114 protein-coding genes, 4 pseudogenes and 2 riboswitches (2 of these 120 only partly in view) are annotated in these 115343 nt (G+C 42.3%); of the genes and pseudogenes, 16 read left to right on the top strand and 102 right to left on the bottom strand.

Features of this window, described 5'->3' with window-relative positions; all coding sequences use genetic code 11:
• From CLOSA_RS06270 to allE, 3 genes are all read right to left on the bottom strand, one after another.
• Positions 1-121: the start of a PTS fructose transporter subunit IIB gene (locus CLOSA_RS06270; RefSeq protein ID WP_013271931.1), read on the bottom strand. Its footprint begins 188 nt before the window's first position; the window shows 121 of its 309 coding nt (coding positions 1-121); it begins with the start codon at positions 119-121; its stop codon lies beyond the left edge, outside the window.
• A gap of 178 nt (positions 122-299) precedes the next feature.
• Entirely contained in the window at positions 300-1382 is a 1083-nt protein-coding gene (locus tag CLOSA_RS06265; protein ID WP_049791643.1) for an AEC family transporter, read from the bottom strand.
• Positions 1383-1490: 108 nt separating this feature from the next.
• Entirely contained in the window at positions 1491-2282 is a 792-nt protein-coding gene (allE, locus tag CLOSA_RS06260) for a (S)-ureidoglycine aminohydrolase (protein WP_013271929.1), read from the bottom strand.
• A 201-nt stretch (positions 2283-2483) separates the two neighbouring features.
• On the opposite strand from allE, the gene CLOSA_RS06255 reads away from it, so the two are divergent.
• Positions 2484-3830 carry an MATE family efflux transporter gene (locus tag CLOSA_RS06255; RefSeq protein ID WP_013271928.1) on the top strand — a complete coding sequence of 449 codons (1347 nt, stop codon included), beginning with the start codon at positions 2484-2486 and terminating at the stop codon, positions 3828-3830.
• A gap of 331 nt (positions 3831-4161) precedes the next feature.
• Here CLOSA_RS06255 and tnpA (CLOSA_RS06250) read toward each other — a convergent pair whose 3' ends face one another.
• The 41 genes and pseudogenes from tnpA (CLOSA_RS06250) to CLOSA_RS06055 all read right to left on the bottom strand — a co-directional run bounded on the left by tnpA (CLOSA_RS06250) (position 4162) and on the right by CLOSA_RS06055 (position 46669).
• Positions 4162-4617, bottom strand: coding sequence for an IS200/IS605 family transposase (gene tnpA, locus CLOSA_RS06250; protein ID WP_013271927.1), 456 nt, complete (start codon positions 4615-4617; stop codon positions 4162-4164).
• Between the two features lie 223 nt (positions 4618-4840).
• A complete protein-coding gene (locus tag CLOSA_RS06245; protein WP_013271926.1) occupies positions 4841-5683 on the bottom strand; it encodes a carbohydrate ABC transporter permease in 843 nt (280 codons plus the stop codon).
• A gap of 3 nt (positions 5684-5686) precedes the next feature.
• The gene (locus CLOSA_RS06240; RefSeq protein ID WP_013271925.1) at positions 5687-6592 is read right to left on the bottom strand and encodes a carbohydrate ABC transporter permease; all 906 of its coding nucleotides are present in this window, start codon (positions 6590-6592) and stop codon (positions 5687-5689) included.
• 116 nt (positions 6593-6708) lie between these two features.
• Positions 6709-8088: an ABC transporter substrate-binding protein gene (locus tag CLOSA_RS06235; RefSeq protein ID WP_013271924.1), complete on the bottom strand. Its 1380-nt coding sequence runs from the start codon at positions 8086-8088 to the stop codon at positions 6709-6711.
• Between the two features lie 27 nt (positions 8089-8115).
• Positions 8116-9300, bottom strand: a complete 1185-nt coding sequence (locus CLOSA_RS06230) for a trans-sulfuration enzyme family protein (protein WP_013271923.1) — start codon at positions 9298-9300, stop codon at positions 8116-8118.
• A gap of 92 nt (positions 9301-9392) precedes the next feature.
• Complete coding sequence (locus tag CLOSA_RS06225; protein WP_013271922.1) at positions 9393-10076, bottom strand: FadR/GntR family transcriptional regulator; 684 nt, start codon at positions 10074-10076, stop codon at positions 9393-9395.
• A gap of 83 nt (positions 10077-10159) precedes the next feature.
• Positions 10160-10324: a hypothetical protein gene (locus CLOSA_RS22855; protein ID WP_013271921.1), complete on the bottom strand. Its 165-nt coding sequence runs from the start codon at positions 10322-10324 to the stop codon at positions 10160-10162.
• A gap of 9 nt (positions 10325-10333) precedes the next feature.
• Positions 10334-11191 (bottom strand): aminotransferase class IV, encoded by an 858-nt coding sequence (locus CLOSA_RS06220; protein ID WP_013271920.1) that lies wholly within the window; start codon positions 11189-11191, stop codon positions 10334-10336.
• Positions 11192-11633: 442 nt separating this feature from the next.
• Positions 11634-12090: pseudogene (gene tnpA, locus CLOSA_RS06215) on the bottom strand (IS200/IS605 family transposase).
• A 320-nt stretch (positions 12091-12410) separates the two neighbouring features.
• Positions 12411-13028, bottom strand: coding sequence for an HD domain-containing protein (locus CLOSA_RS06210; RefSeq protein ID WP_013271919.1), 618 nt, complete (start codon positions 13026-13028; stop codon positions 12411-12413).
• 166 nt (positions 13029-13194) lie between these two features.
• Positions 13195-14211 (bottom strand): serine hydrolase domain-containing protein, encoded by a 1017-nt coding sequence (locus CLOSA_RS06205; protein ID WP_013271918.1) that lies wholly within the window; start codon positions 14209-14211, stop codon positions 13195-13197.
• Between the two features lie 4 nt (positions 14212-14215).
• Positions 14216-15127 carry an N-acetylmuramic acid 6-phosphate etherase gene (gene murQ, locus CLOSA_RS06200; RefSeq protein ID WP_013271917.1) on the bottom strand — a complete coding sequence of 304 codons (912 nt, stop codon included), beginning with the start codon at positions 15125-15127 and terminating at the stop codon, positions 14216-14218.
• Positions 15128-15136: 9 nt separating this feature from the next.
• Positions 15137-15991 (bottom strand): MurR/RpiR family transcriptional regulator, encoded by an 855-nt coding sequence (locus CLOSA_RS06195; RefSeq protein ID WP_013271916.1) that lies wholly within the window; start codon positions 15989-15991, stop codon positions 15137-15139.
• Positions 15992-16018: 27 nt separating this feature from the next.
• A complete protein-coding gene (locus CLOSA_RS06190) occupies positions 16019-16492 on the bottom strand; it encodes a PTS system mannose/fructose/N-acetylgalactosamine-transporter subunit IIB (protein ID WP_013271915.1) in 474 nt (157 codons plus the stop codon).
• Positions 16493-16515: 23 nt separating this feature from the next.
• On the bottom strand, positions 16516-16941 hold the full coding sequence (locus CLOSA_RS06185; protein WP_013271914.1) for a PTS sugar transporter subunit IIA: 426 nt from the start codon (positions 16939-16941) through the stop codon (positions 16516-16518).
• Between the two features lie 35 nt (positions 16942-16976).
• Positions 16977-17816, bottom strand: a complete 840-nt coding sequence (locus CLOSA_RS06180) for a PTS system mannose/fructose/sorbose family transporter subunit IID (protein WP_013271913.1) — start codon at positions 17814-17816, stop codon at positions 16977-16979.
• The gene (locus CLOSA_RS06175) at positions 17809-18597 is read right to left on the bottom strand and encodes a PTS mannose/fructose/sorbose/N-acetylgalactosamine transporter subunit IIC (RefSeq protein ID WP_013271912.1); all 789 of its coding nucleotides are present in this window, start codon (positions 18595-18597) and stop codon (positions 17809-17811) included. The genes CLOSA_RS06180 and CLOSA_RS06175 overlap by 8 nt, the downstream gene beginning before the upstream one ends.
• 352 nt (positions 18598-18949) lie before the next feature.
• On the bottom strand, positions 18950-20416 hold the full coding sequence (locus CLOSA_RS06170) for a glycoside hydrolase family 1 protein (protein WP_013271911.1): 1467 nt from the start codon (positions 20414-20416) through the stop codon (positions 18950-18952).
• A gap of 54 nt (positions 20417-20470) precedes the next feature.
• Entirely contained in the window at positions 20471-22360 is a 1890-nt protein-coding gene (locus CLOSA_RS06165) for a beta-glucoside-specific PTS transporter subunit IIABC (RefSeq protein WP_013271910.1), read from the bottom strand.
• Positions 22361-22462: 102 nt separating this feature from the next.
• Positions 22463-23308 carry a BglG family transcription antiterminator LicT gene (gene licT, locus CLOSA_RS06160; protein WP_166431297.1) on the bottom strand — a complete coding sequence of 282 codons (846 nt, stop codon included), beginning with the start codon at positions 23306-23308 and terminating at the stop codon, positions 22463-22465.
• A 286-nt stretch (positions 23309-23594) separates the two neighbouring features.
• Positions 23595-23921, bottom strand: a complete 327-nt coding sequence (locus tag CLOSA_RS06155; protein WP_013271908.1) for a carboxymuconolactone decarboxylase family protein — start codon at positions 23919-23921, stop codon at positions 23595-23597.
• Positions 23922-23937: 16 nt separating this feature from the next.
• A complete protein-coding gene (locus tag CLOSA_RS06150; protein ID WP_013271907.1) occupies positions 23938-24186 on the bottom strand; it encodes a zinc ribbon domain-containing protein in 249 nt (82 codons plus the stop codon).
• 14 nt (positions 24187-24200) lie between these two features.
• On the bottom strand, positions 24201-24776 hold the full coding sequence (locus CLOSA_RS06145; RefSeq protein ID WP_013271906.1) for a TetR/AcrR family transcriptional regulator: 576 nt from the start codon (positions 24774-24776) through the stop codon (positions 24201-24203).
• Positions 24777-25102: 326 nt separating this feature from the next.
• Positions 25103-26086 carry an aldo/keto reductase gene (locus CLOSA_RS06140; RefSeq protein ID WP_013271905.1) on the bottom strand — a complete coding sequence of 328 codons (984 nt, stop codon included), beginning with the start codon at positions 26084-26086 and terminating at the stop codon, positions 25103-25105.
• Between the two features lie 17 nt (positions 26087-26103).
• Entirely contained in the window at positions 26104-27054 is a 951-nt protein-coding gene (locus tag CLOSA_RS06135; RefSeq protein WP_013271904.1) for an ABC transporter permease, read from the bottom strand.
• 5 nt (positions 27055-27059) lie between these two features.
• Positions 27060-28571 carry a sugar ABC transporter ATP-binding protein gene (locus CLOSA_RS06130; RefSeq protein WP_013271903.1) on the bottom strand — a complete coding sequence of 504 codons (1512 nt, stop codon included), beginning with the start codon at positions 28569-28571 and terminating at the stop codon, positions 27060-27062.
• A gap of 37 nt (positions 28572-28608) precedes the next feature.
• The gene (locus tag CLOSA_RS06125) at positions 28609-29679 is read right to left on the bottom strand and encodes an ABC transporter substrate-binding protein (RefSeq protein WP_013271902.1); all 1071 of its coding nucleotides are present in this window, start codon (positions 29677-29679) and stop codon (positions 28609-28611) included.
• A 120-nt stretch (positions 29680-29799) separates the two neighbouring features.
• Entirely contained in the window at positions 29800-30819 is a 1020-nt protein-coding gene (locus CLOSA_RS06120) for a LacI family DNA-binding transcriptional regulator (protein ID WP_013271901.1), read from the bottom strand.
• 241 nt (positions 30820-31060) lie between these two features.
• Complete coding sequence (locus CLOSA_RS06115) at positions 31061-31852, bottom strand: M15 family metallopeptidase (protein ID WP_013271900.1); 792 nt, start codon at positions 31850-31852, stop codon at positions 31061-31063.
• 140 nt (positions 31853-31992) lie between these two features.
• On the bottom strand, positions 31993-33126 hold the full coding sequence (locus CLOSA_RS06110; RefSeq protein ID WP_013271899.1) for a sensor histidine kinase: 1134 nt from the start codon (positions 33124-33126) through the stop codon (positions 31993-31995).
• A complete protein-coding gene (vanR, locus tag CLOSA_RS06105; protein ID WP_013271898.1) occupies positions 33116-33817 on the bottom strand; it encodes a VanR-ABDEGLN family response regulator transcription factor in 702 nt (233 codons plus the stop codon). Before vanR ends, CLOSA_RS06110 begins: the two co-directional genes overlap by 11 nt.
• A 314-nt stretch (positions 33818-34131) precedes the next feature.
• Positions 34132-34614 (bottom strand): hypothetical protein, encoded by a 483-nt coding sequence (locus CLOSA_RS06100; RefSeq protein ID WP_013271897.1) that lies wholly within the window; start codon positions 34612-34614, stop codon positions 34132-34134.
• A gap of 55 nt (positions 34615-34669) precedes the next feature.
• On the bottom strand, positions 34670-35515 hold the full coding sequence (locus CLOSA_RS06095) for an SGNH/GDSL hydrolase family protein (protein WP_013271896.1): 846 nt from the start codon (positions 35513-35515) through the stop codon (positions 34670-34672).
• A 258-nt stretch (positions 35516-35773) separates the two neighbouring features.
• Entirely contained in the window at positions 35774-37408 is a 1635-nt protein-coding gene (locus tag CLOSA_RS06090) for a glycoside hydrolase family 31 protein (RefSeq protein WP_013271895.1), read from the bottom strand.
• The gene (locus tag CLOSA_RS06085) at positions 37405-38229 is read right to left on the bottom strand and encodes a carbohydrate ABC transporter permease (RefSeq protein ID WP_041708515.1); all 825 of its coding nucleotides are present in this window, start codon (positions 38227-38229) and stop codon (positions 37405-37407) included. The genes CLOSA_RS06090 and CLOSA_RS06085 overlap by 4 nt, the downstream gene beginning before the upstream one ends.
• Positions 38219-39136: a carbohydrate ABC transporter permease gene (locus CLOSA_RS06080; RefSeq protein WP_013271893.1), complete on the bottom strand. Its 918-nt coding sequence runs from the start codon at positions 39134-39136 to the stop codon at positions 38219-38221. Before CLOSA_RS06080 ends, CLOSA_RS06085 begins: the two co-directional genes overlap by 11 nt.
• Positions 39137-39167: 31 nt before the next feature.
• Positions 39168-40439, bottom strand: a complete 1272-nt coding sequence (locus CLOSA_RS06075) for an ABC transporter substrate-binding protein (RefSeq protein WP_013271892.1) — start codon at positions 40437-40439, stop codon at positions 39168-39170.
• A gap of 55 nt (positions 40440-40494) precedes the next feature.
• Positions 40495-41499 (bottom strand): LacI family DNA-binding transcriptional regulator, encoded by a 1005-nt coding sequence (locus CLOSA_RS06070; protein WP_013271891.1) that lies wholly within the window; start codon positions 41497-41499, stop codon positions 40495-40497.
• 16 nt (positions 41500-41515) lie between these two features.
• Positions 41516-43681 carry a glycoside hydrolase family 65 protein gene (locus tag CLOSA_RS06065; protein WP_013271890.1) on the bottom strand — a complete coding sequence of 722 codons (2166 nt, stop codon included), beginning with the start codon at positions 43679-43681 and terminating at the stop codon, positions 41516-41518.
• On the bottom strand, positions 43668-45485 hold the full coding sequence (locus CLOSA_RS06060; protein WP_013271889.1) for a glycoside hydrolase family 125 protein: 1818 nt from the start codon (positions 45483-45485) through the stop codon (positions 43668-43670). The genes CLOSA_RS06065 and CLOSA_RS06060 overlap by 14 nt, the downstream gene beginning before the upstream one ends.
• A gap of 434 nt (positions 45486-45919) precedes the next feature.
• Complete coding sequence (locus tag CLOSA_RS06055) at positions 45920-46669, bottom strand: MT-A70 family methyltransferase (RefSeq protein WP_013271888.1); 750 nt, start codon at positions 46667-46669, stop codon at positions 45920-45922.
• A gap of 141 nt (positions 46670-46810) precedes the next feature.
• Between CLOSA_RS06055 and CLOSA_RS06050 the strand changes: the two genes are divergently transcribed.
• Together CLOSA_RS06050 and CLOSA_RS06045 are read left to right on the top strand one after the other, a co-directional pair.
• Entirely contained in the window at positions 46811-47017 is a 207-nt protein-coding gene (locus tag CLOSA_RS06050) for a helix-turn-helix domain-containing protein (protein WP_013271887.1), read from the top strand.
• 10 nt (positions 47018-47027) lie between these two features.
• A complete protein-coding gene (locus CLOSA_RS06045) occupies positions 47028-47654 on the top strand; it encodes a MunI family type II restriction endonuclease (protein WP_013271886.1) in 627 nt (208 codons plus the stop codon).
• 314 nt (positions 47655-47968) lie between these two features.
• On the opposite strand, the gene CLOSA_RS06040 is transcribed toward CLOSA_RS06045, so the two are convergent.
• The 13 genes from CLOSA_RS06040 to CLOSA_RS05980 all read right to left on the bottom strand — a co-directional run bounded on the left by CLOSA_RS06040 (position 47969) and on the right by CLOSA_RS05980 (position 59935).
• Positions 47969-48991 (bottom strand): ABC transporter ATP-binding protein, encoded by a 1023-nt coding sequence (locus CLOSA_RS06040; RefSeq protein ID WP_081443084.1) that lies wholly within the window; start codon positions 48989-48991, stop codon positions 47969-47971.
• A gap of 28 nt (positions 48992-49019) precedes the next feature.
• On the bottom strand, positions 49020-49841 hold the full coding sequence (locus tag CLOSA_RS06035) for an ABC transporter permease (RefSeq protein WP_013271884.1): 822 nt from the start codon (positions 49839-49841) through the stop codon (positions 49020-49022).
• A 5-nt stretch (positions 49842-49846) separates the two neighbouring features.
• On the bottom strand, positions 49847-50713 hold the full coding sequence (locus CLOSA_RS06030) for an ABC transporter permease (RefSeq protein WP_013271883.1): 867 nt from the start codon (positions 50711-50713) through the stop codon (positions 49847-49849).
• A complete protein-coding gene (locus CLOSA_RS06025) occupies positions 50713-51957 on the bottom strand; it encodes an ABC transporter substrate-binding protein (protein WP_013271882.1) in 1245 nt (414 codons plus the stop codon). Before CLOSA_RS06025 ends, CLOSA_RS06030 begins: the two co-directional genes overlap by 1 nt.
• A 106-nt stretch (positions 51958-52063) precedes the next feature.
• Positions 52064-52966 (bottom strand): rhodanese-like domain-containing protein, encoded by a 903-nt coding sequence (locus tag CLOSA_RS06020; RefSeq protein WP_013271881.1) that lies wholly within the window; start codon positions 52964-52966, stop codon positions 52064-52066.
• A gap of 136 nt (positions 52967-53102) precedes the next feature.
• Complete coding sequence (locus CLOSA_RS06015; protein WP_013271880.1) at positions 53103-54107, bottom strand: aminoglycoside phosphotransferase family protein; 1005 nt, start codon at positions 54105-54107, stop codon at positions 53103-53105.
• A gap of 12 nt (positions 54108-54119) precedes the next feature.
• A complete protein-coding gene (locus tag CLOSA_RS06010) occupies positions 54120-55457 on the bottom strand; it encodes a TIGR04283 family arsenosugar biosynthesis glycosyltransferase (protein ID WP_013271879.1) in 1338 nt (445 codons plus the stop codon).
• Positions 55458-55910: a C-GCAxxG-C-C family protein gene (locus CLOSA_RS06005; protein WP_013271878.1), complete on the bottom strand. Its 453-nt coding sequence runs from the start codon at positions 55908-55910 to the stop codon at positions 55458-55460. It abuts the gene before it with no gap.
• Positions 55907-56617, bottom strand: a complete 711-nt coding sequence (locus tag CLOSA_RS06000) for a TVP38/TMEM64 family protein (protein WP_013271877.1) — start codon at positions 56615-56617, stop codon at positions 55907-55909. The genes CLOSA_RS06005 and CLOSA_RS06000 overlap by 4 nt, the downstream gene beginning before the upstream one ends.
• A gap of 88 nt (positions 56618-56705) precedes the next feature.
• Positions 56706-57695: a (Fe-S)-binding protein gene (locus CLOSA_RS05995; protein ID WP_013271876.1), complete on the bottom strand. Its 990-nt coding sequence runs from the start codon at positions 57693-57695 to the stop codon at positions 56706-56708.
• The gene (locus CLOSA_RS05990) at positions 57685-58365 is read right to left on the bottom strand and encodes a TVP38/TMEM64 family protein (RefSeq protein ID WP_041708511.1); all 681 of its coding nucleotides are present in this window, start codon (positions 58363-58365) and stop codon (positions 57685-57687) included. The genes CLOSA_RS05995 and CLOSA_RS05990 overlap by 11 nt, the downstream gene beginning before the upstream one ends.
• Positions 58355-58789 (bottom strand): hypothetical protein, encoded by a 435-nt coding sequence (locus CLOSA_RS05985; protein ID WP_041708509.1) that lies wholly within the window; start codon positions 58787-58789, stop codon positions 58355-58357. Before CLOSA_RS05985 ends, CLOSA_RS05990 begins: the two co-directional genes overlap by 11 nt.
• 66 nt (positions 58790-58855) lie before the next feature.
• A complete protein-coding gene (locus CLOSA_RS05980; protein WP_013271873.1) occupies positions 58856-59935 on the bottom strand; it encodes a sulfurtransferase in 1080 nt (359 codons plus the stop codon).
• Between the two features lie 381 nt (positions 59936-60316).
• Here CLOSA_RS05980 and CLOSA_RS05975 point away from each other — a divergent pair, with 381 nt between their 5' ends.
• From CLOSA_RS05975 to CLOSA_RS05960, 4 genes are all read left to right on the top strand, one after another.
• Positions 60317-60757, top strand: a complete 441-nt coding sequence (locus tag CLOSA_RS05975; RefSeq protein ID WP_013271872.1) for an OsmC family protein — start codon at positions 60317-60319, stop codon at positions 60755-60757.
• Positions 60758-60833: 76 nt separating this feature from the next.
• Positions 60834-62516 (top strand): dihydrolipoyl dehydrogenase, encoded by a 1683-nt coding sequence (lpdA, locus tag CLOSA_RS05970; protein ID WP_013271871.1) that lies wholly within the window; start codon positions 60834-60836, stop codon positions 62514-62516.
• Entirely contained in the window at positions 62516-63424 is a 909-nt protein-coding gene (locus CLOSA_RS05965) for a lipoate--protein ligase (RefSeq protein WP_013271870.1), read from the top strand. The genes lpdA and CLOSA_RS05965 overlap by 1 nt, the downstream gene beginning before the upstream one ends.
• A gap of 170 nt (positions 63425-63594) precedes the next feature.
• Positions 63595-63960, top strand: a complete 366-nt coding sequence (locus CLOSA_RS05960; protein WP_157668998.1) for a MarR family winged helix-turn-helix transcriptional regulator — start codon at positions 63595-63597, stop codon at positions 63958-63960.
• A gap of 140 nt (positions 63961-64100) precedes the next feature.
• Here CLOSA_RS05960 and CLOSA_RS23665 read toward each other — a convergent pair whose 3' ends face one another.
• From CLOSA_RS23665 to CLOSA_RS05940, 4 genes are all read right to left on the bottom strand, one after another.
• Positions 64101-64310: a (2Fe-2S)-binding protein gene (locus tag CLOSA_RS23665; protein ID WP_013271868.1), complete on the bottom strand. Its 210-nt coding sequence runs from the start codon at positions 64308-64310 to the stop codon at positions 64101-64103.
• Positions 64311-64341: 31 nt separating this feature from the next.
• A complete protein-coding gene (locus CLOSA_RS05950; protein WP_013271867.1) occupies positions 64342-64569 on the bottom strand; it encodes a hypothetical protein in 228 nt (75 codons plus the stop codon).
• A gap of 226 nt (positions 64570-64795) precedes the next feature.
• Positions 64796-67102: a family 78 glycoside hydrolase catalytic domain gene (locus CLOSA_RS05945; protein WP_013271866.1), complete on the bottom strand. Its 2307-nt coding sequence runs from the start codon at positions 67100-67102 to the stop codon at positions 64796-64798.
• A gap of 1 nt (position 67103) precedes the next feature.
• Entirely contained in the window at positions 67104-68471 is a 1368-nt protein-coding gene (locus CLOSA_RS05940) for an MFS transporter (RefSeq protein ID WP_013271865.1), read from the bottom strand.
• A gap of 135 nt (positions 68472-68606) precedes the next feature.
• On the opposite strand from CLOSA_RS05940, the gene CLOSA_RS05935 reads away from it, so the two are divergent.
• Entirely contained in the window at positions 68607-69599 is a 993-nt protein-coding gene (locus CLOSA_RS05935; RefSeq protein ID WP_013271864.1) for an AraC family transcriptional regulator, read from the top strand.
• Between the two features lie 491 nt (positions 69600-70090).
• Here the strand turns inward: CLOSA_RS05935 and CLOSA_RS05925 are convergent, their stop codons facing one another.
• The 5 genes from CLOSA_RS05925 to CLOSA_RS05905 form a co-directional block, all read right to left on the bottom strand.
• The gene (locus CLOSA_RS05925; RefSeq protein WP_013271862.1) at positions 70091-70612 is read right to left on the bottom strand and encodes a DUF6886 family protein; all 522 of its coding nucleotides are present in this window, start codon (positions 70610-70612) and stop codon (positions 70091-70093) included.
• A gap of 584 nt (positions 70613-71196) precedes the next feature.
• Positions 71197-71565, bottom strand: coding sequence for a VOC family protein (locus CLOSA_RS05915; RefSeq protein WP_013271860.1), 369 nt, complete (start codon positions 71563-71565; stop codon positions 71197-71199).
• A 215-nt stretch (positions 71566-71780) separates the two neighbouring features.
• Positions 71781-72236 (bottom strand): hypothetical protein, encoded by a 456-nt coding sequence (locus tag CLOSA_RS05910; protein ID WP_049791642.1) that lies wholly within the window; start codon positions 72234-72236, stop codon positions 71781-71783.
• 138 nt (positions 72237-72374) lie between these two features.
• Complete coding sequence (locus tag CLOSA_RS22610; RefSeq protein ID WP_157668997.1) at positions 72375-72626, bottom strand: recombinase family protein; 252 nt, start codon at positions 72624-72626, stop codon at positions 72375-72377.
• Positions 72623-72847 carry a hypothetical protein gene (locus CLOSA_RS05905; protein WP_041708507.1) on the bottom strand — a complete coding sequence of 75 codons (225 nt, stop codon included), beginning with the start codon at positions 72845-72847 and terminating at the stop codon, positions 72623-72625. Before CLOSA_RS05905 ends, CLOSA_RS22610 begins: the two co-directional genes overlap by 4 nt.
• Between CLOSA_RS05905 and CLOSA_RS23555 the strand changes: the two are divergent.
• A pseudogene (locus CLOSA_RS23555) lies at positions 72834-72990 on the top strand (DUF3852 family protein); the annotation flags it as partial. The gene CLOSA_RS05905 and the pseudogene CLOSA_RS23555 overlap by 14 nt on opposite strands.
• 80 nt (positions 72991-73070) lie before the next feature.
• Here the strand turns inward: CLOSA_RS23555 and CLOSA_RS05900 are convergent.
• From CLOSA_RS05900 to CLOSA_RS22845, 3 genes are all read right to left on the bottom strand, one after another.
• Positions 73071-74408 (bottom strand): MATE family efflux transporter, encoded by a 1338-nt coding sequence (locus tag CLOSA_RS05900; RefSeq protein ID WP_013271858.1) that lies wholly within the window; start codon positions 74406-74408, stop codon positions 73071-73073.
• 78 nt (positions 74409-74486) lie between these two features.
• Positions 74487-75320, bottom strand: coding sequence for an AraC family transcriptional regulator (locus CLOSA_RS05895; protein ID WP_013271857.1), 834 nt, complete (start codon positions 75318-75320; stop codon positions 74487-74489).
• Positions 75321-76362: 1042 nt separating this feature from the next.
• The gene (locus CLOSA_RS22845; RefSeq protein ID WP_041708505.1) at positions 76363-76767 is read right to left on the bottom strand and encodes a hypothetical protein; all 405 of its coding nucleotides are present in this window, start codon (positions 76765-76767) and stop codon (positions 76363-76365) included.
• A gap of 35 nt (positions 76768-76802) precedes the next feature.
• Between CLOSA_RS22845 and CLOSA_RS05885 the strand changes: the two genes are divergently transcribed.
• A complete protein-coding gene (locus tag CLOSA_RS05885; protein WP_013271855.1) occupies positions 76803-77819 on the top strand; it encodes a MarR family transcriptional regulator in 1017 nt (338 codons plus the stop codon).
• Between the two features lie 19 nt (positions 77820-77838).
• Here CLOSA_RS05885 and CLOSA_RS22065 read toward each other — a convergent pair whose 3' ends face one another.
• From CLOSA_RS22065 to CLOSA_RS05800, 18 genes and pseudogenes are all read right to left on the bottom strand, one after another.
• Positions 77839-78690: an IS3 family transposase gene (locus CLOSA_RS22065; RefSeq protein ID WP_242647803.1), complete on the bottom strand. Its 852-nt coding sequence runs from the start codon at positions 78688-78690 to the stop codon at positions 77839-77841.
• Positions 78691-78707: 17 nt separating this feature from the next.
• On the bottom strand, positions 78708-78986 hold the full coding sequence (locus tag CLOSA_RS23125) for a transposase (protein WP_041708503.1): 279 nt from the start codon (positions 78984-78986) through the stop codon (positions 78708-78710).
• A 265-nt stretch (positions 78987-79251) separates the two neighbouring features.
• The gene (locus CLOSA_RS05870) at positions 79252-79689 is read right to left on the bottom strand and encodes an MFS transporter (RefSeq protein WP_049791641.1); all 438 of its coding nucleotides are present in this window, start codon (positions 79687-79689) and stop codon (positions 79252-79254) included.
• A 59-nt stretch (positions 79690-79748) separates the two neighbouring features.
• Positions 79749-80684 (bottom strand): annotated as a pseudogene (locus CLOSA_RS23465) (ABC transporter ATP-binding protein); the annotation flags it as partial.
• A gap of 71 nt (positions 80685-80755) precedes the next feature.
• Positions 80756-81592 carry an ABC transporter permease gene (locus CLOSA_RS23460; RefSeq protein ID WP_157668996.1) on the bottom strand — a complete coding sequence of 279 codons (837 nt, stop codon included), beginning with the start codon at positions 81590-81592 and terminating at the stop codon, positions 80756-80758.
• A gap of 96 nt (positions 81593-81688) precedes the next feature.
• A complete protein-coding gene (locus CLOSA_RS05860; RefSeq protein ID WP_013271853.1) occupies positions 81689-82117 on the bottom strand; it encodes a MarR family winged helix-turn-helix transcriptional regulator in 429 nt (142 codons plus the stop codon).
• A 498-nt stretch (positions 82118-82615) separates the two neighbouring features.
• On the bottom strand, positions 82616-83998 hold the full coding sequence (gene gltA / locus CLOSA_RS05855) for an NADPH-dependent glutamate synthase (protein ID WP_013271852.1): 1383 nt from the start codon (positions 83996-83998) through the stop codon (positions 82616-82618).
• 43 nt (positions 83999-84041) lie between these two features.
• The gene (locus CLOSA_RS05850) at positions 84042-84875 is read right to left on the bottom strand and encodes a sulfide/dihydroorotate dehydrogenase-like FAD/NAD-binding protein (RefSeq protein ID WP_013271851.1); all 834 of its coding nucleotides are present in this window, start codon (positions 84873-84875) and stop codon (positions 84042-84044) included.
• A 68-nt stretch (positions 84876-84943) separates the two neighbouring features.
• On the bottom strand, positions 84944-86590 hold the full coding sequence (locus CLOSA_RS05845; RefSeq protein WP_013271850.1) for a putative manganese-dependent inorganic diphosphatase: 1647 nt from the start codon (positions 86588-86590) through the stop codon (positions 84944-84946).
• Positions 86591-86696: 106 nt separating this feature from the next.
• Complete coding sequence (locus CLOSA_RS05840; protein ID WP_013271849.1) at positions 86697-87968, bottom strand: bifunctional folylpolyglutamate synthase/dihydrofolate synthase; 1272 nt, start codon at positions 87966-87968, stop codon at positions 86697-86699.
• Positions 87969-87980: 12 nt separating this feature from the next.
• A complete protein-coding gene (locus CLOSA_RS05835; RefSeq protein ID WP_013271848.1) occupies positions 87981-88517 on the bottom strand; it encodes a folate family ECF transporter S component in 537 nt (178 codons plus the stop codon).
• Between the two features lie 48 nt (positions 88518-88565).
• Positions 88566-88660, bottom strand: a riboswitch (THF riboswitch).
• A gap of 9 nt (positions 88661-88669) precedes the next feature.
• The gene (locus CLOSA_RS05830) at positions 88670-89578 is read right to left on the bottom strand and encodes a formate/nitrite transporter family protein (RefSeq protein WP_013271847.1); all 909 of its coding nucleotides are present in this window, start codon (positions 89576-89578) and stop codon (positions 88670-88672) included.
• A 20-nt stretch (positions 89579-89598) separates the two neighbouring features.
• Positions 89599-90225 (bottom strand): cyclodeaminase/cyclohydrolase family protein, encoded by a 627-nt coding sequence (locus tag CLOSA_RS05825; RefSeq protein ID WP_013271846.1) that lies wholly within the window; start codon positions 90223-90225, stop codon positions 89599-89601.
• Positions 90226-90374: 149 nt separating this feature from the next.
• Positions 90375-91229, bottom strand: coding sequence for a bifunctional 5,10-methylenetetrahydrofolate dehydrogenase/5,10-methenyltetrahydrofolate cyclohydrolase (locus CLOSA_RS05820; RefSeq protein ID WP_013271845.1), 855 nt, complete (start codon positions 91227-91229; stop codon positions 90375-90377).
• A gap of 11 nt (positions 91230-91240) precedes the next feature.
• Positions 91241-92911, bottom strand: coding sequence for a formate--tetrahydrofolate ligase (locus tag CLOSA_RS05815; RefSeq protein ID WP_013271844.1), 1671 nt, complete (start codon positions 92909-92911; stop codon positions 91241-91243).
• A gap of 275 nt (positions 92912-93186) precedes the next feature.
• Positions 93187-93552 (bottom strand): VOC family protein, encoded by a 366-nt coding sequence (locus tag CLOSA_RS05810; RefSeq protein WP_013271843.1) that lies wholly within the window; start codon positions 93550-93552, stop codon positions 93187-93189.
• A 2-nt stretch (positions 93553-93554) separates the two neighbouring features.
• Complete coding sequence (gene ndk, locus CLOSA_RS05805) at positions 93555-93971, bottom strand: nucleoside-diphosphate kinase (RefSeq protein WP_013271842.1); 417 nt, start codon at positions 93969-93971, stop codon at positions 93555-93557.
• A gap of 272 nt (positions 93972-94243) precedes the next feature.
• Entirely contained in the window at positions 94244-94798 is a 555-nt protein-coding gene (locus CLOSA_RS05800) for a folate family ECF transporter S component (RefSeq protein ID WP_013271841.1), read from the bottom strand.
• A gap of 48 nt (positions 94799-94846) precedes the next feature.
• Positions 94847-94969, bottom strand: a riboswitch (THF riboswitch).
• Between the two features lie 520 nt (positions 94970-95489).
• On the opposite strand from CLOSA_RS05800, the gene CLOSA_RS05795 reads away from it, so the two are divergent.
• Positions 95490-97514: a hypothetical protein gene (locus tag CLOSA_RS05795; RefSeq protein ID WP_013271840.1), complete on the top strand. Its 2025-nt coding sequence runs from the start codon at positions 95490-95492 to the stop codon at positions 97512-97514.
• Positions 97515-97884: 370 nt separating this feature from the next.
• On the opposite strand, the gene CLOSA_RS05790 is transcribed toward CLOSA_RS05795, so the two are convergent.
• The 7 genes and pseudogenes from CLOSA_RS05790 to CLOSA_RS05765 form a co-directional block, all read right to left on the bottom strand.
• Positions 97885-98826: an NAD(P)H-binding protein gene (locus CLOSA_RS05790; protein WP_013271839.1), complete on the bottom strand. Its 942-nt coding sequence runs from the start codon at positions 98824-98826 to the stop codon at positions 97885-97887.
• Between the two features lie 59 nt (positions 98827-98885).
• On the bottom strand, positions 98886-100100 hold the full coding sequence (locus CLOSA_RS05785) for an MFS transporter (protein ID WP_013271838.1): 1215 nt from the start codon (positions 100098-100100) through the stop codon (positions 98886-98888).
• 131 nt (positions 100101-100231) lie between these two features.
• Positions 100232-101590 (bottom strand): aminomethyltransferase family protein, encoded by a 1359-nt coding sequence (locus CLOSA_RS05780; protein ID WP_013271837.1) that lies wholly within the window; start codon positions 101588-101590, stop codon positions 100232-100234.
• A 216-nt stretch (positions 101591-101806) separates the two neighbouring features.
• Positions 101807-103345: a PucR family transcriptional regulator gene (locus CLOSA_RS05775; RefSeq protein WP_013271836.1), complete on the bottom strand. Its 1539-nt coding sequence runs from the start codon at positions 103343-103345 to the stop codon at positions 101807-101809.
• A 595-nt stretch (positions 103346-103940) separates the two neighbouring features.
• A pseudogene (locus CLOSA_RS23660) lies at positions 103941-104051 on the bottom strand (4Fe-4S binding protein); the annotation flags it as partial.
• A complete protein-coding gene (locus tag CLOSA_RS23655) occupies positions 104036-104335 on the bottom strand; it encodes a cyclophilin-like fold protein (protein ID WP_166431296.1) in 300 nt (99 codons plus the stop codon). The gene CLOSA_RS23655 and the pseudogene CLOSA_RS23660, both read right to left, overlap by 16 nt.
• Positions 104336-104452: 117 nt before the next feature.
• Complete coding sequence (locus tag CLOSA_RS05765; protein WP_013271834.1) at positions 104453-105214, bottom strand: SDR family NAD(P)-dependent oxidoreductase; 762 nt, start codon at positions 105212-105214, stop codon at positions 104453-104455.
• Between the two features lie 925 nt (positions 105215-106139).
• On the opposite strand from CLOSA_RS05765, the gene abc-f reads away from it, so the two are divergent.
• The gene (gene abc-f, locus CLOSA_RS05760) at positions 106140-107504 is read left to right on the top strand and encodes a ribosomal protection-like ABC-F family protein (protein ID WP_013271833.1); all 1365 of its coding nucleotides are present in this window, start codon (positions 106140-106142) and stop codon (positions 107502-107504) included.
• A 21-nt stretch (positions 107505-107525) separates the two neighbouring features.
• Positions 107526-107810 carry a hypothetical protein gene (locus CLOSA_RS22590; RefSeq protein WP_157668995.1) on the top strand — a complete coding sequence of 95 codons (285 nt, stop codon included), beginning with the start codon at positions 107526-107528 and terminating at the stop codon, positions 107808-107810.
• Between the two features lie 341 nt (positions 107811-108151).
• On the opposite strand, the gene CLOSA_RS05755 is transcribed toward CLOSA_RS22590, so the two are convergent.
• Together CLOSA_RS05755 and CLOSA_RS05750 are read right to left on the bottom strand one after the other, a co-directional pair.
• Positions 108152-109126, bottom strand: a complete 975-nt coding sequence (locus tag CLOSA_RS05755; RefSeq protein ID WP_013271832.1) for an alpha/beta hydrolase — start codon at positions 109124-109126, stop codon at positions 108152-108154.
• A gap of 215 nt (positions 109127-109341) precedes the next feature.
• Positions 109342-109836, bottom strand: coding sequence for an SLOG family protein (locus CLOSA_RS05750; RefSeq protein WP_013271831.1), 495 nt, complete (start codon positions 109834-109836; stop codon positions 109342-109344).
• Positions 109837-109964: 128 nt separating this feature from the next.
• On the opposite strand from CLOSA_RS05750, the gene CLOSA_RS05745 reads away from it, so the two are divergent.
• The gene (locus CLOSA_RS05745) at positions 109965-110297 is read left to right on the top strand and encodes a helix-turn-helix domain-containing protein (protein ID WP_013271830.1); all 333 of its coding nucleotides are present in this window, start codon (positions 109965-109967) and stop codon (positions 110295-110297) included.
• Between the two features lie 33 nt (positions 110298-110330).
• On the opposite strand, the gene CLOSA_RS05740 is transcribed toward CLOSA_RS05745, so the two are convergent.
• The 3 genes from CLOSA_RS05740 to CLOSA_RS05730 all read right to left on the bottom strand — a co-directional run bounded on the left by CLOSA_RS05740 (position 110331) and on the right by CLOSA_RS05730 (position 112238).
• Positions 110331-110747 (bottom strand): hypothetical protein, encoded by a 417-nt coding sequence (locus tag CLOSA_RS05740; protein ID WP_013271829.1) that lies wholly within the window; start codon positions 110745-110747, stop codon positions 110331-110333.
• A gap of 5 nt (positions 110748-110752) precedes the next feature.
• A complete protein-coding gene (locus CLOSA_RS05735) occupies positions 110753-111670 on the bottom strand; it encodes a ParM/StbA family protein (RefSeq protein ID WP_013271828.1) in 918 nt (305 codons plus the stop codon).
• A gap of 298 nt (positions 111671-111968) precedes the next feature.
• On the bottom strand, positions 111969-112238 hold the full coding sequence (locus tag CLOSA_RS05730; RefSeq protein ID WP_013271827.1) for a helix-turn-helix domain-containing protein: 270 nt from the start codon (positions 112236-112238) through the stop codon (positions 111969-111971).
• A 123-nt stretch (positions 112239-112361) separates the two neighbouring features.
• Here CLOSA_RS05730 and CLOSA_RS05725 point away from each other — a divergent pair, with 123 nt between their 5' ends.
• Both CLOSA_RS05725 and CLOSA_RS05720 read left to right on the top strand, forming a co-directional pair.
• A complete protein-coding gene (locus tag CLOSA_RS05725; RefSeq protein WP_013271826.1) occupies positions 112362-112868 on the top strand; it encodes a response regulator in 507 nt (168 codons plus the stop codon).
• Positions 112869-112949: 81 nt separating this feature from the next.
• On the top strand, positions 112950-113231 hold the full coding sequence (locus CLOSA_RS05720; RefSeq protein ID WP_013271825.1) for a hypothetical protein: 282 nt from the start codon (positions 112950-112952) through the stop codon (positions 113229-113231).
• Positions 113232-113359: 128 nt separating this feature from the next.
• Here CLOSA_RS05720 and CLOSA_RS05715 read toward each other — a convergent pair whose 3' ends face one another.
• From CLOSA_RS05715 to ligA, 3 genes are all read right to left on the bottom strand, one after another.
• A complete protein-coding gene (locus CLOSA_RS05715; RefSeq protein WP_013271824.1) occupies positions 113360-113623 on the bottom strand; it encodes a hypothetical protein in 264 nt (87 codons plus the stop codon).
• A 64-nt stretch (positions 113624-113687) separates the two neighbouring features.
• Entirely contained in the window at positions 113688-114311 is a 624-nt protein-coding gene (locus CLOSA_RS05710) for a hypothetical protein (RefSeq protein WP_013271823.1), read from the bottom strand.
• A gap of 66 nt (positions 114312-114377) precedes the next feature.
• Positions 114378-115343: the 3' end of an NAD-dependent DNA ligase LigA gene (gene ligA, locus CLOSA_RS05705; protein WP_013271822.1), read on the bottom strand. The gene runs 1053 nt beyond the window's last position; only the last 966 of its 2019 coding nucleotides appear in the window; its start codon lies beyond the right edge, outside the window — the gene reads right to left on this strand; it ends in the stop codon at positions 114378-114380.

Here is a 115343-nt window from a genome sequence, read left to right as displayed (position 1 = left end):
AGCCCTGGGTTTCTACCTTGATCTGATGGCCCAGTTCCTTTGCTGCATGTTCCAGCTTTTCCTTGGCAATGTACGTATGGGCAATCCCTGCCGTACATGCTGTGATGGCTAAAATCTTCATACACTTCCTCCTTACTTGTTTTTTTGTTATATTAACTTTACCACTTCCAAGGAATACAGGGGAAATGAAAAGCGGCATAATGTTACGGTAAATTTTTGTTTGTTACAAACGGTCAGGATACAAAACGCCCTGCAGGCATTAAAGAATTCTGCAGGGCGTTTTCCCTTTTTCTTCCTAACTAGAAAACCATACCTGCTGCAAGCATAACGGCTGGTATGGTAACCAATGAAAAGACGGTTGTCACTGCCAATAATTTTGAGGCATACTGGCTGTCCTTGTTGTACTGCAGAGCAAACATGGCTCCCGTTGCTCCGCTGGGGCAGGCAGAGGCAACTAAAATGGTGACGGCAATGGCATAGTCCACTCTGACTGCCAGGAGAAGCAGCAGGGTTATGAGGGGGATCACAAGGAGTTTAGCGGCGCTGATCATATAGGTCCTTGGTTTTTTCAGACAGGAAAGCAATTCGCTTTCCGCCAGGTTCATTCCGGAAATCAGCATTGCCACTGGCGTATTCATGGCTCCCACCATTGACAGGGGATTTCTTATTACCTCCGGCAGATGAAGTCCTGCTACAAAAAATAAAATTCCGGCTCCGATTGCCACGGTGGACGGATTGATGAAGCTTTTCATGGAGGACATAAGTCCTCCGGCTCTTCCCCTCATGAGCATGATTCCATGGGACCAGATCAGGATATTAAATGCGGTTATATAAGCGGTCATAAAAAATACACCCTTGGGTCCCAGCAATCCATTGACAATGGGAAGGCCGATAAAACCGCAGTTGGAATAGACTATGGACATCCGTTCCACCGCCATGTCCGGATTTTCCCTGTCCTTTACCAGAATTCCGGAAAGAAAGATGGAGAGAATAAGGCTTGCTCCGGACAGAATCACCGTGACTACCAGACCTATTAACAGGTCTTTGTCAAATTCCATCTGGTAAGACACGATGATCATACAGGGAGTAATCACATTCAGCAGGACTCCTGACATTTTTTTACTGGTTCCTGATTCCACAACTCCTGTTTTTAATGCGGCTGCCCCTATCATCATGATGAGGAACATTTCTATAATTTTATTAACTGTAATATGTGCCAAATTCATTTTTTCTACGTCTGCCCGGTATCCGGCAAATCTCCTTTTTAAATTATAACCCGTTACTATCAGGGCTGACTTGGGAAAGCCGGAGCAGAACAGGACAATGTTGTTTGAAAAGTCCCTGTGATAAAGTTCCTCCCGGCTGAGCCAATATCCGGGCATGAAATCCCAGGATAAACTTTTGGTCCCGCTTCCCTGTCATTCACCGGCGCTTGCAGTATCCTTTGCTCTTCCGAGAGGGGAGCAGTAAAATGCGGAAACAGAAGCTGTTTATATTTCTACATCCCTGTTGCAGTCTTTTGAATACACATAAGCAAATTCTTCCTTCCGCCCCACCCCATAGGCGGCCTGTAAGCTGTAAGCCCCCATAAACAGATAGTCGCCCTTTTTAACTGGAATCCAGTGATTGTCCAGATTATACATTCCTTCCCCGGAATAGATGTAGGCTCCATGCTCCTGGATATGGGTTTCAATGTAGCCGTGGCAAGCGCCGGGTTTCAAGCTTAAAATATGAAAATTCATATCAAATCCAATGTCAGTGGCCGAAGGCAGGAAGTCTTTGACCCTTACATCCTCCATTCCCTCGTAGGGGGTAAAAGGTACGTCATTGATGTTGCCCCAAACCGTATAAGCTTCGTGCCCCTCAATCCTGTTATAACGCCTCTTATACAAGAATGCCCTTGCCGGAGCTTCTCCCACATTCTCAAAGCTAACTTTCTTTCCCTCAGGAGAATACATGTATCCCCCTTCCGTCAGTTCCGCTTCCTTATCTTCATTTTTCACTTTTACCCTGCCTTCCAGAATATAGAGGAATGCTTCGATCCCCTCTCCGCCAAATCCCTTTAAAAAACCGCCTCCCTGATCCATTGTCACAAGATAATCGACGAAAGAAGCCCCCATTTTAGGAGAAGCCAAAATGGTCACCGCACATTTCTCAAATCCCGGAATGACGTTCTTTACCAGGCCATCCGGCTCGATTAATGCAAAATTCCCCTTTTTTACGATGGAACGGCTAGATAAAATATCCTCCCGGTATCCGGTGATGTGATTCAGATAGCTCATGTTTCATTCTCCTTTTATTTGTAATTATTTTGCCTTGCTGATTAATGGATCTCGTTATTTCTGTACGCATTGACAAAAGGATGTTCTAATGGTAACCTTTATGCATTGCATAAACAAAGGGTAAAACACAGCAAAATTATATGGCTGTCCAATAAGGGAATCTCCCTGCCGCAATAAAAACTGAAAGGATTTTAGAGTAAAATGAATGCTGCAAAAGATCTGATCAACGGCAATGAAACAAAGGCCATGATAAACTTCGCCATCCCCATGATCGCAGGCAACCTGTTTCAGCAATTATATAACGTCGCCGATACGGTAATTGTGGGGAAGTTCATCGGTTCCCATGCTCTGGCTGCGGTAGGCAGTTCGTTTTCCGTTATGGTTTTATTGACTTCCATCATTATTGGATTCTGTATGGGCAGCAGCGTGGTATTTTCTATGTACTTTGGCTCAGGCGAAATAGATGAATTAAAAAACTGTTTTTTTACTGCATTTGTTTTCATTGGAATCATCACTGTAGTGATCAATGTATGTTCCATCTTTTTTATTGATAAAATATTAACCTTTATCAATATACCCCAGGAAGTTTTCGCGGACGCAAGAACATACCTGAAGATTATTTTCTATGGGTTGGGCTTATCCTATATTTACAATTACTTCAGTGCCGCTATGCGGAGTATGGGCAATTCTGTGGTGCCCCTTGCTTTTCTTATTTTGTCTGCTGTTATTAATATAGGATTGGATATCCTGTTCGTTGTTCCCCTTCAAATGGGGATCGCCGGTGCCGCCTATGCTACAATCATTGCACAAGGGTTTTCAGCCGCAGGCATCGCTCTTTATGCCATAGTGCGCGTTCCTCCATTCCGCCTTAAACGGGAACATTTTTATCTGAACAAAAGCACGGGAAAGAAAATTGCCAATTTCTCCATACTCTCCAGCATCCAGTATTCCGTTATGAATTTCGGAATTCTGATGATACAGAGTCTGGTGAACAGCTTCGGTGTGTCTGCCATGGCCGCATTTGCAGCCGTTGTTAAAATAGAAAGCTTTGCATATATGCCTGTACAGGATTTTGGCAATGCATTTTCCACCTTTATCGCTCAAAATACGGGGGCTGGAAAGAAATCCCGCATATATACCGGAATACGCTCTGCGGTGAAAATAATCACGGTTTACTGCGCTTTGATCTCCATTTTTATATTCATGACAGCTAAGCCTTTGATGGTTATTTTTATCAGTCATAATGAAACGGAGATTTTAGGGATCGGAGTGCAATACCTTTCCATTGTAGCCGGCTTTTATTGCCTGATCGGATATTTATTTATGTTCTACGGCCTGTTCCGGGGAATCGGAAAGCCAGGAATATCCATCATACTTACCGTTGTAAGCCTTGGTGTCAGAGTGCTACTGGCTTATACCCTCTCCTCAGTAAACCGGATCGGAATTGTTGGAATCTGGTGGGCAATTCCCATTGGCTGGGCCCTTGCAGATGTGATTGGCGTAATTGTAATCAGGCATTATTATGTAAATGACGTTCTGAGCCGCTAAAGGCCGGACCGTGATTACAGGAGCAAAAATGTTTTTGGCTTGTCATTGGGTTCGTTCTTCCATATCTTAAAATTTTATCCTTGTTTGTATTATAATGCAGCTTCCGGGTATGTCAAGCATAGATGGCATCTCCAGTAAAAAATGTACAAATTAAAAGTGGGTATTGATATGGTAATAAAACCAGTCAAGACCACCCGTAAAACGGGTGGCTTGTGAAAAGGGTATAACCCTTTGATACTAGGCCAGCGTCTCAAGGCGCTGGCTTTCACTTCGTTCAAGCCACTATGCTTTTGACTCGTCGCCGCCCCTGAAGGGGCCTTTGTAATACCGACTAACCCTTAAAAGGGTCCTCGTATTCTTTTACACTTAGTTTATCTTGCATAATATCCGCTTTTTCCTGCTCCTGTATATATTTTCGGATGGTGTCCTCATTTAGTCCTACTGTGCTTACATAGTATCCTTCCGACCAAAAATGTCGGTTTCCGAATTTATACTTTAGGTTTGCGTGGCGATCAAACATCATAAGGGCGGATTTGCCTTTCAGATAACCCATAAAACTGGATATGCTAATTTTAGGCGGAATACTTACCAGCATATGTACATGATCCGGCATAATATGGCCTTCTAAGATTTGGACCCCCTTATAATTACATAGTTGCTTCAAGACTTCTCTCAAATCTTCCTTGTATTGATTATAAATTACTTTTCGTCTATACTTAGGTGTGAAGACGATATGATATTTGCACATCCATTTCGTGTGTGCCAGTTCATTGGCTTTCTTCGCCATTGAAATCACCTTTCCTTTCTCTAATAGTGGCTTGGACACCTCTATTATAATCGGAAAGGTGATTTTTTGTATAACTTACTGACTCGCACCCGCATAGCGGGTGGTTTATTATTTCACATGGATTCATTTCTCTTAAAGAGAAACTCACCCATGTTCAACAGGCTAAAGCCCATAATCAAGACCCACTTTTCTTATGAAAAGCGGCTGGGAGTGTGGAAAGGAATCAGCCTTTCACCGATCCGGCTGTAAGCCCTTCTATCATATATTTCTGGGCAAAGGTAAACAAGCACATGGTGGGTATCAATGACATAATGGTTCCTGCTGCCATTTCCCCCCATTTGATATCATATTTTAAGATCAGAGCATTAAGCCCTACCGGTATTGTCTTGAATTTGTCAACGTCTATAAACATCACCGACATAAAAAGTTCATTCCAGGAATTAATAAAGGCAAAGATGAATGTGGCTGCAATCCCTGGCATAATAACCGGTACAATCACCTGAAACAATGCCTGCAAATAGCCGCAGCCATCAATCCATGCCGCTTCTTCCAGTGATTTTGGCACTCCGTCAAAAAAACCGCATAATGTTACAACGGAAAATGGGATCATCATATTGGTATACAGCATAGCCAGCCCATACAGATTATTCAGCATCTTCATCTTTCCTAACATCTGATACAATGGGGCAAGCATAATAAACATGGGAATCATCTGGGTCACCAGAAAAAACAGAAGCAGTACATTTTTAAAACGGAAACGGAATCTGCTGATGACGTAACTGGCCAGAATGGAGATAAAAACCGAGCAGGCTGCTGCCACAGAAGAGGTGAAAAATGAGTTGCATAAGTATCTGGCAAAATTCCCCTTCCAAAGCATGGCTCCGTAATTGACCAAAGAAACCGGATCCGGGAGATATTTCACCGGGAATGTGTAAATCTCGCCCTGAGACCCCTTTAAGGAAGTCAGCAACATCCATAGAAAAGGGAACATAGTCAGCACAAGAAAAGCAGTAAGTACGACAAACTTCAATATTCTCCACACCTGTTTTTTGCTTGCTGCAGTCATATGTCATGCCTCCTTATCCGTATATTTGGTAAGTGTTAAGTAAAACGATGCAAATATTACAAGAAACAAGATGCACAGCACTCCCACGGCAGAAGCCATGCCATAGTCCAGACTCTGGACCAGCTGCATCATGTAGGATGTGATGATATTGGAAGATCCCGCCGGACCTCCCTGCGTCATGGAATAAATCAGATCCGGGAAATTAAAGATCCAGATCACCCTGAGTAAAACCGTCAGCAATAACACGGACCGGATGCAGGGCACTGTAATTCCGGAAAATTTCTGGATCGGACTTGCGCCATCCACATCGGCGGCTTCATAAAGTTCTTCCGGAACCCCTCGTAAGGCAGCCGTGATCATAATGGTAAAAAACGGGATCCCATACCATATATTTGCTATAATACAAGAATACAACGCCGTATTCTTACCCGCCAGCCAGCCCACAGGAAGGCGGATCAAGTGCAATTTCATCAGCAGGTCATTGATTACGCCGGAGGTACCGTTAAACATCCAGCGCCACATGATACCAATAATAAATCCAGAGACTGCCCAAGGGAAAAAAATCAGGCCCTGGTACACTCCGCTTCCCTTAAATTTCTTTTTTAAGAGCAGCGCCATGGCAAACCCTGTTACAAACTGGAAAAGCAGGGAAATCCCCACCCACTTGACGGTATTCCACATAGTGGAATAGAATGTGTTGCTGGCACTGTGTTCAAATAACTTCTTAAAATTATCAAATCCCACCCATTTGATATTTTTAATATTCATCAGGTTATAGCTCTGGAAAGCCATCATAGAACCCCTGATCATAGGATAGTAAGTGAATATAATAGGAATAATAATAGCGGGAAGAACCATAAGAAAAATAAAACAGGCTCTTTTCCATTGCAGTCTCGATTTTTGTTTCATACCTTCCTCCTCTTTACTGCCTTTCTTCCATAAGAAGTCTGGAAGGAGATCTCTCTTCTTCCAGAAACTTCTTATGAGAATTTAATTCCTGTCTGATGCTCTATTTTTCTTTCTGCTTACCACTTCTGTCCTTCATCCTGATATGCTTTTTTCCAGAATTCATCCAGCCATTTTAACAGATCATCATCGGTTATCTCGTCAGTCAAGTACTTCTGATACATGGTATCTACCTCTGTTTTATAGGTAGCAAATGCTTCATACATCTGAGGATAAGCTGCATGACGGTAAATATCCGGTTCTTTTGCCATGTCCATATACATAGCAAACCGTGCCTCTGAAAAATAACTGTCTTTTTCTGCCGCATTGCTGTGAATCGGGATGGTGGAATAATTCTTGGCAAAGTATGTATTATTTTCGGAATCAGACAAGAACAGAAGGAAATCAGCTGCCTCATCGGGATGTTCTGTAAAGGATGTCATTCCCCAGCCGGCAAATCCGTTTGGAAAAACTGCCTGACCGGATGGACCCTTGGGGAAGGGAACCAGATCCCACTGGTCGTCCTGTAAATCCGCGGAGCAGGTAGCAATCACTTCCGGATCCTGAATCAGCATAGAGGTGGTTCCTCCTACAAAGCCTTGTACCATTTCAGAAAAACCCCATGCAATGGAATCCGTAGGGGATGCATTTTTAAAAAGGTCCTTATAAAAATGAAGTGCTTCCTTTACCTCCGGCAATGTAAAGATGGTTGCCCCATTGCCATCCTTTAAAAAATAACCGGCATTTGGATCTGCAAGCTTATCAGTACCGATCCAGCTCCAGTAGATCGTATCCGCATACTGGTAACCGCTTGTGCCGCCGCGGAACGAATAGCCAAAGCGGCTGTTGGCCGGATCCGTAACGGCAACCCCTGATTCATAAAGATCCTGCCAGGTCTCAGGCTGCTTCAAGCCCTTATCCTTAAACCAGTCGGCCCTGTAGTAAAGACCTCTCTGATAAAAACCATAAGGAACCATGTAAGCTCCGTCCTTCATATAATGGATCACTTCCTTGGCGGAATCCGTCAAGGTATCCTTTTCCGGCCAGCTATCCAGGTATTTCTGAAGATCTGCAATCCATTCATTGGTCACAAACTGGGTAATCGTGGAATCTCTAACCTCCACAATATCCACTCCGCTTCCATTCATCAGCATCTGGGTGATTTTTGCGTCGGCATTCTCCAGCGGCGGGGATACAATATCAATCTTGACATTGGGATGTTCTGCCTCATACTTGTCCGCAATCTCACGTAATACAACCGTACGCTCCGGGCTGGTCAGGGACTCTACCAGGCTGATGGTAACCGCATCACCTGTGGTTCCATTGTCTGCCTTTGCAGCTTCTGTCTTTGGGGTTTCCCCGTTTGCTGATGTTGTTGCTTCTGTAACGGTCTTACCGCTGCAGCCTGACAGAACGGCCGCTGCCGCCAACACCCATATTGCTGTTCTTTTTTTCCTCATGTGTTCTCCTCCTTTTATTAGTATTGCTTATATTTGAGCAAGAGCTGATTCCAAATCTGAAATCAAAGCCTCTGTACCTTCTAACCCGCAATGAATACGGATAATATTTTGAGAACCGCCCAAAGCCTCGCATGCATTCTCTTCCATTCTTGCATGAGGTAAAAAAGCCAGACTCTCAAAACCTCCCCATGATACGCCGATCTTAAAGATCTGAAGACTTTCCGCAACCTTTTCAGCGTCCTTTAACGTTCCATGAATTTCAAAGCTCAGCAGTCCGGTATTTCCTGACTGTTGTTTCTTCATCAGCTGATACTGGGGATGGGATTCAAGACCGGGATAATACACGTTCTTAACTTTTGGATGGGTTTCAAGGAACCTGGCAACCGCCATAGCGGTTTCCTGATGCTGTGCAATGCGGACTGCCATTGTACGAAGGCCGCGGATCATCAGCCATGCCTCCATGGGTCCTGCAATGCCGCCCAGCAGCTCCCTGTTTGCTGTCAGTTTCTTCATCAGCGCAGAATCCTTCACTGCCAGTATGCCGCCGATGATGTCACTATGGCCCCCTATGTATTTTGATGTGGTATGCATCACAATATCCGCTCCAAGGGTAAGGGGCTGCTGGTATATGGGTGTGCAGAACGTATTATCAATATAGACCAGCGCCTCATGTTTTTTGGCGATCCGGGATACCGCTTCAATGTCCTGTAAGGAAAATACAAGAGAAGAAGGGCTTTCCAGAACAATTAAGACTGTTTTATCCGTTATGCTTTCTTCAAATTCTTCCACACAGTCTCCCTTTACAAATGAGGTGGTGATATTCATATGCTCTTTGCAGTATCCGGTCAGAAAATCTTTTAACGGACCATAAGAATTGTGAATGCATATAACGTGGCTGCCTGTTTTGCATACGGTCAGTACTGCTGTTGTTGCGGCTGCCATGCCCGATGCAAATGCCAGGGCTCCTGCTCCATGCTCCAAAGCCGCTATTTTATCTTCCAGAATCCTGACCGTAGGATTTTGAACTCTGCCATAACAGTATTTGTGCTTATCCGTCCTGTCAAAATCGTAATATTCGTCAATGGTTTCAAATACATTGAGAGAATTCATGAAAACGGGCGGAACCACCGCATTATAATAATGCTCGTATTCCTCTCCGTAATGGGCTGTAATTAATTTATCACTTTTTAAGTAACGGCTCTGATCTGACATAATTTGACCTCTTTTCTCCTTAGATTCTCCGTCCTATATGCTATATGCTATAATATAGGTTAAGTTATTATAAGATTTGATACTACAACATATTATATTTGCTTTTTTATATCCCGGTATACTGCATCTAACAACTGCTCATTGATAATCTGCGCTTTCTTCACATTCTTTTCACAGATCGCTTTATACAGTTTTTCATGCAACGGCAAACTTTCCAAAAACGGGTCTTCCATATTAAGGGGAAATTCCCAAAACTGATCCATGACATGGCTGATGGATAAAATCAACTGATACATAATTTCATTATGGGACAAACGGTATATGGTATAGTGAAACAGCTTGTCCTCTTCGGTCTGCCTTACGCCCTGATGAAACTTTTCCATTAATACTTCAGTAATCTCACCCAGCTCTTTCAGTTCTTCTTCGGTAACCGTATGGATCACCATTCGGAGGATTTCCCGTTCCAGAATCTTACGGACTTCCAGTGCTTCTAAAAGCTTTCCTTTTTCCCTGGTAAAATCAATCAGGGATAAAAATGCACTGTCCTTCGGACTGCCTACGTACACGCCCTTTCCATTCCGCACTTCCAGAACATTGCGTGCCTCCAGGGTCTTCACCGCTTCTCTCAGAGAGGTTCTGCTTACCCCCATCATTTCCAGCAGCTGTTCCTGGGAGGGAAGCCTGTCTCCTGCTTTTAAATCATTTTCTTCAATATAATTCTGTATATAACGAATAATCTCTAACTGAAGGGATGTCCGTTGTATCTTATTAGCCATCTGTTATCTCTCATATCTCTTTATTTACGTTTAACTTACCATACGAGGGATTATTTGTCAATATTTTATTAATTTTTATTTTTTCATACCTCATTCATGTACATAATATACAAATCCAATCCCATTCCCATCTGCTCCCGGCTCCCGGCATAAAGAATCCGGCCCCCCCCATACCCTCTGGGATCTAAATTCATCAGAGCATCCAGATTTTCTCCCACATTTTTCTTTTCCAGTCCGCCTCTGTCCATCTTCCACCCCTAATCAAATATGCTCTTTCTGCCTGTATACTGTAAGTATTCTTCCAGAACAGCATCCTGAATCCTCCTTAAGGTTCCCGGATCTTTTCCGCCTACAGGCTTTCCGTTAATATCGTCTGCATGAAGGCAGAAATTGGAGGAAGAGGTCACGATCACCTCATCGGCATCCATCAGTTCTTCCAGGGTAAAGGCCCGCTCCAGTACCTGGATCCCAAGTCTGTGGCAGGCCTGGATCATATGAGTCTTTGCAATCCCCCGAAGGATCAGATTATCGTTTGGATGGGAAAGAAAGGTTCCGTTTTTTAAGATGGAAACATTGCTGTGGGCACATTCCGTAACCACATCTCCTCTGTGTAAAACCGTTTCCAGTGCTCCCGCTTTGAAAGCCTCCTGGGAAGCAATCACAGACGGAAGAAGATTTAATGTCTTGATATTGCAGTGTAGAAACCTGGTATCCTCCTTTGTGATCAGTCGGATGGGAACATTGGGATCTCTCAGCTTATTCGGCCTGATCAAGACCCATAGCTTTCCAATCATAGTTTCCTCATAAATATGTTCTCTGGAGGCTATGCCTCTTGTCACCTGCCAGTACACAAAATGAGTTTCCCCTTCCACCATGGAAAGAAGCTTGGTCAGAAGATTTCCAAGCTCCACCTTTTCCATGGGAATCTTAATATCCAGGGCTTTGGCACTGGAGTAAAAACGGTCCAGGTGATCCTTTAAAAGATATACCTTGTGATTCCCTCCTACTGTGGCATCATAAACTCCATCTCCAAAGAAATGAACCCGGTCCTGGAAGGGAATCATCAATTCCTCAGGGGTTCCGATCCTTCCATCATAATATGCAAGCTCTTTCATAAGATCTCCTTTTCGTACGGGTAATGGCAATGGCAAAATACTTCTTATTCTCATCCATAGCCGTGCCCTCCTATTGTCCAAGATATGCTTTGTTCCAGTACTACAGAATATGCCAGCATACGGTACTGGGAGAACTGCCGCATCATTTCCGTAAGGGAAGAAAGACAGCTCCGATGATGAAGCCGGTGATGGAGCCGATCCCTCCGATAATCACCTCTGAGAGAAAGCTCGGCAGAATACATGGAATTAAAGTTGGTTGGAAACATGGCAGTCATGTATTATGCATGGCCCATAGTCAAGACCACCCGTAAAACGGGTGGCTTGTGAAAAGGGTATAACCCTTTGATACTAGGCCAGCGTCTCAAGGCGCTGGCTTTCACTTCGTTCAAGCCACTATGCTTTTGACTCGTCGCCGCCCCTGAAGGGGCCTTTGTAATACCGACTAACCCTTAAAAGGGTCCTCGTATTCTTTTACACTTAGTTTATCTTGCATAATATCCGCTTTTTCCTGCTACTGTATATATTTTCGGATGGTGTCCTCATTTAGTCCTACTGTGCTTACATAGTATCCTTCCGACCAAAAATGTCGGTTTCCGAATTTATACTTTAGGTTTGCGTGGCGATCAAACATCATAAGGGCGGATTTGCCTTTCTGATAACCCATAAAACTGGATATGCTAATTTTAGGTGGAATACTTACCAGCATATGTACATGATCCGGCATAATATGGCCTTCTAAGATTTGGACCCCCCTTATAATTACATAGTTGCTTCAAGACTTCTCTCAAATCTTCCTTGTATTGATTATAAATTACTTTTCGTCTATACTTAGGTGTGAAGACGATATGATATTTGCACATCCATTTCGTGTGTGCCAGTTCATTGGCTTTCTTCGCCATTGAAATCACCTTTCCTTTCTCTAATAGTGGCTTGGACACCTCTATTATAATCGGAAAGGTGATTTTTTGTATAACTTACTGACTCGCACCCGCATAGCGGGTGGTTTATTATTTCACATGGATTCATTTCTCTTAAAGAGAAACTCACCCATGTTCAACAGGCTAAAGCCCATAAGCAAAAGGAGCCGCAACCGTACTATGTACGCTTGAGACTCCTTTGTTCTCTCGTCTGATCTGTTGGTAGGATTATAGCATTTGCTAAATTAAAATTCAAGTGATTTTGCCAGCTTTATGTTTATGACGGTCATGACTTGATTTTCTTAACTTTTCATAAGCTTTTTAAAGTTGCTGACTGCTTTTGTTTCATCATCGATTATGCTTCCGCCCCTTCCGATCCGGTCACAAAGTCCCAGCAGTGCAACTTCATTGATATCCGTATCCCGTTTCATACCACTCACATCACCAAAAGGAAGCTTTTCTGTCACGTACAGAATGTGCATATGATACCGCACCAGTTTTGCAACTCTCCTGATCCATGGGATATCGCCGGAGAAACAGGATAAAAAATCCACCGCCAGCTGTTCTCCCTCTGAATCATGATCATATGCGGTAATTTTACCTTTCCGGTTTTTCGTCACTCCAGGCTTGCCGATATCGTGAAGCAGAGCAGCCCACAGAAAGGTCCGGGCATCCTTGCTCTCCTTTTTCCGTTTGGCTGCCTCATCCACTACCATCATGGTATGGTTCCATACGCTTCCTTCCGGATGAAAACGCTTTGACTGAGGAGTTTCCTTCATCTTTGCAAGCATGAGAAATGGATAATCGAAAAACCATGGCTCCCTGCTGATCTGCTCTAAATATTCCGATGGACGTTCATCCTGAAGCAAGTGATCTTCTATCTGCCGGAATAACTCTTCCATATTATTTATATCTTCCATAACATCTGCCTTTCTGTCTGATGTATGCCAGTTACGATCCCATTGACATTTAACATTTATTATTTCAAATATTTACAAAAATAAACAAAATTCTTGTTTTCCGCCTGATCTGTTGTACAATTCCGAAAGTAAAAAGGGCAGCCCTTTGCAATGAGCCGCCCTGCGATTATTTTTTTCCTGAATTCTTATTCAGATAAACTTCATTCATTTTTTTCCTCATCTTCAAAAACTCCTCATTGTTTCTGCTGGGATGGATCCTGTTGGTCAGCAGTACAAACCCTTTTCCGCTGGTTTGATCCATTAAAACAGAAGTACCTGTAAAGCCGGTATGATAAAGGGTATCTCTTCCATATTCCTTACTCCAGCCCAGAGTTCGTTCAAACTTTACGATGCTGCAAAGCTTTTCAAACAGTTCCTCTCCAAACAACCGCTCGGAATGTTCCAGATACGCTTTCACAAACTTCGCCACATCCTCCAACGTGGAGAACAAACCGGCGCTGCCGCATTGTCCCAGCAGATAAGCCTTGGTATCGTGGACTTCTCCGCAGATACAGCCTCTTTGTTCTGTACATTCCGTAGGAATGCAGCGTTTTCTGCTGCCCTGAACCAAATAGGAGGTATCCTTCATCCCAAGGGGATTAAAAATATTCTCCCGGAAGGTCTCCTCAAGAGTAGTTTCATCCAGATTCTCAATGATTTTTCCCAGAAGGATAAAACCCACATCCGAATACAGGAAGCCTTCTCCGGCTTCCCTTTCCCTTGGTGTGGTATAGAGATATTCCAGAAGATTTTCCCAGCTCCAGCTTTCTTTGTCCCGAATCTCGGCAGGAAGCCCGCTTGAATGAAGCAGCAGGTGTTCCACCGTGACATCCCCATAGGAAAACCGGCCCAGGATCTCTTTTACCGGCGTAGAAAGGCTTATCACTCCTTTTTCCACCAGCTGGAGAACCCGGGTGGTCGTCCCAATCACTTTAGTCAGCGAAGCAAGATCATAATACAAACCTGCCTCCACGTCCCGGTCACAATAGGGAACCACCGCCCCCTGCTTTCCGGAGTACTTGAAGCGGATCCCCTGATCACTGATAAAGCCCCAGCTTGCTCCCCGGATCACCTGGTCCCGGACAAGCTGCTCTGCCATTTCATCCAACATCGTCTCATTATTATCATTCCAGGCTCTCATCATATGACTAAACTCCGTTTTTCGCAGCCGCAATGGCTTTCCTCACCTGACCGCCGGCTTCTAAAAGGGCTTTCCTGGCCTGATCCTTTTTGCAGCCGCATTCGATCATTACGATGGCAGCAGCCACATCCTTATCTGCCTCATAAAGCACGTGAAGAGCCCGCTCCTCTTTCACACCTGTTAGTTCCATGATCATCTTAACCGCCCGCTTCACAAGCTTTTCGTTGGTGGGCTGTACATGAACCATATAGTTCCGGTAAACCTTTCCAAGCCTTATCATGGCTCCGGTGGAAAGCATATTAACTACCATTTTCTGAGCGGTTCCTGCCTTCATCCTGGTAGATCCGTTGATTACCTCTGGTCCCACGACCGGAGCAATGGAAATATCCGCAATCTTTGCCATGGCGCTGTCCTGATTGCAGGTAACGGAAATGGTAAAGGCACCTGTCTGTTTTCCAAACTCCAGGGCCGCCTTTGTGTAAGGTGTCCTTCCGCTGGCAGCAATTCCGATCACACAATCATCGGCCGTAAGCTTCACCCGTTTTAAGTCCTCCACTGCCAGTTCTTCCGAGTCTTCAGCCCCCTCCACCGCCGTATACATAGCCTCATCACCGCCTGCAAGAAGGCCAAAGGCCCGGGTCGGGGATACACTGTAAGTAGGAGTCAGTTCCACTGCATCCAGAGTACCCATACGGCCGGACGAACCCGCACCGCAGTAAATGATCCGTCCGCCTTTTTTGAAACGCTCCACAATGGCCTCCACTGCTTCCGCAATCTGGGGAAGCACCTTTTCTATGGCTTCTGCTACTTTTTTATCTTCATTATTTATTAATGTAACGATTTCCAATGATTCCAGTCTGTCAATATTCCGGGTAGCTTCATTGATTGATTCCGTTGTAAGCTTTTCTATATTGCACATAAAACTCCTCTATTTTTTAATTTTCAGCCCTGCTACCATCTTTCTGGTTTTGATCAGCTCTACCTCATAATGATCTAAATTCTCCTGGATCACTCCCATGTACAGAAGATCCGCCATCATGATGGAGGTATGAAGAGAGGTAAATGCACCGATCCTCATAACCTTTTCGTTGTCCGGCACATGGAGGCATAGATCTGCAAGATCCTGAAGGGGAGAATCTCTTCTGCGGGTAACCGCTATGATGGAGGCTCCCTGTTTTTCTGCGATCCCGCAGGCATAAAGAACTTCCTGGGACTGCCCGCTGTAGGAAAATGCGATCACCACATCCCGCTTATCAATGTAGTTAAAAAATTCCACCATCATATTAATATCCTGGTAAAAGTTTGCATTTAAGTCGGCCCGCTTCAGTTTATGGAACAGATCATAAGCAGGCAGCGAGGAACTTCCGATCCCCACCAGATAAATGCGCCGGGCTTTCTTAATTTTGTTGATTGCTTTTTTTAATGCATCTTTATTCAGCTGATAGAAAAAATCCTGAAATGCCGCATCCACCAGGGCATCCATTTTCCGGCACAGCGTATCCAAATCATCTTCTTTGGAAATAATGGGGTCTACCATGTCTTCCTTATCATTTTGGGCATCGGTTGCAGCAAGTGCCAGCTTAAAACCTTCCAGCCCATCAAAGCCAAGTTTTTGAACATAACGGATTACAGAGGCGGAGGATACCCCGCTTTTTCCTGCAATATCCACTGCCGTCATCCCAAGACAGTTTTTGGTATCTGACAATACAAAATCTGAGAGTTTCTTCTCTGCCTTACTCATTTCATTGTATTGTTCCCTTATCTTTAACCGTACTGATTCCATTCCGCCTCCTCCTGCATCCAATTTATTTTACAGCATATTTAAGATCGACTGGTCTGACTCATTGGGCAGCATCTGAGCCGTTACGCTCACTCCCAGCTGTACCATTTCCCGGATATCCTTTTCATCGTCTTCCGTCAGATTCACTGATTTTTTAATGGGTCTGCTTCCTTCTCTTTTTGCCACATTTCCAACGTTAAAAGCCTTGATCGGAACTTCAGAACGGATCAGCGCTGCCATATCCGTCACGTTCTTTGTTATGAGAAATACCTTATCCTCTTCGTAAGCCTTTTCTCCGAATTTTTCAGCAGCCCGTTTTAAAGACAGGATGGAAAGCTTTACTCCTGCCGGTTTTGCCATCTTAAGGCCTGCAATGATCAGTTCATCCTTAACCGCTTCATCGTTAACCACGATAATCCTGGACGCTCCTACGGTATTGGTCCAAACCATAGCCACCTGACCATGAATCAGTCTCTCATCTACTCTCGCATGAACAATCGCCATGAATCTTTCTCCTTTTCTTCTTCCTATTCTTCCAGCTCACATGCATTATCCGATGTATGAAAATACATCATATGCTGTTTTCCCATCGCCAGGGAGGTATCCAGAAGCTCCCGGATATCCGAAATCATTCCCCTGGACATATAGGCATGAAGGACCAGAGGAAGGTTAATGCCTCCGATTACCTCCATATTTTCATGGATACCGGACATTTTAAGTCTGGAAGCCATATTAAAGGGGGAGCCTCCTGTCAGATCCCCAAGCACTGCCACTGCTTCACAGTCCTTAAGCCTCCGGATCGCTGACTTCAGCTTTTCTGTTAAATCTTCCGTGGAATCCTCCCCTTTAAAATCAACAGCTTCATAATATTCCGTCTCTCCAGCCAGCAGCTTTAATCCGCTGGTCAAACCAGAGGCAAATTCACCATGGCCGGTTACTATGATTCCAATCATACCACTATTTCCTTTCCTGTTTCAACTTCCTTTTTCTAAAATAAACCAGCCACAAAGGTCAGCATGGATTGCAGATTGCCAAGTACCATACCCAAACCGATGAGAATAAAAATTAATTTTGTAGAGTTTACCTTTTTCTTTCCAAGGAGCCAGTATGAAAATACTACGATACCTAAAGGAAGCAGGGATGGCATGATTTTATCCAGCATATCCTGAAGGGCGAAGGTTACTTCTCCCATGGTAAACTGCAGATCCGTACGGTATTTGATTACAGAAGGAATCAGTGCCCCTACCACAGTCAGTCCCAGGATGCTGGCAGCCTCTGTAATGGGAGAAATTTTATCCGCAAACCCGGTTGCAAGCTTTCGCCCGGACTGATAGCCGATGGTGGTAAATTTATACCGTATCCATAATACCCCGCCACATGCAATGAGAGGTATGATTAGTCCGATGGGATTCCCCTGCATGGCGATATAGGACGCGATGGAGAATACAATGGCCCGGTAAATGGCGATGAACAACGTATCACCGACTCCTGCAAACGGTCCCATAAGTCCGGTCTTTAAACCGGTAATGGCCTCCTCCGCCTCAATTCCCAGTTCTTCCTCCAGCGCCATATCGGCACCGACGATCAGATGAGACATTGCCGGAGTCGTGTTAAAATAACCCAGATGCATCTTCAATGCGCGTTTCATCTTCTCGGGATCATTGGAGTACAGCCGCTTTAAAACCGGCATGATGACATAGGCATATCCAAGGCCCTGCATCTTTTCGTAATTCCAGCCAAACTGTAAAGTAAACAGATTACGCAGATATACTTTAATGATATCGCTTTTTTCCAATTTCACGCTTCCTGTCTGGTTTTTGTCAGCCATCGATTTCTACCTCCTCCTCATCCAAATTCTGCACTGCCACCCGCTCTCTAACTCTTGAAAGATGAAGAGCAGCCAGTGCCAGGCCGATCAAAGCGGCCGCCATAACAGTAAACGTAGCGCCACCAAAGGCAATCAGCACGAATCCGATGATAAAATACGGATAGTATTTTTTAATGGGCAGATAGCGCATCAGGATCGCCATACCCATTGCAGGAAGAATGGCGCCTGCGGTTTTAAGTCCTGTCATAAACCAGACCGGGATAATGGCATTTACTCCGTTTACCACTGCCTCTCCAAAAATCAGTCCCAATGCGACCGGAATCACCCTGGAAAGGACCCAGGGCAGCAGTCCCAGTAAATTTGCCCGCTCCACTCCTTTATAATCCGCATTTTCCGCACAGCGGTCTGCGTAATGCTGAAAGAATGAGTTGGTCATCCTTCCCAGAATGTCCATCTGAGTTAACAGCAATCCGATGGGAATAGCCAGACCGATTCCGTATTCTGCCCCCTGTCCGGATATAATTGCATAAGCGGTACCCATAATCGCTCCTGATAAGTAATCCGGAACCGTGGCACCTCCATAAGTAGCGACTCCCAATGTCATGAGCTGCAAGGTCGCACCAACTACCAGACCTGTTGGCAAATCCCCCAATAATGCCCCGGTAATCACAGCTGCGAACAACGGGGTATACAATCCGCATTGAATGGAAATCTGATCAACCACTGCAATCACGGTATACAGAATCAATCCAATAACAACCAACAAAGAAACTCCCTGCATGTTTTACCTCCTTTTCATACTTCATGCCTTTTCGCACCATAGGCAATGTGTATGGTTTTTTATTGTATAAGCGCTTATATTTAGTATTATAGCATATATGTAATGTTTTTACAATATTATAATAAAATTAGTTTTATATGTAATTATATTACATTATTCATTAAAGTAATTTGCTGTTTAGAGGTATAAAAGGGAAATCCATCTGTCTTTACGGATCTGTCTATTGTATTTCACCGATCAAAATCAGATTTTTCAACCCGGCTGATCATGATCATAAATATAGAAAGAATGGCAAAGCCTTTTCGCTGTGCCATTCTTTCTATATTATAATAGTCTGATACGTTCCCTGATCCTACAGTTCTTCTCCGTTGGTTTCTATCACTTTTTTATACCAGTAGAAGGAATCCTTTCTGGATCTGTTTAACGTACCATTTCCTTCATCATCCTGATCCACATAGATGAAGCCATAGCGCTTCGTCATTTCCGATGTTCCGCAGCTGATTAAATCAATGCAGCCCCACGTCGTATAGCCCATTAAATCCACTCCGTCGGTTACTGCCTCCTTCATCTGCTTTACGTGCTCGCGGATATAGTCTATCCGGTAATCATCATGAATGCTTCCATCCGCCTCCACCTTGTCCCTGGCTCCAAGTCCATTTTCAACCAGGAACAGTGGCTTTTTATAACGGTCGTACATTTTGTTCAGTGTAATGCGAAGCCCGATAGGGTCAATGGGCCACCCCCACTCAGTCAGCTTTAAATAAGGATTCTTGATCGGGCTGTCCAGTTTTCCCGCCAGTTCATTTGCATCCGGCCTGTCCTCTGTAACGTGGGTCATGTAATAGCTGAATGCGATGAAATCTACCGTGTAATCCCTGATGATCTGAAAATCTTCCGGTTCTGTTTCCAGCATTATGTTCTTTTCTTTGAAATACCGTGACATGTAGGAAGGATATTCTCCTCTTGCCTGTACCTCCGGATAAAAGAGATTGATCTGGTCAGCCTTTAATGCCTGCAACTGGTCTTCCGGCCTGCAGGTCTTTGCATAGGACTCAATCCGGTTGATCATGCAGCCGATCTTGGCATCAGGCATGATTTCCTTTCCCGCCTTTACTGCCAGGGAACTGGCCACAAACTGGTAATGGGAAGCCTGGTAAGCCGCCTGCTCTAAGTGATCCACTTTATCCGGAAAACTGCCTGCCCCGGTGTACAGGCTGTTTAAATTCATATTCATTTCGTTAAAAGTGATCCAGTATTTCACGTCATTCTTATATCGTTTGAAACATGCGGCTGCAAACCGGACAAAGCAATCAATCAGCTCCCGGCTCTGCCAGCCGTTATACTTTTCTGACAGAACGATGGGCATTTCATAGTGGGACAAGGTAATAAGAGGTTCTATGTGATACTTTTTCAGCTCGGCGATCACCTTATCATAAAAGGCAAAACCGGCTTCATTTGGCTCTGTCTCCAGACCTGTGGGAAAAATCCTTACCCAGGAAATCGAAAACCGGAATACCTTAAATCCCATTTCTGCAAACAATGCGATATCTTCTGCATATCGATGGTAAAAATCAATTCCCCAGCGTTTGGGAAATTTATATTTTTCCTCGTTGGCCCGGTATTCTTCCAGTTCCTTTGAGGTGACATTGAAGGTAAAATTATTCACTTCTCCTGTTGCATAGGGATCTTTATAGGCAGCATAATCCGATGTGGACATCCCTTTTCCATCCTCCAGACAGGCTCCTTCGATCTGGTTGGCAGCAGTTGCTCCTCCCCATAAGAAGCCCTTTGGAAATCCATATTCTACTTTCGTTTTCATTATCTTTCTCCTTTTTAAATAGATTGTTGAAAAAAAGGGTTACATTTCATAAAATTATTGAAAAACCATGAGGACCTGACTGGTTCCTGCCTCCGCCTTGTCCATGGGAAGATCCAGTACATTCACGTATTCATCTGAGTTTGTTACAATCACAGGGGTAATGGGATTTAAATGGTTTTCTTTAATATACCCCAGGTCAACCTTCATTAACGGCTCTCCCTGCTCCACCCACTGGTCTTCCTTCACCAGTATTTCAAAGCCCTTTCCCTGGAGGTTCACCGTGTCAATCCCAATATGGATCACAACGTTTACCCCGCGGTCGGAGATGAGACCAATGGCATGCTTTGTCGGTGCAATCATCTTGATCTGTCCTTGAAAGGGCGCTTTCACCATTCCCTCATCCGGTATGATAGCAATTCCTTTTCCAAGAATGCCTTCAGAAAACATCTGATCAGGAACCTGATCAAGACTTACTGCCTTTCCCGTCATGGGAGCTGCAACCGGTATTTTTACGTTACGCCCTTCCTGATCCGGACTGATCTTATCAGACGGATTCTCCTTGTCCTCTGTCTTTTCCTTTTCCTTCCCTTCCAATGGAAGAACCATGGTTATGATAAAAGCAGTGAGGAAGGAAGCTAAAACACCGGCGCAGGCCCAGATAAAGTTGTTTAACTCCCCTTCTTTTAGATAAGTAGGCAATGCCGTAATACCCGGAATACTGAAAGCATAAGCCTTAACATGAAAGATACCGTAAATGGCACCTCCTACTGCTCCGCCTGTCAATGCTGCATAAAAGGGCTTTTTATATTTTAAGTTCACTCCATAGATTGCCGGCTCCGTAATGCCGAACAAAGCAGAAAGCGCACTGGAAAATGCAATGGATTTCATTTTCTTATCTTTTATTTTAATGGCTGCCCCTAAAACAGCGCCGCACTGGCCGATATTGCTTACAATGCTCATGGGAAGCAGTAAAATATCGTAGCCAACCCTCCCCAGTCCATCAAAAGTAGACGGAAAAAATGCATAGTGCATACCGGTTATTACAATGACAGACATAAGACCGCCCATGAGAAATCCGGCTACAGGTCCTGCCACTCCAAACAGGGATATGAAAAAGGCGGCTACATATTTGCCCACATAGCTTCCCAAAGGAGCGATGAATACAAGTACCACAGGGGCGGTTATAAGCAGGGAAGCCACAGGCGTTACAATTATCTTTAAAAAGCCCGGCACAAAACGGTCTATGAATTTGTATACCATGCTAAGTAAGAGAACGCCTAATATAATAGGGATTACCGTGGAATTGTAATCCATAACCGGAATATTTAAAAACAGAAACTTCACCGTACTGATCCCCTGTCCGCTTAAATTGACAAAGGCCGGATACATGATAATTCCTGCAAGGGTCGCTGAGAGATGTTCATTCACACCGAATTTCTTTCCTGCGGAAAAGGCTACCAGAAAGGGCAGGAAATAATAAGTGGCATTGGAAATCATATCCAAAACAAAGTAATTATCTGCCTCCGGATTGAGCAATTTTAAAAACACCAGCAGGGCCAGGATCCCCTTTATGATACCGGCACCTGTAATTGCAGGTAAAATTGGATTAAAAATCCCCGAAATTACGCCGAAAACCACGTTCACCGGATTCTCTCTTTTTTTATTCTTCTGATTTTTTTCCTCCGACGATACCACAAGGTCTCCCAGCTCTTCCTTAATCCCTTCAAATACCTTTAATACCTCATTCCCGATGATCACCTGAAACTGATCTCCCTGAAACTGGGCTCCTAAGACACCGCTTAAAGCCTGAATGGCTTTCACATCTGCCTTTTCCTTATTTTTCAGATGAAAGCGCAGTCTGGTAATGCAGTTCCATGCCTGGGTTATGTTATCCTTTCCACCGCAATACCGGATAATTTCCTGAGCTAGTTTTAAATGTTCCATACACAAAGTCTCCTTTTTGTTTTATTTGTAATAAAAATAAACCGTTCTTCGCAGACAATGCCTAATTGAATAGTAACACTCTTATTTTGACCACATGTTTCATCACTTTTTAATGACACTTGTTATCCTTTCAATATGAAGCAGCAGATAGATGATTTCATCCTTGGATACGTCCCAGGAATAGGCATCATTTAAGTATTTTGCAATCTTTACAGCACATTGATAGCTTTTTTTATAACGGGTCTTTACCGTTTCCAGTAAATTCTCGTCGTTTAATCCGATGGTATCCTTCATATGAGTTTCCTGTCTTATAATAAAATACCGCAGATGTACGATAAACCTGGAGTAATATAGTGAATTTTCATCCAATACCAGTTGAAAATGGTAGCTGACAATATCCAGGATTCTGCTGATGATCTCTGTTATTTTCAGAGTATCACTCATATCCTGACTTTCAAATTGTGCATTTACAAAATGCAGAGCGATAAAGGATGCCTCCTGAGGCGGCAGCTTAACAAAAAGCCGTTCCTCAATAAGCTTCACCCCCCTTGCTCCGATTTCATATTCCTTAGGATACAGGTGAGGAATCTCCCATTGGAGAGGATTATCTACATTCTGATTTTTCTTCGCCCTCTCCATTGCAAAGTACAGATGATCAGCCAGAACAATCAGAATAGAGGCATGAAGCTGTTTTTCCAATATCCTGGAGCCATATTGGATGATATCTTCCGTGACAGATACAATGTCCTCCGATAAATTCTGAATCATAGGGGCCAGCCGCTTATTGCTGTCATTGATGAAAAGCTTGCTGACAGAAGATTCCTCTACCAGATCCCCTCGCTTCCGGCTGAAACCGATGCCGGTACCAAACAGAACGACTTCGTTATGATTCTCGTCGTAGGCAAGTACAATGTTATTATTCAGTGATTTGACAAACTCGAACATCATACACCTCCTTTCACACGTTAATTTTTCCATCAAGTTGGTTTCAGGTAATTATAACTAAAAAATAGAGTAAAAAAAATCACCAAATACTAATATCCTCTATTATTTGGATATTGGTATTTGATGATGCCTGATCGAATCAGTAACACTCACTATGAACTTGTCTTAACTATAACATTCATTCGTCATATTGTCAATATCATGGTTTTTATTCATCTGCAGAAAATGCAATGCTGCAGGACCAGACCGGAATACGCTGGTTACTGTCAGTTCGTTCTTCCTATATTCCTTATTTTGAATAAACAGCGGGATCATGATCAAATGCTTCCAGGGCGATAGGCAAGGCCTGGATAACCTGATTTCCAACTGCAGGCAATCCTACCAGAATACTGCTGATCACCTCTTCTCTTGTTGCTCCGTTTAATTTTGCCATTTGAACATGGAAAGGCAATCCGCTTTCCAGCCTTACGGCAGCCATCACTGCAAGATAGGCAAGTTCCTCTGTCTTCTTATCCAGCGCACTTTCCTTGTCCAGTTTCTGTACCATATCCATCCAGGCTCTTTCCACTCCTGGTGCCTCTAATCCGAAAGCCTGAAATGCTGTACTTACCTTCATAATTATCCCCTCTTTCTCAATGATGGAAAAATTCTTTCCACGCAGGAAGCTTTTTCATGCTGTTTTCGGCCATTTGTATCGCGGCCTTTTCATCAAATCCCTGGGTTCTCATGATAAAACGGATCATACCAGCCTTCTTTTCTTCGAACGACTGCATGGAGCCGTCGGGGCGGGCGCAGTGTACACAATAGTCTTTCGTTGTGTCACCGCAGGCAAATTCAGAAGCCTCTGCCATCGGCATACCGCAGGCAATACAAACTTTCATGTTATATCCTCCTTTTATTTTTTAATCAATTCTAAAAAAGTTTCCGTAAGTTTTGAACCATACCGTTCTAAAACCGGCGTATCCGGCGAAAATAAATCCTTGTTTAACAAATAATAATGGACCAATCCCATCCACGTATTAAACAAAAGGGGGATAGGAACATCTTTTATTGTACTGCTTTCCCGTTCAAATGCCTTGTTAAAGTGGAAAGCAACAATGGATTGAATATTTGAAAAAGTTAATCTTGCATCCTCCGGCAATAAACTCCTTTCCGCAATCAGCCGGATATAAAATTTCTCGTGACGGGCTAAAAGATCCAAATGGGTCTTTAACAGCTCCTCAATATTATCTTTTGTTTCCGCCAGCCGGTGTATCTCTGATCCCAGGGCATCACCGAAATCCTGAATCAGACAGCACAGCAATTCATCTAAAGATGAGAAATGGGCAAATATTGTGCCGTGAGATACGCCGGCTTCCTTTGCGATAACAGCCGTTGTAGCGGAAAAACCTTGTTCAGAATAAATCTGATATGCTGTTTCAATTATCTTTTTTCGGGTATGTTCCTTTTGCAGCTGCCTTTTTGTTTTCAATTAATGACCTCCAACTCAATGAGTATGTACTCATTATACATTTTTTTTATTAAGGTGTCAAGATGGTTTCCCTTAAAAAAAAGCCTTTGATGCAGATGTCTCATCCTGCAACAAATGGCCACACTTCCTTTTCCATCCATACCATGACAAATTCTGTTTTTTTAATATCCAGCTCTAATACAGGCCCGGTCAGGCTTCCATGCCGGAAGAAAGGTGACTTATAGAGAGCCTGTCAGTTCCATAAGAAAAAGCAGCAGTCTTTAGATAATTTCTTTCAAGACCACCGCTTCAATTTGATACATCCATTCTATTATCAATAACTTTCCTTATAAGTTCTCAAATGGTTCCAGTACAATATTAATCTTTGCCATCATTTCATCATCAATATCCCAGGCAGTACATTGTATATTCTGCTCCAACTGCTCTACCGTTGAAGCACCTCCAATAATAGAAGTGACTTCCTCTTTTTGCCTCAGCCAGTTCAAAGCAACCTCGTTCATTGGTTTTCCATATTCCTCCGCAATTTTCTTAATCTGTTCTGCACCATCAAAATACTGGCGGAACGCCGGCCCTGCCAGCTTGGGATTTGCATTCCTGATATCATTTTCAGAAAAGTTTGACCCTGAATGGAATTTCCCGGCCAGCAGCCCCTGGAACAGCGGGCTGTAGGGCAAAAATGCCTGACCATACTTTCTTACATTAGGCAGAACTTCCTTTTCTGTCAGATATTCCAAAGGAATGCTGTGATAGCTGTCTGTATTCCGCTCCAGCATATTGTAAAGGCTCTGCTGACAATGAACATCTGTATATTCCATCATTTTATCTACATCTGTTTGTGAAAAATTACTCAATCCTACATAACGGATTTTTCCGGCCCTTTTCATTTCTTCCAGGGCTTCTGCCGTTTCCTCCAGTGGCACATTGGGATCAGGCCAATGCAACTGGTAGATATCCACATGGTCAGTCTGAAGTCTGATCAATGTCTCATCAATCTCTTTCAGCAGGCTTGCTTTTGAAAGATTATTTTTCGTCTCATGCTTCTCATTCCATAGCAGGCCGCCTTTGGAAGCAATCAGAACCTTATCTCTGTAGCCACTTTCCTTAAGCGCTGCTCCCAGAACCATTTCCGAATGCCCCCAGCCATATACCGGGGCAACATCGAAGAAATTTACTCCCATTTCAATTGCCGCATGAATAATCCGTGATGATTTCCTGTCATTCATGGAATCCCAATCGCCTCCAAAATTCCAGCACCCAATTCCAATCACCGAGATTTTTTCTGCAATTTTTCCAACCTTCTTGTAAATCATAGCCTTCCCTCCATTGATCAGCTTTTCCGCATTTTATCAATCACTACTGCAATTGCTATTAACGAACCTATCATAATTTCCATGATAAACGAATTGATTCCAAGCAATGTTCCGCCCTGACGAAGCGTCGCCATAATCATGGCGCCAAGTACGGTACCAATTACAGAACCTTCCCCGCCATCCAAACTCGCACCGCCCACAACAGAAGCAGCGATTGCATCAAGCTCATATCCAACACCGGAAGTCGGCACCCCGTTGCCAAGGCGGGCCGCCATCAGAATGCCTGCAATTCCGCATACAATCGCAGAGAATATATACACTCCATATACCGTTGAGGAAATATTGATTCCGCTTAATCTTGCAGATTCTTTATTGCTTCCATAAGCATAGATATTTCTTCCAAACACAGTTCTTCCTGTGATGAATATACCAAGGGTAATAATCGCCAGCCAGGTCAGAAACATATTGGGAATTCCCAATACAGAGCCAGATGCAAATGCCGTAAAGCCCTGGGGAAGGTTGGATATGGTTTTGGCCCCTGTCATCAACAGAATCACATTCCTTACAACCGTCATGGATGCCATGGTGGCAATAAACGGCGGAACTTTTGCATTATGTACCAGGACACCGTTAAACAATCCAACTAACACGCTTGCACCTATGGCAATCAAGATTGAAACTAGGACCGGGACTCCATTTACCATGCACATGGAAACTATAATTCCTGATAAACCAACGACCGAGCCAACGGACAAGTCAATACCAGAGGACGTTATAACAAAGGTCATACCTATTGCTATGATCCCATAGATGGATGCCTGCTTTAAGAGCTTCATCAGTGTATCTACTTTTAAAAAAACCGGTGATTTCATACCAAAGAACAAAAACAGTGCAACTAAAATTCCCACCAACAGCAGCTCCGTCTGAAAACGGGACAGGAACAGATTTTGTTTTTTCTTTTCCGCCATTGTCTTTATGACTCCTTTCCTTTCATACCAGAAGCGTACCGCATGATGTTTTCATCGGTAAACTCTTCACGGGAAATAATTCCCATCTGACGCCCTTCATACATCACCATCATCCTGTCTGCAAGCCCCATAACCTCTGGAAGATAGGAGGATATAATAATTATGGTCTTGCCTTCCTTAATCAGAGATTCGAATACTTTATAGATTTCAAGCTTTGCACCCACATCAACTCCTACTGTGGGCTCATCAAAGATAAATAAATCACTGTCCTGTGCCAGCCATTTCGATATAACCACCTTCTGCTGATTGCCCCCGGACAGATTCTTGACCCGCTGATAAACCGTAGGTGTCTTTGTTCTGAGCTTTTCTGCATACTCCCGGGCAATTCGTTCGCCTTTTCCTTTATTCATAATTCCCAGACGGGTGATTTTGTGCACCGCAACCATATTGGTATTATCTGCCACCGACATGCCCAGCGCCAGCCCCTGAGCCCGCCTGTCTTCCGGGAGAAGTGCAATTCCGGCCTGAATCCCATAAACCGGTCTGGTGAAATCTGCCGGCTTTCCCATAAAGGTCACTTTCCCCGAGTCTTTGGCATCGGCTCCGAAAATCGCTCTCACAATTTCGGTCCGCCCGGAACCCACCAATCCAAACATGCCAAAGATCTCGCCCCGCTTCACCTCAAAACTGATATTTTGAAAGGCGGTTCCCCTTGAAATATTTTCTGCCTTAAGGATGGTCTCACCCGGTGGAACATGCTCAATCTGATACATATTATTTACGTTTCTTCCCACCATCATTGATATGAGGCGGTCTTCATCCGTATTTTTCATGTCAACGGTTCCCACAAAGCATCCATCTTTTAAAACAGTAGCCCTGTCACAGATACTGAATATTTCTTCCATACGGTGTGAGATATACAAAACCCCTACGCCGTCCTGTTTCAGCTTCTTAATAATTCGAAACAGCTGTTTTGTCTCATCTGCGGTCAGTAATGCCGTCGGTTCATCAAAGATAACCGCCTTTGCCTTTTGATGCATGGTCTTCCCAATTGCAACCATCTCCTGCTGTGCCACTGGCAGCGTCCTGATAATTGCTTTTGGGTCCGCATGCACTTCAATGGAGTCCAGTGTCTCTTTTGTTTCTCTATACATGCGGGCATAATCCACGGTACCGAATTTCGTTCTGGGCAGCTGTCCCATAAAGAAGTTCTCAGCTACAGAAAGATGCTGTGCCAGATTCACATCCTGATACACCGCCCCCAATCCCAATGACTGTGCATGAAAAGGGGACTTAATCTCTTTTTTCTCCCCATTTAAATAGATTTCTCCCTCTGTTTTGCTATAGACTCCCATAAGTATTTTTATAATCGTGGATTTGCCTGCGCCATTCTCGCCTACCAGTGCATGTACTTCTCCTGGAAGGAGCTCCAGGTCCACGCCGGAAAGAGCGCGTACACCTGGAAACTCCTTTACAATTCCTTTCATGGAGACAATGGGTATTATTTGTTCCTGCATTTGCAACCTCCATAAATTTCTGACCAATTGACATTTATTATTTACCAGGATACAGCAGCTTCTGCACTTCCGGCACGTCTAAATTGTCTTTGGTTACCAGAGTCGTAGCCGCTACCACATCATGTTCAACACTCTTGCCTTTTAACGATGCAATGACGGAACGTACGCCTTCATATCCCATTCCGTATGGATCCTGAACAACGATGCCGGTCAATGCACCGCTTTTAATTGCTTCGATTTCCGTATCATCAGAGTCAAATGCATAGGCAAGGATACTTCCGGACTTTTCATTCTGAGCAATGGAATTTGCAATGCCGTCTCCCATGTGGTTATTATCTCCGAATATCCCAATCAAGTCCTGGTTTGCGAGAATCAGATTGTCTACTGCATCCTGTGCTTTTGCAATATCATTATCACAATACTGGGTTTCTATCATTGTAATGTCTGGAACCAGTTCTTTCACTTTATCTGCAAATCCCTCACAACGTGCCTGGTTTACGGCAGAACCGGAGTCCGCACTGATCACTGCCACCTTTTTACCAGACGGATCGATTCCTGCTTCTTTCCACTGCTCCACCATTTTCTCTGCAGCAGTAGATGCCGCTGCATAATGGTCGGTTGCCAGATGCTGGGTATAAGCATCTGTTGCTAATTTATTGTCAACAGTTACAACCGGTATTCCTGCTGCTACTGCTTCCTCCACCGCCGGAACAGTAGCCTCAGAGCTGATGGAAGCAATGACTATGCCATCCGGTTTAGAAGAAATCGCATTTTCCAGTATCGTAACCTGCTCATCAATTCCTGTCTCAGATGCCGGACCTGCAGTGGTCACTTCAATCTCTCCGTTACTCTCGGCAGCTGCTGCCTGTGCTCCAAGTAGTACTGTCTGCCAGTAGGAAGAATCTGTTGCTTTGATAATAACTGTTATTTTGTAAGGACCGGATTTTGCCTCTGGTTCTACTGGTTTTTCACTTTCCGCTGCTTCTGCTTTCGTTGTGGTAGCGGGCTGGGCCGCTTCCGTAGACTTTGTGGATGAACTACCGCCACATGCAGTCAGCGTTCCCGCCATGGTGACTGCCATCATCATTGCTAAAATTCGTTTCTTCATAATAGATCCCTCTCATTCATAATATAGTTTTATTTATATATCCGGGATGACGTCTCTCCCGTGCATATACGATATATTTCAATATGGAACCGCTCCCACATCTGGTAAAAAAAACAAACGTTACCGGTTTGTTTTTTCCGAGCCATTCAGCTCCAGCTTACAGGGGGCTACCCAAATGCTTCTTTGTACATCCGGCTTATTCATCCGTTCCATAAGAAGCTTCATACTCATGCGTCCCATCTCAATGGTATCCCTGGATACACAGCTGAATGGGAACCCCAGCACATCCAGCATGGGGACATTGTCAATTCCCACAACTGCAATATCACTTCCAATGGTAATACCCTTCTCTATCATGGCTTTAATAAACCCGATACTAGTACGGTTATTGCAGGTAATCATGCCATCAGGCAGTACTTTGCTTTCTATCATACGTTTGGTCAGTTCATAGGCCGTTTCTATGGTAAAATCCCCTTTTAACACAAATTGTTCCGGAATCTCCAATCCATTTGCCGCCATGGCATCCTGATATCCCCGGAACCTTTCCCTGGCTATTTTAAGCTGCATATCACCTTGAATAATGCCGATTTTTTTATTCCCGGCCTGGATCATGCTTTCTGTTGCAATATAACCGCTCTCATAGTTTTGGAAATAAATCGTATCCCACTGGGAATAATCAAAATCCCTGTCTACCACTACCACTGGCACATCCAGTTTTGCCAAAGCATTCTTTAACTTGTCCACAGACTCCTTATCGCCATAGCCCATGGCAGGTGTAATAATCACACCCCTCACCCGCTGCTGTTCTAAGGCTGATAATGCCTTCAGTTCTTTATCCCCATTATTTTGTGTATCACAATAGATGATAGAAAAACCATTCTGATCAGCCACTTCATTGATTCCCTTTAAAACTTCCCCGAAAAAAGTATTGTCTATCTCAGGGATAACCACACCGATTGTGCTCCCGATCTGTTTGGAAAGACTGACGGCTGCTGCAGACGGCTTATATTGATGTTCCTGTATGATTTTCTCAATCCTGCGCCTGGTCTCCTCATTTACATAGCCATTATTATTCAAAACTCTGGATACCGTTGACTTCGAAACACCTGCCAGCTCTGCCACTTCGTGAATTGTCAGCATATCATTCTCCTTGTACTTCTTTTTCGGTTATGGTACCGGTCCCTCATATTGCATTTCCATATTATCATAGCATTTTTTATGTGTCAACACTATTTTTTCAATATTTTTTGTTACTTTTTTATTTTTATCACTATTAAATTAGATTATAATACTACCTTATTACTCATTTTATGGAACCGGTATCACAAAGTATGAGCACAGTTGCTGTGTACTTCGTCCTTGCCGGTGGCTGATCCTCTGTTCAATTTTTATCTCTTAAATATTCCTCAAGGCAGAGGTTTTGATCGTTCATTTCAGTGGCAGCCTTAATTCCTACATAGCGGTAATGCCACGGCTCATTGCTCACACCAGTGATTTCTGTTTTATCCGGCGGATAGCGGAGGATAAATCCAAAACGGTATCCGTTTTGTTTCAGCCATTTATAAACTTCACTTCCCTTTGATTGAACCCCATCCGCATTGATATCCACAGCGATTCCCAACTGATGTTCACTTGTACCTGGAATCGCGACCCATGTTTCTGCTTCGGTCTTTGCTTGGTAGGCTGAATATCCTTCCGCTTTATATGCTGCAACTTTTTCATCCATCAGGCTCTGCTGCTTCTCAGCCGTTCGGTATCCTGAAACGACCACGAGATTTACACCGTCAGCCCTTGCTGCATCAAACATGTTCTGAAGTGCCGGGTATATCCGTGTATCAACAGTTTGTCCATTTGATAATTTGGTCAAATCTACGTGGTAATCCTCTGGAATCACATTCCATCGATTGACTAGAATCAAGCTCCACAAAGGATCATCCGTATCATCTTTTTTAATGTCGGCTGAACTGATGTCGGGACTGTCCGTCCCAATGGATAAAATAGGTTCAGGCGAAACTTCTTTCAAATTCAAACCATTGATGCAGTACCAAAGCAAACCGATGACAGCTGCTACTGAGATCAGCCGCAATATCATATGGTTCTTTCTCAAGCGTGAATGTTGTTTTAATGCTCGTTTCCTCTTATAGCCGCTATAATTATTATTGCAATTAACCATTATAATTAAGTTCTCTCCTTTCAATGAATCGGATGCAGGAAGCTCCTGCTGGTAAATATCTTACCAAACAAGAGCTTCCTGTAGTTTAATATGGAGTTGTTTAATTCCTAAGAAAATCCTAATATTCGATTGATATCTTACTAATTTGTAACCGGAAGAGTTACCGTAAGGGACGTAATACCACCTTTACTATCCGCCATTATCGTTCCCTGGTGCATAGTTATGATTTCCTTTGCAATAGCCAATCCCAAACCAGCTCCGCCCGTATTCGAGGCACGGGCTTTGTCCAGTCGGTAGAATTTCTCGAAAATAGAGGATAACTCTTCCTCAGGTATCGTGGTACCCTGATTTCGAAACGTAATCACCACCTGATGATTCCTTTCACCCGCGGAAATGGAGATTTCCGTATGGGGATCGCTATACGCCACAGCATTTTTCAGAATGTTATTGAACACACGCGCCAACTGTGTGGGATCTCCATAAGCGGTAAGGTTTTCATCCGCGTGAACCGCTATAGTATTTGCCTTAGGAGTGAGAACCGGATAAAACTCGTCTGCTATTTGAACCAGCATATAGTATAAATCAACTATTTGTTTTTCAAGTTTAATCTGCTGCGAGTTATAACGGGTAATCTCAAAGAACTCATTTACCAGATTCTCCAGCCGGTATGCTTTCTCCAATGTAATATGGACATATTTTGCCTTTTGCTCCAACGGCATGTCCGGAGCCTCATCCAGCAGGCTTAGATAACCAATCACAGAAGTGAGCGGTGTCCGTATATCGTGAGCCAGATACATGATGAGGTCGCTTTTTCTCTGCTCTGCTTCCTGAGCACGGTAAGCACGGTCAGACAAAGTCTTTCGGACAGTGTTCAGCTTCTCTTCAATGGCGGCCATTTCAGGAACCAGTTGTATGAAATCATCCTGTTCTGAAACCAATGCATCAATTCCATGATTGATTATATCAAAATATCGGGTGAACCGATGGAGAAATATGAAAAGCAACAGAAAATATACGAAAAGCGCAGCACCAAGGAAAAAAAGTCCAAAGTTATACCGGAACACATAATGATAGGTGGTAAATGCTTCTTCTTGCGTCATGTGCAAAAACCTTTGGAAAAATTTTACCAGCAGGTTGCCTACTTTACCTTTCCAAACCATCATATAGATGACTACAATTACCGTAAATGATATAACAGCCATAATAATTAGCTGCCATAGTATCTTTTGTCTGAACTTTCTGTATCCAGATGCATCCTGAAAATTATAGTTCAATTTTGTACCCCACTCCCCAGATTGTCTTGATATATTGTGGATTCTCCACCGTATCCCCCATTTTTTCACGTAAATGACGAATATGGACTGTTATAGTGTTATTGCTTTTCGTGTAATACTCGTCTTTCCAGATTTCACGAAAAAGCTCTTCTGCGCTAACCACTTTTCCCTTTCGTTCTAAGAGAATACGAAGAATGTAAAACTCGGTGGGCGTAAGGTCCAGCGGTTTTTCATTTAAAATGCATTCGTGGGTGCTGCTGTTCAACACCAAACCGGAATGCACGATGATACTTTCTTCTGTTGTACCTGCCTGAACTGAATTATACTTTTTATAGCGCCGAAGCTGTGCCTTTACCCGCGCTACCACCTCCAACGGACGAAATGGTTTTGTAATATAATCATCAGCTCCAAGGGTAAGCCCGGTAATCTTATCAATCTCCTGGTCCTTGGCTGTCAGCATGATGATCGGGTAGGCATGGTTCACCCTAATCTTCTGGCAGAGTGTAAAACCGCTCATATCCGGCAGCATGATGTCCAAAATAGCAATATCAATCTCCGTAGTTTCAATGCAAGCAAGAGCCTCTTTTGCAGTATAAAACTTAAATACCGAATAATTTTCATTTTGTAAATAGAGTTCTAACAAATCTGAAATCTCTTGCTCGTCATCTACGACAAGTATTTTTTCCTGCATAGATTATAATTCCTTTCCCTGAACGTCAGTATGTATGATTTTACCATTTCGTATGGGGATTATTTTGATTTTTTCCATGATAAATCATTAATATTTTCTTAAGAATATCGTTCGGGTTTGTTTTTAGGCACATACGATCGTATTATTCCCATGTGCTTATTATTATATCATGCTATTTTTGCCAATGTTATCACTGCATGAACCTTTTTAAGCAGTATTCAGAGGGATGGCAATAAAAAAGCCGCTGCTCCCTGGTAATGGCTTACCTGGCCTTGCAGCGGCCTTTCACAATGACTCCCTGTATTTATGGATTCCTATAAAGCTGCCGCAAGTCCTACGAACAGTAATAAAACCTGTATGGCTACACACAGGGCTGTTACGCCCAGGCAAGACGGCATCGGGTTTTTAAGATTCGGTGAAATCGATCTTTTAATAACAAACACACCTCCCATGGTGCCAACCAATATCCCTAACAGGCCGCTTAGAACCCAGCCGCTTATGATAATAGCAGCAGTGATAATATAAGCCCAGCGGGGTATTTCATTTAGGGGTACATATGGTTTTTTTGAATTTAAGTATACATCATCCACAGCCAAATCCACTTTGGAACCGATTGATGTAAGATGAAGCGTTTTTCCCTCCAGCTCGATCGGCTCATCAAATACCCGGATAAACATGCTTTTACTCTTGACAGGCGTAGAAACACCATCCACGATCTTTTTTCCGCGAAAGGCACCGGACTTAAACTTAATCTCATGCTCTTTGCCGTCAATCATTACATTCCATTTGTTTTTCATACATAGAACCTCCAAAACCCATTTAATATTTTATAGAACAGAACCCAGGATCCCCTTACCGGATACCGGCCGCAACCAGCTGAAGCTTTGAAGCTGTCTGCCTGTCTAATTCGGCGGTGTAATCAAGTTCACTGGGAGACTGATCGTATAACACCTGATACAAAACGCATGCCGCAAGATAGGTACCTGCCGGCGAAGGATGGTTCCCGTCTTCATCCCAGAGTTCAATTTCCGGGTATTCGGACGAACACCGCATAAATGCGATACCGGCCGGTGCCAGCAGCGCATCCAGCTCACTGGCAATGTTTATGTAATTTTGAGCCATTTGAGTCTGCATTTCTTCTCTTGAATTTTTTATTTCCAATCCTAATAAAGGAAAAGAAAAGCCCTCTTTATAAGCCCAAGTCATAAGAAACACAGATTCCCCGTTTGCCTCCCGGATCATACTGTCAAGCGTCCTTGCGGCAGGATACATGTGTTCTTCTGCCCCTATAGTGGAAATGCCGCTTTGTTCCTGCATAATTACGTAATCCCAATCGTAATTTTTCAGTGCATCCCATGCCTGTGCCCCAACCTCATCCGTTTCATCTGCAAAATATTCAAGACGGTAGGAACCTTCCGTCAATTCATATACCTCCGGCTCGAATCCTCCGCTCTGGCTTAAATTCATAAATACCGTGGGAAGATCATTAAAATAGGTCATGCTGTTTCCCAAAAACAGAATGGCCGGGTCAGTTTTCACCTGTACCGGTTTTCTTAAATTCAGCTCCTGGTCAAAATCCATCACCTGGATCTTTTCACCCTTTAATGCATTGGAAATAAGAAAATATCCGGCCAAAAAAATAATGGCCAAAACTGCCAGAATTCCAATTACTATCTTTACTAATCTTGATCGCTTCATACTCCTGCCTTTCCCTTTGTTATTCATGAAATATATCGGTCAAAATTGGTGATAAAATAGGTTTTATTTAATTATTTTTTCAATTTTAGTAACTGTATACAAAAATTAACTATAATTTAACTATTTATGGTAAAATCTGGATAATTTGTTCCAATATGGAGGTCTAAAGGAAAGGAGGCTATAAAAAATTGCATACCAAAACCTTAAAAAGGTATGGAAAAAGAGACCTGATTTTTTAGGTCTCTTTCACTCTTTTCCTTATTTAGGTTTGTGCGGATTAGATTCGTTCAAACGCCAGACCAATAGTTCTCCTGCCCGGCATTCTTTGTACAAACGGCATGGACCCACCGTTTGTTCTCCTGTCCAATAATCGTTCCAATTTCCTTTTGGCAGATACACCCCCCTTCCTGTCACTCCTTCCTCTAAGACCGGTGCCACTAAAAGCCGGGAGCCAAACATATACTCATCGTCCACCGCGCAGGCCTCTTTATCCTCCGGCCAGTCAATCACCAATGCGGCCATCAGGGGACGGCCTGTATTAGCGCTTACCTTTGCTTCCTTAAGAATATAAGGCAGCAGCCGTTCCCTTTCTTTTGTAAATTTCCGGCAAATGTCAATGATTTCCGGTCTGCCTGTCACCTTTGCCATGTTCCATGGACTTCTGTCGTTGATCGCTTCTTCCGAAGCCGCCAGAAGCTCGGAAAACTGGCCGGAAGCCGGTTCTGAGTGCCACTGCATGACCGGAGCAAAGCAGGCCATGCAGAAGGAACGCAGATACAATTCGGCGGAAGGCAATTTTCCTGCAAAGCCCGCAAGGTCAAAGCCCCAGAAGGGCAGACCCGACAATCCGGCGTTTAAGCCCGCTGTCACCACATGACGCAGTTCTTCCCAAGTGGACTGCTGGTCCCCGGCCCAGTGCATGGGCGTGGTCTGGGCGCCCGTGTATCCGGCCCTGGAAAAGAGGATCCTCACATCTCCGATAAAGTCTGTATAGGCTTTGGTGTAAACCATGGCATAACCATTTTTCATCTGGCTTCCGGTCCGTCCGTCAAAGAAACGGGCGCCATCGTCGTATACAAACTCTCCGCCGTCGGTCTTAAAGCCATCCACTCCCATGTCAAGCAGGTATTGCCGCTTTTCAAACCACCACTCACAGGCCGCCGGATTGGTGAAATCCGGTATCATGGAACCGCCGAACCAGCGCCCTTCCGGTATCAAATAGGGAGAACCGTCGGCATTGGTGACAACAAAGCCTTTTTGGACCGCTTCGGCGCAGTCTGCCTCGTGCTCCGGACAAATGCGCCACGGCTCCAGCTTTTTTAAAACCGGAACCTGCCAGAGAATCAGGCGGATTCCTTTCTCATGGAGGTCCCGGATCATCCGTTCGGGATCGGGAAAACGCTCTTTGTCAAAGCGGTAAAAGGTGGCTTCATCACTCCAGGCTTCGATTACCACCACAGAGGGCTTCATCCCCTGCCTGACAGCTTCTTCCACCACTTCTTCCACCACCGCCTGACTATCCCAGCGGTTAGCGGACATCCAAAGACCAAAGGCCCAGTCCGGCGGCAGTCTGGGCCGCCCCGTAAGTGCGGTAAACTCTTTAAGGACCTCTAAGGGCTTCCCCGTAAATGTCCGCACATCGTACTGGTCCGGAAGCGTAAAAAGGATCCCTTCATCAGTTTTTTCCGTAAAAACAGTAAACTTTTCCAGTGTGTCCACATAAAGTCCTCCGCCTCCGTCCGTCAAGGCAAAGGGAATGGGCAGATAGGTGGAAGCCCCCTGATTGGTAAAGGTTTCATACACGTGGTTTTCCCGGGCAAGGCCCTCCTGATTCAATGCGTCAAACCGTTCTCCAAATCCGTAAACGGCCTGACCGGCAAGCAAACATTTCATCCTTTCACTCCTCCAACCTGTAATCCTGCTGCAAAATACTTTTGTGCCAAAGCATAAACCACCAGAATCGGAAGCATGGAAACCAGGGCCCCCGCCATGAGTAAGTTGTATTCGCTTTTGTACTGCCCGTTTAAGGAGCTTAAAATAATTGGCAGGGTAAACTTTGTCTTTGTAGTCAGCATGACCAGCGGCAATAGGTAGTCATTCCATGCGTCCATAAAGCAGATAATCGCCAAAGTAGCCAGGCTGGACTTGCACATGGGGCATATGATCCGTACAAAGACAGTAAAAATTCCCGCGCCGTCAATGGCAGGCGCTTCCATATAGACATTAGGAATCGTCATCATGCGCTGGCGCAGCATAAACACCGCAAACACCTTGAACACGCTTGGCAGTACCAAAGCCCCCAGGCTATCCACCAGTTTCAGCTCTCCCATCAGTAAGTAAAGAGGGATGAACAGCACCTGGGAAGGAATCATCATGGTTGCCAGATAAACCAGAAAAACGACGTTTTTCCCCTTAAAATCCAGTTTTGCAAAGGCAAAGGCAGCCATAGCGGAACTGATAATCGTCACGGCTACAGAGCTGATGGAAACCACAAGAGAATTAAACATGGAAACGGTCATTCCCTCTTTGCTGAATAAATCCGAAAAATTCTTAAAGGACGGATTTCTTGGTATCCACTGTATGGGCAGGGCCATGATTGCGCCGTAGTCCTTAAAAGAAGTAGACAGCATCCAGAAAAACGGAAGCAAGGTCACCACCGATAGCAAAACAGCCGTCAAATGGTATAAAACTCCGGATACCGCTTTACGACTCATAATACACCCACTTTCTTTGCAGCACGTTTTGCAGTGCGGTAAAGGCAAAAATAATGACAAACAACACCCAGGACCAGGCCGCTGCATAGCCCATACGGCCAAACTTAAAAGCGTATTTGTAGATCCGCTCCACCATAACCATGGTTGCCCCGTTAGGTCCTGCGTCGCCGTTCTTGGTCATGACCATGATCTGCGGGAAAAGCTGAAAGGCATTGATCAGGGACAGCATGATGACGTAGAACAAAATCGGCGACAGCAGAGGCAGGGTAATACTTTTGAACTTTTGAAAATATCCCGCCCCGTCAATGTCAGCGGCCTCGTAGTACTCCGGATTTATGGCCAAAAGTCCGCTAAGCAGGATCATTCCGTAAAATCCCATGTCCTTCCACACACTGGCCAGGACGATGGAAGGCATTGCCCAACCCTCGCTTTGGAGCCATAAAGGCCCCTGAATCCCCAGGCCCGCCAAGGCATTGTTGACCGGCCCGTACTCCGGACTTAACATCCATTTCCAGATCAGGGCTCCCGCCACCCAGCTGGTCAGCACCGGTATGTAGTAAAGCATCCGGTAAACGGGTGCCATGCGGCTCTTTCGCTGAATGATCAGGGCAACCATGATGGAAAACAGCAGGACCAGCGGAAGGTACAGCAGAATGAAATAGGCGTTATGCCCTAAAACCGCCCAGAATTCAGAATCTTTGACAAGCTGGGAGTAATTGGAAAACCCCACGAACTTGTCGCCGACAAATCGGAAAAAACCGTGGAACAGTCTTACCCTGCTCATCCCCGACCAATCGGTGAGACTAAGCAACAGCGAGGCAAAAATTGGAATCAGATGAAACAGCACAAGTCCGGCCATACTTGGCAAAAGAAAGAAAAAGGCCTTTCCCCCCTGTTTTTTATACATAGCAGTTCCCTCCTGTCAGGCACGATAAACGTCAGTTTAATTTGATCTTCTGTTCCAGCTCCGCCTGACACTCATCCAGTGCGTCTTTAGCGGTAACATTCCCGGAAATGGAGTTGTTTAAGTGCTTGGTGATGATCTCCTGCATTTCAGACTGCTGTTTTACCACCGGAGGTGTTACCAGATAATCCAGGGATTGAAACACAGCTTCCCGGTTCTCCGGCGGTGTTACCTCTAAATAGGAATCCAGTACGTCCGAATAGGTAACAGGCGGAAGCTCCCAGCTTGCATCCACGCGGATTTGTGCGGCTTCCTTGTTTCCTGCCAGGAAGGCGGCCAAAGCGGCAGCGGCTTCAGGATTGCCGGTTTCTTTGTTTACCACGTAAGCATTGGAAAAAAAGTGAGTGGCTTTTGCAGTATTCCCCGGCTCAAGCGCTACGTCCCAGGTAAAATTGCAGTTATCCGTAAAGTCACTGAAAGCCCAGATTCCGGTTACGATCATACCAAGACGTCCGGTCTTAAACAGATCCCAATCGCCCATGCCGCCCATTTGTGCGTCGGAGGGCATAACATTGCTGTCCTTCACCCAACCGGACATGATTTCCAGGGTTTCCACGTTTTGCGGCAAATTGACGGTGAATTTCCTGCCATCCTCGCTTAATAAGCTTCCGCCGTTCTGCTTCACCCCTTTGTAAAATTCATGGAAGCTTATGGGACGGTATAAACCATAGGTGTCCTGGGAAAGGGCGCGGATTTTCTTTGCGGCCTCTAACATTTCCGTCCAGGTCCAGTCGTCGGTGGGATAGGCGGCTCCTGCCTTGTCAAATAAGTCCTTGTTGTATATGAGCACCACGTTGGAGAAGGAATTTGGAATTCCAAATTGTTTTCCCTCATACTGGAAGGCTTTCAAAGCCGTCTGATTAAAGCCAGAAGCATCCCCCATTAAACCGCCCACGTCCAGAAGTACATCTTCCGACGCATAGGCCACGAAATTCTCAAAATTCAGTTCAAATACATCCGCCGCACTGCCGCCGACGATTTTGGACTGCAGCTGAGTGAAATAGTCGTCATAGCCAAAGCTTTGCAGTTCCACCTTGATGTCCGGATACTGCTCGTTGAATTTCGCAATCATCTTTTTCAGTGCTTCCTCAGACGCACCGCTGCCGGAAAACTGATCCAGCCGGATCGTGACATCTTCTCCGGCTGCGGGTTTTTCTGCAGTTTTGGAACTGCATCCGGAAAGTAAAACTGCTGCACATGCCATTGCACTTACGGCCCATTGATATCTTTTTGCTAACTTCATCATAATAAACTGTCTCCTTAATAGAAAGAATGGATGTTGCTTTGTTTTCGTAAAAGGATCAGCGTACTGATCCCCTTTCTACCAAAGTTAATGGAAATACCTTGTTTTGTAGTGCGTGATTCTCATTTATCAGGAGCTTCACCGCTTCCGTCCCCTTTGCCGCCACATCCTGATGTATGGTGGTAAGAGGCGGATCACAGGTTCTGGAAAGCAGCGAATCGTCAAAGCCTATGACAGAAATATCCGTTGGAACCCTTACGCCCCTCCCGCGCAGTCCCATACATAAGCCCACCGCCAGAATGTCTGCACAAACAAACACTCCGTCAGGCCGCTCCGCCAGCCCCGCCAGATGTTCCCCCATTTTACAGCCGTATTCAAAGGACACCTCTCCCGACAACAGCAGGGATTCCTTTGTACTCAGTCCGTACTCTCCCAGGGCCTTTTCATATCCCTTATAACGCAGGAAATTCACGCCCCTGTCGTTCACATGCCCGGTTACGTGGGCAATTTTTCTAAGCCCTTTTTCAAGCAGGTACTTCGTAGCCATGTACCCGCCCTTCATATCGTCCACGCTGACCCTGTGAAAGCCGGAAGCTTCGCAGTAACTGTCCACCAGTACCACAGGGATGTTTAAGCTTTTTAACTGGCGGCATTCCTCGTCGTCATTCATTCCCACCACGATCACGCCGTCCAGTCCCCGGGTTCTGGCTACTTCCGCGTAAGACTGGCCGGAATCAGCTCCGGAAATCATAATGTGATAACCGCTTTTGCGGGCTGTATACTCCGCCGCCGACATGAAATCACCGTAAAAGGGATTGGAGAACATTAATTCTTTTCCTGATTCCGTCTGGGGAATCAGCACTCCCAATAAGTTACTTTTGTTGTTTACCAGGGTGCGGGCCGCCAGATTGGGAATGTATCCCAGTTCCTTTATGGCGTCATTCACCCGCTTAATCGTTTCAGTGCTTAAGCTTTGCGAGGGCGTATTATTGATTACATAAGACACCGTAGCAATGGAAACCCCCGCCATTTCAGCCACATCCTTTAAGCCGGGCCGCTTCATAAAATCACCTTCTTTCTTATGTTTTTTTATTTTCTTCCGCTTTTATCCTTCCGCCTTTTTCATCGATTACCGCCAAGTACCGCTTTCCTTTTATATAAAAGTGAAAAGATAAATGTTCCCAGTTCTTTGGAAGCCTTGGAGCCAGCTCCGGCCTGCCGTCCTTTCCCAGTGACAGACCTGCGAAACCAAAAACCACTGCCTGCCAGGTAGCACCTGCTGCTGCCAAATGAATGCCTTCCCGTCCCGTATTCTTCATCCGGTCTTCCAGATCCAGGAACAGGCTTTTATCAAAATATCCGCAAGCCTTCTGCTCCAGGCCTAAATATGCCGCCGCCCAGGCGTGAATTCCGAAGCTTAAGCTGGAATCATGAAGCGTCAGAGGTTCATAAAAGTCCCATATAGCTTTTTTCTGCCGTTTCGTAAACAATTCCGGCTTTAAGACCATGAGCAGGATCAAATCCGCCTGCTTGATCACCTGATACCTTTGGAGCCAGTCAAAATCGTACTGATGGTATGCTGCGCTTCCATCCCCGGCCTTACTCCCTGGAAATGCTTCCAGCCGCAGGAAATTGTCGTCCTGAATGTATAAATCCCTGTCAGAATCGTATTCGACCTGGCTTTTTTCTATGATGTCCCGCCATTTTTTCATTTCCGGAACGCTGGCCTGCGCTTCCTTTCTCCGGACCGCCTCCAATGCCAGCCGGAGATTATGGCGGGCCAGAAGTACCGTATAGGCGTTATTTCCTGAGACACCACAGTATTCATCAGGTCCTTTGACAAAGAGCAGGTTATAAACGTCCTTTCTTTGGTCATAGGAAAATCTTCCGGCCCAATACCTGGCGGTTTCCACATACAGCTGCGCGGACTGGCGTTTCAGGGTTTCATCTCCTGAAACCTTTAAATAGTTGTGGACGGCATAGGCCACGTCTGCGGTAATGTGAATTTCACAGCGCCCGATGTCCCAGCTTTGGCATTGTTCTATGCCGCCTATGGAGCACATCCACGGATACCTGGCACCCGGCAGATTCAGTGCCTTTGCGTTCTTCTTTGCGTCCGGCAGAGTGTTTAAACGAAACAGGATCAAATCTCTTGCAGCCTGCGGGTCCGTGTACAGGTAAAACGGCAGCAGGAAAATGTCCGTATCCCAGAAGCAGCAGCCTTTGTACCGTCCATGGGTCAGGCCCCTTGCACCAATGCTGACCATGGGATTGCCGTAGGGACAATTCTGAATAAGCTGAAATAAGTTGTACCGCAGGGCGGACTGAATGGAACTGTCGTTTCCTTTTTGGGTGATCTGTATGTCAGCCTGTTCCCAGCGGGATTTCCAGGCGCCTTCGCTGTCTTTTAACAGTTCTTCAAAGGAATGGCTTATGACGTGAGGATGTAAGTCCTTCCCAGCCTTAGGGAGTGTTTGCGGATCTTTGGAAGCTGCCTCTGAATCCTTAAAAACTGCTTCCGTATACAGAATCTTTTCGATCCTCACCATTTCCCCTTTTACCAGCGGAATGTTCAGTTCTTTCGCCGGGCAGCCGGTCACTGAAGCGTCCTTTGCCGTGCCCTTGCTTTGAAAGATGCGGGCAGTCATGGCTACATGCAGACGTCCGGAAGCTTTGCTGTCAGCCTTTAAAAAACAGTAGTCCTCTCCTGTTTCCGTTTCTGAAACAGAAAGCAAAGACACGGTGTCCAAGTTTTCCTTTGTCTGGTCGTCATCCACAGGCAGGTTCACGGTTTTCCCGTCGATCCCCATGAAAACTGCTGCATTTCCGCTGTAGTTTAAGGCCGTAAGTTCCAGAGAAAGGGCCGACACGTGTTTGTTCTCCATGCTGATAAAGCGGGAAATGCCGATTTGCGTTTCTCTTCCTTCCTTATCTTTCCACACCGACTTCCTCTCAAAAAGGCCGTTGCGCATATCCAGGGTTTGGGAAAAGGATCGGTAATCCCCTGTCCCCAGGGAGAGCTGGAAGTGAAACAGATCCGGCAAATTCACCATGTCCGTAACACCGGGACCGATATACTCAAAGCCGCCTGCCAGATAGTTACAGCGCTCGTGGGACTTTGCCCCATCCAGGTAAAATGCACAGCGGGAACCCAGATAGCCATTTGCCTGGCTGAATATGCTTTCCAGAAACTTTGGGTCCTCTCTGCCCTCACAGCGTATCTTCCATGGCTCATATTGAATCATTTTCCACACCTCCCTTATTGAACCCTTCCATTAAGCAATAAGCCAGAAATCCGGCGCAGGTGGCAAATGCTGCTCCCGTGGTACATTCGCCTGTCATTTCATCCACGCTTTCACAGGCAATTCCATTGTCCATGGAAGCCCTGAGCAGAAAGTCTAAAGACGCTTCCTTCCTGCCGCTGATCAGCCCGTTGGCAACGCTCAGTATCCAGGGCTGGGGCGCATGGGGGCAGCCAATATCGGAAAAAGGCTTTCCTGCAAATGAATATGCATAATCCGGACTCCGAAGGATCTCAACCGTATTTTGCCAGATGGGATCCTCCCTGGTACAAAAACCTAAAAAGGGCAATAGCTCCAGGCTTCCCGGCGGTTCGTCGTACACGTCCCAGTTCCCTTTCTCATCAACAGACCAGACAAAAATCTTTTTCCCCTGATACTCCTTAATACAATGGGTGCAAATGGCACGAAACAAGGTGGATGCTTCCTCTTCCAGCCACTTAAGCGTTTCAGTAGGCCACAAATTCTGGTACAGTTTTTCCACATCCCGCAGGCACCGCCAGGTCAGAACATTGTCATAAGTGCCATAGGGATAAACCCGCATGTCATCCGTTGGCTGTAAAAAGGTTTCATACAGATGAAGGGCCTCGCTCCGCTTGGTCTTTAAAATCGAAAGGATTTTCTTTACCCCTCTCTCAATATGGCTTTCCTGCAAAATGGAAACCTCTCCCGCAGTGCTTACGTAACGGCTAAGGGCCATTAAGGGAGCGCACAGTTCATCCAGTTCAAAGCCCGGTTCCAGCACTGTCCCGTCTATGTAGCGGCTGTGAATGCCGATTTGTTTGATCTGACGGGTAAATACGTAATCCAGAAGTTCCTTTGCATACTGGGGGTCCGCTTTAAGAATGGAAGGAAAGCTCCACAGCAGGCTGTCCCTGTCCCAATAGGCTGCGCTGACATAATACCTGGGGCTTCTGGAAGTGACCATGACCACTTCCTCCGTATCCATGGTCATACCTGTGGCATAAAAGAAGTTGAAAAACAAGTTCCTGTTTAACAGGGAATCCACCTCCGGTATGCCAACGGTTTTCCGGCGCTTACGCAGCCAGCACAGAGTTTCCTCGTAAACCGCGTCAAAGCTCTGCCGCACAAGCTCCTTTGCCGCCGTGGCCGCGGACACCTCTTCAAAGCCCACGCCCCAGAAAATGTCAAACACCACCGATTCTCCGGATTTTAACCGGCAATCATGGGTTCCCTTATAGCGTATTTCCTCGCCCTGTTCCAATTCCCATTTCACAGGCAAAGCAGCCATGGGCGCAAATGCCATAACCGGCATTCCAATGGACAAATCAAAAACCGGGCCGTCATTCCAGCCGGAGCGGTATATCTTTCTCTGTCCCGTAACCGTCTTATCCTCGTTGACGCTGTGAGTCACTTTTCCCCACGCCCCGCTGAAGCCGCAGGAAATCTCCCTTTCTTTTCCGGAATGATTGGTGATGGCCAAACGTATGGCAAAAGCCTTCTGGCCTATGGGAGCCAGAAAAATACCCTCTGTACAAACGCCGTCCTTCTCCGATTCAAACCTGGGAATCCAGTCACATTCCCGCTTCCATTTCAAATCACAGAGCAGCTCCCCTTCCTCCGCCCGCACAAAGGGCCGTATGAGAGGTTCGCATTCACCGCCCCAAAAAGCCAGCATCCCTTTGCAGCCCATATGCAGCACCGTAAAGCTTTCTATGGACGCTGTGGTCTGGTCCAATGTCGGCAGGCTGACAAATTCATTCCCCGTGGGCAGATAGCAATCTTGCATTAAAACACCTCCCCGAATTGCACTGAAACGTTTAAGTAGACAGTGCAAAATTATTGATATTGTATAGTAATTATATACTGTGTTTTCTTTTTTTGTCAATAAGTTTTAATAAAAATTTCTTTATTTCTCTGTAGTTTTATGCATAAAGATGATGGGCAAAAGCCCCGCTGTTTTTGCAAGTGAAAAATGGGGGGCTTTCATGTCTGAAATTGAAATATTTCTTATAATACATGCAGATTTGCTTATAAAATCGTACAGGCCTTCCTATCGCCTCTTATCACCTTGTCATGAATATCAGCCGGATTAAAATACGGGAAAACAATGATGGAATCATCTCCACCGCCTTTATTCATAGGAACCCGCATCCGCGAACAGCTCCGGATGCATCAGATATGCGGCTGCTGTCACATCCCAGTTATAAAATCCGCCTATGCTTATATTATATCTAAACTCATTTGTCCATCTTTATCTGTTCTGCTATGTGCATTTTCTAATCCTGTAATAATATCAATCTTAGAGTATGGAATCTCAAGACCCCAGTTATCCCAACCATTGAAATTATTTCTTGCAAACAACTCAATCTTGTCTTGCTCTGGAAACATTTTCGTAATACCATCTATTATTTCCAGCGGTTTTTCGCTATGGATTCCCCTAGGAATTGCAACCATCTGACGAATGTTTCTTGCCCCCCTAGGCTGTGGAAATTTACCTTTCTTAAAAGCTAATACAAACTCTGTTTGCGATAAGGTATATCTTCCAGGGTTGTGCATCATTTTGTCCCAGACAAAAGCTATTGTTTTATATTCAAATCCCCATGCTCCACCTAGTTCAATCGAATTTGCCATCTGTGGTCCAGTTGTCCACATAAACAAAATACAATCGTCAGCTGCGATCGATTTAACGTCCAACTCTTTAAGCTGTTTTAATTTTAGTGTTGGGTATTTAAAATTAGCCGAACTTATAAATATTTTTCTTTCAAAGCCTACATTTTCATCTTTAATTGTAGATTTATCATACTGCATCTTTCCGCCATAATCCCATGGTGGATCTGCATATATAACTTGATATTTTTTCTCTGGTAGTTTAGGGTAAATATCTTCTAATGGATTGATTTTTGTCCTTTCCTTTGCTTGCTTGCTATATAAAGAATAAGCGGTTACATCGTTGTTCTTACTATCAGACATGATTATTATTTTCCTTTCATTGACTTGTTATATATATTACATTATCTTCAATTAGAAGTCAATGCATTTGTTACTCATAGTCCGTTGTCTTAAAAGTAACAATTTACTATCATTAATACAAATTGAGAAAGGATGTTTCTTATGATTACAAAAGAATTTGGACAAAGAATAAAAATTTTAAGAAATGGTCTTGGCATTAGTCAAGAGAAGTTTGCATTATCCATAGATATGGATAGAACTTATTATGCTTCTGTTGAAAGCGGCAAAAGAAACATCTCCATTAAAAATATTGAAAAAATTGCTAATGGTCTTGGCATAACACTAGAAGAATTATTCAAAGGACTTTAGGAGGAATACTATGGGTAAAAGTGCATTATCTGGACGTGAAAATTGGCAAACTGAATCTGGTCCAGGAGGTCTTGCCGGAACAGCAGAAAAAGATCTATACTCTGCCTTTGAGAAGGCATTTGAGGGTACTATCTATAAGATATCAGATCACCCAAATGATTTGAAACACCTTTATGAGCATGTTAATTTACCAAAGCAAACACTTTCACAAATTTACTGCCCAAATGAAGCAACCATGTTAAACGCTCAAAAGCGTGGCTGGGGTGTATCCCCAGATTTTTCTATTACAAATACTAAAACCGGAAAAATTTTGTTTGGAGAGATAAAGCGTCAAGATGGATGGGTTGAGGGTAAAGACCCTAGTGCAGGACGTGGTAATGCTCATGAGCGTATGTGCAAACTGTTTACACCAGGTCTTATTAAAACATATAGAAATATAAGTGGAATTGAAGATGAAGAAATATTACCTTTCTGGGTTGTACTTGAAGGCGACATTACTCGTGACCCAAAACGAAATAGAGAAATTTCCTTTTGGTTTGATACATATGATAAGAATTATTTTATGTGGCGTCCTAATATGACCGAGCAAGATCTGGTTGATCATTTTAATATGTATCTCAAACCATATCTTGATTAATTAAAAAATTAAGACGGGGGTGCGGACATAAAGTTGGACTCATATCAATAATCCAAGTTTACGATATTTTAAAGGGCCATTTCTTCCTGCTGGTTGGTGTATTTAGAAGATTCATTCATCAATGGACTCCTGCAGCATTATCAGCCCAAAACTACACAGGACGACCTGGAGATTCGAAGAGACCTGCTTGGTGATGCCTTGCAAGGGATACGGTAAGCGGAACTGGATACAGAGCTCGGTTACTCTGAGTATCACTATTCAGCAAAAGAAACGGACAGCAGCCGAAACCACTACAGCAAGAATCACGTGTTTTTTTACGCGCCTCTCCGAAACAAGGTCACTCCTTTTTCTTCTATCAATATCCCCCTCCGGTCCCCTTCTTCCAGTCCCAGTCTCTCCAGCTCATGACTCATGACCTGGCTTATGATCATACCCTCCGGTATCTCCATCTTCACTTCCGCCAACTCTCCCATAAATGTAATTTCGGAAATGATATTGGCTCCTTCTCTTTCAAGCTTTACGGAGAACGGTCTTATCATTGCCTCATATTCCCCGTCTTCCATCTCTGTACGCATCTCAAACAGACTGCTGTAAAACCTGTGGTTCTCAATTCTTCCTTTCACATAGTTTACCCGGCCGAAATATTCCGCCACCGCCCTTGATGCCGGATGCCGGAACAGATCCCTTGGCGTATCAAACTGTAAAATCTGCCCCTGGCTCATCAGTGCAATCCTGTCTGACATCTGCATTGCTTCCCGTTTTTCATGGGTCACAAGAATCGTGGTAATCTTCCGCTCCCGGTGAAGCTTCTTCACAAGATTCCCCATCTCCAGCCTTAAGCACTCATCCAGTCCCGAAAACGGTTCATCCAAAAGCAGCACTCCCGGATTTGCGGCAAGAGCCCTTGCCAGAGCAATTCTCTGCATCTGTCCCCCGGACATTTCTTTTATTTTCCGGTTTTCAAAACCCGAAAGCTGGACATCTTCCAGCAGCTTTTTCACCGTTTCCTTCCGGACATGTTTCGGCACCTTTTGAAGCTCCATGGGAAATGCAATGTTCTGCTCCACAGTCATGTGGGGGAACAGCCTTAAATCCTGAAATACGATGACCGTTCCTCTCTTCTCGGGCGGGATTCCCACAACAGATGTATTTTTAATCCGGATATCTCCCTGTTCAATTTCAAGAAGTCCCCCTATGCTTTTCAAAAGCGTTGTCTTCCCGCACCCGGACGCACCGAGAAGTGAAATGAATTCCCCTTCCCCTATATCCAGGCTGATCCCATGAAGAATCTCCTTCTTCTGCAGTACTACTTTTAAATTTTCAACCGTAAGGCTCATGGTTTTCTCTTCCTTTTCCATTGTCGTCTCATTTTGATGTATAAAATTCTCCTCCGCCATTTTTTATCCAATGACCGGCTGCCCCCTCAAACATCCCAAACACCAGCAATGTAACGCCAAGAAACAAGGCACTGTAAATACAGGCAATGTTTCTATTACCGCTTTGCAAATAGGGCACCATAATGACGGCAAAGGTCTGTACCTTCCCCCCTCCGATCAGCAGCGTAAGAAAATACTGGCTGAAGGAGACAATATATGACATACTCACCGCTGAAAGGATCACAGGCATCAGCATTGGCAGGGTCGTTTTGTAAAAAGCCTGAAAAGGAGATGCCCCCAGGACTCTGGCCTGCTCTTCCAGACTGCTTCCGACAGCCGCCGTCCCATCCATGATGAGGCGCACCGCATAAGGGAGCGAACAGATCAGATGAGCAAGGATAACCCCTGTCATCCTGTTGTTTAATCCCATTTTAATAAACGTGACCTGTATCCCCATTGCAAACACGGTGGCAGGAACCATAAATGGAAGGATGGTGAAAAAATACATCAGTTCCTTACCGGGGAAACGGTATAATAGAATGGCTCTCGCTGTCATAATGCCGATCACCGCAGATAAGGCCGCCACAACCGTGGAAATCAGAACGCTTGAACCAACGATTTGCAATAGCTCCTTTTTTCTTCCTGCTGCTTCTAAAATAGCTCTCTTGGAAAACACCTGAGGCACCAGATCCGGCCATGCCCACCGCTCCGTGAAAACCCATAGAAACAGGCTGACCGCCGGAACAAGAATGGCAGCCAGCAAAAGGAACTGTGCAATGCTAGTAAATATCAATTTTCTTTTATTTTTCATGGTTATTATTTATCCGTTAAACATTTCACATTTTTCCGCATCATTAAGAAATAGATCCCCGCACTGATAAGGGAGATCACAATAATTATTCCATTTAAAGCCATGGCATAAGGCCGGTTTCTTAAATCCGGATGAATATACTCCTGATATGCAAGGACCGCCAATGCCTTGGGGACCGTGGCCCCAAGCAACAGGGGGAGCTCATACGCTCCAAGGGCGAATACAAAAATAATCAAAAAGCCGCTTATAATTGTAGTTCTGCACAGGGGGAGGGTCACCCTCCAGAACACCGTCCACATTCCAGCCCCCAGATTTGTCGCCGCTTCTCCCAGTCTTCCGTTCATATTTGCCATCAGGGCGATGACAAAATAAATAATAAAGGGAATTTCTTTCCACAGATACGCCATAATGATTCCGATCCCATGAGGATCGTAGATGAGCATGGGAAACTGCTGCTGTTCCTGTATTATGCCAAGTGCATATGCAGCCCTGGCCAGGATACCGTTCCGGGAAAAAATATTGATAATAAAAATTGCCGCAACCACATGGGGCACGATAATCGGAAGCTGGATAATCCGCATAACCGTTCCCTGAGTTTTCTTTCCCATCACGCATACGCCGCAAAAAAATACGCCGCCTGCCGTTGCAAGAACCGAGGAAAGCAGCGCAATCCTAAGACTGTATCCCACCGACTTCATCATATCCGGCCGCGATAAAATTTCCTTATAATAATAAAAAGTTGGCTCCTTTAACCCAAAAGCTGGAATTACCCCTAAGCTTTGGGTAATTCCAGTTATTAATCCAATCATAAATAAAATGGTAAGCAGTATTTGGGGAGCCAAAAGTAAATATGGCATCAGCTTTTCTTTCATTATTTTCCTGCCACTTCTTCTGTCCATATCTCTTCAATAATAGGAACCAGCTCAGCAGGCATTTCCGGAAGACGTTTTGACAACAGCTCATCCTGGGGAATCGTTCCCTTTCCAAGATCCACGTTATCAAATGCCGCCTTCTGTTCCTTTGTAAGCCTTGTATTGTCAAGAACCGGAATGACTTTTAATGTATCATAACGGTCAGCCTGGATCTCCGGTGACAGCATTTCATTGATCGCCACCATGGCTCCTGCCTTATTTCCGGAATTTGCTGCAATGGCCATAAAATTGGTATTTCCGATGGTGCCTTTGTCAAACTGGAAAGACCGGGTTGTCTGGGTATAGGCTCCATCTGATATTTTAACGGCGGTTCCATAAGCTTCATATGTCATATTCAGAACCACCTCTCCGTCTGCAAACATATTGTCCAGGGTGGTTGATGAACCGGGGAAGGTTTTTCCTTCATTCCACAGGTATGGATTCAGTTCCCTTAAATATGCCATTGCAGGTTCTACGGCAGCTTTCACCGTTTCCTTATCCCCCTTCATATCCAAAAACTGTTCATATCCGCAGATCTCATAGATAATATTTCTGACAAACGCGCTTCCTGTAAAATCGGGAAGGGCCGGATACGTCACCTTCCCCGGATACTTCCTGACAAAATCCTTTAAAGCCCCGGCGCTTTTTGGCATGTCTGGAATTACCGCCGTATCCGCTATCATCACGATCTGTGCTTTTCCATAAGGAGCTTCAAAGCCTTCAATGGGATAGGCAAAATCAAGGGTTACGTCTTCGGACTCCTGGTCCACATAGTCCTGGAAGTTAGGAAGTTTATCCACAAAAGGCCCATAGAGCATATTGTTTTCTCTGGCAGAACGGAAGTTTTCTCCATTGATCCAGATCATGTCAATGCTTCCATCCTTTTCGCCCGCCTGGATCTCTCCTGACAACTGGCTTAATATCTGATCAATATCCATTGGAACACGTTCCATGGTAATATCATACTTTTCCTTCATTGCCGGTGCGAAGGCATTGTCAAGCCATTCATTCAGCCTCTCATCCCCGCCCCAGCCATAAAATGTAACGGCAGTGCCCTTTGCTTCCTCCTGCATTCTGCCGAAGGACATTTCTTCTATTTCTGAAGCCTGCTTTTTCTCTTCTTTTGGTCTTTCCTTGTTTCCGCAGGCTGCCATGGAAAGAGCTGTTATAACTGCCAGAAGCGCTGCCGAAATTCTTCTTTTCATCTCGTTTCTCCATCTGTTGCTGTATTTCCGGTGCATGCTGACCAATCATCCCACTTCAGCAAAGGCATACATAATTTTAGCGGTCAGAATCCTTAATAAGCAGCAATCATTTTACAAAAGCGGCCTGAACATCGCCATCTTTTGCACCATTTTCAATAATAAACAGATTTTTTTCCTCAAAGCCTGCATCCTTTAACACGGATATTGCTGTTTTTGCACACTTATTTCCGCTGTAGCATAAGAAATATACCGGTTCCTCTTTATTCAGCTTTTCAGCAGCCAGTTCATACATTGCATTCTGTGCATCGGCACTTTCAAAATCCTTTAAGTTGACCTGAAGTGTATTTTCTAAATGGCCCCCTGCATAAGTATCGTCATCACGCACATCCACGATCTGTGCATCCTTCTTGCCCAGTACGTCTGCTGCCTTTGCATACTGCCAGTCGATGCTTTCTTCTGCACGGTTGGTGGTCAGCGCACCTTTTTCTTTTGCCAGAGCCTTTGCTCCCCCCTCAACCGTATAGATCAGACTTTCATCGATTCCGGCTTCCTTCAGTACGGTTGTTGACTTCTGGGCACCTCTTTGCCCGCTGTTGCAGATAATATAGATTTTCTCACCGTCTTTTAAATTTTTATCAGCATATGCTTTCATTTCATCTGCCAGGGATTCGTCTTCCAGCGGGAAGATAGGACACCATTCTGAATTGGCAACCCTTCCTGCTCCATAGTTTGTCCATTCCCTTACGTCAAGAACATGAGTTTTTCCGTCAGCCGCTGCTTTTACCGCCTCCCCGGCCGAAACAAACTGGTATTCTTCTTTCCCTGTATTTTCCGCGACTGAAGCGCTTTCCGCTGTTGTTGTACTTTCTGCCGCCGCCGTGGTTTCTGCTGCTGTGCTCACCGCTGCCGTAGTTTCTTTCTTCTCTCCCACACTTTTGGTGCTGCATCCTGCAATCATGGATACCGTCATTGCTGACATTAAAACAGCTGCTAAAAATTTTTTTATCATATTTTCCTCCTTGGTCTGCCGGCGCCTGTATTTTTATTAACGCCGTGTCATGATGATGATTAAGGCTTCTTCCACTTTATTTAAAGCGGAACTGCCATAGTTACCGATTCATTATAGATCCATTTGATACTTTCAATCAGCCAACAAATCCTGCTATTTTATCCAAAAATCCATGGCTTAAATACGCCTCCAGCTTTTGGACGGTGGATTCATTGATTATAGGTTTGTCAGGCTGCTTATATTGCACCCAGGCCATTGCACACCAGGTGATACCCCGCAGGCATGTAATTGGAAGATACGCCCTTGTCCGTTCTTTTAAATCCTCAATGTCAAAGCGCCCTGCTGTTTTTTTGATATACGCATCTAAAAACAGCTCCATCTGTTCCCTTTCCAGAATCACATCCGTCTTCCAGAAGGTTGTGGTGGGCGCAAGAAAATGTCCAAGATCCTGTGCCGGATCCCCATAAATCGGCTTTTCCCAGTCAATCAGATAATTTCCATTACCTTCTCCGTTAATAAGGAAATTCGTAGAATTCAATTCCGTATTGATACAACATCGGTAGGCCGGCTTTGGCAGTATGTCTGCCCTGTCCCAGCCTCTGTTCAGCAGCCTTCGTATTTTTCTTTTCTTCCCTTCGTCCCCAAGGGAAGACTCCTCATATGTCCGGAACATCTCCTCGCATTCTTCCAAAATCGCTTTCAGAGGGTGATCCGGTGCCACCAGCGGAAAGTCCCTGGCAACGGGGATGGCGTGTATATCCGCCAGGCAGTCTGCCGCATAAAGCAGTTCTTTTTTGTAATCCAGTGCATGTCCTGGAAGATATTCCATTACCATTACTCCATAGGGAATCTTCTCCATAGACCCATCCACGAACATGGGCCTTGGCGTGCGTCCCGAATTCTTTAGCAGCTCCAATGCCCTGAATTCATATTCAATCTGATCTTCCAGATGCATCTGACTTCCAAAATTAATCCGCAGAATAAGCCTCTTATTGGTCACCGGGTGAAGAAACAGGTAGTTTCTGTTATATTCCCCCTGAGCCAGCATCCGGTACTCTTCCGTTACCGCCGCTGGAAGCCCCAGACTTTCCCGGTATCCCCTCCATTTGATATAAGCTTCAAATCCCTGTATCTGATCCATATTTCCCCCCCCCTATCTGATATCCCGGTACATTTCCGAGATCCTTTCTGCGGGGACCCCATTCCGGTACATGGTCCGAAGACGGTTCATGGTCCACATAAGCCTCAGCTTTGGTATGGTCCCCTTGGGAAATCGCCTGTCCGATGTATAGATTCTTTTCCCTGCCATTCCAAGCTTCACCCGCTTTTCCTTTAATGTCAGAGAGAACTGATAATCCTCCATAATGGGAATCTCAGGAAACATTCCGGCTTCAAAAAACAGGTCCCGGTCCACAAAAATCCCCTGATCCCCAAACATGATCTTCCGGTCTTTTATTCTGTGATTGGAAATCACCCTGCATGTAAACATAAAAACATTGGGGGAGTGGAATGCGATTCCAAAGCAGCCGGCCTGATAATCTCTCATCACCCTTCTGATCTCTGCCAAAGGCTTTGGAGGAAGCTGGCTGTCGCAGTGGAGAAAAAACAAAATATCCCCGCTGCTTGCTTTTGCTCCTGCATTCATCTGCTTACCTCTTCCTTTTTCACTATGAATCACAGAATACCCTGGCTCAATAAAATCCAGTGTATGGTCAGTACTCCCACCATCCACAAACAATATTTCACATTTCCCCCTCAGCTCTTTTAACTGCTCCTGAAACTTTACAATTCCTTTTTCCTCATTATATATTGGGATAATTATTGAAATTGGGGCGATTCCTGCAGCATAACGCCCGGTTTCCGTCTGCTTCAGCACTTTGTTTGCACGTAACCGCTTCCGGTACTCTTTTAAATCCCAGGGAGTATCCATGTCCCAGTGCTTCTTCGTATATCCCACCGTAATGCCAGACCGGGAAAGGGTCTTTATGGTATCCTCAAGAACCGATTCATGTCCATATTGGTCAATTTCAAATACTTCCCGGCAGGGCTTCTTCATCCCTACCAGATAATATCCTCCGTCATACGTCTTTCCGAACACCACATCCTGAGTGTTAAGTACTTCAAATGCCTTCCTAAGATCACGGGAACGCAGCTCCGGCACATCGGTTCCGATGAGAACACATTTCTCATATCCTTTTTCGAATACCTCTTCCAAAGCCCGGAACATCCGCTCTCCCAAATGTTCTCCCCGCTGGGGAAAGTATTCTTTCTGCTTTCCCAGAATTTTCTCCAGATGATTTTTGGGCCTGTCACCATCCGGGGTATGGCAGATGAATCGATCTGCCCGGCATTTTTCACATTCTTTTCCAATGTCCTTCAAAAAGCAAATGTGCAGTGTTTCACATTGTTTTGGAGTAAGACATGGCATCATCCTGGTTTTGGTCCTTCCCGGCATGGGCGCTCTTGTAAATATAATAATCGCCTGTTTCATCTATCCTATCTTTCCTAAAATTTTTATTGTATCTTCCACGATCCTGGGACAAAGCTGCAGAAGCAGTCCTTTCTCCATCACCTTATCCAGTTCTTCTTTTTCGGAAATATCATGCCCCAGCAGATCACGGCAGATGCAGGATGGATATTGCTCCCTGAACAGCCTCTTAAATTCCCCGGTTTTCTCCATCATCACCTGCTTCTGTCTGGTATCTCCTTCTTCACTGTGACCGTACTTCATTCCGATCACCATCAAGGCCCCTGTGACAGCGCCGCATGTTTCCCCGCAATGCATCCCCCCTCCAAAGCAGGCGGATATCTTCCGAAGCAGCTTCTGATCCACCCCTGATTCCTTCGCAAATGCCCCTGCCACCACCTGGGAGCAGTCAATTCCCTGGAGAAATAATTCCCGGATCTCTTCGTAAGAGATCGGTTGATTTTTGAAAGTACTCATTCTTGCCTTTCTCCTTTTTTCATTTGTTTTTCCGCATATATTTTTCTTGCCATAACAATCAGCGCTGACAACGCAAACAGCATCATAAGTCCTGTGACAAATAATTTTGCGCCTCCTGTGAGCATACCTCCCACATAGGAATAAACAATGGTTGCAGGAAGCTGTCCGATTCCGGTTGCAATAAAGAAAGAGCCAAAGGACATGGAAGTAAGTCCCGCCCCATAGCTGACAAGGTCAAAGGATACAAAAGGCAATAAGCGGCATACCAAAACCGTGCTTTTTCCATACTTTTCAAAGAAAGCATCCACTTGCCTCAGACCCGTCTTGCTTGTTAGCTTTTCTGCTGCATCCCTGCCTAAAACTCTTGCAATTAAAAAACACAGCGCCGCTCCCGCCATGGCACTGGTCCATGAGAGTATGGCTCCCTGCCACCAGCCGAACAGGTTGGCATTTGCAAAGGTAATGAGAAAGGCAGGCAGAGGAGCTGCGATTGACTGGAAGATCATAAGTCCAAAGGATATAACTGCCGCATATGCCCCCCAGGATGCTATAAAATCCTTCACTATCCCAAAATCGCCGCTTGCAAACATTTTAACAACCAGATTCATGGTTTCTCTTACTGACGGTATCCCATAATAACCTGCAGCCGCAGCCCCAAACCCAAAGATCAACACAAATTTTTTAATCCATCTATTTTTTTCAGCCATTTTTTGTCTCCTGAGGAACCAGGCGGATATGCTTGCATATCCCGTTGATTTACAAGTTCAAGGTTGAAAGATACGTTCCTTTCAAGCTTTATTCTCTCCGGTATTTCAGTTTTATGCGGTTTACCATAGACCCGCCTGTGTCCGGCTCCTCGTTTCTCTCTAATAGTTCTAGCAGAATATGTTTCGTATCCCCATATCCCTTTCTTACAAAATTCCCCGAACAAGATGCACAGTAAGTATAAACAGTTTCCCCTTTCTCCGGTCCGATCCTACGGATCATCTGTTTTGCCAGGTCCTTTTCTTTGCTCCCTGCACAGCCTCCAAGCCCGCAGCACTGCACATGGGAGATAATATCAGGTTCTTCCTTTAAAAACACCTGTATGGTGCCAAGGAGCTCCTTGTTCTCCCTGTCAGGGCAAGGAGGAAATATCGTTATCTTTTTTTCTATCGCCCTGCCGATCCCCAGATCCCGGAGTTTCTCATATATGCCCACTACCTTTCCTTTCAGGCGGGGCTTTAAATAAGAATAGCAGTTGGGACAGAGGGTAATCACTTCCTCCACACCATGTTCCTCCAGCTTTCTCTCCAGCTGTTCCAGGATCATTTCTTCCTTTTTCTCCATTCCCAGCTCTGCAATAGGCTTTCCGCAGCAGTCAAATACGGTTCCGGCACCAGCTTTGTCCCGGAACAGTTCCATCAGATACCCCGTTGTTTCAGGATAAAAAGCCGGAAAATTACAGCCAGGAAAAAGTACGCTTTTCTTCGTTCCATTTCTGTAATTCTGAAATAAATAGTTCTGTTTTTCCCTCACAAGCAATCCATAGCCTTTTTCACGGAGCTGTCCGTCATTGCGTTTCACCTGCTCCTTACGCATATTTAAAATAATTTCTCTTCCGTCAATCCCCTTAGGACAGACCTCAGAACATTTACCGCATAAAAAACAATGGTAAGATAGTTCCTCCAGCTTTTCCTTATCTCCGATATCCAATTTATATTTTTCCAGAAAGAGACAGTGCTGCCTGCATAGATGGCAATGAACGCATGCATCCGGATCTATGATTCTCTCCTTATCTTTCATTCCGTTCCTCCTGTATGTATCTCTTCTTTAAGAATATCCCGATTCCCATAACCCCAACCGCCAGAACCGCCGCAATCCCCATATACAGCATACGGTTTTCTTTATCCGCAAGCCCTGCTGTTCCAACCGTGTACATGGCTGTTCCAGGAAGCATGAAAACCAGAGAACCTATCATGTAGGTGCTGAATTTAATATCTGTGATTCCATAGGCAAAGTTCTGAAGATTATAGGGAAATACAGGAACAAGCCTGGTCATGATGAGAACAAATAATTGGTTTTTCCCTGAATTGCCGAACAACCACTTTTTCAGATATTTATTCTTTATAACCATTGGCCGGATAGTGTCTTTTAAGAAGTATCGTCCTGCTGCAAATGCAAGGGCCGCCCCTATTGTGGTCGCCGCAGAACAGCATACCGTCCCCAGTACAGGCCCGAACAAAAGACCGGCAAAAATTGCAAATGTAACCCCAGGAAGGGCCAGAAAGGCACAGCCTGCTATGGTAAGAAGCATATAGATTCCAATGGCAAAAGGAAGATTATCCTCTACCGCCTGCTTTAAAAAAGCCAAATTATTCATATTGCTGAGATAGGAAGACCAGCCAAATATATGATTCAGGCAGAGAATCACAAGGGTGATCCCCGCAAATACCCACAACCTTTTATGATTCATTCTTATTCTTTCCACACAAAACAAGTGCAGCTCCCGTTTTTATAATCTGTACCAGCGCTGCCGCTCCAAGCATCAGGCTGATAAAATAGTATGCTCTCATAGCCTCTGCGGAGCTGAGAAAAGTATAAGCTCCATACAGTGCTGTTAGAAAGACCATGGCAGCATGCATGGCAGCCAGAAGCCTTGCCTTTTCCTTGTGCCGGCTAACAAAAGCAACCAGAATAGCAAGCGTCAATACCGTTAAAACTGCCACCGACGTATATTTCAATGCTTCCATGGGTAACGTACGCTCCCAGCCCTGGTTTTTATATATCACATATCTTGCCATCCCCATTTTTTTCCGGGTAAAATAGTGGATGATATAAGCTGCCGCCAAAAAAAAGAGTTCCCCAAGAGTCATAATAAAATATCCGGCTTTTTTCATTCTCCCATCTTCCCTTGTTAAAATAAGCGCTGCCGCTTCCGCGTCCAGCGCTCAAATTGTTTATTTTTATTTTTTTGCTTTATCCGCAGAAAGCTCCCCTACGGTGGTGTATTCGCATTTACCGCCTTCAGGATCACCCACCTGTACCGGAAGGCTGTCATCCATCTGCCACTGGAACCAGCCTCCATCATAAAGCTTTGCATTGGAATAGCCGTTTTCATAGCAGATCAGGAATGGGATGGTGGCTCTCCAGCCTGTACCGCAGTAAAATGCCAGTTCATTGTCAAGGGAGGCCCCGGATTCTTTTAAAAATCCTTCCACCACATCCACACCGGCCGTTGTTCCATCTTCCTTGTTATAAGACCCGTCGTCTGTATCATGTCCCCAAATCGCACCCTTTGGTTCTCCTGCCTTGTCAATATATCCGTATCCGCTGGTCTCTCCTGAAAACTCCGCCTTGCTTCTGATGCTCACTAATTTGAAATTGCTGTCATTTTCAAGCTTCTCTTTGACATCCTCAATAGTGATAATATATTCCGGATGAGCAGGAACGGTTGTTCCAAAACCCTTGTCATTGGCCTTGGGCTTATTGCTGCCTTTTTCCATGGCATATCCGGACTTTGTCCAGGCCTCTAACCCGCCGTCTAAGCATTTTACATTTTCCACCCCTGCCCAGAGCAGCGTGAATGCAACTCTGTCATCCGCAGAGTTTACTCCATCGGCTCCATAGCAGATTACAGTAGTATCCTTTGTTATTCCGTAATCAGCCATCAGCTTTTTAATTTCCTCCGGTGTGCGGATGTTCCAGTACTCTTCAGATTCTATATCATCTGTATTCATATGATAAGCGCCTTTGATATGCCCTTCTGTGTATGCAGGATTATCTGCTTCCTCACCCCATGCACATTCCAGAATCACATAATCTGAGGACTCTTTCTGATTCCCGTCAATCACGCTCTGCACCCAGTCCGGCGATACGTACACTTTTTTTTGATCCACCGGATCGGCTTTTACATCAGAGGTTTCTTTCTCTCCTGCCATCTTTTCCCTGTCAGCAGGCTTACTTTCAGAATTTGCTGCACATCCTGCCAGCAGTGATGCAGCCATAGCCATGCAAAGCAATGGACTCAATATCCCTTTTTTCATAATACTTCTTCTCCCATTAAGTATGTTTTTTGCTATTTCTATTATAAAGGGGGACTGCTTCCCAGTCTAATTGATTTATTCAATAAGTAAGGGGTTACTAATAGATGTCATCTATATATTATGTCATTTTTTGTTTCAATTCAGGAAAATCTTCTTCGAAATCTCCAACTGACTGCAGTTTCTGCAAGGTCCCTCCAAAAATATCCAGTCCATATTCTATGGGACATGAACTGCAAGGGGTTTTTATGAAGGAAATTCCGAAAATGTCAGTCAAAGTAAAATAATTACTTAGTTAACTATTGATTTTGTCCGTCATATATGTTACATTATTAACAAATAAAAACATGGTATGATAAATACCTGCGGAAAGGAGATAATTATATGCTGACTACATTCAAAGCTACTGCAAAAAAATTACCCAACGGTTTACAGGTTGAAACCAATTCAAGAGGTTTTAAAATACTACTTGATGAGCCTGAAGATCTGGGAGGAACAAATGCTGCTATGAACCCTGTGGAAGCACTTTTATGCGCACTGGGGGCATGTCAGTCAATTGTAGCTAGTGCATTTGCTGCTGCCCATGATGTTTCATTTGAAGAATTCCATGTTGAACTAGAAGGAGACTTAGATCCGGATGGCTTCCTGGGACTAGCCGATGTAAGAAACGGTTTTCAGGAAATTCGCTTTGTAATGCATTTTAAAACCAACGAACCCAAAGAAAAGATTGAAAAATTTGCCAAATTTATTGAGCAGACCTGCCCTGTAGGTGATTGTTTATCAAATGGCGTGAAATTAGTATTATCAGGGGTTGCCATCGACTAATTAATAGGTACAGCAAAAGAGCCTTTTATCATTGGCTCTTTTGCTTATCCGGATAAAAAGAAAAGGAGAATATCACATGATTATAAAGATGCCGGCTATTCCAGGCGGAAAAATGAGTAAAGTAGGGAAAATAAATGTAAACGCAGGGGATAAAGTAGATGCCGGCGTCATTCTGGTGCAGGTGGAAACAGCAAAGGGGAACCGCCCGGTAAAAGCAGTTTCGGAAGGTACGGTATGTAAAATATTATGTGAAGAAGGTGCCGAAATTGCTCCCGGTGCCCCCATGTTTGAAATTACAGAATATCAGGCTGATGAAAAACCAGCAAAAGAAGATTTTAATGACATGACACAAACAGGTACCACACAGCTTTCCGCGGATTTACTTATCATCGGCGGAGGCCCCGGGGGATATGTGGCAGCCATATATGCGGCTAAGAACGGACGAACGGTAACTCTGGTGGAAAAATCCCAGTTAGGCGGAACTTGCCTGAACGTTGGCTGCATTCCTACAAAGGCGCTTGTAAAATCTGCAGAAATTTGCCACAGCGTAAACAATGCATCTGTTTTTGGTGTTGAAATTGACGGCAATATAAGGGTTAATATGAAGAAGGTCATAGATCGCAAGGATCAGGTAAAGAACAAACTTGTTTCCGGTATTGACTATCTTATGAATAAAAATAATATCAATGTAATTTCCGGCCAGGCTTCTTTTATGGATCAGCATACCGTTGCTGTGACTGGAAATGAAAGCTGTATAATAAAGGCAAAGGATATTATAATAGCAACAGGGTCTAAGATTTCAAAACCGCCGATCCCGGGCATGGATCTGCCTTTTGTGCGGAACAGCACCACTGCATTGTCCGATACGGAACTGCCAAAATCCATTGCAATTATCGGCGGCGGGGTCATTGGTATGGAATTCGCATTTCTCTACAGAAACTTAGGCGTTGATGTACATGTCATTGAATTTATGGACCGGATCTTAACCATGGTAGACCATGAGATATCCAGTGAAATGCAGGCGATTGCAGAAGATGCCGGGATTAAAATCCATACCTGTTCAAAAGTCCTGAAAATCCAAAGCTCCATGAATGGCACGGCAGTCACTTCTTATGAGGATAAAAATGGGGAGCACCTGCTGGTAAGCGATAAGGTTTTGGTTGCCATCGGGAGAGAGCCTGATTTGGAAGGATTATCCCTTGAGCTCAGCGGGGTTTTATTAAACAGCAGGGGAAGGGGCATTGAAGTAAATTCTGCCATGCGCACAAATATTGACCATATATATGCAATCGGCGACGTTACCGATAAGATCCAGCTGGCCCACGTAGCTTCCCATCAGGGTATGGTAGCCGTAGACAACCTATTAGGGAAACACACAGCAATGGATTACTCTGCCGTTCCCAATGTTATATTTACTACCCCGGAAATAGCAAGCGTGGGCATAAATGAGGACGAGGCAAGGGCAAAAGGCCTGAACATCTCCATCGGCAGATTTTCATTTGAAGGAAATGGAAAAGCCTTAACAATGAATGAGCCCCGAGGTTTTATCAAGCTGTTAAAAGACAATGAATCTCAAAAGATAATAGGCGGATCTATCATTGGCCCGGATGCTTCCTCCTTAATAAGTACATTGACATTGGCAATCGCAAATGGATTTACAGAAAAACAAATAACGGAAACAATATTTTCACACCCAACAACCAGCGAGGTGATACATGAAGCTGCACTGGATTTTGGAATCGGAGCTTTGCACCAGTAATGAAAAAAATAATAATTTCAAAAGAATTTGATCCGTATTTTAATATCGCTGCCGAACACCAGTTATTTCTTTCCTCCGATGATGATATTCACTTGTTTTTATGGCAAAATGATGCTTCTGTTATTATAGGAAGAAACCAGAATCCATACGCCGAATGTAATCTTTCCTACCTTAAAGAACATAATATTAAGGCGGTACGCAGATTTTCCGGCGGCGGTGCCGTATATCATGATATGGGAAATGTTAATTTTACCTTTATTACCAAAGAGGCCTCAGCAGGTCATGTCCGGTTTGTCGAGCTTATACAATCCGCCATGTTGAAACTGGGGATTGATTGCGAATTTAGCGGGAGAAATGATTTACTGTATAAAAACCAAAAATTTTCCGGACATGCTTACTATACGGACAACGATAATTACATGTATCACGGCACAATTTTAGTCCATGTGGATTTTGACCAGCTGGAAAAAGCACTTACTCCATCTATATTAAAGTTAAAGTCCAAAGGGATTGAATCCGTTAAAAGCAGGGTGATCAATTTATCAGATATTAATAAAGAAATCACTACAGAAAAGGTAATAGAGGCATTGATTAAGACCTTTGACTGCAAAGATACAGAGTATATCAGCAAAGCTAATTTTGATGCACCCTTAGAATCACTCCTCTCCTCATATGACTGGCTGTATGGTCAATCTCCGGATTTTGATGTTGTATTGGAGCGTAAATATTCCTTTGGAAATGTATCCGTTTCGATTCAATCATCGGATGGATTCATACAAACTGCCAAAATCAGCACCGACAGTCTGCAGCTTTTTGATTTTAAGATATGGGAAAATCATCTAATAGGTATCCCTTTTAATGAAACAGCAATATGGGAATGTCTGGACCAGCACTTTTTAAACCATTGAGAACTGTCAAATTTTTGCCCTGCCATCAAAAAAAGGATAGTATAAGGAACCCTTTTATGTTAATATAAAGGATATAAACAAAAAGGAATTAGATGGTGATTATTATGTTTGATTTAGACGACTGCATTGCTTTTATTACCTGTAGAAGCGCAAGGAAATTAGCTGATTGTTTGGAAAAACGATTGAACTATCATAATATTACAAGATCCCAATGGATTGCATTATATTATATAAAGAACAACAACATGATTACCCAAAAACAATTATCGGATAAGATGTCGTTAAAGGAGCCAAGTGTCGTCCGATTGGTTGATAAGATGGAAATCTTAGGCTGGGTAAACCGGGTAAATAACGAAAGCGACAAAAGAACAAAATTACTGACGCTTACCAGTAACGGGCAAAAAATTGAAACTGAAATGCAGGCAATCGCTGAGAAATTTAAGTCAGACGTACTTAACGGACTTTCCCAGCAGGATCTGGATAACTTCAAGTCAACCTTAAGCAAAATGCTTGAAAATATTGATTCTGCTTCGTGATTTGCCTGCTTCTGATTCCTTTCTATCCGTTCCTTCTGCCTTCTGCGTTCTATAAAAATGCCGCGGAATATCGGAACCAAAAACACCATGTATAAAGGGGAACAATCACCTCTTTTATGCATGGTCTTTTTGATCATTCGTTATTGGCCTTTATTCCATTGATCCAGAATCTGCTGAATTTTTTCGCCGCATCGTTTTCCTTTGCAACTGCCATTGCCAGTATTGGTTTTACTCCAGACTTTCTCAACGGTATCTGCACCTTCTGAAATCGCCTTTTTTATTGTTTGTCTGGAAACTCCTTTGCAGATACATACCTTTGTTAATTGATCTATGATTTCCTGGTTGTCCATAAATAAAAGATTCCTTTCTGCTATTTTTATGCTATTTATCTTGATTTACAAATATAATGATCCCCCCTGCCAAGATGATAATTCCTATCAATATCAATACCCATGGAGCTATTGGATTTATCTTTCCTGCTATAAACATTGATGTTGAACCTTCGGCCCCGCCTATCATTGTAACAGCACCATTCTTTTTTAACCATGTACCTGCGATTGTCAGGACAACCCCCACGATACCTGTGATTACACAAATCCATTTTTTCATTCCCTTTGCCCCTCTTTCACAAATTAGAATATTTTATCAATCTCTGTCATAATTATAGCACAATTCCTCCCTTATATCACTCCCATTCCTAACAGAAAAGGAGACTGCCATATCAGCAACCTCCCTTTCCTGATGGGTATACGCTATATTTCAAGAATCCGGCTGCATTTCAGCGTCCCAATTTCCGGCACACGTTTTGCACAAGGCTATGGGGAACCAGCAATTATCACCATATGGAAAGGCTTTCTTCATAAGTGTAATCGCCTCCCTTAACACAGTATTTGGTTTGGCCTGGCATTATGATTTCAGCCGTCACTCCTTCTGGTACTACAACATGCAGTTGAAATTTATTGTCATAAATTTTCCAATTGGATACAATTTCCCCCTTGATACTGTTATAATTGCAGTTCACATAGGTAAAGCTGCCACCAGGAACAGGCTGTATTCTTATTTTACCAAATCCTGGTTCCAGAGGTCTGATTCCTGCGCAGTATTCGAATAGCCAAGATACCACCGCTCCCGGGGCAAAATGATTGTGGGAATCAACCGGTTTTCCTTCTTCGGTTAAGCCATCCCAGCTTTCCCAGGTTGTGGTTGCACCCTTTGTTACCGCATAAAGCCATCCAGGCTGTTTCACATTCTCCAGCAATCCATATGCCGTATCTCTATAGCCATAATCTGATAATACATCCAGCACCTTGCATGTTGTATGAAAACCGGTACCAATGCGGTAATCATTTGCAATGCACCTTTCATTTAAGTCAGCGGCTGCCTGTTTCGCCAATTCACCCTCTAGGAGTCCATGAGCAAGGGGACGTACATATCTGCATTGACGCTTTGATTTCACTCTGCCATTTTTCAAAAATTCTTTATCATATGCTTTTTTGATATTCTCAGCAAGCTCCAGATAAGATTTTCTTTCATCTTCTTTTCCAAGAACCTCTGCCATATGAGCGGTCTGTGTCACCAGAGTGTAGAACCATGCAGTTGTAAACTCGGTATCCGGACACAACATTGCTTTAAAAAAATCCTGATACATTGGATGTCCGGGTTCCAGCCATTCTCCATAATGGAAACCTGTTTCGATGATGTATTTCCGATGTTTTCCATGCTTATAGAACAATAATTTGTTTCTTTTTTTTGCGCGGTTCTCATTAAATGTTACGAAACGTTTTACGCAATCATATACCGATTCTAAATCTTCCTTTTCTCCATAGAACTGGTAAAGTACCTCTGAAATATTAGCAATTGCTGTCGACCAGCCCATACAGCCTCTTCGCGCCGGCGGTTTTCCCGCACAAGGAATCACATAGGGAAGGTTCCCATCTTCAGACTGTTCCAACACATAATCATTCAGCCATTTTTTCAGAAATTTTCTTGGATTGCTGATATAGCATGCCGTTTTGGAAAAAACAGACATATCTGCCGTCCAGCCAGAGCGTTCTCTTGTTGGACAATCTCCTGGAATATCTACGAAATTGCTCTTTTGGCTCCATCTGACATTTTCCACCAGTTTGTTTACTAATTCATTGGAACAGGTAAAATTTCCAACAAACGGAATCTGGGAGTATACCGCAATTCCCTCAAAATTCTCTGCCTTCACTTCTTCTGGCCAGTTTTCCAGAAGAACATACCGGAATCCGCTGATTAAAAACTGCGGTTCATAAGTCTGTTCTCCATCTTTTAAGATATATTCCAGACGCTGTCCTACCGCTCCGCTTATGCTGCCGGCACCTTCTGCCACAAGATTTTTCATAGTAAAATCTCCATGTTCATCCAGACATTCTCCCATGGTAAGCGTTACCATAATACCTGATTTTCCTGTGACCTTAAATTTCACATGACCCGCAAAATTCTGACCCATATCAAGCACGGTATTACCATCTGGTGTATGCCGTACGGTTGGGACAAAATGCTCATGACAAAGAACCTGTTCCCCCTCCTGAAGTATCAGCCGACCATGATATTGACTGGAAATTCCATTCTTCCACCCGGCATCATCGTATTCAGGCTTCATCCAGTTTTCCAATTCCATCGTTGCATCATAGCGTTCTATTGTTTTTAAATTATTTTCCCGCAGGGCTCCATGTGAGGTAACTTTCCAGGATTCATCCGTCACTATATCCTCACAGCTTCCGTCCTCATACATAAGCTGAAGGATCGCAAAGAACTTCGTCTTCGTTCCATATGTATTTCGAATACTCCCAATATCAATACATCCCCGATACCATCCGTCTCCTACTATTGCGGAAATAATATTCGTTCCCTGATTTAAGAGTTCTGTTACATCATATTTCTGAAACTGAAGACGATAATGATAATCGGTGTAACCTGGAGTAAGCCTTTGGTTTCCAAGCCGCGTCCCATTCATATATCCAGTATATACACCAAGAGCTGTCATCCAAATGGAAGCCTGCCGGATTGGCTTTTCTATTTCTACTTTTTTTCTAATATAGACAGCCGGTTGCTCGATCTTGGGATCTATCTCTCGCTCAAGTTCTATAAAGGAGCGATTCCAATTTATTTGATTCATTCTACTTTTCACCTTTTTTTAGAAGCTCTGCTTTCATCTGTTCCAGTTTTGGATCTACATTGGTAAAGGAAAGGCAAATGACTACAATCAGATTAAGCACCAACGGAATAAATGCCACCGCATATCGTTCAAAACCAATGGTATAGGCTGACTGTGCCATTCCTGCTGAAACCAGACTTCCATCATAATGAGCCAATTCCAGGATTAATCCAGTTACAGTAGCGCCTAAGCCTAAGCCAATCTTATTACAGAAGCTTGTTGCACTCATTAAGGTACCTGATGCATTTATCTTGAATTGATACTCGCCATAATCACAGATATTAGCAAGCCTTGCTGTAAAGCAGGCTGCAAAAGTAGATCCGCATAATCCGGCAAATACAACTCCCGCAAAATATACTGGTATGTTACTGTTAATCAGGCCAGATGCCTGTATTGCAACGCCGATCATATAGCCGATTCTTCCATAAACCAGTGTTTTTTGATGACCTGCTTTCTTTGCAACCGCTACAGCCATGGGCAGTCCAAGAAGGGTAGGTGCCAGTAAGGCAATGGTGACCATAGCGTATAACTCTGGATTCCCAAATAAGTCTCTGCAGAAATATACACCCATACCAGTGGTAATTCCGTTGATCAGATTGATCAGCAAGCCTGCAATTACAGCATTAATATAATAAGAATTATGTCTTATTGCATATAAGACTGCTTTTAACGGAACCTTAGGCTGCTCTATCTTGTCCGTGTTTTCTTGAAATTCTCTCAAACGTAAAAACGATAAAGTACCAGCTACCAAAACAATTGCAGAATACATAAACATAGTCTTACTATATCCGCTCTGGGTATATCCAAGTTTGCTCAGCAGCACAGATGCCACCGCAGTAGCTGCTAACCCACCAATATACACCCCTGCCATATTGGAAGCTCCAAACTTATTGCGCTCTCCGGAATCCTTGGTAAGATAAACAATCATGGTATTTGAAGCAACCCCCTGTACCGTACCAAAAATCGTCATAATGAAAAAGTATGTAACAGCAAGCCATACAATCTTGACTCCATTGCTCATAGTTCCAGGTACATTAAAAATAGAAATCAACGAAATGGTTAATCCGATGGTTCCTACAAGCAGCCATGGTCTTGCCTTTCCAAATCTGGTATTTGTTTTATCAATGACTCTTCCCATCAATAGATCACTGATTCCATCAGTGAATCGCATGGCTAGTACTACCATACCGATTGTTCCAGCTGAGACCAATGCGACATCCGTATAATATGCGGACAAAAACGAACTTAATAAATATTGTGGCAATATATATACCACCGCTGACAAGGCATATGCTAAATAGTCCAGTGTCCCGATTTTCCTGTGGTTCATTTCCCTTCTCCTTCCAAATATGCATTATTATTTACCTTTTGCACATCTATTGTAATATACTATTATCTTGTTTATAATCACTTTTTGTTTACAAAAATATATAAATCGTACATAATAATAGAAAAGGAGATTACTATGGCGTACAACTATTACAATATTCCGTTCATCAGTATCAACACCATGACAAATGAAAAAATAAAAGAGAAACACCAGCCGCGTTTATCTGAGCAGTTAGGTGCAGATAACGTTGCGCTCTTAACCCCCTTTCGAAAGGGACATTTTCAAATCAATGGCGTTGAACATTACCATCCTGCCTTCCTGGTATCGGAAGCTGCAAAACAAAATCTGATATATCCACAAGGATTTTTAATTATGGATGCCAGAAAAGGTTACTACACCGATCGATCCTATTTAGATTCCTTTGAGCTGAGATATACGCTGGAAGGAGAAGGTTTTTTAGAATATAACGGACGTAAATATACTTTACGTCCAGGGGAAGGTTATTGGATTGATTGCAAAAAGCCGCACTATTACGGAACAACGGATACAAAATGGACAAGCACAATCTTTCATATCAATGGAAGCTATGCCCAATGTATTTATGATCAATTTGCTTTAAATAATCATGTTAAATTTTCCAAACAAAATTGTCCGAATTTTGAAATGCTGCAAATGCAGGTATTAAAAGCCGCATCCAAGCATATTCCATTTTGGGAATATCAGATTTCCTGTTACCTGAATATCTTACTAACGGAATTGCTGACTTCCCAGACAAATGAATCACATGCAGCTACCAAAACAGATACAATAGCAAACATTATTGCTTATGTAAGAGATAATTACGCCGATGATATTACCATTGAACATCTAATGCATCAATTTGGAATCAGCAGAACCCTTCTCTGCAAAAATTTCAAAACATATACTGGATTCAGCATCAAACAATATATCATTACGCTTCGTATTAATCATGCCAAATTTTTACTAACCACCACAAATTATAGTGTAGAGCATATCGGTGAATGTGTCGGCTTTCATAATACAACGCATTTTATTCAGCACTTCCATACGCAAATTGGATTAACACCATTGCAATTTCAAAAAAGCAGCTTAAAGGAGCTTCTTTGAATGCCTGAACACCCGCCAATTCTATCCTTAAGCCTTACTGCTTATCGTATAGAAACGCCGGGTGATAGGGTATGTCATATAAAGTTTTTAATTATTTATTTCAAAACAAAATCCTGGTCCGATATCATTGCACTGCTGAAATCCGAAAAATTCGCATGCTTCAACGCAAATCCTGTCTGATTAGCAAACTTAATGATTGTATGAATCGCCTGGTCATAACTCCTGCCGGACTCAAGTTTCTAACCAGTCAGCATAACTACCAGAAGTGATTTTACATTAACATCACGCAATTGGGTTGGGGGGAGAATTGATATCTAAATCGACATACTATTTTATCTACATCTTTTATACGTTCTAAGGCTCAGGAGAAATGTCCCTCGATCCGGATATGAGTTCCGGCCAATTTCAGCTTTTTGTATAGAAAAATAAGACCACTAACTTTATATCATAGTTAGTGGTCTTGTACGTTTTAGCTGAGCATCATATATTTCTCACATTCTCGGTTGTGCATACCCCATTCGACATATTGACCAATTTAATGTCGTTCCTTTAATTCTATCAGAAATATCCCATAGATTCTTTACAACTCGTAGTTCAACATTTCTTTCAAATAAAGCTGCAAATAAATCACTGATTATATACTTAGCAATCGGTATTTGTCTCACTTTAGATATATAATATCCTGCAATACTATCCTGCAATTCAAAATCTTTCGGGTCAAACTCATATATGAATAGGCTGGTATTTTTCATAGCTTCAAACCATTTACTTTCGATTATAACAACATGCTTAATATCTGGTGTTGTAAAATAAACTCTTTTGTCTTTTACTGAAGTTTTCTCCCCAACATGATATGTTATTCTCGGACAATTTCTTGGTGTCAGGAAATTTGGTAGGCGCTGTTCATCTATTGCCCATACTAAGCCAACACTTTTATCTAAGTCATTTCTTTCTGGAATTCTTGGATTAAAAATATCAATACTATCTTCTTCACTTACATGAAATAGCCGCATATTCCCACTTTCTTTCACACAATAATTTTAATATTATATTAGCTCAAAAACTACTAACTATCAATATTAAATTTCCAATGTACAGTAATTCATCAAATTCTAATTTTCTTCTCAAACATCTATCCTTTTTGTTATAATTACTACATTACATAGGAAGGACTATATCGGTAATGACAAAATATAAACCTTTTATAATTACATTAGTGCCGACAATATTATATTGTCTCATTTCTTTAACGTAATGTTGGATAAATGGGCAAGCAATGATTTCAACACATTTAGAACCTCATTATACTTGGCGATTTTTGCAATGTATCATTGCTACCATCATCGCAACATTTTTATATTTTTTAGAGAGCAAAATGCTACTGGTATTTCATTCCTCTAACTCTGGTGGTAACGGCACTTTTATATGTGCCAATAGTTAATCAGTATCCCTGTTGCGTTGGTGGATAAATTAAATTTTGATTTTATTGTAATATCAAATTTCAGTTTACCTGATTTATAGCAATAAAAAACTACTAACCCAATATTGATAGTTAGTAGTTCCTTTGCCCTTTTCTCTTTATTAACTTGGAATTTAATCATTCACGACACAAGCAAAATGGATGACCTGCCGGATCAATCATTGTGATAAAATCATCTCCACCAAATTGATCATTTGCTTTTATGGCACCTAGACTTTCCGCCTTTTTTGCCATCAATAAAACATCATCAACTTGAAAATCAAAATGCATCTGTTTTTGCTGTTCCCCATCCTTTTCCGGCCATACAGGACGTATATAATCAGGTTCTTCAATAAATAGAAATACAATTCCATTAGAACTTTTAACTGCTGGTCTGGCAAATAGTTCACACATTTCCCAACCTAATAATTCACCATAAAATGTTTGCAGTTTCTGTTCATCATCGCAATCAACCATAATGTTTCCCAATGTTACCTCTTGCTTCATGATTTATATACCTCCACTAACTTCCGATTTTCTAAATTAAGGATACACCAATCACTACTAACTATCAATATTAAATTTCCAATGTACAATAATACGTTAAATTCTAATTTTAATAGATTGAAATTCTTCATTTTGAGTATAAAAAAACCACCAACTTAATATTGATAGTTGGTAGTTTCCTTTTCATATTCCATTTTATTTGCTTCGCATTATGCTCATAATTTGTAGTTAACCTGTTCCATAAGAACAGGCTGTTCAAATTTTTGAAGTTCTACAAAAGAGGGTTCAATATAATGATACTGTTTTCTTATTGCCCAGAATCGAAGTGTTGCAGAGGGATTAACCTCCTCATCTCCATGATCTATTGAGAGCAAAATGTCAAAGGGGATTTGCGTATATTCACGTTCCAGTTGCTCTTTCCATGATATAATAATTCCTAATCCATATTTTACAAGCTCCACAAGATCAGTTGTATGAGCGAGATAAATCTCATTTCCGTCCCATTCCAAATCAGTCAGATTGACACTCGCATCTATTGGAGTTTTATCTATCCCACAGAAATTATCAACAACCCAATATGGCTGCCTAGTTTGATTTATTTTCATCAAAACAGGGTATTCCGTTCGATGATTGATATCTTTAATTGTAATATCTGACAGAATTTGTTCCATATCTGTATTGCATATCAAGTGCGACACCTCGCTTCACTAAATATAAATAATCTTCATTAGTAGAATACCAGAATACTTACTAACTATCAATATTAAATTTCCAATGTACAGTAATACGTCAAATACTAATTTACATAGCTAGTGATTTGCATGCATTTGCCTCCTTTTAATATTTTCACGCTCTTTTTCTGAAACATAACATAATATTTGAGAGACTAAATCTCTAATAAAACTCTTTTCCAATAAAGGAGCATTACCTTGTGAAATTCCCATAGTCGTATTTAACAATGGTATATCCAGCACTTTTATATCTGCCTTAATCTTATTTGTGATGCAATCCCATTCCTCTTTAATCTCTGAATAGTTTCTTCCAAATCGATCTAAGCTCAAAAGTACAAGAACTTTTTATTAAACCAATCCCAAGCGTAACTGCCTAAATCTACTCCATTTGCAAACAGTCCTAGCCATTTATTACCTACTTTTACAAAATCATTCTTGAAAATTGTTTCGGTAATATCGCCGGCTGTGCCTAACCAACCTATAGCATTGGTCACATCATAGTCAATCGCTTTATGACCATTCAACCAACGTTGACCGGCAATCGAGGGCACATGGAAGGACGCATGCAGTCAGATCAAGACTGTGGTTAACAAGGTTGTATTCCCGGCAATCCACCTGATTCCGGATTCTGCTCGCCTGCCTTGTGTTTGCCTTGACATGTCCGCTGTATATCTGGACTATACTCGGTTTATAATGAGCAAAGAGCCACTACACAAAGTTAATGTGTAGTGGCTAAATTGAATGTTAGTCAGATTCTTATACGTGGGTTGAACATCAACTTTGTACTAATTTTCGTGATAGGTATTTACTTTCTCTTCCTATAAAAAACAGACTTAAAATTAAGGTCAGAAATTCTGTAATCGGTGAGACAAGCCATACACCTGTCATACCAAACAGCGGTGGCAAAGTAAAAATACAAATGAGCAGAATAACCAAACCTCGAGCAGAAGATATGATAGCTGACTCCTTTGCCTTTCCAATTGATGTAAAGTAAAAAGAGGAAATTGTATTAATTCCCGAAAAAAGAAATGAAACAGCATAGATTATCACACCCGAATGCACCATCTGTTCCACGACAACACTTTTCACAAATAAACTGCTGTACCACCCGGAACCAACCAGCACAAGCAAAAGCACCACAGCTCCTGCAGTCAGCACCATGAAGTTGGTTATCCTACGCAGATTTACTGCAAGGAAATGTTCTTTTGACCCATAAGTAAAACTGATGAGAGGGCTTGCACCCTGACCGAAGCCGATAATCACCATGCTAAATATATAGCAAATATATCCAACAATGGTAAATGCAGTCACGCCATCCACACCAATATTTTTCAGTATAACATAATTATATGCAAACATAGAAATGCTCATCGACATTTCACCAACAAATTCTGAGCTGCCATTGAGTAGTGTGCTACCCAGTACGTCACCCGAAAAAGTAAATCTGCCGAATTTGTACACGCTTGACTTGCTTGTAAAAAAGTAGAGAATACACAAAAGGGTAACAACAGCAGCAAGTAAGGAGGCAGCAGCAATACCCTTTACACCCAAACCAAACCAACGGACAAACAAATAATCTAGTAGCATATTAAGCAGCACGTTCAAAATGTTGACTAGCATAAAATACTGAGGTTTGCCCTCTCCACGGATAAACATACCAAAGGATGCGTTTATCACCATAATCGGAAGTTCCAACAGCATAATGCCGTAATAGTCCGTGAAAAACCCCGCCACCTGTACATCAGCATTTAAGATATGAAGCATCGTATCAAGGCAGAGCCACACGATGACACTGAGCAGGATGGTCGCAGCCATTGCCGTACACATGGTCTGATTAAAAACACTGTTGCATTTTTTAATATCCTTACTACCAAGAGCCATTCCGGCGATTGCCACACCGCCTACAGACACCATAAGACCCACTGCAAGGTATAAATAGACAATCGGCAGTCCTAAGTTAACCGCAGCAAGACCTTCTTTTCCCACATAGTTTCCGATAAAAAAGCCATCGGTAACCGTAATCAGCGAGGTCAGCATCATTGCAATAATCGATGGAATCGAAAATTGTAAAATTGTTTTAATTTTGTTGTTTTGAATGCTTTCTAAGTTCATTTCTATTTCCTCCTATACCTATCGTTCATACTATATAGAATAAAGGAATGAAAAGAAAAATACTTCTGTTTTTGTGCTTTATTTGACTGGAATACAAAGATCAATTTCCATATGCATGGAATCACAGTCTATCTCTCTGTAAATCTCAAAGCCATAGCGATCGTCAATTACAAAGTTACTCTGTGGCAGCCACACATTGAAAATACTTTGGTAAGAACTGTATATCTGATTTACAAAACCTTTGAAGTGATAAATAGCAAATTTTCCACCTTTTAGGATACAGGTATTTTCAAGCGTACAACCTTCAGGAGTAGTTATGCAGATATCATATAGACATTCATCTATATTGGTAATGGACGGGTCATCATAGGTTCGCTCAAGAAGCAGCGTTGCCTCGGTGATATATTCCTTATAATTTTCTTGAAAAGCTCCCCAATGCTCTGATAAGTCCCCATAACTTCCTTTATGGCGCTCGTATATAACAAGACAATCGTCAAGAACTTCTATGGAAATCTTTTTGTCGCACTCATCAAATGACTCTAATCCTATAGAAGCATCACTAAAAATTGGGTTTACTAAAGATTTTTGCTTAATGCTACGACGAAATTCAATTGGAGATAGATTATGATGTTGTTTAAAAGCAGAGCTGTAGTTCGATGAGCTGTAACCGTAATCACAACTGATATCGGTGATACTTCTGCCTTTCTCAACCTTTAAACGAAATGCACTTTGCTCCATTTTTACTCGTTTGATATATTTATAGATGCTTTCTCCAGTTTCCATTTTAAACATTCTGGAAAAGTAGTATCTTGAAAAATTACAATAAGAGGCAATTTCATCAACAGATATATTTTCATTGATGTGATCTAAGATGTAGTCTATTGCACGATTTATATATTCGTTTGTAATCATTTTTCCTCCCTTTATTTTTGAAAGAAATATATTAATAAGTTTACCATAGTAAAGAAAGTACTTCAATTTTTAAATATGAACAAACAGAAGGTATAAGCGATTTTAGCAAACAAAAATCTGCTCACTATCCTTTTGCAAGGATACTCTGGACGATTTTACGAATGTAAGCAATTGATCGGAGAGGATATTAGGAAAATCCACTCCGCTCAATAAACATTTATAGAATTTTAATAAGAAGCTTGACCAGCGTTCCAATGAAAATAATTGCCCCAACACCCCCAATAATACCGTAAATCTAGCGAGATTCTGGATTATTTTTATCTTTTGCAAAATAGTAGATGCCTGCGCCTAAAATCAAAGCACCGATTACCATGCCTATTATACTAAACATCATATTTTCTTCCTCCATGTTTATAATAATGCTGAATTGACAATTACAATGATTGATCCTGCGTTATGCACTAGAGCACCAAAAACAGGATTTAAGATGCCTGTGATAGCAAGTATAATCAAAGAAAATTAAGCCCCATAGAAAAGGCCAGATTGTATTTGATGATGGTCATCATACGCTTAGAGAGTGCCAACAAATGAGGTAGCTCTTTTACTTCATCATCCACAAGAGCAATGTCAGTTACGTCAACTGCAACATCGCTACCGACACCACCCATTGTGATACCAACGGTAAGGATACTCTGGTCTATGCTCGGTATGTAATGAAATGAGTAGGCTCAATACCAAAACAGGAGGTACAGATGAAAAATCATAAAGGAAGCCATTCTCCATAAGGGGTTCAATTTCTACTTATTTTTTATTCCTACTTTTTACTACTTCATTATATAAATCTTTATTCAATATGAATTACACATATATCACAAAAAAATAAAGCATAGACTATTACACGAAACAATATCGTACAATAGTCTATGCATCTATTGAATTACGTTAATTCTATTTTAATTGGTACAAAATTGGTATAAAAGTACAAATATTAAAATATCGATCCGTTTAAAAACCTTTGATTTTACTAGCTTTTCTTTGTCTATTACTTCTCAATGCTCTTCATCGTCGGGATTTGCGGAACCGCCGCTTTATACGCTTTTATCCCGCTTCGTCCATCACTAAAACACCTGATTTTATTGGGTTTTTGAAACTTTTTATAGTTCATAGAGCTTCGTCCTTTTCCGTGTTTGTTGCGGCAAAAGTTGTAGAAAAGTTGTAATAAGTTGTAGAGGCTTTCAAATTGCATAGCGATGAAAGAAATCCCAAGCGAAAATCCACTTTCAATCTTATTGCTGAAAATCCAAAATCGACCCGCGAAAGTTATAGCAAGGTTGGCCCATCTTCTAGCAGCCGTAAAGTCTCTAAACAGGCAATCTACGGTTTCATATAGAAATAAGTATACCATACGCTGGCAGTTCAAGTCAATGATTTTTTGCCACTCTTCCACTCTTCCAATCTATTCATTATATATATGGAGGCACTATGTCAGAATATCAACTACAAATTAAACAAATCGTGGACTATCCACGATGCCGGATTTATCGACAATTTATTCAAAGCCTGATAAACGACCGGAGCATTCGCGTAAGCGGAGGCTCCGGCCTTTTTTATTTTACAGCCCTTTGCAGCTACGCCAATTTCAGAACCTCTTATCGGCGCATTGATGGAATCAGCTACACCATCTATCCCGGCGAATGGATCTGCACCTTAAAAGAACTGTCTGAATGGTTCCGTACCCGCTTTCAATGTCAGGCATTGGAGATTCTGGAGGATCTCCAAAAACAGCACCTAATATCCTTTCTCACCCTTGGCCGCGGCAAGGTCATCAAATACAAAATCCGGAGCTGGCAAAAGCACAACACAGTTTTGGAGTACAATGCACCGTGTCAAAAGGACACCGGTTTTTTCTTTCTTCCGTTATCTCTTGCTACGGAACTAATCAGCCGGGGCCGCTGCTCAGAAATGGACATTGTATTGGACCTATGGTTGTCTGCTGTTTACAACGACCCACAGGTGCAGGGTTCTGAGGTTGGCCCAGTTATTTACCTGCGCAATGGCACCGGCAATCCTTTGGTAACATACAGCGAACTGGGCTCCCGTTGGGGCCTCTCCAAAGCTACTGTAGGCCGTGTGCTGAAAAAGTTATCGGATGCCGGTTACCTCTCCCTCATGGCTTTCCCCGGACGGCATGGCAGTGTGATTTATCTACAAAGTTATCTATCCACAATGTTCCAAGTTTCTGACGTAATGATCGACAAAGAGGAGGTCGCAATGGTTTTGAATATCAAGCTGGAGCTGTCTGAAGATGAAAAGATAGCGAAACAGGAACCGACTGCCGAACACAAGGTATGCGTTTCAGAAGGACTTAACAGCGTTTCAGAATCGCACATTCAAGTGATTCTGAGCAAAATGGCAAAAGCCTTGATGGCACAAGGGATTTCGTGTTTTGGATGCCCCAAATCCACATATAAGTTATTTGGACCTATGTCAATACTTTAGACACAAAAAGTCGAATCTTTTATGCAACACCTAACGCCTCATCTTCTTTTTGTTGTGGAGTCATAAAATCGATGCTGCTATGAATCCTAATTCTATTATACCAGGACTCTATATATTCAAAGATAGCCCTATTAGCTTCATTGAAATCGCGATATGTATGTCTATAAATTTCTTCTTTTTTTAATGTTGCATGAAATGATTCAATACATGCATTATCATATGGATTACCTTTATGACTAAAGGAATGAATCATTTTTTTAGAGTTTATATAGTTTTCAAATAGTTGGCTCGTGTACTGAACCCCTAAGTCACTGTGAAGTATGATTCCTTTGGTATTTTTAACATTTAAACAGGCATTTTCTACAGCTTTTTTAGCTAACTCCGCAGTTATTTCTTTTCCGTACGCATAACCTATAATCTTACGTGTATACAGATCCATAACAGAAGCCAAATAAGTCCAGCCTTCTTTTAAAACATGGATGTATGTTATATCTGTACACCATTTTTGGTTAATTGTATCAGCCTCAAAATGTCTGTTAAGAATATTTTCTTTTTCTGGGATGTTATTTTTACTTGAGTGATGGTTATATTTTTTGACCACTACTGAGCGTAGGCCATTTTTCACCATATGCCTTTGAACTCTTTTAATACTGCATTTAGTACCTGCATCTGATAGAACTCTTTGTAGTTTAATTGCTCCATAACGTTGCTTGTATTTATTGAATTGATAAATAACTTTTTTGCTAAATTCTTCATATTCAAGCTGCTTATTTGAGGGCACACTAACTAAAGCCTTATAGTATGTACTTCTTGGAAACTTCAAGGCATTACATAATTGCTTAACTGTATATAAATGTAGATTTGAATTGATAAAAGTAACGTATTCCTCTATAGATTTTTGGCGAATATGGCGGTAGCTTTTTTTAATATTTCATTTTCAATTTCAAGGTTACGTATTTTCTTTTGAAGAGCCTTATACTCTTTCATAGAGATTGTTTCTGAATCAGAAACTTTAATTGGTGAGAGATTTTTAACCCACCCTACAATAGTGGATTTAGAAACGCCATATTCTTGTTCTAATTGAGGATATGAATAATTACCAGTGTTATATAAGTCAACTAATTGTTGCTTAAATTCTGGTGTATATGATTTTTGACTTCTAGCCATGCCAAACAACTCCTTTATCTTATTGATTTTATTATAGGTTGTTCGACTTTTCGTGTCTACAGTTATATACTAACACCATATTCTATAAAATTGCTTAGTTTAAAACCCTGCATATCTTTCACTTGTTCATCCGTGAGTTCTATTTTCCGCAAGGATAAGAAAGGTGCTATGACTACGCTGATTGCGGAGGCAATTGCACAGGCGGCAAATATCATATGATAGCTGCCATGCTGACTAAGAAACATGCCTAAAAAGGGACCTATCGCTAGAGCGTTTGGCTTAGTGAGTAATACCCAATTCCTTCGCCCTTTCTATCCTTGGGAACAATATCCGCAACGATTGTCGCCGATGAAGTCGAAGTTATGCCAAATGCCGCTCCATGAAAGAATCGGATCACAAGCAGCAGGGCAACGCTATTCGCCCCAAAATAGGTAAGAGTCATAACAATACTTGCAATCACTCCCACACATAGCATCTTTTTATAGCCAACCCGTGCAATCCATTTTCCGACAAATAAACGGGCTATAAGCGCACCAATTACAAATATACTGGCGGTAAATCCCGCTTGGCTTGACGACGAGTGAAACTCGTTCATTGCATATTCGGAAATAACGATCATTAATAAGTAATAATTCATTGCTGCTAAAAAGTTTACAAAGGTCGTAATAATATACTCCTTTGTCCATAGCTTTGCTTTTTCCAAAATACATGCACCTTCTTACTTAGATATTTTTATACGACTTAATTTGATCAGGAGATTAATCAATCCAGCTCAAAAGCTCCTGTGTAAAGCTGATAATACCTTCCTTTTTCCGCAAGCAATTTCTCATGACTCCCCCGCTCAATAATTCTTCCAGAGTCAAGTACCATAATCACATCAGAGTTTTTAATGGTGGACAATCTATGGGCAATCACAAATACGGTGCGTCCTGCCATCAGTGCATCCATGCCCTTTTGCACGATAGCCTCTGTGCGTGTATCAATGCTGGAAGTAGCTTCGTCCAAAATGAGTACAGGCGGATCGGCAATTGCTGCGCGGGCAATGGACAAAAGCTGACGCTGCCCCTGGGATAATTCAGCTCCGTCATCTGTCAGCATTGTATGATAGCCATCGGGCATTCTGGATATAAAGCCGTCTGCGTTCGCAAGCTTTGCCGCTGCATACACTTCATCCTCTGTCGCATCCAGCTTTCCATAACGGATGTTGTCCATAATGGTGCCTGTAAACAGGTGCGTATCCTGCAACACCATACCAAGGGAACGGCGAAGGTCATCTTTCTTGATTTTATTGATGTTGATGCCGTCATAGCGGATTTTTCCGTCCGGTATATCGTAAAATCGGTTGATTAAATTGGTAATCGTCGTCTTTCCTGCGCCTGTCGAGCCTACAAATGCGACTTTCTGCCCGGGCTCGGCAAAAAGGGTAATTTCGTGCAATATGGGATTGCCTTCTTCATAAGCAAAATCCACATCAGCAAACCGAACATCGCCCGTAAGTTTTGTATATGTGATGCTGCCGTCGGAGTGAGGGTGTTTCCATGCCCAAATACCGGTATGTTCCTTCGTTTCGACCAGTTCATTATCCACAACTTTGGCGTTAACAAGCGTAACATAGCCCGTATCCTCTTCCGGCTTTTCATCCATCAAGTCAAAGATACGCTCCGCGCCCGCAAGCGCCATCACGACAAAGTTAAGCTGCTGTGCAATTTGCGTGAGCGGATTACTCAAAGCACCGCTAAGCAGTAAGAAAGCCGCAATATCGCCCAACGTTAGGTAATAATTCCCGTAAGTTCTCCCGTGGTCATCGTATCCGAAACTATCATCCTCGCTCCCAGCCACGAAATAAGAATGACACATGTATAGATGCAAAATTGCATTAAGGGGCTGTTCAATGCAAGTAACTTTTCCGCTTTCGTAAAATCCTGATAAATGTTCAGGGAACGCTTGTGAAATTTCTCATTCTCACGGTCCTCGCGCACAAAGGACTTTACAACGCGCATGCCTCGTATATTCTCTTGAACCACGCTATTCAGATCATCATACCTTTTGAAAACCCTCTCGAAAATAGGATGTGCTTTTATTGCGATCAGATAGAGTCCTACGCCCAGCAGAACAGACGCCGCTAAGAAAATCCAAGCTAGTTTCGCGTTGATGTAGAAAGACATGCCCATTGAAAAAATGAACATGATAGGTGAACGCACCGCTACCCGGATGATCATCTGATATGCCATCTGAACGTTTGTTATGTCAGTCGTCATTCGTGTAATCAGGCTGGCTGTGGAAAATCGGTCAATATTGGAAAAAGAAAACTTCTGTACATTGTGGAACATATCCTTGCGTAGGTTTTTTGCAAATCCGGCCGACGCAGAGGCTCCATACTTGCCGGATAACGTACCAAACAGGAGTGAAAAAGCGATGATAATAACAAGAATCCCTCCAGTCCGCAAAATATAATTCATGTCCCCCTTTTCAATGCCATTATCGATGATTGACGCCGTCATCATGGGAACAATAACGTCTAATATCACCTCAAATGTTACCATAACAGGGGTTAGTATGGAGTCGCGTTTATATTCGCGCAAACTTTTTAACAATCGTTTCACCATATAAATCCATTACCTCACTTCTTTTTGATATTTGTTAGAGTACTAACAATTTGTCCAAAAAATATAGCCCCCCATTCGCCATAAGATTTCGGTTGACTATTTGATGTTGTTTGAAATTTTTTTCATGACAGAAAAAAATGTATTTATTTCATCGTCTGTCAAGCCCTTTATAAGCTGTCTTTCAACCTGATCCAAGAAGTTTTTGATCTGATTATGGATGCCAAGTGACTTTTCCGTTAATACAATCTTTTTTAGCCTTGCATCATCGGAAACAGCTTCGCGAGTAAGAAGCCCCTTTTTCTCCATTAATTGCAATAAAGCCGTAGCAGTGGAACGGCGGATGTCTAATTCCTTCTCAATATCCCTTTGAAAAACATCCTCCGATTTATCCATTACAAAACTGATTACACGCCCTTGTAAACCGGTAATATCCCCAGGAAGTTTGCTTATTTGGTAATCAAATTCACGGCCTATCTGGTTTGCAAGAATCCTAACTACAAGACCGATTCTCATATTCTTTTCCATATTATACCTTCCTTATTTGTTAGTACTCTAACAAATATTATAATTTCAATCCAAAATTATGTCAAGATATTTGTAATCATATGCAGTACAATCATAAGGCTAAACGCTCCGCATTCTGGTATACCTTTTGAATACTGTTGAGAAATATGAATAGTTGTCAATTCAGACGCGGATGGCAATATCGCTGATCGTGGAGTCAGTATGCAACCGGAGTTTGGCTTTTTCCATCCGTAGCCTGCGGGTATTTTCATTGGCAAACGGGTCACTTGCCTGTATTTGCCAGTGTTTGATTACTTTGTAGGTCATCTACATAAGGTCATGGTATATCACAAACAGAAAGCCATTGTCCAGAGTATCGAAAGCACAATTTAATTGACTGGTTTCAGAGAGGCAACTCTGTGCAGCTGTCATTCCGCATAATAGCCGGCTCTATTGCACAAAATGCCTCCTTAATAACCATCAATTATCATTACAAAAAGGAATTCTTCAGCCTCTCACTTACTCCTGCTTCATGATATATTCATCAATTGCAGCTGCTGCATTCTTTCCTGCACCCATTGCAAGGATAACAGTTGCTGCGCCAGTAACCGCATCACCTCCTGCATAGACGCCAGGCCTGGAAGTTAATCCGGTATCTTCATCTGCTATAATTCCGCCCCATCTCTGCGTATCCAAGCCTGATGTAGTATCCTTGATTAGGGGGTTGGGAGAGGTTCCTATAGACATAATTAAACAATCCGTATACATGCGAAATTCACTGCCTGGTAAAGGTTCTGGCCTTTGTCTACCGGAAGCATCCGGTTCCGTCAATACCATCTTCTGACATATCAATCCATCCACCCAGCCTTCTTCGTTCCCAGTAACTTCAATAGGATTCGTCAGAAATAAGAATTTGATTCCTTCCTCTTTTGCATGCTCTATCTCCTCCAAACGAGCCGGGAGCTCTTTTTCTGTACGACGGTAAACAATTGTTACATCAGCGCCCAAACGCTTTGCACATCTTGCGGCATCCATCGCTACATTTCCACCGCCTACGACTGCTACACTGTTTCCTTTCTGTATGGGTGTTGTGCCATCTGCCTTATAAGCCTTCATCAGATTAGTTCTTGTAAGGAATTCATTCGCAGAATATACTCCTTTCAAATTCTCTCCCTTTATGTTCATGAACTTGGGAAGCCCTGCACCAGACCCAATAAATACAGCTTCATATCCGTACTCCTGCATAAGCTCATCAATAGAGATAGTCTTTCCTATTACCATATTAGTCTGGATATCTACCCCAAGTTCCTTTAAGGAATCCACTTCCTTCTGTACAATTGCTTTGGGAAGTCTAAATTCAGGGATTCCGTACACCAGAACTCCTCCAGCAAGATGCAGTGCTTCAAATACTGTAACTTGATATCCTTTTTTGGCCAGATCCCCTGCACAAGCAAGACCGGAAGGGCCGGAACCGATTACTGCCACCTTATGCCCATTGGATTCTGGTTTCACCACCTTTACCATGGAACTTGCATTATGATAATCTGCAACAAAACGTTCCAATCTTCCGATAGCAACAGGTTCTCCCTTGATGCCGCGGACACATTTTGCCTCACATTGGGTCTCCTGCGGGCATACTCTTCCGCAGACTGCAGGCAATGAACTCGCCTGGGTAATAACCTCATATGCTTTCTCAAAATTCTCCTCTGTCACCTCATTAATAAAGGCAGGTATATTAATCCGAACCGGACATCCATTGACACAGGGCTTATGCTTGCAATCCAGACAGCGTTTTGCTTCATCTATTGCCTGCTCTTTCGTATATCCCAGAGTAACCTCAAGGAAATCTTTATTCCTGATCTCTGCTTCTCTGGCAGGCATTTCGTTCTTTTTTAATGACATATTAGCCAATCCTTATTCCTCCATTCCATTACCTAGCGGTTCACTACATCTTGTATAAATTGCAGACTTCTTCATGCGCCTTTCTCTCAAAGGGCTTATACATAACCGAACGTGCCATAGCTTCATCAAAATCAATCTCATGACCATCAAATTCAGGTCCGTCCACGCAAGCAAATTTGGTGGTTCCTCCAACCGTAAGACGGCATCCTCCGCACATTCCCGTGCCATCCACCATAATCGGATTCATGCTTGCTACTGTTTTAATTCCATATTCCTTCGTTAATTTGCATACAAATTTCATCATGATCAAAGGTCCGATGGTGATAACCTCATCATATTCTTCTCCGCTTTCAATTAACTTTTTCAAGGCATCGGTAACCAGTCCCTTTTCACCACAGCTGCCGTCGTCCGACATCAAAATCAGCTTACTGCTATTTGCCCTGAATTCTTCCTCCAGAATAACAAGTTCCTTATTCCGGAAGCCTATGATTGCATGCACTTCAGTCCCCTGTTCAAAAAACTTCTTTACCACTGGATAGGCTATGGCACATCCCACACCACCGCCTACGACTGCAACTTTCTTTTTACCTTCCGTATTCGTTGCTCGTCCCAGAGGACCGACAAAATCCTGGAGAGAGTCTCCTTCCTCCATATGATTCAGTTTTTCCGTTGTTGCACCAACCACCTGGTAAATAATTGTTATTGTACCTTTTATCCGGTCAAAATCTGCAATCGTGAGAGGAATTCTTTCCCCGTTTTCATCTGTTCGCAGGATGATAAATTGACCGGGTTCTGCTTTCTTCGCCAGCATGGGTGCCTCTATTTCCATTAAAGTAACAGTTGGATTCAAGGCCTTTTTTCTTGTGATTCGATACATAATTAGCTCCTTTCCTGTACATGTTCTACTCTATTTTTATCTGCGTTTATACACAAGCTTTATAAGGACTACAGATTACTCGCCACTTCAGCAGCATTTGCAATGGCAGGCAGTATCTGTTTCTTTCTTGAGACTACATTTTTTAAATAGATACTGTCGGTATCAGACTCAGTTGAAAATGCTTTCTCCATCAACTGGTTATCATGACCTTTAAAAAGCAGCTGTGAACCCTCTCTCATCATATCTGTGATCATGAGAACAATTAAATTATATCGCCCTTCTTTCCTAAGTACTTCCATACTTTCAAGTAGCATCGCTTTAATATCAGAAAATCCCTCCATATCGTTGGTATTGAACTGCCCGATTCCTACTTTGTATTTATCAAACTGGTATTCCTTAAAATCATTTTTCAGAATCGCTTCCGGACTCATGTCCTTTAATGAGGATGCCGCCTGGAACAATCCAACGGCTAATTCATCAATGTCAATGTCCGCAATGGCAGCAAGTTTTGAAGCTGTGATCTGATCCACAAAAGTACTTGTGGGGGATTTGAATTTCATCGTATCCGACAGGATGGCGGCACATAGAATTCCTGCGATACCTTTTGCCGGTTTCATTCCGTTTTCAAAATACATATTAGCTATTATGGTTGAGGTACTTCCCAGTGGCTCGTTTTTAAACAGAACAGGATTTGACGTCTGTATATCTCCTATTCTGTGGTGGTCAATAATTTCAATAATTTCAGCCTGCTCTATCCCATCCACAGTCTGTGTCTTTTCATTATGATCCAGCAATACGATCTTTTTTCTTCTCTGTGAGATGAGGTGATATCTTGAAATAAACCCCATCATTCGGTTACATTCATCCACCACCGGATAACTCCGGTATCTGGTTTTAAGCATTTTTTCCTTCACTGAATCGGTGAAATCTTTTATATTAAAATAAGTAAGCTCTTTCTTAGTCATGATAAAGCCGACCGGAATGCTTTGATTAATCAATCTTGCTGCGGTAAAGGTGTCATAATTTGTTTCCATTACAATACAATGGGATTTTTCGGCCAGCACAAGGACTTCGTTATCAATCTGTCCTCCACAGGAAACAATAATGCAGCTGGCTCCCAGTTCAATTGCTTTCATCTGGCTGTCTTTCCTGTTTCCCACAAGCACCATATCTCCGGTTTCAATATAAGGCTCCAGACTTTCCGGCAACATGGCTGCAATAACAACCTTTCCCGAATTCTTGAAGTCCTCGTCCTTTCCGTGCAAAAGCTTTGCATTTAATGTTTCTACGATGTTTTTTAGAGGAGTATTACTTGCTGAGAGAACATTATTTTCCAGTGCATTCATATAGCTTTTTGTTATATCCGAAAGTGTTACAATTCCAAGCAGCTCTTCTTTCTCACCTACAACAGGAAGAACCTTGACATTGTTTTTCTGCATGATTCCCCACGCCACCTTTATGGAAATATCCTCGGACACCGGATGTACAATATCCATGCTTAAGTCTGATACCTGAGTCCGTACCGTTTCAAGATATTCCGGTGCTTCGATATTAAAATACCTTAATACAAACTCCGTTTCTTTATTGATATCTCCGATTCTTATGGGAACTGCCTTAGTTCCGAGCTTTTTCTTCAGCTCGGCATAAGCAATCGCTGAACATATGGAATCAGTGTCCGGATTTTTATGGCCTGTTATATATATAATCTCTTCCATATCTTCCTCCTCTAACATCGGGTACTCCCGGAAGGTACCGGTAAAAAAAGAGGTTATCCCATATAGGAGGTAAAATCCTATATGGGATAACATACATTTAATTAAATCAATCCTGTAAAAAAAAATTTCTTATGCTTCCTACCATATAGAGTGAACCGAAGGCAATAATCACTTCATCTTCTCTTGCCAGATTTAAGGCCGTCTTAATTCCAGTCTCCACATTATCTGCTTCTGATACATCTGCATTACTATTATTTCTTAAGTAATCAGCCAGTTCACCTTGGGAAAGTGCTCTTGAATTCTCAGGTTGTACAACAATAAATTTGCTCCCATAGGGCATAATCAGCCTCATCATTGCTTCATAGTCTTTATCCTTAAGGACTCCGACCAAAAAAATGATTTTCCTGTCCTTAAAGTATGCGTTAATATTATCCGCCATTGCCCGGACACCGTTGGGGTTATGGGCACCATCTACAATAAAATACGGTTTTCTGGTAAGAACCTCAAAACGGCCGGGCCATTTTGCTTTCTTCATACCTTCCTTAATACCTCTTACCGTAAAATTCCATCCTTTTTTAATCAATATTTCCAGTGTCTTCAGTGCAACTGCTGTGTTTTTTTGCTGATATTCTCCTAACAGGCTTATTTTAATATCGTGGAAATCTTCAAAATTCAGGCATTGTCCGTTTAAATCACTGCAGATAATCTCAATATAATTAAAATCCACAGGATGTAACCGGGCTGATTTATCACTGCATACGGATTCTATCACCTCAAAAACCGACTGCCTTTGCTGATAAAGAACCACGTCACAACCATTCTTTATGATACCTGCTTTTTCTCCGGCTATTTTTTCAACCGTATTTCCCAGTTCCCTGGTATGGTCTAAGTCAATAGCAGTAATCACTGCAACCTCAGGTACCGGTATAATATTGGTAGAATCCAGTCTCCCTCCCATGCCTACTTCAAGAACCACAATATCACACTGACATTGATAGAAATAGAGAAATGCAATCACTGTTATAAGTTCAAATTCTGTTGGCTTGTCCTCCATTTGGTCAACAAATCCTCTTATATGCTCCACTGCTTCAATTATCTTATCATCCGGTATATTAATCCCGTTGATTTGGATTCTTTCATTAAAGCATTGTATATAGGGTGAGGTATACAGTCCTGTTTTATATCCTGCTTCAGTCAAAACAGAGGCAAGCATAGCCGCTGTGGAACCTTTGCCGTTTGTTCCTGCAATATGGATATATTTTAACTTTCTTTCGGGGTTCCAAATCAACCCAAGCAGAATTTCCATTCTCTCAAGTCCCAGCCTGCTTCCCTGCCATGCTGTTTGATTTATATATTCTATAGCTTCCGTGATGTCCATACATACCTCCTGCTATTTAAAAGCCAATATCCGGCTTACTTTCTTATTGCATACCGCTACAAGACAGATACCCTCAACAAAAAGCATAATTACTGTCTGCACAATTCTAGTCGTAAATAAAGGCCAGTAGGGGGAACCATATAAAATTGACAGCCAAAATGTATTAACAAACAGGCTCAGAATACATTGGTGGATTCCAATTGCAGTGGCTATTCTCCGTGTATTCATCTTTTTATAAAGGAAAATGCCGTATAAAATCCCTACCAATAATGCCGTAAACGTAAACCCAGGAAAAAATGTGCCTGACGGAAACAATATTGCACCAAGAAAATCTGCTATAGCAGCCATAATACCAGCTCTGACAGGTCCAAGTATCATACCTGCAACAGCAATCGGCAAAAATCCAAAGCCTATTCTCAGGTTCCAGGCTTGTATGGATACAAACCGGGTCAAGATTACTTCAATTGCTATTAATAATCCCATAGTAACCAATGAATGTGTGTCTATAGAAACGTACTCTTTAAACCATTCTTTATATATTTTTTTCATATAACTCCTTTCTTGTGATCCACCACGAAAGAAGTCTCTTCTTTAAGTGGTAGCGGATGCGGGACAGCACCGCAAGCATCAAGCCTTTCGCCCAAAGACAACTTCCCATCCTTCGGTACTTAACGCACTGTCCCTACTCTAACCAAATCTTATTATTTATTTGTACATTCATTGGCTGTCTTTTCTTCAGAAACTACAGTCACTTCCTGTTTTTTATTGGTTCTGATATAGACGAACCAATATATGGAGGCAACAAATAAACTTCCTCCTACAATATTTCCAAGTGTTACAGGTATTAAATTTTTGGTAATGAAACTTCCCCAGTTCAGATGCCCCAGTTTTTCTGCCGTAACCCCTAATTGTGCGGCAGCCTCAGCCAATGCGCCGTTACTTTTTGCCATAATTCCGGCAGGTATGTAATACATATTGGCTATACTGTGCTCAAATCCTGAGGTTATAAAGAGCCAAATAGGAAAGAATATTGCAAATATTTTTCCTGTGATATCTTTGGCGCCATATGCCATCCAAACTGCAAGACAAACCAGCCAATTACACAGGATGCCGAGAATAAATGCCTGTGAAAAGGACAATCCGACCTTATTGGCCGCAATTTTAATCGTCATTGCACCTAACATATTGGAGCCGCTGCTTAGCTGTCCTGAATGATTTATCATATAGGCAATGAATACGGAACCTATAAAATTTCCGATATACACAAAGCACCAATTTTTAAGCATATCCTTTACTTTCACCTTTTTATCAAGAACCCCGGCAATCATCATCGTGTTTCCAGTAAAAAGTTCCCCTCCTGCAATTAACACCAGCATCAGACCTGTTCCAAAAGTTGCGCCAGCCAATACCTTACCCAGTCCATAGGTTTCCGGTTTTGCTAAAAGATTGAATGCCGCCATATTTGATCCTTCTGAGGCAAAAGCAATAAATGCTCCGGCTAAAATCCCAAGAAGTAACTGATTAATTACAGGTGTCTTTGCTTTTTTGACTGCTGTCTGGATGGTAGTTTCCGCAATTTCCGGTGATGTCAGGTAATTTTGTCCATTCATAAATACGCTCCTTTACCACTTTAAGACTTTAACAAAGTCTCTACATATTGGTAAATCCGGTCTGCCTTTTCCATCCCTGCCCGTACAGTTTCAGACAGTTCACTTTCAACAACGTTTTTTAATTCCTGATCTTTCATAATCTTAGTATTAATAAGAACATTTAGTTTAGCTCCCTGTAGCGCCGCTTTGCAGAATATTGCACCTACACCTGCATCACTGACTGCAATACGTGTTCCCTTTATCGCATATTCTTCAATAAGCTCAATAGCTTCCAAACACGTTTTTGCAATATCAAGTGGAACCTTAGTCGCAGCAATTAATGCATGCTGAAGAACCGCCTCTTTCTCTGCCTTCTCTTCTTCTGTATTCTGTGGCAACCCATAAGCCTGTGAGAGCGGATAAAAAACTTCGGCATCTTTGCTTACCAGTTCTTTCAACTCTATAATAATTTTCTCCGATTTTTCTAATAGTTTTATAATATCGGGCTCTACCTCCTGATATTTTTTCTTACCAAGAGTCAGGTTTCCTACCATGCAACCAAGAGCCATTCCAAGTGCTCCGACATATGCCGACGCACCACCGCCACCTGGAACCGGTGATTTTGAAGATAATTCTTCGATGAATATGTTACAACTTTTTTCCAGCATTTTCTTTCTCCATTCTGCTGTTTTATAGCAGCATAAAAATATAAGTATTTATTTCACTCATTACCAGAAATATTTCTATTGAGATGAAGGCAGCTCCTAATCTGCCTTCATCTCTGGCTGAAAAATGATTTCCGAATATGAGATACTGCCTAATCTTTCGTTAGTTCCTCGCAAGCTATAACTACATGACTTAAGAGAATTGTTGTTGTGATAGTTCCTATTCCTCCTACCGCAGGAGTAATTGCTGTCACTTTATCAAAAACGCTGCCAAAATCAACATCTCCGCAAATCTTTCCATCTCCTGCGTCATTAATTCCAACATCAACCACAATAGATTCCGGTTTAAAATATTTCTCCGACATGAATTTAGCTTTTCCGATGGCTGCTACTACGATATCAGCGTTTGCCGTAATTTCTGTCATCTCCTTTGTTCTTGAATGACAGATAGTTACTGTAGCATTTTCATCCAGAAGAAGCATTGCAAGGGGCTTTCCTACCACCAGGCTTCTTCCTGCTACAACAACATTGGCGCCTTTGAGTGGAATATTATAATATTTTAGAAGCTCGATTACTGCTTTGGGAGTACAGGGAGCAAAGCCGTTTGCATTCCCTTCAAATACCTTTTCCAGGTTGACCGGAGACATACAGTCAATGTCTTTTTCAGGGCTTATAGTCTTACTTAGCACTTCTGGATCAAGATGTGCCGGCAAAGGCCTGAATATCATAATACCATGGACATCGATGTCCCTGTTCGCAGCTTCTATTATTTCCACAAGCCGGTCCAATGCAATTTCAATAGGCAATTGTAGCACTTTGCTTTTAATTTCCAGTAACTCGCAGTTTTTTAATATTCCTCTCTCATAAGATACATCATCTTCCCTTTCGCCCACCCTTATAATAAGAACTGTGGGTATAATCCCCTTCTCTGCTAATTTTCCCACCCGTTGTTTTAAATCATCTCTTAAAAACTGAACGACTGGCTTTCCTTCTAGTCTTGTCCCCATTCTATTCCTCCTTAGGATAAACCAATAATAACTCCATCTTCTGTAATATCCATACCATTGGCAGCAGGAACTTTGGGAAGACCCGGCATAGTCATGATATCGCCGGTAATAGCCACTATAAACCCCGCTCCTGCCGATACCTTAACTTCTCTTACTGTGATACGGAAACCTATAGGTGCTCCCAGCAGATTGGCATTATCCGAGAATGAATACTGGGTTTTTGCCATACAGATCGGCATCTTATCCAAGCTGAGTTTTTCAAGCTCTGCAATCTGTTTCTTAGCATCAGCCGTAAAATCGACTCCGTCCGCTCTGTATATCTCCTGCGCAATGGTTGTGATTTTCTCAGCTATAGAGCCATCCACATCATAAAGGGGTGCATAATTTGATTTTTTTGTTTCGCATATTTTCACTACCTTCGAAGCAAGGGCAATGCCACCCTCTCCTCCTTTTGCAAATACATCGGAGAGAATTACTTCAACACCCCTGGCTGCACATTTCTCTCTGAGCAACTCTAATTCCGCTTCTGTATCAGCGGGGAATTTATTAATTGCAACAACTGCGGAAACACCAAATTTCTCAAGGTTTTCCAGATGTCTCTCCAGGTTTGCTATTCCCTTTTCCAATGCATTGAGGTTTTCAGTTGACAGTTCTGTCTTCGGTACTCCACCATTCATTTTTAGAGCTCTTACTGTCGCAACAATAACCACCGCATCCGGATTCAGCCCTGCGAATCTGCACTTGATATCAAAGAATTTCTCAGCCCCAAGATCAGCCCCAAAGCCGGCTTCCGTTATTACATAGTCGGCCAGTTTTAAAGCAACCTTCGTTGCAAGTACGGAATTACAGCCATGTGCTATATTGGCAAAGGGTCCTCCGTGAATAAACGCAGGTGTGTTCTCCAATGTCTGTACCAGATTTGGCTTAATTGCATCCTTCAACAGCAGTGCCATAGCTCCTGTTGCTTCCAGATCTCCCGCAGTGACTGGGTTACCATCTGTATTATAAGCTACTACCATTCTGGAAAGACGTTCCTTTAAGTCAGACATGCTGGTAGCCAAGCAAAGAATTGCCATAATTTCCGATGCAACTGTAATATCGAATCCGGCTTGTCTCACCACTCCGTCGCCCTTTCCCCCAAGACCCACGATGATGTTTCTGAGAGACCTGTCATTCATATCCACGACTCTTTTCCACACGATCTTTTTAGGGTCAATCCGCAGAGCATTTCCCTGATGAAGATGATTATCAAGGAGGGCAGCTAACAGATTGTGCGCGGATGTAATAGCATGAAAATCTCCTGTAAAGTGAAGATTAATATCATCCATTGGTACAACCTGAGCATATCCGCCTCCGGCAGCTCCTCCTTTTACACCGAAGCAAGGTCCCAGCGACGGCTCCCGGAGAGCTGTAATGGCCTTTTTTCCGATTTTATTAAGTCCCATGGATAAACCAACATTAGTTGTGGTCTTTCCCTCACCTGCCGGAGTAGGGTTGATAGCAGTAACAAGTACCAACTTGGCATCCGGCTTATTTTCAAGTCTTTTTAATACATCCAAAGAAACCTTTGCCTTATGCTTACCGTAAAGCTCCAGTTCATCCTCCAAAATTCCAAGATTCTTTGCAACCTCTGCTATCGGAAGCATGTTAGCCTCCTGTGCAATCTGTACATCTGTTTTCATTTTGATTTCCTCCTCAATCTGATTTTTTTATATGCAGAACAGTTTTCGCTCATACAATATCATAAATTTACTTCCACCGGTTTCAGGCAGAAAATTACCAAAGATACAAACAAAAGTAACACAGCACCACTTCTACAAAAAAATAAGCATATGCTTAGCAGTATGCCCTGTGGCATTTTTCAAGCAAATATGGTAAAAGCTGATGAAATAACTCCAAACAATATTATAAATAATTATATTTTTTAAATTTTTATGGGACCAAAATGTATTTAATATCAATGATGGCGTTCAACAAATTGAATTGATACTCCATTTGGATCTAATACATAAAAGAACTTTAATTTAGCAGTTGGCTGATATGGTCCATCATAAATTGGAATTGCTTTCTTTTGCAGGTCACTAATCAGGTTATCAACAGAGACAACATCAAACCCTATTGATATATTTGATCCATATATTCCATCCAGCTTTTCAGGATTGCAAACTAATTCCACCTGTGTTTCACTGTCACCTAAAAATGCAATTTCTGGTCCTTTTATACCTCCAAACCTTTTGTTTACAGGAAGGTCAAGTATTTCATGATAAAATTGAATTGACTCATCCATATTTTTTACAAAAATCATTATCCAGCATATCTTCATATTTATCTTTCTCTTTCTTGGACTCCAAAAAATCTTTGTATTTCTATCTCTGCGCTTTCAATCGAATCCGAAGCATGTATTAAGTTTTGGAATAAATGTAGCCCATAATCTCCTCGTATTGTTCCTTGTTGTGCTTCAAAAGTGTTTGTTTTACCTATCATACTTCTGATAACCCGAATTGCCTCCTCCCCTTTCACCACCATTATTAAAGAAGGGGAGGATGTCATATATGCAATCATATCATCATAAAAAGGCAGATGCTTAACATGGGAATAGTGAGCTTCTGCAATATCTCTACTGATGACTTCCATCTTAGCATCTGTAATCTCCATATTTTTCTTCTCAAATCTGCTTATGAGCTCTCCCAGTAGTTTTCTTTTTGTTGCATCAGGCTTTAATATAACAAGTGATCTTTCCACGAAAATTTCCTCCTCCAATGTAGTTTAATAGCTGTTCAAAGAACTATTAATAATTAATGTTACAGAATTTGCAGGACAGTATAATATGAAAGATCTCATTCTTTCGACCTGTTTCAATAAAGCTCTCCACTATTTTTGGAGGTATTAAAATAGATTTTTCCAAGTATTCACAACTCCTTTCATTAAAATGTCAAAAAATACAGATAGACTTCGTCCTAAAAAGATAAAAGCAGTTCAACAATAATATAAGTGAGAATTGCCTAGTTTTATAATCATCCACTTACTCTTTCCAGAGTTCTAATTCTTTCCATAGGTTTCAGGATTGAGTAAAGCAACGCCGTATTAATGGGGAACATCAGCAGGTTTTTAACAATACGCCCGATAACAAGCACAAAAAAAGCATTGCCATACATGATACTGAGCCATAATGGATTAAGCATCATATTAACGAGAAGTGTTATCGTAAGTGAAACAAAAATCACACGCTTTAAGGTTACATGCTTTTTATAGAGAAAAAAACCATAGAGAGTTCCAGTAAGTAACGCATTTAATGTAAATCCCGGAAAAAAAGGCCCGTTTGGATGGACAAAATAACCAAGGATATCGCTCAAAATTCCCATAATACCTCCTACTACAGGTCCAAACAACATTCCGCCTACCGCAAGAGGCAAAAAACCAAAACTAATCTGCAATACATTGGAGATAACAATCGTAAAAAATGACAGCACTACACTTAGTGCGACCAACATTCCTGTTACAGAAACAGTCGGAACATTATTCAACTCTTTTAAAGACGATTTTACTTGCCATATTAAATTTTTCAACATAAAGATCCTCCCTAATGTGATGGCGCCACAGAAGAGAAAACTCCTTGTGGCAACGGAATGCGGGTTAAACATCATAAATTGATGATCAAAAGTATCTTTTTAATCAGAATTTTTCGTCCAGCGGCAACTTCCCGTCCATCTGGCACTTGACGCGCTTAGCCCTACTTTGCCTGTTCATAGCGGTTATAAGCTATTTTATTCCTTCGTTCCCTCCCTAAATCAGTTTTCTATTTGTTATTATTAGGATACTACTTTTTCTTTCATGAATCATCGTTTCGCTAACCAAAATTGTTTGAGCGATAACTGTGTTACCAGCACAAAACATCTGGAAGAGTATTTACTGCTTCCCATTCCTTAAATTTTATCTTTCCATTCTTCTGCTGCAAACACAGTATCTCTCTACAGTTATAGCTCTTCTTTTCAAATTATTAAGCAAAATCAAAGAAGTGTCCAAAAGTCAAATCTATACCGGGAATGCTCCGCACAAAACAAGCAATATATTCCCATAGAGGAACTATATTGCCCAGACTGTAGACAAAACTTATTTTATAATATGGCAGTGCATATATATTCCCGTATATACGCACTGCTATATTTTCGTTCTGATATATTGTATAATAAGGTTAATTTGATGTAATGCCTGAAACATAGGGCGGCCTCGTGAAGCTGAAATTTAAAAGGTGGTGCAGATATGGATTTAAAGGGATTGTACAGCATATATCAAAAAAATCCGGAGAAATTTAAAAAGATAGTTTTGTATCGCAATCTTCTAGGTTCTCCAAACTCATATAATTATAAAGATTCAGATTTAGAATCTTTAATACAGATGATTATGTCAATTGATGAAGAATATGAAGAGGAGTTTCGAGACATAATGCTTGAGTTAGGTGTTGCTTATGAAGCTATTTACAGCAACATGAAAAAAAATAATGCTGCTAAAGAAAAGACAGAATTCATGAATTATCCATTGGATTATCAATTGAGAATATTAATTTCTTTATTTGAGGAACAACATAAACTTGGTATTGAATTTAATAATACAGATAGTAAAAAACCAAGTATAGGTATAAGGCATTTAGTTGCAAATGTAGAATCTGAGATCTATCCTGGTATGAGATATTCAACATCACAGAATAGTGAAAATCTAATTGAGTTGATAGATTATTTAATTCCTTACTTATATTACCATGATAGCAATTTTGAAAAAACTTCTGAAGATTTAACATATGAGCAATGTTTGAAGTGTCCAGATGTTATGGATTTTGTAAATCATTCTAATATTTGTGAAATAGTAAATGGATTATGGTCCCTTTATATATATAAAGATTATTGTGTTAGATTGAGAAAAACGGATACTGATGAAGATATTATAGTTTTTGAACCCTATTCTTATAAAGCTAATATGATTGATTTTATTGCGGGAATACGTAGAGAGGCTAGAAGATTTCAAAACAGTCGTGCTCTATTGATTAGAAAACAAAACAATATAATATATGGGAATCAATTTATAACTCGCCTTGCAAAGCGAATCAAGTTAGAATTATGGAGGGGCATTTTTGAACTGGAATTGGATGTCTACTTGCGTTGTAATTTAGCCGCTAAATGTACAATTCAAATTATAAAACAGACGGATATCTTTCCGCCCTATCTAAGACAAACGTTATCATATGGTGAATTGAATGATTTCCTTGAAGTACATGAGTTTTTGTTTACTATGAGCCAAATTTATTTAAACATCTTAAATTATAATTGGAAAGAGATTGAAAGCGAAAGATTTAAATATCTATGTCCAGATATTGATGTTGATTTGCTAATAAAAAGCTTTTCACGATTATATTGCAAGAACATAAATACCACAACTAGGTTAATGGAGTGGTTTATTTATTATCCGCAGCGTGGGAAAGAGGGTGATCTATTCTCAAAACCGTTGGTTCAATTAAGTAGTAAAAAAGTAATATTTGCCCCTAATTTGATTCAACAGATTAATATAACCCGAATGCTTGAGCAAATCATGTTGGATTACAAAATAAAGCGGGCGGCAATTGGTGATGAATATGAATCCTATTTAAGAAAAAAGTTGTCGCAGTCTTCCCTGTGGAATGTCTATACAGATAAAATAGAATTTAAATCATCTTTTGGAAATACGGATTTTGATGTTATTGCTTTATTTGATGATTATGTTGTGATAATTGAAATAAAACACTTGGTGACACCGTACGATCCAAAACGTTACTATGAAGACCGTCAGGAGATAAAAAAAGCCATAAGACAGCTTGAACTAAGGAAGCAGGTTTTGTTAAGCGATTGGACACTGATTAGAGAGATAACAAAGGGATTTTTACCCCCGGAACCTTATCCAGAAGAGCGAATAATACAATTGGTCTGTACGAATATTGATAGTTTTACATCGCTAGAAATTGATGGTATAAGAATTGTTGATGAATCTGTTCTAATTAGGTTTTTTTCTGATAATGGTCAGTATGTAAAGATATGGAATGAATCGAAGGTTTATAGAAAAGAAAAAATATGGGAAAATAATCAACCAAACATCAATGATTTCAAAAAATATATTATTTCCCCGATTGCAGTGAAATGGTATAAAGAGGTTATAAAAATAAAACCCGTAACAATACCAAGATACGAAGACGGAGATTATCTCGGAACCATAAATTATATTTTAGGTGAAGATATATTGAATTTTGATAATCAGATATAACGAGGAATAAGAAAGTATTAAAAAATTTATGGAACTATCTTTCCTATCGATAAAGGTCTTCTGAAGCTGCTGTATCTGGCGCTGATGGACATAACGAAAAAATGAACTGGTCATCTGGAGGTGTCAGAAAAGTTTCAGTTTAAGAAGAAATTAATAGGACACCAGATATCATAAATTATTTGGTGTCCTATATTTTTATACAATAACTGAATATAGAAATGTATTTTGTCTACAGTTTAAGCGATATATCCCCTTAGAGGGAATATATCGCCATTTATCATCAGCAGTCCGTCCCTCATTATGCAGTCCATTGACCCAAGCATAATATGATATTACATAACTACTTTATTATACATTATTATTAAAAAGTTTAATCCGTCGGAGTCCTATTTCCGATGCTATGATTCTCTATATTCTCAAAGAGCGCACGTACCGATTTTGGTTTTTTACCCGTAAGTGTTTCAAAATCATTTGTACAGTTACTCATTTGTCCAAGCCGAATTGCCCGGCTGAATGTCACCATACCATCGCTGCAAAACGGAAATGCCGGGTCAGCTTTCGACCAGTCTCCATCTGTCTTCCGGGGCACAAACCTTGAATCGAAAAAAGCCCACATATCTTCGTCTGTGATATATTGGTATATGACCTTTTTACCAGTAACCTCAGTACCTATTGCCACAAACTCCTCCACTGTATTGGCGGTGGGACCAGTGATGTAATAAACTGCGTTGTCTTTACCAGCACCAGCTGCTACGCAAGCCGCAGCTTCAGCGCAATCGTCCCGCGAAACGTGAGCGATCCGTCCATCACCCATACTGGTCTTTAAAATACCGTCGGATTCTGCCGCCTGTTCAAAAGCCGCAATCATTGCCTCACTGTATTGGGAGTTTCTAAGTAAAACATATTTCAGCCCTGTACCAAGGATATATGTCTCGGTAAATTTATGATCGGCAATCTCATAAGCATCATTTTCAGGGACGCCCGCGCCTACAATAGAAGTATATATAATTTTTTTCACACCCGCCTTAACTGCAGCATCAATTGCATTTTTGTGCATTTTTCTTCTTTTTTCACCTACCTGAGGCACCGAAATAAGCAGGAGAGTCTCTCCTTCCTCAAAAGCACCAATGAGTTGCTCCGGATTTGTATAATCGGCGTAACGGGCATCAATCCCTTGCTCCTGAAACTTTGAGATCACATTTTTGTTAGGACTAGTAAATATAAGTTCGTCCTTATTTTTTTTCTTGAGAATACTTCTGCCGGTAAATCCACCGAAATTGCCATCTACTCCTGTAATAATAATCTTTCCCATGTCTATCCTTTCCACTTATTCATATTTTTAAAAAAGTAACGATAAGTACAAATGACCCATCAGACCATTTCTCTCTTCCCCTTGCCTTTGCCAAGTTCGGGTAAAGTGAACACGAACAGAAACACACACAACATACAAACAGCCCCAAGAATGAAAAATAAATTCATATTTTGACCTGCGATTGGAGCTATAATGTAAGTCGGAATCAAAACAGCTCCAAGCAATTGCAAGGTAGCAGTTACCCCACCGGCTGTTCCTGCATAACCCGGGCCTATCTCCTTTAATTGAATAGGAATAGACATTAGCAATGGCATAAGCCCTCCCAATGCAATCCCGGTTATACACAGACAAAGCCCTAAAAGAACACCAACCGGCGCAAGCCAGCTAAATGCGGTGCCAGCTGCGGAAACAAGTGCGAAGAACATCATAACAGGCCTATTCTTTCCCACCCTTTCCGAAAGTACAGGGGCAAACAGGCACCCAATCAGGCTACCACCTGTAACAAAAGCCGCATACATACCAGCTGTTACAGAATCCAAACCTCTCTGACCAAGAGCAGTAGGCAAAAACGAGCTTATTACAACATTACACCCTAAAATGAACATCAGGCAAATACCCGTCAGCCATACAGTTCGGGATTTAAGTACCACTTTCAGGCTGTGAAGAACATTAACCTTGTTTTTTTCTTCCAGTCTATCGTCCGGGTTTACATCTTCCGGATTTTTAATAAAAAGAAACCAGAGTACAACAAATATTACCGACAAAGCAGCTGAAATCCGGTATGCAGACTGAATACTGAGAAGTGCCGTGGTTCCGGTTCCGACTGTCATACCCAGCGTTGAAGCAGATAAAAATATTCCTGTCCTGCTTCCTACTTTTTCAGGTGGGAACCAGCTGCCGACTACTTTCGCAGCATTCGCATTGAGGAACGTTATACCAAACCCGGTAAGCAACATACTGGCAAAAAGTGTTATGTAGCTATCAGACCATATTCGCCAAACTGTTCCGATGGCCGCAATGATGAAACCGACCCCGATTATCCGTTTTATTCCAAATTTATCTACCAACAAACCGGCAACAAGGCTAAAGAAAATGGCAGGTATCGCCACAGAAGAAAATATGCTGGCAAATTCTGATGTTGAAAGCTTAAATGACTGAATTAACTGGGGTGCCAGCGGTGAGAGCTGATACTGTGTATAATTTGGAATAAAACCACCCAAACAAATGATGATGAGAACTATCCAAGGGTAAAAAGCATTTTTTTTCTCTGCCATAAAAATCCTCCTATAAGAATAGTATTAAAAGGATACGTTTCAGTTAGAATACTTCAGTTGAGACAGGATCTTACTGAAGAAAAGTCCACAACCCTTTCCCTTTGAATTGTGGACCTTTCTATTTATTAGTTTTAATGTCTCGTTGAAACATCAACCTCGTTGTTGCGATCTGCATCAAAATAAGGATAACGCACTACTGTGGCACGAATCTCTTTTTGCGGATGTCCGACATCGCCCCATACTACTGTGAGCTCTTTTCCGAGCTCGGTATACTTGGGGTCGATAAACGCCATCGAAATCATCCTGCGATAATAGTTGCTGACACCTCTCCCAACACTGATGCCGACCGTCTTGCCGTCTGCCAGAACCTTATCCGCCAAATAGGTAAATCGTTCGCCTCCAAAATAGAACACATCGTTCGGACGATCCTCTATGTAGTCATAGGGTTCTACATCAGTTCCCCGGAACTGTGAGCCGTAAACTTCCATGATGTCGTCCGCATTCCATTCCAAGGTCACCACAGTGCGGGCAGGATTTGCCACTGCCTTTACAAGAGCCTCTTTCCCTGTAAATTCATGGTCAAACTTAACCAGATTAGCCCAACCAACATCAACAGGAGTGACAAAGCGCGTCTGAAGGTCATCGCCGACGCTGCCTACCAGCAGACGGTTATTATTATAGAATGCCCACCAGGGACGCGTGCCCAGGAATTCAGAGAATCCCTTAAACCCGAGATCTTCGCTTTCATACCAGGGAAGCGGATAATGAATGTTGATATTAGGGAATCCGCCTTCAGTATGATTCATGCAATAGGCGAGCTGGCCCAATTTTCGCATACCTAAATCTTTCCCGGCGTTCCAGACGATATTGTATATTTCCTTAGCTTCGGAAATATCACCATGAATCTCATATGCAACATTACCGGTCATACCAAGACGCAGTATGCGGACATTTTTGCCATTGATCTGAATCACTTTGTGTTGTGCAAATTTCAGATCTTTCAAATCCAGACCGGTAGCTTTCTCCATAACCTCAAGTGACAGTCGGCCCGCGATTTGGAAGAAATATTCCTTACCCGTCAGATCGTTGCCCTCAATGTCATATTCGCTCTTGAACTTCTGAACCAAGAATTCAATACAAGGAGCCAGCCAGTATGTCCGATACGTATCTTCTGCTATTTTCATCACAACTCCATCGGTCATAATCTGGCCCTTTTCATTGCAAATAATCGCATGCCTGATTCTCCCAATACTAAAATTATCAAAGTTGTTCACACAAATCCTGCCGAAAAATTTCGCTACATCAGATCCCTTTACGTCATAAATGGGTGAATTCATCAGGGCCGTCCCCAGATACGCAGTTTTTTTCCATGAATCGGTTTCATCGCGCCATCCGGTGTAGGTATAAGCAAAATAGCCCATTTCTCCGCTACCCATCAGTAAAGAAGCCCCTTCGTTTAAGGGATTGAAATCCGGTCTCGCATTACTCATAATTTTCTCTCCTTATTTAATTTATTTTTGTATATTATTACTATATTTCTATAACAATTGTATTGCCTGTCATACTTTAAAACAATGTATCCGTATCACGAAACAGACCAGGTCAAAAGTGTGCGCACAGCACAACGAAAGCCGCCTTGGAATCCCACGGCGGCTTTTGGTTCGGCTGTTTTTAATTTTATAAATAAACTGACCACTTAAAGTATTTCAAAATTCAGGTTTGAGATATTGCAGTACTTGATATGACCATATCACATGTAGTCTGGATTTACTGTCGTCAAGATCAATCGTGCAGAGTTCAGAAACTTTTCCAAGTCTATAAACTAAAGTGTTCCGATGGATATTCAGTTTTTTTGCAGCTATCGCAATATGCTTTTCTTCAAGAATATACATATAAAGACTTTTAAGATATTCAGTGTTATGAATTACATCGTATTGATATAACTTTGTCGCCTCTGGATTGCAAAGCGATACCACATTAATTGATAAAGCACACATATCAATCAGATGGGTAACGATATAATCCTCATAATGGTATAGTGCCTCTTTATGTGATAAAGCCTTTCCTTTTTCCAAGGCAATACTCGCTAATTTATACGCATCCGCAGAGAGAGGAAAACTATAATAGCGCATACTGATCCCAGCCTTGCTTTTTTGCATTTTAAGAAACTCATAAAATGCATTACTTATAATATAATCTATATTTCGGTTACCTGTACGATGCACAACAAGAAGAAAAGCATCTTGCAAATCAACAAGAATTGAATCAGGAAACAGTTTATGAGCTGTCAGCTCTACGTATTTTGCAGTACCATTAAGAACATGATCCTCACTCATCTCAACCTTAATAAGCTGATATTCATCATTCATATTCCAGTGTACTGCTAAAAGATTACGTCGTAATACCCTCTCATCGAGCATGAAGCCATCCAGCATGTCCAGAATAACCTTTTGAAGGTTTGTTGCTTGTAGGTAATAAGCATTCCCGGCCTTTTTTACTTCAATTATTAACAATTCAACAATTCTGTCAACAACTGGAAGCAGTTTCGGATTTAATTTTTTTTCACTACTTGATATTGTAATTGTTGCAATCCGTTTATTGTTTTCAATAAAATTTGCACTGAAGAATGGAGCAACTGGTTCCTGTTCAATATAAATTGCCCGGTTTGTTGTGTTAAGCAAATCTATAAGATCTGTATTTTGCATTACATCCATAACTATCTGACTTGATACACCTTGATTCAGTGTGTCCAACCACAAGCTGTCAGATACGTTTACACTATTCTCACTGGCCCCTAGCAAACGTAAAGCAGCATCACAAATAAAAACCGGATTATCAAATATTCTACTAACAATATTGAGCGTTGCTGAAAGCGAATCATTCCGGATAATTGCATCTTTAATATCCTGTTCATAGGTATTGTATTCGAAAAAAATATCACTAACCGCTTGGTATAATAGGTTCTGATTAACACAATTAGGAAAGATAAGCGCTTCGATTCCTTTTTCAATAATAAAACTTTGCGCTTCTTCATCATCTCCGATGCATATAATCGTCTGTGGTAAAACCTTGCATTTTTTCAAATCTTCATAAAGTATGAAATATAAAAATTTATTTTCCGAACAGTCTACCTCAAAGTAACAAATCCTATCCAATGAATTTTTACCATTTGCTTGATATATCTCAAAAAAATTATCATATTTTTCAGATAAATGATAAGCGAGAACCGAAAGAGTTAATCTCAAATTTTATCCCCCCTCTTGTACACTTATAATATTTTATTTACTATCAATTTATCACAATTATTGTATTTTTTGCAATATTTTTTATATATAAAGTAACATTTTTTTTGCGTATAGCAATAAGACCAGTAAAAAATGCACAAAAAATACACTTTCATTCTAAATATACCCTTTTCTTTATTTATATTATACGAAAGGGGAAAGTAACAAGTTTGTTCTCGTGCCCGATTCTTGACATCATGGATAGTGTGCTAGAATGCCTTATTGATCAACCCAAATTCGCAACATCCTAGCATTTCTGTCGAAGAAATGGATACAGGTGGCAGATAGGTATGATTGATGACAATAATGAATATATCCGTTATGCGATACCCAAAAGAGAAAGCCTAGATATTTACACGCGGTCGGAGGCTATAAGACTGATGAACCACATCAATAGCGGGGTGCGAGACAGCCTGAATAGCTGCATTTCATTCATGCTGTCCCAGATGCTTTTGAGCAACATATTCCATAAATTTTTAGAACTTTGGAAGACTCCTGCTGATCTAGGTTTCTCAAATCAAGAAGTTACTTCTTCATTTAACGTTTCTTACACCTGTTATCTTTTCTGTTGCATAATCAGGTCAGTCATTTTCTTCATATAGACAGGAATATCAAAGTCCTGAGGACATTGTTCCCGACAAGCGTTGCAGTTTATACATGTAGATGGTTTACATCGGCGAAATCCTCAAAGATTATGGTAATTGGAAGCTGCTCGAGGAGGCTTTGTGTCGTTGGATTATCCTCCAGCATAGTAACGGTTTCGGCTTCTGTGAATGTCAGTCGAATAAGTATTCTCTCATTATCGGTTCCGGACACGAAAAGATTAGTGCTTTCTTCAGTCTGAGTGCTTTTAACGGAGGCTTTTTCTTCACTCGTTGTATTGATTTCCGATTCCGTTCCTACTCCATCCCGGTCAAAAAGGAGACATAGACATACTAGAGGTGTTGTCATTTAAGCAGGATATAAGAAAAACTATGCAACTTAGGAATAAAACAAAAGCAAGTATTTTTTGCGTTTCTCATTATAGCGCCTCCACTTCATAAACTTAGGCCAGATATTGCCGACAAGTCATTGGATTGTATAGCCACCGTCAACGGATATAGCCTGCCCAACAACAAAGCTTGACGCTTGACTGCTGAGCCATAATACTGCATCGGCAATTTCATCCTGCCTCCCCAGGCGGCCTATCGGCATTAAACTAATCGCCTCTTCTTTTGATAGGTCGCCTGATTCAATCATGGAATGAACCATCGGCGTATCGATTGTGCCGGGACATACAGCGTTGATGCGAATCCCCTTCGGTGCATATTCGATTGCCGCGCACTTCGTCAAGCCTAAAACTCCATGCTTTGCCGCATGATAAGCAGCGCGTCCAGCACCTCCGACCAATCCACCCAATGAGGAGCAATTAACGATTGTACCACTTCCTTGCTCTCTCATACGCAGCAATTCATATTTCATACACAACCAAACGCCGCGAAGATTGACTCCCATAACAAGGTCATAATCACTAGCCGCTAAATCCGCCGTATCCGTCATAGGAACTTGAATGCCTGCGTTATTGAAGGCAGCGTCAAGGTGTCCAAAGGTTTTGATTGTTTTATCAACCATCTCTTTTACCTGCTGCTCATTGCTTACATCGCAGCAGACTGCTATGGCCTTATGTCCGTCTTTCACTAATTGCTCAGCCGCAGTATTGACGGCTTCTTCAATGATATCAGCGAGTACTACTGAAGCGCCATTCTTAGCAAATTCCCTTGCGGTAGTTAGGCCCATACCAGAACCTGCTCCTGTTATTAAAGCTACTTTGTTTTTAAAAGAAAAGTTCATTTTAATGTCCTCCAATTTTTATTTTGTGTTTATTTCGGATTACTTGCCTTAAACATTGCATCTATTAATACAAGCAGAAATTCTCCCGCTTAGTTTTTTATCTACAAAGGGAAGAAGCTCATCTCTGTCGTAGTAACGCAAGGTTGGCACCGTAATTCCCCTTTTTTGCGGCTTGTTTGATGGTATACTATAGTAAATTCCATTACTCATTATTGAATGTCTTCCTTTGCCAACAATTAAAACATAATGGATAAAGCTCAGGCATTACTTGTTTCCTGTCAATCCGGCATAAATCGAAAAGCAGTAGACATTGCTCCTCTGGATGAACTCACTTCACCTTTATTAAAGCAGGGGGAATCGAGGACTCACATTTATGCTTTCATGGACATGAAATTCCTTGTAGCCGCAGAATCCTTTATTTTTACATCGAACTGGGAGTATCACTTCCATAAACATTGATTTAAGACGAAAATATGCTATAAATACAAACCACAGAAAACCAGAATCAGTCTGGCTGCAAAAGAATTCCGCATTGGCCGCACTTACAAGTATTTTCAAAAATAGACGAAAGAAAACCCTATGGTTCATGTCGTTGAAATGGATACTATTGAGGAAAGTCGGGATATGTAAGCAGACATTCCTATCTATCTTGTTCAGAAACTACTAATTCAACAATGAAATGATTGTATCTTCTTAGGAGCTTTTTGCTGCATCTCTGCCACTGCTACAACCTGTCTAAAATCAACTACCATGACAATTACTACAAAAAATTCCAATTTATTTTTAGTTCTTTTCAATGCCCTTTAGGATGAAAAAGAAGGAGATAAAAATTATGTTTGGGTTTTATTTCATATAATCCTCACTGCCGGAATTGCAGGGTTATTCCTGCGAGCAAAAAATTGGGATTTTACAGGAGGAAGAAGAAATGGAATTATTATTAAAAGTAAAAGACATCCGCGTTGAGTATGCAGGACGCAGTGTATTAGATATTGATGAGTTGGAACTGTATGACTATGACCGCATCGGATTAGTAGGAAAAAATGGGTCTGGGAAAAGCACCCTCTTAAAGATACTATCTGGTGAACTTGCACTACCGAAGATTCAAATTGCAAAAAATGGTACCTTTTCCCTCATACCACAGATGGATGATGTTATTGTGAAAGATGGAAAGGATTACTTCCTGATGGGTAAATTGAATGTTGACAGACTTGAAATGCAGACCATGAGCGGCGGTGAAGAAACTCGTTTAAAAATTGTACAGGCCTTGTCAGAGCATGTACATGGAATTTTTGCCGACGAACCAACTAGTCATCTCGATCAAGAGGGAATTAACTTTTTAATCGGTCAGTTTAAATCCTTTCCGGGAGCATTACTCGTTATTAGCCATGATCGCTATTTTCTCGATGCTGTCATTGATAAGATTTGGGAATTGAAAGACGGGAAAATAACGGAGTATTGGGGTAACTATTCGGACTATGTAAATCAAAAGGAAGAGGAACGAAAACAGCAGATAAGCCAATATGAGCATTTCATTGCAGAACGGGACAGACTTGAACGCGCGGTTAGCGAAAAGCAGAAGCAAGCTCAAAAAATTGACCAAAAAGCAAAAGGAGCTAAAAAAAAGAATAGCTCTGAAAGTGGTGGACGCCTTAGTCATCAAGAGACAACAGGCAGCAAGCAGAAAAAGCTTTATAATGCTGCCAAAAATATGGAGCATAGAATATCCGCACTTGGCGACATACAAATGCCAGAAGCAGTTCGCACTGTCCGGTTTCGACAAAGCAAAGCTTTGGAACTGCATAATCCATATCCCATCACTGGAACGGATATTTGCAAACATTTCGATGATAAAGTGCTATTTGACAATGCCTCTTTTCAAATCCCGTTGGGAACTAAAGTAGCACTAATTGGAGGTAATGGTACTGGTAAAACAACATTGTTCCAAATGATTATGAACAGAGAAAAAGGCATAGTAATATCACCCAAGGCGAAGATTGGCTTTTTTTCTCAAACAGGATATAAGTTTAACCGAAAGCAAAGACTTATAGAATTTATGCAGGAGGATTGTGATTATCAAGTTTCTGAAATTCGATCTGTACTGGCATCTATGGGATTTTTGCAAAACGATATTACCAAAGAATTATCTTTTTTAAGTGGAGGCGAAATTATCAAGGTTTTACTTACAAAGATGTTATTAGGTCGCTATAACATCTTGCTTATGGATGAACCGAGCAATTTTCTTGATCTTCCTGCTGTTGAAGCATTGGAAATGGACACGGAGTTGACTTAATGATGCCCAGATGGATGCAGTATGCATTGGGTGATGAGACTGCTCGCTTTGGTGTTACCTGCTTTGATATTGAAGCGGGCCTTGACGCGCGAGAAGGCGTCCAAAAGGCCACTGACGCTAAGTGACTGGATGTTCAATAAGTTGGGCCTGGAGAGCCACATGTCTAAGCTTGGTGTTGATGAAGCAATGCTTCCTGAAATGGCGCTGAAGGCTGCCGAGCGTAATGGCGACGTCCTCCATGGCATCACTGATCTCACAACAAAAGACATCAAAAATATTTATCGTATGTGTAATCCAATGCAGTGACAATGCAAATCAGCTGGTTAAATGTTTTTGTAAATTTCCTACTATAAAAGCGGCCCTATGTATGTGCATTGGAGCCGCTTTTATAGCAAGACAATTTATATTTTGCCGTATATGTTTTAGGTTAGGCTTAAACTCAGTCTGTAAAGGAGGCTCCGGTATCAAGTACCAGGAACCTCCTTTACAGATTAAATGTGGATTCTACGGATACAGCTTAGCAGGGTCAGATGAATCTTTTGGTATAAATTCTTGTTAAAAATACCAGGGATAACCGACTCTTTTGTTAACAGCAGCTGATATCGTCAGTTTACACTTTACGTTATTCTATCAGCAATAAAATACCGTTATTTCAAATTCTCAGTAAAAAAAGTTTGCAGTTTATCAAAGGGAATCACATCTACTTTATCATATAAGTCAGTGTGAACAGCACCTGGAATAATCATCAATTCTTTATTATCGCCTGTCAGTTTTGCAAAGGCGTCTTTGCCAAAGTAACAGGAATGGGCCTTTTCGCCGTGAACAATCAATACCGCACTGTAGATTTCGCTGCTATATTGTAAAATAGGCATATTCAAAAATGGCAAAGAGGAGGTAACATTCCAACCATCATTTGAATTCAAGGATCTTTTATGATATCCGCGGCTCGTCTTATAGTAGTCATAATAATCCTTTACGAAGAAAGGCGCGTCTTCCGGCAGGGGATCTACAACGCCCCCGGCTCTCGCATATTCTCCACTTCTATAGTCAGCCGTTCTCTGTACATTCAGAGCTTTGCGTTTCTCATACTGGGCGTTTTCACTGTCCTCTGCGTCGAAATATCCCTTTGCATTTACACGGGTCATGTCATACATGGTAGATGCAACCGTCGCCTTGATCCGTGTGTCGATGGCGGCTGCATTCAATGCCATCCCGCCCCATCCGCATATACCGATAATACCGATTTTTTCCGGGTCAACATTGTCCTGAACGGACAGGAAATCTACCGCCGCTTGAAAATCCTCTGTATTGATGTCCGGGGATGCTACATATCTGGGGCTGCCACCGCTCTCACCTGTGAATGAAGGGTCAAAAGCAATCGTTAAAAAACCTCTTTCTGCCATCGTCTGTGCATACAAACCAGAGGACTGCTCTTTTACTGCTCCAAACGGGCCGCATACTGCTATAGCAGGTAGTTTGCTTTCTGCCTTTTTCGGTTCGTACAAATCGGCAGCCAGCGTAATGCCGTAGCGATTATGAAAAGTAATTTTGCGATGATTAACTTTATCGCTTTGGGGGAATGTTTTGTCCCATTCTTCAACTAAGTTCAATTTTTCTTCCATGTTGTAATCCTCCTTTATTTTGATTGTGGTACTCATACCAACTATTGCTTTTTAAAATAGTTAATTTAGCCTTTCAGACCTGTGACTACCTTATCCGGCACATCACTATAAACTAGAATAATATTGTAGTACCTGGAGTTAGGTACATGTCAAGGGGTTTTATAAGACTCCTATAAAATACAAGAATATATTCCATAAAATCACTCATATATTGGTTAAAATACCTTGCCTGTATCCGGATGGATAAAAATAATTGGCATCCCTTTCTGCTCCGCATACTTCACCATCTGCATAGTTCTGGAACATAAATTCTGCTCATTGTCATAGACTGCTATCAGATAATCCGCTTGGTCTACCATATCGTGAATATCGCTAACTACAATTACCCTGGCATGGTCCTGGATAAACTGCATCCGTGCCTTGCTCCGCTCGTCCAAGTTAGCATCATGTCTCTTGTAGGGTAGTATCACGTTTAAATCGACTTCCTCAAATCCTGGCTGCTCTTTCATCCGCAAAAGGATTTCTGCAGCCCACATATCCACGCCCAGAGCGCCCCCGACATAAAATCGGCGGACGCCCTTTTCATATAACAAAACAAATTGGTCATGTAGCCGTTTTTTCAGTCGCTTGCATCCACTCATATTCTCTTTATACTTGAATTTGAATCTCGTGGGCTTGTGGCCGATTACGGCACAGGAAAGCATCTCCATGAATATCCTCCTTCTGAATTTGTATTTTTATTTATTATACTTGCTATAGACGAAATAAATCAACCATGACCGCTTAAAAATCCATGCCATAGCAAGTAATATAAATGCTATAGCATGGAGGTGAACTAATGGATGATCTTTTAAAAGAGATAGGAAAAAGAATGTATGACCGGCGCAAGCAAAAAAATCTGACACAGGAAGCGCTGGCAGAGAAAGCAAATGTCACCCCGCAGACCATATCCACTGCGGAGCTTGGACACAAGGCCATGCGTCCGGAAACAATCATCTCCGTATGCAATGCCCTTGAAATCAGCACTGACTACCTGCTGCGTGGAGACATCACGCCATCGGATTACAATACGCTCATTCAAAAATCCTCTAATTTGACTCCCAGCCAGTACCGACATCTGGAGGATATCATCAGTAGTTACATTGCGGCGGTAAAAGGAAGCGAGGCATAGGATTTCTTCAAAACCTTATGTGTCGCTTTTTGATTAGCTGTTGATGCGGAAAGCAGACAGAGTTCCTTTGATCATGTTCCTCACATCTTCGTCAACATCGGATGATTTCGGTTCATCGGCTACAGGCTCTGGCGGCAAAAAAGGTTTCTTCTGCGCCGGTTCTTTCTGCTCCACAAAGGAACGAGATACTTCTGCAGTCAGCTCTGTACCACCTTTCTGCTGACGCAGGATATCCAGAACAATGGCTTCAATGGCCGCCCTATCCGGCATTTGCCGTACAGAAATATCCGGCGTCTCACTGCAATGGACATAGTGCAAGATTGCGTTGGCAATGAACCGCGCCTTGCTGTGTGGGTCTTGCTGTTCTAGTAGACGGATCACCTCGGCATGAGCCGGGTCTTTTTCATTTAACCGCAGGGTGAACCTCCCGCGCTCTTTTTTAGCTACCATGATAATCACCTGCCCATCATTTCAATCTGGTACAGGTACTCATAACCTTTCGCATTAGCATTGATGTCGTCCACGAACAATGGCGTGCCCACCTTGCCGGATGCTTCGATTTGCCGGCGCAGCAGGATAGCGCCACCGCCTACAAAAATGACCTTCATAAAACGCAGATCCAGCATCCGCTCGCGCAGGGTACTGAACAGGTCGCCCACAAACTGCTGGGCCTGCTGCTCCACCAGTCGGACAGCCGCCTCCGGGTAATCTACTCCCTTGCCCTGCAGAATGATATCCACATCATTTTCATCCAGCAAAATATCCAGTTCAGCGTTGGCCTTGGATCGAATACGATTATAAAGCAGAATCACACCATTTTCCAGCGAATCACAGGTAGAAAGGTCTGCCTGCCCATTTTTCAAGAGCAGGTAATCCGCCGTGAATCCGCCAATATCCAGGATTACCGCTTTGGTGTCGTCCATCAGCTGATAAAGCATAGTTGCAGCGGCCGCATAAGCCTGGGGGAAACAGCCTACGTCCTCGATGTAGACCTCATAGGCTTTCCCATTAAACGAGAATCTAATGATACCGCGCCCTTGAAAATACTCTGTGAACCGTTTGACTTGAGCCCCGAAGTGAGCGGGTGGCAGACCCACGGCCAGTTTGACCCGCACCACATCCCCGGCACTGCAGCCTCTAGCTGCCATCTCCCCGGCCAGTGCAAACAGCGTCAGCACAAAAAAGCGGTCATCATCTGTCTTGTCCTTGCGGTAAGGGATGCGCTGGTCCGTAAGCGTGTAATAGACTTCCTTATAGTACAGCACATCCTTGCCAAAGGGTTTGGTTGTGCTCTGTTGCAGACCGGACACAAACGGCTTGCAGTGAACGGTCTTCATCTGTTTATTTCCATGATCGATTCCAATGAGCGTCATAAAAGTTGCCCTCCTTTTTTTGTTGTTATACTAATCCTTTACGCCGAGATTGCGTCTTTTTCAACAAAAGATAGAGTGGATTTGTCGAAAGGACTTTAAACAAAGTAACATCCCCAGGGTATCCGCTTTTCAAACGAATACCCTGGGGATGTTTACAATCAATCTATGCAGCCTCTGATATTAGCTGAAACCTAATACTTGAGGCTTGCATATAGCACAAAGAGTCTCTGCGGCTTTCCTGGAACTCTTACTACCAGAACCATATCTCACAGTTCCTATAACATACATGTGGGTCAATTTACTTGCTCTGAGCCTTTGAATTACTCCGTGATACTGTAATACCCTCAAAGAATGCCGAATAGTCAACATTAAATATTTTTTGTAGCCCGACCAAATCACTAACAAACACATTGCCCTTACCCATTTCTATTAAAGAATAGGTACTGCGACTTAATGGTGAACCCAAAACTTGTAACTGTGCGACCGTTTGCTCCTGTGTTAATCCACGAGAGAGCCTTATACGTTGTATGTTATGTCCAAATTTCTCATCTTTAATTATCTTTTTCATAAATAAACCTCCCAAATTGCTAATAGGTATAAGCTGTATATTGATATTAGCAAAAAAATGGAGTAATATTGCTTATAGATATAAGCAATATTACTTCATAGTGGAAATCAGGAGGTTAAATAAATGAGCGAAAATAATCCATATGTGCAAAATAAAATAAGGGTATTAATTATTTCAGACAGGCTGATGGATCGTGCAATAGAGTTATCCAACTATTTATGTTCTGCTGGGATTCATATTGTAGGGCTGGTAAAAAATAAAGATCAGGCACTAGAGATGGTTGATCAGGTTATTGATTTTCTGATTATTGCCGGATACTTAGAAAACCAGCAAGGATATGAAATCATCAATGAATACAGGAAGCGGCATAAAACCTTTACTGCCGTGCATTGGGCTATGCTGGATTCCTTGATTTCCAGTTATTGTAATGAGTATAAAATACCACTCATGTTTGAACGAACTCGGCCTATTTCAGATTTTGTAGTCTATTTGCAAGAGCATAGGCCCTCTTGCGTAGCTCTTACCGATGAAGAACTCTCGGCTGTCTCAGATGAAAATGAACAATCCTGTAAGCACCAATACACCCTATTGGAAAGGTTAAAAAAATACTTCTGGAGCAATCAATTCTAATACTTACTGGACTAGATACGAATTGTTATAAAAACAGATAAAGAAGCTCTTTATTTGATAAGAGCAGTGAAAGGATGAGGTATGATAAGTCAAACACAAAAAGCACTCCGAACCCTTGTAGACTTGCGAATAGAGGTGGCTATGGGGCGGCTGAAAGAAAATCCTCACTACCTGGAAATTTGCGAAAATCAAGCAGCGACGGAGGTGAAAATTAGAGAAGTATTTCAAGATGCGGAGAATTATTTTGAGAATCAGTCTATAAGAGATGGACTTGAATTTAATGAAATTTACATCCAGGGTTTAAAAGATGGTATCCATTTCTTAAAATTTCTCGGTGTTGTGAACCGAGAGGAAGATTTATGAACTCTTTATGGTGAAGCCTTTTGTTGTTTACCAATCCCTTACGCCGGGATTACGTCTTTTTCAACAGAATATCACTACAAAAAGAGACTCAAAAAGGGCGGCAAATCCAACCGGATTTGCCGCCCTCTCTACTCTGTAAAATCTCCCGACTCCACCATTGCCTTGACCTGCAGAAGATAATTTTCCTCGCCGTCAGACGAATACTGTAATAATTGTCCCTCATAAGGGGCTCTCATACAGATAAAAATAGTGGAATGATCCGGCGACAAATAGCCGCCCTCTATAAGGATGCACTTCCACCCCTGCTGCTCCAGCAGTCGGCCATACTCAAAAAGTACATCATGGTTTCTTGTTTCCTTAAAACTTTTCAAAATCGCTTTTCCTCTCATCATTGTTTCTTCACTCCTATATTCTTTGATTAGTTAGACCTTTATGCTAATATACAGAACACTATTTTTAAGTATGAAGGCTATATTTGGCCCTTTTCAGATCATCCTGTCCGTGCAGGATAATTCCACCACTAACGCCTCGCCCATTTGGTGTGTAGCTGGTAAAGCCAAAGCTGTACGGCACGAAATCATCTGTAACAACGAAACGTTCATAGTCTACCCAGTTCAGGCTCCTGGACAAAAAGAGCCCCAGTTTGTGACGCAGTAAAGGTCGCTCTGTTATCTCCCGTAAATTCTGACGACTGCGAAATTCAATATGCGGTGTCCAGTCCTCCTTTAAAGAGAGAGTCCTCCATTCCTGCCCAAATGTCTTTTTTTCTGCAAGGTAACCATGGAACCGGTCAAAAGGAAGTCGCACAGTCTCCGTATGTCCTGTAAGGTTATCGCCTCCTGCATCCGTTAGCCAGGAAAAACGAATTACCAGCACCTCGTCGCCAGACGGAGCCTTTTTCAGCCGCAGTTCCGCAAAGGAGCGTATGTCATTTGTCACCAGCCATTTCTTCTCTACCAACCGTTCTAATTCACTCCGCAGAATAACAAACCGTTGTGGAGAGCGAAACCGTCGGGAGTATGTTCGCAGGGAAATTGATTCTTCCCCCAGAGAAATCTGTACCATTGTTCTATTATTCATCATAATCCTCCTGTAAACCAAGGGGGAGGGAACCTCCCCCAGTCACTTGCCTCACTTGTTACATTCTTAGCCAACATTTGCCCTCTGGAAGAACTCTGCCGGCGTCAGGACTGGAATACCCAGTTCCCGTGCTTTCATCAACTTACCGCCAGCCTTTTCGCCGCAGACCAGGTAATCCGTTTTTGAGGAAACGGAATTGCCGGGATGGGCACCCAGAGATTCGATTAAATCGTTGATGCCCTCTCTGGTGTAAGGCTCTACTTTTCCGGTTACCACAATGGTACAGCCCACAAATGCAGAATCTTCATCACTTGGGACCGTTTCCGCCAGCTTTTTTTCAATGCACAGCAGCTTTTGCAGCTCATCCCAGCTATAAATATTCTCTTCCAGACTGAACCAATCCCGAATATTGTTGTGAAGCGTTTCTCCGAAATCGGGAAGCTGTGTAAAATCATATCCCTGATATACGGCCATTTCAAAATCGGAAAGACTGCCATTGAATTCCTTACGCAAGGCTTTGCTGGCACTGTTGCCAATCATGGGGATATCCATAGCGATTACATATCGCTCAAAGGTTGTATTCCTGCTTTGCTGGATGGCATCCCAAAGATTTTGCCATGACTTTTCCCCAAAGCCATCCATCCGCACAATCTCACCCCGGTGTCTGTCCAGACGGTAGATGTCCATGTAAGTGTGTATCCAGCCACGGCCAATCAATTTCTCCAGTGTGGCCTCGGACAGCCCGGCAATGTCCATCGCTTTCTGGCTGACAAAATGAACGAACCTCCGCAGTCGCCGCGTCTCGCAGTCTGGATTATCACAGAATAGGGTCTTTGTTGTCCGCACTTCGCCCTCCACGCTACGTTCCTCTCCCACATGGATGCGGGTAGACTGACCGCAGCAAGGGCACTCATGGGGAATCACACTTCCCAGTAAAAATCCGCCGCGGTCTAAATTATCCTCAATGTGGGGAATGATCATATTGCGTTTGCTGACCAAAATCCGGTTTCCTGGCATCAGTTCCAGACTCTC

It is taken from the genome of [Clostridium] saccharolyticum WM1, assembly GCF_000144625.1.
Lineage (GTDB): Bacteria > Bacillota > Clostridia > Lachnospirales > Lachnospiraceae > Lacrimispora > Lacrimispora saccharolytica.
This window is presented reverse-complemented; position numbering and strand designations above follow the sequence as displayed.

Coding starts and splice junctions, on each gene's coding strand:
- CLOSA_RS06185 (WP_013271914.1), bottom strand. CDS start 16,941: ATGATTGGAATCATAGTAACCGGCCATGGTGAATTTGCCTCTGGTTTG.
- CLOSA_RS06230 (WP_013271923.1), bottom strand. CDS start 9,300: ATGTCAGATCAGAGCCGTTACTTAAAAAGTGATAAATTAATTACAGCC.
- CLOSA_RS05965 (WP_013271870.1), top strand. CDS start 62,516: ATGAAAAAAATAATAATTTCAAAAGAATTTGATCCGTATTTTAATATC.
- CLOSA_RS06120 (WP_013271901.1), bottom strand. CDS start 30,819: ATGCTGACAATTCACGAAGTGGCAGAGCTGGCAGGTGTTTCGAAGTCA.
- CLOSA_RS06100 (WP_013271897.1), bottom strand. CDS start 34,614: ATGAAAAACAAATGGAATGTAATGATTGACGGCAAAGAGCATGAGATT.
- CLOSA_RS05910 (WP_049791642.1), bottom strand. CDS start 72,236: ATGGAACAAATTCTGTCAGATATTACAATTAAAGATATCAATCATCGA.
- CLOSA_RS06255 (WP_013271928.1), top strand. CDS start 2,484: ATGAATGCTGCAAAAGATCTGATCAACGGCAATGAAACAAAGGCCATG.
- CLOSA_RS23655 (WP_166431296.1), bottom strand. CDS start 104,335: ATGACAACACCTCTAGTATGTCTATGTCTCCTTTTTGACCGGGATGGA.
- CLOSA_RS05725 (WP_013271826.1), top strand. CDS start 112,362: ATGAGCGAAAATAATCCATATGTGCAAAATAAAATAAGGGTATTAATT.
- CLOSA_RS05730 (WP_013271827.1), bottom strand. CDS start 112,238: ATGAAAAAGATAATTAAAGATGAGAAATTTGGACATAACATACAACGT.
- CLOSA_RS06035 (WP_013271884.1), bottom strand. CDS start 49,841: ATGAAAAATAAAAGAAAATTGATATTTACTAGCATTGCACAGTTCCTT.
- CLOSA_RS06015 (WP_013271880.1), bottom strand. CDS start 54,107: ATGGATCAGATACAGGGATTTGAAGCTTATATCAAATGGAGGGGATAC.
- CLOSA_RS06005 (WP_013271878.1), bottom strand. CDS start 55,910: ATGAGTACTTTCAAAAATCAACCGATCTCTTACGAAGAGATCCGGGAA.
- CLOSA_RS05900 (WP_013271858.1), bottom strand. CDS start 74,408: ATGAACTTAGAAAGCATTCAAAACAACAAAATTAAAACAATTTTACAA.
- CLOSA_RS22855 (WP_013271921.1), bottom strand. CDS start 10,324: ATGGACAGAGGCGGACTGGAAAAGAAAAATGTGGGAGAAAATCTGGAT.
- CLOSA_RS06050 (WP_013271887.1), top strand. CDS start 46,811: ATGATTACAAAAGAATTTGGACAAAGAATAAAAATTTTAAGAAATGGT.
- CLOSA_RS05795 (WP_013271840.1), top strand. CDS start 95,490: ATGGATTTAAAGGGATTGTACAGCATATATCAAAAAAATCCGGAGAAA.
- CLOSA_RS06060 (WP_013271889.1), bottom strand. CDS start 45,485: ATGCAAGATTGCTATCTGCCCACGGGGAATGAATTTGTCAGCCTGCCG.
- CLOSA_RS06065 (WP_013271890.1), bottom strand. CDS start 43,681: ATGATTCAATATGAGCCATGGAAGATACGCTGTGAGGGCAGAGAGGAC.
- CLOSA_RS05835 (WP_013271848.1), bottom strand. CDS start 88,517: ATGAAAAAAATATATAAAGAATGGTTTAAAGAGTACGTTTCTATAGAC.
- CLOSA_RS05745 (WP_013271830.1), top strand. CDS start 109,965: ATGGATGATCTTTTAAAAGAGATAGGAAAAAGAATGTATGACCGGCGC.
- CLOSA_RS06175 (WP_013271912.1), bottom strand. CDS start 18,597: ATGCAGGGAGTTTCTTTGTTGGTTGTTATTGGATTGATTCTGTATACC.
- CLOSA_RS05790 (WP_013271839.1), bottom strand. CDS start 98,826: ATGGGAAAGATTATTATTACAGGAGTAGATGGCAATTTCGGTGGATTT.
- CLOSA_RS06025 (WP_013271882.1), bottom strand. CDS start 51,957: ATGAAAAGAAGAATTTCGGCAGCGCTTCTGGCAGTTATAACAGCTCTT.
- CLOSA_RS05840 (WP_013271849.1), bottom strand. CDS start 87,968: ATGGACATCACGGAAGCTATAGAATATATAAATCAAACAGCATGGCAG.
- CLOSA_RS06210 (WP_013271919.1), bottom strand. CDS start 13,028: ATGGAAGATATAAATAATATGGAAGAGTTATTCCGGCAGATAGAAGAT.
- CLOSA_RS06075 (WP_013271892.1), bottom strand. CDS start 40,439: ATGATGAAGTTAGCAAAAAGATATCAATGGGCCGTAAGTGCAATGGCA.
- CLOSA_RS06240 (WP_013271925.1), bottom strand. CDS start 6,592: ATGAAACAAAAATCGAGACTGCAATGGAAAAGAGCCTGTTTTATTTTT.
- CLOSA_RS05825 (WP_013271846.1), bottom strand. CDS start 90,225: ATGCTGGAAAAAAGTTGTAACATATTCATCGAAGAATTATCTTCAAAA.
- CLOSA_RS06020 (WP_013271881.1), bottom strand. CDS start 52,966: ATGATAAAAAAATTTTTAGCAGCTGTTTTAATGTCAGCAATGACGGTA.
- CLOSA_RS05985 (WP_041708509.1), bottom strand. CDS start 58,789: ATGAAAAAAGCCGGATATTTTATTATGACTCTTGGGGAACTCTTTTTT.
- CLOSA_RS06165 (WP_013271910.1), bottom strand. CDS start 22,360: ATGGAACATTTAAAACTAGCTCAGGAAATTATCCGGTATTGCGGTGGA.
- CLOSA_RS06070 (WP_013271891.1), bottom strand. CDS start 41,499: ATGAAGCGGCCCGGCTTAAAGGATGTGGCTGAAATGGCGGGGGTTTCC.
- CLOSA_RS06125 (WP_013271902.1), bottom strand. CDS start 29,679: ATGAAGAAACGAATTTTAGCAATGATGATGGCAGTCACCATGGCGGGA.
- CLOSA_RS06085 (WP_041708515.1), bottom strand. CDS start 38,229: ATGAGTCGTAAAGCGGTATCCGGAGTTTTATACCATTTGACGGCTGTT.
- CLOSA_RS06045 (WP_013271886.1), top strand. CDS start 47,028: ATGGGTAAAAGTGCATTATCTGGACGTGAAAATTGGCAAACTGAATCT.
- CLOSA_RS05845 (WP_013271850.1), bottom strand. CDS start 86,590: ATGGAAGAGATTATATATATAACAGGCCATAAAAATCCGGACACTGAT.
- CLOSA_RS06140 (WP_013271905.1), bottom strand. CDS start 26,086: ATGATTTACAAGAAGGTTGGAAAAATTGCAGAAAAAATCTCGGTGATT.
- gltA (WP_013271852.1), bottom strand. CDS start 83,998: ATGTCATTAAAAAAGAACGAAATGCCTGCCAGAGAAGCAGAGATCAGG.
- CLOSA_RS05800 (WP_013271841.1), bottom strand. CDS start 94,798: ATGTTGAAAAATTTAATATGGCAAGTAAAATCGTCTTTAAAAGAGTTG.
- CLOSA_RS05945 (WP_013271866.1), bottom strand. CDS start 67,102: ATGAATCAAATAAATTGGAATCGCTCCTTTATAGAACTTGAGCGAGAG.
- CLOSA_RS05820 (WP_013271845.1), bottom strand. CDS start 91,229: ATGGGGACAAGACTAGAAGGAAAGCCAGTCGTTCAGTTTTTAAGAGAT.
- CLOSA_RS05850 (WP_013271851.1), bottom strand. CDS start 84,875: ATGTATCGAATCACAAGAAAAAAGGCCTTGAATCCAACTGTTACTTTA.
- lpdA (WP_013271871.1), top strand. CDS start 60,834: ATGATTATAAAGATGCCGGCTATTCCAGGCGGAAAAATGAGTAAAGTA.
- CLOSA_RS23125 (WP_041708503.1), bottom strand. CDS start 78,986: ATGGCTAGAAGTCAAAAATCATATACACCAGAATTTAAGCAACAATTA.
- CLOSA_RS06235 (WP_013271924.1), bottom strand. CDS start 8,088: ATGAGGAAAAAAAGAACAGCAATATGGGTGTTGGCGGCAGCGGCCGTT.
- CLOSA_RS05815 (WP_013271844.1), bottom strand. CDS start 92,911: ATGAAAACAGATGTACAGATTGCACAGGAGGCTAACATGCTTCCGATA.
- CLOSA_RS06155 (WP_013271908.1), bottom strand. CDS start 23,921: ATGAAGGTAAGTACAGCATTTCAGGCTTTCGGATTAGAGGCACCAGGA.
- CLOSA_RS06010 (WP_013271879.1), bottom strand. CDS start 55,457: ATGAAACAGGCGATTATTATATTTACAAGAGCGCCCATGCCGGGAAGG.
- CLOSA_RS05980 (WP_013271873.1), bottom strand. CDS start 59,935: ATGAAAAAAGGGATATTGAGTCCATTGCTTTGCATGGCTATGGCTGCA.
- CLOSA_RS06265 (WP_049791643.1), bottom strand. CDS start 1,382: ATGCCCGGATATTGGCTCAGCCGGGAGGAACTTTATCACAGGGACTTT.
- CLOSA_RS05740 (WP_013271829.1), bottom strand. CDS start 110,747: ATGGTAGCTAAAAAAGAGCGCGGGAGGTTCACCCTGCGGTTAAATGAA.
- CLOSA_RS06190 (WP_013271915.1), bottom strand. CDS start 16,492: ATGGCGATTGTTCATGCGAGAGTAGATGAGAGACTGATTCATGGTCAG.
- CLOSA_RS06180 (WP_013271913.1), bottom strand. CDS start 17,816: ATGGCTGACAAAAACCAGACAGGAAGCGTGAAATTGGAAAAAAGCGAT.
- CLOSA_RS06220 (WP_013271920.1), bottom strand. CDS start 11,191: ATGAAAGAGCTTGCATATTATGATGGAAGGATCGGAACCCCTGAGGAA.
- CLOSA_RS05895 (WP_013271857.1), bottom strand. CDS start 75,320: ATGATTACAAACGAATATATAAATCGTGCAATAGACTACATCTTAGAT.
- CLOSA_RS06055 (WP_013271888.1), bottom strand. CDS start 46,669: ATGTCTGATAGTAAGAACAACGATGTAACCGCTTATTCTTTATATAGC.
- CLOSA_RS05950 (WP_013271867.1), bottom strand. CDS start 64,569: ATGAAAAAATGGATTTGTGTAATCACAGGTATCGTGGGGGTTGTCCTG.
- CLOSA_RS06225 (WP_013271922.1), bottom strand. CDS start 10,076: ATGGCTAATAAGATACAACGGACATCCCTTCAGTTAGAGATTATTCGT.
- CLOSA_RS06115 (WP_013271900.1), bottom strand. CDS start 31,852: ATGGTTAATTGCAATAATAATTATAGCGGCTATAAGAGGAAACGAGCA.
- CLOSA_RS05710 (WP_013271823.1), bottom strand. CDS start 114,311: ATGAATAATAGAACAATGGTACAGATTTCTCTGGGGGAAGAATCAATT.
- CLOSA_RS05785 (WP_013271838.1), bottom strand. CDS start 100,100: ATGGCAGAGAAAAAAAATGCTTTTTACCCTTGGATAGTTCTCATCATC.
- CLOSA_RS05995 (WP_013271876.1), bottom strand. CDS start 57,695: ATGAAAGATAAGGAGAGAATCATAGATCCGGATGCATGCGTTCATTGC.
- CLOSA_RS05925 (WP_013271862.1), bottom strand. CDS start 70,612: ATGCGGCTATTTCATGTAAGTGAAGAAGATAGTATTGATATTTTTAAT.
- CLOSA_RS05975 (WP_013271872.1), top strand. CDS start 60,317: ATGCTGACTACATTCAAAGCTACTGCAAAAAAATTACCCAACGGTTTA.
- CLOSA_RS06245 (WP_013271926.1), bottom strand. CDS start 5,683: ATGACTGCAGCAAGCAAAAAACAGGTGTGGAGAATATTGAAGTTTGTC.
- CLOSA_RS23665 (WP_013271868.1), bottom strand. CDS start 64,310: ATGGACAACCAGGAAATCATAGATCAATTAACAAAGGTATGTATCTGC.
- CLOSA_RS05885 (WP_013271855.1), top strand. CDS start 76,803: ATGTCAGAATATCAACTACAAATTAAACAAATCGTGGACTATCCACGA.
- CLOSA_RS22590 (WP_157668995.1), top strand. CDS start 107,526: ATGCATTGGGTGATGAGACTGCTCGCTTTGGTGTTACCTGCTTTGATA.
- CLOSA_RS05780 (WP_013271837.1), bottom strand. CDS start 101,590: ATGAGTAATGCGAGACCGGATTTCAATCCCTTAAACGAAGGGGCTTCT.
- CLOSA_RS05935 (WP_013271864.1), top strand. CDS start 68,607: ATGGCGTACAACTATTACAATATTCCGTTCATCAGTATCAACACCATG.
- CLOSA_RS05720 (WP_013271825.1), top strand. CDS start 112,950: ATGATAAGTCAAACACAAAAAGCACTCCGAACCCTTGTAGACTTGCGA.
- CLOSA_RS06135 (WP_013271904.1), bottom strand. CDS start 27,054: ATGGCGGAAAAGAAAAAACAAAATCTGTTCCTGTCCCGTTTTCAGACG.
- tnpA (WP_013271927.1), bottom strand. CDS start 4,617: ATGGCGAAGAAAGCCAATGAACTGGCACACACGAAATGGATGTGCAAA.
- CLOSA_RS23460 (WP_157668996.1), bottom strand. CDS start 81,592: ATGGTGAAACGATTGTTAAAAAGTTTGCGCGAATATAAACGCGACTCC.
- allE (WP_013271929.1), bottom strand. CDS start 2,282: ATGAGCTATCTGAATCACATCACCGGATACCGGGAGGATATTTTATCT.
- CLOSA_RS05810 (WP_013271843.1), bottom strand. CDS start 93,552: ATGAAGATATGCTGGATAATGATTTTTGTAAAAAATATGGATGAGTCA.
- vanR (WP_013271898.1), bottom strand. CDS start 33,817: ATGCAGGAAAAAATACTTGTCGTAGATGACGAGCAAGAGATTTCAGAT.
- abc-f (WP_013271833.1), top strand. CDS start 106,140: ATGGAATTATTATTAAAAGTAAAAGACATCCGCGTTGAGTATGCAGGA.
- CLOSA_RS05940 (WP_013271865.1), bottom strand. CDS start 68,471: ATGAACCACAGGAAAATCGGGACACTGGACTATTTAGCATATGCCTTG.
- CLOSA_RS06080 (WP_013271893.1), bottom strand. CDS start 39,136: ATGTATAAAAAACAGGGGGGAAAGGCCTTTTTCTTTCTTTTGCCAAGT.
- CLOSA_RS06090 (WP_013271895.1), bottom strand. CDS start 37,408: ATGAAATGTTTGCTTGCCGGTCAGGCCGTTTACGGATTTGGAGAACGG.
- CLOSA_RS05860 (WP_013271853.1), bottom strand. CDS start 82,117: ATGGAAAAGAATATGAGAATCGGTCTTGTAGTTAGGATTCTTGCAAAC.
- CLOSA_RS05735 (WP_013271828.1), bottom strand. CDS start 111,670: ATGACGCTCATTGGAATCGATCATGGAAATAAACAGATGAAGACCGTT.
- CLOSA_RS06130 (WP_013271903.1), bottom strand. CDS start 28,571: ATGCAGGAACAAATAATACCCATTGTCTCCATGAAAGGAATTGTAAAG.
- CLOSA_RS06170 (WP_013271911.1), bottom strand. CDS start 20,416: ATGAAAACGAAAGTAGAATATGGATTTCCAAAGGGCTTCTTATGGGGA.
- CLOSA_RS06030 (WP_013271883.1), bottom strand. CDS start 50,713: ATGAAAGAAAAGCTGATGCCATATTTACTTTTGGCTCCCCAAATACTG.
- CLOSA_RS05750 (WP_013271831.1), bottom strand. CDS start 109,836: ATGGAGATGCTTTCCTGTGCCGTAATCGGCCACAAGCCCACGAGATTC.
- CLOSA_RS06000 (WP_013271877.1), bottom strand. CDS start 56,617: ATGGCTGAAAAAAATAGATGGATTAAAAAATTTGTGTTGATCTTTGGG.
- CLOSA_RS05715 (WP_013271824.1), bottom strand. CDS start 113,623: ATGATGAGAGGAAAAGCGATTTTGAAAAGTTTTAAGGAAACAAGAAAC.
- CLOSA_RS06195 (WP_013271916.1), bottom strand. CDS start 15,991: ATGGAATCAGTACGGTTAAAGATAAGGGAACAATACAATGAAATGAGT.
- CLOSA_RS05990 (WP_041708511.1), bottom strand. CDS start 58,365: ATGAATCATAAAAGGTTGTGGGTATTTGCGGGGATCACCCTTGTGATT.
- CLOSA_RS05755 (WP_013271832.1), bottom strand. CDS start 109,126: ATGGAAGAAAAATTGAACTTAGTTGAAGAATGGGACAAAACATTCCCC.
- licT (WP_166431297.1), bottom strand. CDS start 23,308: ATGATGTTCGAGTTTGTCAAATCACTGAATAATAACATTGTACTTGCC.
- CLOSA_RS05915 (WP_013271860.1), bottom strand. CDS start 71,565: ATGAAGCAAGAGGTAACATTGGGAAACATTATGGTTGATTGCGATGAT.
- murQ (WP_013271917.1), bottom strand. CDS start 15,127: ATGTGCAATATAGAAAAGCTTACAACGGAATCAATCAATGAAGCTACC.
- CLOSA_RS06095 (WP_013271896.1), bottom strand. CDS start 35,515: ATGAAGCGATCAAGATTAGTAAAGATAGTAATTGGAATTCTGGCAGTT.
- CLOSA_RS06205 (WP_013271918.1), bottom strand. CDS start 14,211: ATGATGAGAGCCTGGAATGATAATAATGAGACGATGTTGGATGAAATG.
- CLOSA_RS06150 (WP_013271907.1), bottom strand. CDS start 24,186: ATGAAAGTTTGTATTGCCTGCGGTATGCCGATGGCAGAGGCTTCTGAA.
- CLOSA_RS06040 (WP_081443084.1), bottom strand. CDS start 48,991: ATGAGCCTTACGGTTGAAAATTTAAAAGTAGTACTGCAGAAGAAGGAG.
- CLOSA_RS05830 (WP_013271847.1), bottom strand. CDS start 89,578: ATGAATGGACAAAATTACCTGACATCACCGGAAATTGCGGAAACTACC.
- CLOSA_RS05765 (WP_013271834.1), bottom strand. CDS start 105,214: ATGAACTTTTCTTTTAAAAACAAAGTAGCTTTAATAACAGGAGCAGGT.